The sequence below is a fragment of the Pedobacter nototheniae genome (assembly GCF_004335085.1).
GTDB classification, from domain to species: Bacteria; Bacteroidota; Bacteroidia; order Sphingobacteriales; family Sphingobacteriaceae; genus Pedobacter; species Pedobacter nototheniae.
The window spans coordinates 1-115,343 of sequence record NZ_RQRS01000005.1 but is presented as its reverse complement, the minus strand read 5'-3'; the positions used below and the strand labels follow the sequence as shown (position 1 = coordinate 115,343).

Sequence of the window (115,343 nt, the reverse complement as noted above, 5' to 3'; positions counted from 1 at the left end):
TGATCGGATTTGAAAATATTCAAAGCCAACAACCTTTAATTAAAGGCACTAATGATTGGACTAAATATACCTTGAACTTAACGGTTCCTAAAGAAACAAAAAAACTGCTATTTGGCGTTTATTTAGAGAAAAAAGGAACAGCTTGGTTAGATGATTTTAAACTAGAAGAAGTTACTCCTTCAACAGTTCAACCAAGCAAGGAGGTTGTAAAATATATTAGCGATTTTAGTAAAATCATTAAGCAGAATTCTATTTATAAGGATTCATTAAACTGGACTAAAATTGATGAAGATGTTAAAGAATTATCAATGGGGCTAAAAACCGTTGATGAAACGAAATCAGTTACCTCATATTTAATTGAAAAACTAAGAGGTGTTGGCGATAATCATTCCTTTTTTCAAACTAAAACAAATGCTCAAAAATACGCTAGTGGTAATACCAACCCTGATAAAGTGAAATCAAACTTGTTAAACGGCAATATCGGTTATATTTATGTACCCGGTTTTGGTTCGTTGGATAAGAAAACTATGGATGAATTTGCTAGTGACATTCAGCAGCAAATTAAAAAACTAGATGAGGAAAATACTTTACAAGGTTGGGTAGTGGATCTTAGAAGAAATACTGGTGGTAACATGTACCCTATGATTGCCGGGCTGGGCCCTTTAACTGGGGCAGGAGAATTAGGCTATTTTGTTTCTGTTAATGGCGAAAATAAAAAATTCAGTGCATGGTCTTATTCTGCAACAGAAAAAAATAATTCTACTATGGGTATTACTGTTGAACATCCTTACACCATTAAAAAAATCGATTCAAAAGTCGCCGTTTTGGTTGGCCCATGGACTGGTAGTAGCGGTGAAATGACCACCGTTTCTTTTATTGGTAAGCCTAACACGAAATTATTTGGTGAGCAAACGAGTGGTTATATCACTGCAAATAGAGGGTTTAAACTATCAGATGGATCCTATTTATACTTAGCTGTTAGTTACGTAGCCGATAGAAATAAAAAAGAATATCGTTCCAAAATAAATCCTGATGTGTTGGTTAAATCAACTCCAACCGATGATTTAACCTTAAAAGCTGCAAACGCCTGGATTTTAGAAAAATAATTCTGAATATTTATCTAATTTCTTTAGTTGTTTCAATCATCTAGATTGTATCCGAAATCTTTGGTGTTGATATTTGTCAAACAATGATGAGCATCACCAATCAAGTATTTTCTATTGCATATCTTTGAGCGTTTAATATCCCGATACATTTCATTTTGGTTCCCGTATTTATTATCCTTATTGGCGCAGTTTTTATTTTATCTGTAGTTTTTGTTAAGCTTTTTCTTTATGGACGAAAAAAGCCTTACATGAGCATTTTAATGGGGATATCAGTAACGGCTATAATATGGTATGTGCTCATTTACATTCTCACAGCATCTGGCAATATTCGGTATTATCCTGGCATTTATAATAAGGGGTTACCATTTTATTATCTTATAGCGCCATGCTTTTATCTTTTTATTAAAGGGGCATTGGATTCAAAGTTTTCTGTATTTAGAAAGATTGATTTACTTCATTTACTCATTGTAATTCCAGGTTGTTTATCAATTTTACCTTACAATTTTTTGAGTGCTGCAGAGCAACAGGAAGTTGTAAACCATTTAGTAGCAGATACAAATTTTGCCTTTACAGATACTAAATATATTGTTGGTACATGGCATTTATTTACCTTTCCAATAAGCGCTTTTATTTATACGTTTATACAATTTTTGTATGTACGTAAAAAACGTAAAGAATATGGAAATACGCCAACTATAAAATGGATTTATTTGTTTACAGCCATATGTGGCTTTGTTTTTCTTGCAACACTGGCAGTTAATTTTACAATCTTCCAAAATTTAGGCAAATCCTTAACGGTTATAAATTCTAATAAAACAATTTATATCAGTTGCTTCGGTTTGTTGGTGTTAAGTATGCTTTTCTTTACTAATCCTCAGCTTCTTTTTGATCTTATTCCGCAAAGCAAAATTGCAGAGCAGGGGGGAGGTGTAACGCTGCTTAAAAAAATGAAATCTCCACCTGAAGAGAGTAAGGCAAAGCCTGTTAATACCAATTTAGCGACACAGGTAGAAGCTTTTATAACAGAAACACAGATTTATAAAACAACAGGGCTAACCCTAAATGAATTTGCCTCTTTAGTTGAAATACCAACCTATAAACTGTCCGAACTTTTTAATAATTACTACAAGCTAAACTTTAATACATACATCAATAACTTGCGAGTAAACTACATTAAAAACAGGTTAGATAATGGCGATGGAAAACTATTTACACTAGAAGCAATAGCTAATGAAGCGGGTTTCTCATCACGAAATACTTTTTTTGTTGCCTTTAAAAAAGCAATGCATGTTACCCCATCTGCCTATATTTCTATGCTTAAGGATAAGTAGATATTGTTTAACCTAAACTTGTAACATTATCTACCATGTTACGCAACTACAATAAATTTAATCATTTAGCCCCTTGCCAATAAGAATTTGCGGAATGCATTTATCCACCCTTGATTCTCTGGTTTTAGATTGTTTTGGTGCAGAAAAATGTAGCATATAAGCCTTTTGCCTGCCAGGTGTTAAAGCCTCAAAAGCAATTTTTAACTGCGGCATTTCATCTAATTTATTTTGAAATTCTTTAGCTACTGTAAAATCAGAAGTCTTTTTAAACTCAAATTGTAAACCGGCTTTATCCACTTCAATAGCTTCATAAATACAGGCCTTAATCGCACTTTCTTGTTCAATTACCTGTTTAATATCGGTAAATCTAATTTGGCGTGCCGCCTGAACATTTTCAGTTTGCTGAATTAAAATTCCATCAGCATTGCTTAATAAAGCACCTTTAAAAAACAAAAGGGCACAATAATCTTTAAACACATGTATTAAAACAATGTTGCTTTTGTGAAACATATAGCAAGGGCAGCCCCATTTCAACTCCTCAATTAATCCACAATTAAGCACAATTGTTCTCAACCTTTTGATCTCTTGTTCCCACTTTTTTTCTTTAGTGAAATAAAAATCTACCTTAGCATTCATGATGTTATTCATTTTATGGATGGTCTAAAAATTTTGAAATCCCGCTTATTCTCCATACAAATATCTGTTCATTCAATAAGATTAGCAACATATAAATTAAGCGCCAAAAAAGGTAAGCTAACGACGTGTTTTTTTATCAATTTATACCGTTCTATTTCCTTAAAAAATTTAACATAAGGTTATTTAATGTATCCGGTTTTTCAAAAGGCACATAATGAGTAGCATCAGCAATAATCTGTATTTCTGAATTTTGAATTGAGTTATGGATTAATTGAGTATGCTCTTCCTTTATTACATCATTACTTCCAGCAATAATTAGCGTTGGATTTTTTATTTTACCAAGCTGTTCCACTGAAATGTCGGGATAATTTAACATCAAATTAATTAGTCTTTTATTCGTTCCGGCTTTATTTTCAGAAGCCTGTTGTTTAAAAGCATTTATTACATCTTCCTTTATACCTTGAGGATTTAAATTTGCGCCAATTATAATTAGTTTCTCCATCAACTCAGGGTGTTCGTAATTAAAAATTAAGCCAGTGTTACCGCCATCACTCCATCCCAAAATATTTATTTTATCAAGCTTTAAGGCTTGCGTTATTTTGAATAAATCATCAGCAAATCCTTTATAACTATACTCATTTTCAGTTAAATCTGTACTTCTGCCTTGCCCACGCGTATCTATTGCTATCACCCGATAATTTTTAGAGAAGAAAGAAATTTGTTTATAAAAATCAGAAATACTTCCATTATTACCATGCAGCAGCACTAAAGGCGCACCTTTTCCATATTCTTCGTAATATATTTTTGCATTACCTAAATCAATATATTTGCCATCTTTATGCTTACCATATCCGGTTTTTTGTGCTTCTACTTTGCTTTTATAAACTTCAGCAAGCATTTTGGTATTAAAATCTTCTTTTGGCTCCGCATCATCATCCTCTAAAACTTCTTTTTTGTTGCCATCGTTATCATAAGCAACACTTATATTCGAAATAAAACTACCCTCATTTGCCTCCCAGTTTCCCTGACTTTGATACCTAAACAGCAGGTTTTTGGAAAGAGATTTTTTTGCAGAAACTCCAAATACAAAATCCACTCCTGCAATTGGTTGATAATCGATAAGTTGTATTGTAATGGCAACTTTATCCAACCCATTAAAGCTTAAATTATTTTTAGATAAATCAATATTCTGCCAACCAGTAGTAGAAGTTTTGAAAATGATATTTTCTTGCATTAAAGATTGATTAGGAATACCATTTTTTACACTGTAAACATTCAGCTTTAGTGTGATATTAGCATATTTTGAGCTTGGAATAATATAGAAATTATAAGATTTTAATTTCGTTTTTTGATAAACAGAAAAAATATTTCCCTGTTCTATTGTGGGTACATTTTTATCAAACATTTTGGAAAAAGTTAAAAAGGGACGAGACTTTTGCCCTATAATTTTCTCCTTCAATTTTTTAGCACTAATTACAACATCTTCAAGCGGTACTTCCTGGTGCTCTAAAATAACTAAACTATTTTCTTGGAGTGCTTTTACCGAAATGGCTTTATTTGAATATCCAACAGAACTGAAAATAACTTCCTTATCCAATAAATGATTAGGAATTATCAATTTATAGGCGCCCTTATCATTCGTTATTGCACCAATATCTGTGCCCTTAATACCAATAGAACAATACGGAATAACCGTTGTTTCTTCGTTTTTTACAGTTCCTTCAATGGTTGTTTGTGCTTGTGCGCCTATTCCAATTAAAAACAAGAATACGTAAAAGAGATTATGCATTTTTTTAGATTTATTTTATGTTGAAGACGATTTGTTTCCACAACGGTTGCATAAGACTTAAAATTTAATATTCTAAAAAATTACTAGAAGTAGAGAAGAAGAGTTTGAAAGTGATTCAGTTTTTGATATGATGAAGAAAATTTAGAATGATTTTCATATTTCGAGCATCATTAAACCTGCTTTTTTTAAGCTTAAAAGCTATAATTATTATTTTTTGAATAAATTAAATGCAATATTGTTGCTTTTAAGAAATTAATTTTTACTTTTGAGCAGTTTAGGTTATAGTTAGTTGATTATGATGGAGGGGTTGTGGTTAGCCTCTCCATCTTTCCTTTTACTAGTTTGGCATTTACGTTATATTTTTTCGATAAGACTGATGTAAATACCATTAAAGCAATCATCCTGACAACCGTTTTCTACGTATCCACAAGATGAAATCATTCCATTGTTTTTTGCCTCAAAGGAAGTTTTAGCATCTTTTCTTTTTATTAGCCAATTGCTTTTTGCCTCATCATATATATCGTCTAATGTACGTGTTAAAGCACCATCCTGGTGGGTATTGAGACTTGTTTTATCTTCTATCCATTCTTTTACAACAACTATTGCATGGGTTTTAGGATCAATTGCTTTAGCAACATAAGCACGTTTAACAATTGCGCCATTTTGTACCGTAATTGTAGTTTCTGTGCTATAGCCAGTCCAAGAGTTTGTGTTAACCTGGTAGCGATAAGAATTGTTGCTTGCCACTTTGAAATTTAGCCAGGTTTTATAGCTTTTTTCGTAGTCGTTAGCAGAAACAATTTTGTCTTTTTTACATGCGCTAAAGAAAATTCCTACAAAAAGTAGGATTAAGAGGTTGTATCTTTTCATATCTGGTTTTTTCTTTTTAAACGGTTAAAAACAACGAAACGCTACATTTCTTAATCAACTATTTTAGGGATGAACGATAGCCCAGCCTTGTTGCTGCCTAATGATAATTTCTCCGTTTCCACTGGGTACATAACTTATAAAATCAAATAATTCTGATTTTTCTATTTTGCGCTCTCTTATGGTATTTTCGCATTGTGCAAGTACTACGCCACGATTACGAAGTTCTTCAAGTTGTTCCTTAAATTTTCCTGTTTTAAAATAAACAGCCACACCATCGCTAAAAGCAATAAGTTCTACTTCCAGTTTATCTTTTAATCTGGGATCGTTCATAGCATTTTTAATATTTCTGAGTGTACCAGCAATATGTTTTTCATCGCCACTATTAAGTACGTATAGTGCTTTATAGTGTTTTTGATAGGCTTGGGCGCCTCTAAAATTATTAGGATCGCTTTGCGCAAAAACAGAATTACTATTTAAAAGGATAAAGATTGAAAAGATTATAAGGGCTATGGCTTTTTTCATTTTTTGGTTAGTTATAAGTAAAATGTAAATGTCGTCAATTTATCTGCAGGCTCTAAAATTCATCACTATTATTTTACAGTTTTTATTGTTTTGATGAAGAATAAATGAAGATTTAAGTCGCTGAAATCCAGAGGTTATAGTGGGAGCGTATGTGTTTCATAAGATAATAATATTATGAAATTCGCATGGTTAATTTTACTGTGTTTATGCTCAGAAATCGTAAGCGCAAATGTGGGTTGTAGCGTGTATAGCGGTCTATATCCAAACAGTATGGGTACAAATAATATTGCCACAGGAAACGTACTTTACAAGAATACGGGCTACATCGCTTATAGATATTACGATCAGGATCCAAATTGTGGCATTAGAGATAATAAAATTACAAATTATAGCCCGTTTACTTATTGTGATGTAAGCGGCGTTCGTACTTATGGAATTTTGGTGGTTTATAATCCAGCAGATAATTCTTGCTTACCAATGCCAATTGATGATTTTGCGGCTCCATTTTTTGTATTTCTATCTTTGGCTGCCTTTGTGCATTTAAAATATAAAACAAATTACAAGTTATAAGGTTTTACATATAAGGTATTGATAGTCAGTATAATTTATATGTTTGTAATTATGGGAAAGCGAATTTGTATACTGGAAGATAATGACATGATTAGGGAAATCATTAGCTTTATTTTAGAAGAGGAACACTATGAGGTTTTAGCTTATGCAAGTGTTACAGAATTTTTAAATCGGAATAAAAAAATACAGCCAGATGTATTTTTGCTTGATGTGATGCTCCCTGATGGCAACGGTTTGGATGTTTGCAATGACTTAAAATCAGATAAGTTAACACATGATATTCCGGTGGTGATGATGAGCGCAAATTATAAGGCAAAGGAAATTGAATGCGCCTGTGATGCACAGGATTTTATTCCAAAACCGTTTGATGTGCAAGATTTTGTTGCACGTGTGGCCTATCAAGCCAGTGCTTAAAATTTTTATTTTGGTAAGTTAAAAGAAACATTTGTTCCTTTTCCTAAGGTAGAAGAGACATTTATTTCTCCTTTTAACTTTTTAATCAAACTAAAAACGGAGTCGAGGCCTAAGCCATTTCCGTTTTTATTAAAGCGATCTTTTTGAGAAGACACATAGCCAGGCTCAAAAATTTTGCTTAATTCTTCTTCGGCTATTCCTATTCCGTTATCAATAATACTAAAATTGTATTTAGTTAAATCTTCTGTAAAGTCGATTATAATTTCGGGCGCATTCTTATCATTATACCTTATTGAATTACTTAAAAGGTTAAGGAAAATTTGTTCTAATGCAATTCTGGAACCCTTAATTAGCGTGTTTTTTGGCTTTTTAATGCTATAAATTTTTGGCGCATTTAGCATCTGCATAACTTTATCTAAAAGTGCATTAAGCTCAAAAACATCTTGGTTTGCATTTAAGTTAGATGGTGCTTTAGAGTAGTTGAGCATATCATCTACGTAGGTAACTAAGTTTTTTGCCGATCTAATTGCAATGTTAATTAACCTTACAGAACGTTCATTGCCTTCAGCCTGCAACTTTTTTTGAAGAGATTCTGCTGAAATAATGATACTACTTAATGGATTTTTAATATCATGAGCCGCTCTACTTGCAAATTTCTCAATAAAACTGTTGGCTTCGCTAAGTGCGGCATTACTACTTTCTAACTGAATCATTTTTCTTCGAAGCTCCAGTTGATGGAGTGCCTGTTTACCTAAAATCCGTAAAGCATTTATTTGATTTTCGTTAAGTATTTTTTCTTCATGATCGATAACGCAGATGGTGCCAAGGGCAAAACCTTCGGGATTAACCAATGGAACGCCGGCATAAAAAATTACTTTTGTATCTCCACTTACTAATGGATTATCCGCAAAACGACTATCTTTTCTAGCGTCATTTACAACCATAATTCCACCATTTTCCAATATCGTATGCGAGCAAAATGAAAAATCCTTTGGAGTTTCAGTAATTTCTGTACCAAATCTAGATTTAAACCATTGTTTCTCTTCACCAAGAATGGTAACAAGTGCAACTGGTGTTTGGCAAATTTCGGCGGCAAGTGTAGTTAAGTCATCAAAATCCTTTTCGGGTTCGCTTCCCATAATGCCATAGGTTTCCAAAGCAGAAATCCTTTCTTTTTCATTAGAAGGGAGAGGAGCAAAAATCATGTGGGATGTTAATTTTAAATTATCTAAATATAACTAAAAATACTTTCACATTTAAAATTAGAGATTTTGAGAATGTTAATTAAAAATAATGGCATCAAAAGCAACAAAACCATCCATCCAGATGGCTTTGTTTACAACAAAACAAATATATGATAACCAAATTATCCTAAATTTGACGTCATGGGCGGACTCGAACCGCCGTAAAAGGTTTTGCAGACCTGTACCTAAACCACTCGGCCACATGACTATATCCTTAACTTTTACTCCGCATAAGTACTTTGTAATATTTAAGTAGGGCAAATATAAAAATATATTATATAAAATCTATAGATTTAGTAGTTTTTTTTATTTTGATTTGAATAATCTTGGTTCAGTTGGTGGTAGGCTATACTTCTGAAGCTTTTTTAGGGTTTAAACCCAGATATTTTTTTACAAATTTGTTAAAATGGCTCATATCGCTAAAGGCAAACTCTTCGCTAATGCTCTTAATGGATTGGTTACTATATTTAAGTTTGTTCTTAATTAGTTTTAAGCGGTATTCGTTAATGTAAGTTTTAATGGTTTGGCCCATTCCTTTTTTAAAGAATGTGTTTAAATAATTAGGAGAAAATTTAAACTGGCTAGCCAGTGCGCTAAGTTTTATCAACTGCGGATTTTTTATATTAATGTGAATATAATCAGCGATTGTGGTAAGTAAATCACTATTTGTTTGAGCATCCTGAATTTCAAAAGTGGCAGTATTCTTTCTAATCAAAGCAAAAACAGCCCTAATAAGGTAAAAAATAACTTGATTACCTGGATTAAGAGAAACTTTCCATTCCTCGGCAATTACATACATTAAACGGCTTATTTTTTCCAACTCCGTTTTATTTTTCAATAGGCTTTGATTATTAGCGGATGTTAGGGCAATTAAATGATCTATTAATTTATTCCAGTCATCCGTAACCTGAGAGACAGAATATCCATTTAAATACGTATTGGTAAATTTTAATACCGTAAACTCTGTTTGCTCTTCAATGTTAAAAATATGATAATCTGCCGGAGCTAATAAAAATAATTCTGGTCCCTGATAATTACACTCAACATCATTTAAAGTATGGGTACCTTTGCCTGAGTGTATAAAAACCAATTCGAAATGGTTATGATTATGAACCGGATAAGGCCATTGCATGGTGTTAAAATGGCGTATAAAAAGTGCATCGTGCTGGATAAATCGTTGCATCGTTATTTATTACAATTATATCGTTCAAAAATACAATTATTGCGATTTCGCTTAACCTAAGTTTGTGTCATATTTCATTAAATCATGCACAATCAAGAACAAAAACCAATAAATCCACTTGTTATCCCTTTAATGGCTGTTGCGGCAGGTGTTATTGTTGCCAATATATATTACAATCAACCAATTTTAAAGGAAATTGCCTTATCTGTTCATGCTACAGAAAGTGAAATCGGTCGAATCTCGATGCTTTCACAATTAGGCTATGGTTTGGGAATGTTTTTTTTACTTCCGCTAGGGGATAAGCTAAGACGGAAAAAATTAATTTTAGTTCTTTGCACACTTTTAACCATAAGTTTGGTGGTATTTTCTTTAACGTCATCATTCTTTTTATTATGTGTTTTAAGCTTTTTAGTAGGCTTATTTTCCGTGCCAGCTCAAATTATTTTACCCATGGCAGCCACAATTTCAAAAGCCGATAGAGGTAAAACAGTAGGAAAGGTTTTTAGCGGTATTTTGGTTGGTATTTTAGGTGCCAGAGTAATTAGTGGTGTAATTGCTGAGTGGCTGGGTTGGCGATATGTATACGGTATTTCGGCAATAATGGTTGCCATTATCATCCTGTTACTTAAACTTTATTTACCTGATATTGCCCCAAAATTTAAAGGCAATTATAGCAAACTATTAAAATCAACAATTTCTTTAATTAGCGAATACCGTGTATTAAGGCAGTCGGCTTTATTGGGTGCTTTTACTTTCGGCATTTTTTGCTCTTTCTGGACCACCTTAACGTTTCATTTAAGTGCTCCACCATTGGGATTTCATACTGCAAAAATCGGTCTTTTTGGGCTCATTGCAATAGGTGGAGCTTTAGTAGCGCCATATTTTGGTAAACTGGCAGATGGTGGAAATACTTATAAATCTTTATTGATTACCGTTTCAATGATTATTGCCAGTCTATTATTGATTAAAATCTTTCCATTTTCAATCCCAGCACTTATTGTTGCCATCTTTTTTCTTGATATAGGCGTGCAGGCAACTCAAATTACAAACTTTACAAAAATTTATAGTTTGGATGAGCATGCACATAGTAGGCTTAACACCATCTACATGACCACATATTTTATTGGTGCAGCGGTAGGGACATTTTTCGGGCTACTTTCTTGGAAATTAGGTAAATGGAGTTTGTCTACCACTCAAATGCTGGTTTGGGGTGGCTTTGCACTTTTGATTATTATTACTTCTGAGCGGATTAACAAGCGGGTAAAATCGGCAAAAATTGCTGATAATTAACAAAATTTATATCACCGTCTATGTTTTTTGGATTCCAATTCCATATCTTTAGTATTGCAAAAAGTGTAGTAACATGGCAGAAATTAAATTTGAAACTGGCAACGGCGAACCCGCTGCATTTAACCTGTACGATGAGGGAAAGAAAATTGGTGAAATGGTTGTTGAAATTAAAGGCACTAATTTAACTGTTTATCATACAGAAGTAGATGAAGATCAGGGTGGAAAAGGATATGCCGGGCAGTTATTGGCTGCTATGGTTAGCTATGTGAGAGCGCATAATTTAAAGGTTATAGCGCTTTGTCCGTATGTACATGCACAATTTAAACGCCATCCAGATTTGTATGGTGACATTTGGAACCGCGGCGAAGAATAATTTATTTTAATAAGCAATGCTTAGAGCTTTCTTTCTGATAGCTCTATTTTTTATTTTATAAATCCCTTAATCAACAAAACAATTCAGCTATTTATAGGTTATAATTTCTATTAATCCTGTAAGCATACATCCCTTAATAATCTATAATGAATAAAAAAATCTGTGTTTTAGAGGATAATGATGACATCCGCGAATTAATTGGATTCATTTTGGAAGAAGAAAAATTTGATGTGGTTTCCTTTTCTACGGTTAGCGAATTTAATTCTAAAGCCATTAATGTGGATGCAGATGTTTTTTTACTTGATGTGATGCTACCTGATGGAAATGGGTTAGAGGTTTGCCGCAATTTAAAATCGCAGGAAAAGACCAAAAACATTCCAGTATTAATTATGACAGCAAATTCCAAAATGGATGAAATGTCTAACCAATGTGAAGCGCAAGATTTTATCTCTAAGCCGTTTGATATCAATGATTTGGTTAAGCGTGTAAACCTGCAGGTTAATAAACAATAAATTCCTTTTATTTTACGAAGAATTAGTGAGCTGATGAGCACAGCGAAAAGGTTGAATAACGAACAAATTCTCTCTATCCTCTCAGGATATAAAAATGCAATAGCCATTTACACAGGCGATGATATAATAATAGAAAGCGCAAACGATGCCATGATTTCCTTTTGGGGAAAAGATAGAAGCGTGATTGGAAAATCATTAGGTGTAGCTTTGCCAGAAATTAAGAATCAACCGTTTATGGGCATGCTCCAAGCAGTTATGCGCACTGGTATTGATGATAAGGGGAAGGCGATTAAGGCAGATTTGGAAGTAAATGGCTTGCTACAAACTTTTTATTTTGATTATGAATACATAGCGATTAAAGATGAAACAGGCAAAACTTACGCAATTTTGCATACCGCAACTGATGTAACTGATGTAGTTTTAGGACAGGAAGCAATAAAAAAGGCCAAAGAGCAAACGCTGGCACTTGAACGCGAACAAAGCCTAAATGAAGAACTTGCAGCATCTTATGAGGAATTAGAAAAAGTAAAAGAACACCTAGATCTACTAAATATCGAACTGGAAAGAAGGGTTTTGGAAAGAACATTAGCCCTTTCTAAATCCGAAAGTCGATTACGCTACTTGCTTTCTGATGCGCCAATTGCTATTGCGGTTTTTCAAGGAAGAGAATTAATTATTGAATCTGCCAATAAAAAGGTGCTCGAAGCCTGGGGTAAATCTAGTGATATAATTGGAAAACCACTTCACGTGGCCTTACCTGAATTAATTGGACAAAGCTTTTTGCAAATCCTTGATGATGTTTACACAACAGGAATTCCATTTTATGGCAATGAGGTTAAAGCATTGCTAGAACAAAATGGAAAAATTGAAGAAGTATATTCTAATTTTGTTTATCAACCATTAAAGGATGAAGAGGGTGTAACCAGAAGTATAATGCTTACCGCCAATGTAATTACCGATCAGGTAGTTTCTAAGCAAAATATACAAGCTTTAAATGAAGAACTTACGGTTATTAACGAAGAGTTGAATGAATCGCAAGAACGTATTGAACATGTTAATGAAAGTTTAAAGTTAAGTGAAGCAAGGCTAGATCAAATTTTAAGCGAGCTACCAACACCAATTGTAGTATTACGTGGCCCCAAACAGGAAATTTCATTAACAAACACAGCAATTTTAAACTTTTGGAATAAAACTAGGGAGGAAGTTATTGGTAGGCCAATGCTTGAAGTATTTCCTGAATTAACAACCCAACCATTTCCTGGTTTATGGAAAAAGGTATTGGAAACCGGAGAACCGATCATAAATAGAGAAAGACCAGTTAGGTTTAAACGACCAGATGGAAGCGACAGATTGTTTTATGTTGATTATTATTATCAGGTACTTCTAGATAGTAACGGAAACCATACCAGTGTACTTGCAACCGTAATTGATGTAACGGATAAAGTGGTTTCGAGGCAGCAAGTAGAGCAGGCTGAAGCAAAATTGCGTTTGGCAATTGATTCATCTGAACTTGGTACGTGGCATGTAGATACAGTAACGAGAGAGTTTACCCCATCAAACAGGTTAAAAGAAATATTTGGGTACTATGAAAGTGACGAAATGCCTTACGAGGCCGTAACAGCCCAAATTACGGATGAATTTAGAGTTGCTGTAAATCGGGCAATTATGGACGCAATTGCAACTGGAGAAAGTTATGATATGGAATTTTCTATCACCGGCTTTCATGATAAACAATTGCGCTGGGTAAGGGCTACTGGTAAACTTTATGATTCGGGTACGTTAACGGATTCAAATTTTTCGGGCACTGTTCAGGATATTACGCAGCGTAAACTTGAAGATCAGCGAAAAGATGATTTCTTAAGCATTGCCAGTCATGAATTAAAAACTCCAATTACAACACTAAAAGGTTCTTTACAGCTATTAGATCGTTACAAGGAAAATCTGAACCATCCAGTAGTGCCGCGTCTCATTGAGCAATCAAACGGAAGTGTTGCTAAAATAACAGGTTTAATTGATGATTTACTTAATACAACCAGAACCAACGAAGGGCAATTACATTTAAATAAAACGCATTTTAATATCGCCGAAATGCTAAATTCATGTTGCAATCACATCAGAATAGGAGGAAAGCACGATCTTAATTTAATAGGAGGTGCAGGATTAACAATTTATGCTGATGAACAGAGAATAGATCAAGTTGTGGTTAATTTTGTAAATAATGCAGCAAAATATGCACCTTTCAGTCGTGATATTAATTTAATTATAGAAGAACTACCAGAAAAAATTAAAGTTTCTGTTCAGGATTTTGGCTCAGGAATTCCAAAGGAGAAAATCCCACATCTTTTTGATCGTTATTATCGGGCAGATTACGGTGGCACACAATATTCTGGCTTAGGTTTGGGTTTATATATTAGCGCAGAAATTATTAAACGTCACGGTGGAGAAATAGGTGTTAATACAGAGCTTAACGAGGGCAGTACTTTTTGGTTTACCTTGCCAAAGCTTTAAAATATATAATACAGCATATGTTCTAAATTCGAATAATTAAGATTTATTGGCGAATAAAAAATACAAATCAGCGAATAATAATCCGAGTGTCTATTTAAAAGAATGAAACGCCATATTTACATCATTATCTGAAATGATAACGGGCATAATTCAATCTTAAAACAGTTATCTCCTTAACAATCAAATCAAAATTGATGTTTAAAGGAATCAATTTATAGGCATTTTGTATTTATTAATCTCTCAAGCTAAAACCATATGTAAGTATGGTTTTTTGCATTTAACCATAGATTCAAATTTTATTTTTAGTGTAGCGTTTTCATCATGTCAACCGTTTTAGGTACGATATTAACCTTACCATGAGGTTATTGAAACAATTAACAAAACTTAAACACGGATAATATATAACTCAGCACGGCTTTTAGTGTATCTGTTATTTTTATTCGTTATGCTTTAAAGCTTTTTTTAACTTTGGAACAACTAACTAAACTCACATACTTAAATTTAATGAAGAAACGCTCCTCCCAACTATTGGCACTTGCCATAATGTCCTTTCTTTTTTCTTGCGAAAAAGATATCCGGCAAACAAAATGCTACCAAGTCAAGTACATATCAGATTATTGTACCGATCAAAGCTCAATTTTAGTAAATTTTACTTCTAAAAATACCGATGCAACTCCTATTAAAGATAATGATGGGAAAATTATTGAGTATAGAGCAGCTTTAATTAACGTTCCTGAAAGTTATCGTATTGCTGGTAAAATTTTTTACATCAGGTATCATTATAATTCTGATGATAACATCGATACAAAAAACTGCCCAAAAGGACCAGGCTCTGTTAAAGTTTTAGCTGTTGATGCAGTTTCAAATGATGATTGCAATGTAAATTAAGTTGCAGCTAAAACTAAAATTAAAGAATGAGTGATTTATTGGAATATCTAATTCAAAAATCACTCATTCAAGATTAATTTATACTCCTTTAAAAATTACTTAACATTTTCTTTGATAAAAACCTGAGGATTAAAGTACCTGTCGTTTAGTTGTATTTTATTCATGGTTAACCAACTTGCACAGCCGTAATCATCAAATTTTTTGCGTATTTCTAAATGTAGATGATGGTAATCACCACCATATTTCTTACTTTCTTCTGGTGTAAATAAACGGGCTAATTTAGTGTTTGGGGTTACCTGTTGACCATTAGTTACATAAACTTCCTTAAGGTGTTTGTACGTGGTAAACATAAATTTACCATCTTTTAATTTATGTTTTACAACCACCGTACGCTGATTTTCGCCAAGGTGGATAGAACAAACAACACCATTTGCCATAGGATATACTGCAACCAATTTTGCTTTCGGCTTTGCAGGATTAATATCAATTGCTGTATGAATGTGGCCTTTATAAAAGCTATCGCGATGATCGCCAAAAATGCTGATAATCTTGATATTCTTAACATCTTTTCGGTTATTTACATCAAATGGTAAAAACCAATTATCGGCAACTGCAGCAGGATTTGCATCGGTGTAGTAGGGCTTCCAACGATCCTTATCTTTCTCAATAGTTGGTGTTTCTGTAAATAAAAATGTAAATAGAATAATTAATACTGTTCTCATAAATTAATTGATTAGCGGAGAACAAGATACTAATTTTAAGCAACTATTTAATTAGTTGTTTTCCTTTTCAATTCTAAAACGGTAATTTCTGGCCAAATGCCAATACGCCCAGAAAAGCCCAGAAAACCGAAGCCACGATTGATGTTTAAATAACGATTGTTTTCTGATTTAATGCCTGCCCAGTGCTTGTATCTATATTTTACGGGGCTCCACTTAATTCCAAAAGCCTCAATGCCAAATTGCATGCCATGTGTGTGCCCAGCTAATGTAAGCTGAATTTTTGATGGAAATTGTTTTACCTGAACATCCCAATGAGAAGGATCATGAGAAAGCAAAACCTTAAAATCATTGGCATTAGTATTTTGTAACGCCATTTTTAAATCACCACGTTCGCCAAAACCAATACCCCAATTTTCTACCCCTGCTAAAATAATTTTCTCTCCGTTTTTAACAATTTCTACATGTTCATCAAGCAAAAGTTTAAAGCCTAAATCTTTATGGTAATTTTTTAACTGCTGTAAATTGTTGATTTTATCAGCTTCGGTTGGCCATTTAATATAATCACCATAATCATGATTGCCTAAAATAGAAAACTGCCCAAATGGAGCCTTAATTTGCGAAAAGTGTCCAATGTAAGGCTTAATTTCAGCCGCTGCATTATTAACTAAATCACCTGTAAAAACAAATAAATCGCTTTTTTGCGCATTAATCATATCAATTCCTTTTTGTACTGCCGTTGGGTTGGTAAAACTTCCTGCATGTACATCGGATATCTGCGTGATTGTAAATCCATCAAAACTTTCAGGCAAATCATCAAAATACAAAGTATGTTTAATTACGCGATAAGCATATTTACCCAAAGTAATGCCATAAGCAAATAACGCAATGGTAATAGCAAACATAAAGAGCGAAAAATCTGTCCAGTAAACATTTCTTTGAACCCAATGAAATCCTGAATCAGTAAAATTGGAATTTGCCGAAAGGATTAATCGATAAGCATCACCGATGATTAAAAATATGCTAAAAACAAGCTCTGAAGCTAGAAGGATTAAAAAAATATGGCTAACAATTAAAAAGAACTTGTTTACTCCAGCGCTTCTCATTTTTGTAATTGCAAAAAATAGAGATATGGATAAACCTATTATTGCAACCCAGAAAACTGGTGTTAACCAAGATGGATTAAATATAGTGTGCAGACCAGAAAGTACGTAGGCATTAATTAATAAGAAAGCTAAAGCAAACAGGATTACAGGTAAAAGGTTAAATCTTCTCTTCATTTGTAGAGTTACAAGTATTTTTGGTAAAAGTAGATTTTAAACGCAGATAATTAGCTGGAAGTTTTATCTGGTTGATTTTTTTACGATTGTTTGATTAAAGGACTAATATTCAGATAACCATTGTAAAAGATTTGTCTGTAAAGCGCTAAATTTGAAAAGCATGCCTTTTAAAGCCCAATTTATAAGCAAACAGGTTTTAAATTTTACATTCTTTTATTAGCTTTGTGCAAATATGCTATCCAAAAAAACAAAATATGCCATAAAGGCTTTAGTCGCTCTTGGCAAAAATGTAGAAAAACCGCCTATGCAAATTTCCAAAATTGCAGAGGAGGAGCATATTCCTAAAAAATTCCTGGAGCAAATTCTGCTCGATTTACGTAACGCAGGCTTTTTATACAGTAAAAAAGGTGCTGGAGGTGGTTATAGCTTAAACAAAAAACCAGAAGAAATTTTCTTGGTACACGTAATGCGCATCACCGATGGACCAATTGCTATGGTGCCCTGTGCAAGTTTAAACTTTTATCACAAGTGTGATGAATGTACGGATGAGGTAACCTGTGGAATTAGAAGCGCTTTTATTGATGTAAGAGATGCTACTTTAAAGGTTTTAGCCGAAACCAGCATTGCTGATGTAATTGCCCGCGAAGACAAGCTGAAAACGCTGATTTAAAATTTTTTACAATAAATTACTACTATTCCTATATACTTTATATATTTGGGGGATGAAATTTATAATAAATCGTAATTTTATGAATAACCAACTGATGTGTTGTTACTGTAAAGTAGCATAAGGGGCGATCTATAATTATAATTTATATAAAAATATTTGATGCTTCCTGGTAATAAGGAGGCATTTTTTGAATAAAAGCAAAACAACAAAACATGCAAAGTTTCAGAACAGAACTCGAAAACCCAGTTATTGAGCAGGATATTATCGATTTGGAGAAGAAGATTAGGGCTTTTCGAGACGGAACCATACACGATGAAAAATTTAGAAGCCTACGTTTAGCCCGCGGCGTTTATGGGCAACGCCAACCTGGTGTACAAATGGTGCGCATAAAATTACCCTTTGGTAAAATTACCTTTAAGCAGCTGTTGCGCATTGCAGATATTGCTGATGAATACGGAAGCGGTAATCTACATTTAACAACCCGTCAGGATATTCAAATTCATTATGTGAGCCTGGATAAAACACCAGAATTATGGGCAAAACTGGAGCAGGATGATATTACACTTCGCGAAGCATGCGGAAATACCGTACGTAATGTAACTTCATCACCAAATGCAGGCATCGATCCGGATGAACCTTTTGATGTTTCGCCGTATGCACAAGCCGTTTTTGCTTACTTTTTAAGAAATCCAATCTGCCAGGAAATGGGCAGAAAAATTAAAATTTCCTTTTCTTCAAGCGATAAAGATACTGCATATAGCTATATCCACGATTTAGGTTTTATTCCTAAAATAAATGAAAAAGGAGAGCGTGGCTTTAAGGTTTTATTTGCTGGTGGCTTAGGTGCTCAACCATTTTTAGCAAATGCAGTTCACGAATTTTTACCAGAAGATCAGCTAATTCCTTTTACTGAATCGGTTTTAAGGGTTTTTGACCGTTATGGAGAAAGAAGCAATCGCAATAAAGCACGTTTAAAATATTTAGTGCAGAAACTAGGCTTGGAGGAAGTTTTACGTTTGGTAGCCGAAGAGCGAATTGCCAATAAGGTAAAAACCTTTAAAATAGATTTAAATACCGTTCCTCAGCCGCCTTTGCCATTAGAGCAAAGTTTTAGCGAGGTAAAAATAGAAAATGAAAACCACTATAAGCACTGGCTCGCCACAAATGTAATTGAACAAAAGCAGAGCGGTTTTTATGGCGTTTACATTAAAGTGCAAGTTGGCGATATTAAAACGGATAAAGCTCGTGCTTTGGTTGCAGCGGTAAGACCATTTGTTGCAGACGAAATCAGAATTACCCAAAATCAGGGCTTACTTTTAAAGTTTGTTAGGGAAGAAGCCTTACCTTCATTATATGTATCACTAAACAAAATTGGCTATACAACAGCAGGCTTTGATAGCTTGGCTGATATTACAACTTGCCCAGGCACAGATACTTGTAATTTAGGTATATCAAATTCTATGACTTTAGCAGAGGTTTTGGAAGATGTGATTTATACCGATTTTCCAGAATTTATTTACGAAAAAAATATCAAAATTAAAATTAGTGGCTGTATGAATTCTTGCGGTCAGCATGGTTTAGCAGAAATTGGTTTTCATGGTAGCTCGGTAAAAGCCGAAGGTAAAGTTGTGCCTGCCGTACAGGTAATGCTTGGAGGCGGAACTGTTGGAAATGGCTTTGGAAGGGTAGCAGAAAGGGTAATTAAAGTGCCATCAAAAAGGGCAACGAGCGTATTACATTATATTTTGAATGATTTTAAGGCAAATAACCTGGACGACGAAAATTTCCATGGATATTACGATAGGAAAGGAAAAGATCATTTTTATCAGCTTTTAAAACCTTTGGCTGATTTAACCAATCTACAGAATGATGAATTTGTTGATTGGGGGCATGTAGAGCAATTTGAAACCGCAATTGGTGTTGGCGAATGTGCTGGAGTTGTAATTGATTTGGTTGCCACTTTATTACTTGAAGCCGATGAAAAATTTAGTTGGGCAAAGCAAAATTTGGATAAACATGCTTATGCAGATGCCATTTACCATACTTATAGCACATTTGTGAGTGCTGCAAAATCATTGCTTTTGGATAAGGGCGTAAATAGTAGCACACAAGTTGGCGTAATTAGAGAGTTTGATAATCATTATGTAGAAAACGGAGCATTTTCTTTAAAAAGTTCCTTTTCAGATTTGGTTTTACAGATTAATAAAAACGAACCATCGGCAGAATTTGCTCAACAATATTTTGAAGAAGCAAATCAATTTTTAAACCAAATTAAGGCTAAAAGAGCTGAAAGCAGCAAATTGATAGAATTATAAAGTGATAGAATGATAGATTGAATGATTGAATGATAGGATGATAGAATGATTGAATGGAAATGACACAAGTAAGCACTCACTCATTCAAAATTATATAATGGAAACGATGCAGGTAAACATTCACTCATTCAAAATTCACTCATTCAAAATTATATAATGGAAACGATGCAGGTAAACATTCATTCATTCAAAATTCACTCATTCAAAATTATATAATGGAAACGGTGCAGGTAAACATTCATTCATTCAAAATTATATAATGGAAATGATGCAGGTAAACATTCATTCATTCAAAATTCACTCATTCAAAATTATATAATGGAAACGATGCAGGTAAACATTCACTCATTCAAAATTCATTCATTCATTCAATCTATCATTCATTCAAATTTAAAAAGACATGAGCGATCAAAAAATATATAAAGAATCAAAAATAACACTTTTAGGGGCTGGTCCAGGTGATCCAGATTTATTAACTTTAAAAGGTGTTAAAGCTTTGCAAACAGCGGATGTAGTTTTGTATGATGCCCTAACTAATGAGGCTTTGTTAGAACATGCACCCGAAAGTGCGATAAAGGTTTATGTAGGTAAACGCTCCGGCGAACATTCTTATCCACAAGACACCATTAACAAACTTATGATTGATTATGCGCTTAACTACGGTCATGTGGTACGCTTAAAAGGGGGCGATCCATTTGTTTTTGGAAGGGGTTATGAAGAGCTTGATTATGCAGCTTCTTACAGCATTCCTGTTAGCGTTATTCCAGGTATTTCCAGCTCAATTGGAGTTCCTGGTTTGCAGCAAATTCCGGTAACACACCGCGGTTTGAGCGAAAGTTTTTGGGTAATTACAGGCACTACAACATCAGGAGACGTTTCTGCAGATATTTATCAGGCAGCACAATCTAATGCAACAGTAGTAGTTTTAATGGGCTTAAAAAAACTACCGCAAATTGTTGAGATTTTCAAAGCAGCTGGGAAAGAAAATTTACCAACAGCGGTTATTCAAAATGGATCAGCTGATGATGAAAAACTGGTTATTGGTAAAGTGGAAAATATTTTAGATAGAGTTAAAGAGCAGGGAATTAAAGCACCAGCCTTAATCATTTTTGGCGAAGTGGTTTCCTTACATCCTTCATTTAAAAAACTGGTAAAACAATATGCAACTATCGCCTAACCACCAAGATAATGAACATACTTTTTCTGAAGAAGAAAAAGGAAATCAGCTATTTCCGGTTTTTGTAAAACTGAATAAGCTGCATACATTATTAATTGGTGCAGGTAATATAGGGTTAGAAAAACTTCGGGCAATTGTAAACAACAGCAACCATGCAAAAATTACAATCGTTGCCGAGCTGGTATTACCCCAAGTTTATGAACTTATTAAAGATTATCCAGAAATTAAGATAAGGCAAAAAAGTTTTGATGTTAGCGATTTAGATAATATTGACATTGTTTTTGCAGCAACTAACAATCAAATTTTAAATGAAGAAATTAGAACAGTAACGCACGAAAAAGGCTTGCTGATTAATGTTGCTGATAAGCCTGATCTTTGTGATTTTTATTTGGGATCAATAGTGCAGAAGGGTGATTTAAAAATTGCCATTTCCACCAATGGTAAATCACCAACAATAGCAAAGCGACTTAAACAGATATTAAACGAAGGCTTGCCCGCAGAGTTGGATGCTACGCTGCAAAATATGAGCGCTTTACGAAATACACTTAATGGCGATTTTACTGCAAAGGTTAAAAAACTTAATAAGGTTACCGAGCGTTTGGTAAATCCAAAAAAGAACTTTTTTGAAGCCAATATTAAGTGGTTAATCTGGCTGGCAGCAATTTTATTAATAGCAACTGCAGGTGTTACCTTATGGAATACGGAGCCAGAGTTTCAAACATTTTTTATTAATATCGATCCATTATTTTATTGGTTTCTGGGTGCTGGTTTTGTATTTGCGCTCATTGATGGCGCAATAGGCATGTCATATGGCGTAACATCGGCTTCTTTCTCCTTGGCTATGGGTTTACCTCCCGCCTCAGCAAGTATGGCAATTCACATATCCGAAGTAATGAGCAATGGTATTGCCGGTTGGATGCATTATAAAATGGGCAACGTAAATTGGAAACTCTTTAAAATACTAATTATTCCTGCAATTATTGGCGCAGTTTTAGGAGCCTATATTTTATCATCGTTAGAACATTATAGCTCGTATGTAAAACCAATTGTTGCCGTTTACACCTTGTTTTTAGGCGGTGTAATTTTAATGAAAGCCTTCAATATTAAAAGGAAGAAAGCCGATCAAAAAATTAAAAAAATTGGTCTTTTGGGCTTTGTTGGAGGTTTTATTGATGCCGCTTTTGGTGGTGGCTGGGGATCAATTGTTTTATCAAGCTTAATTGCCGGTGGCAGGCACCCATTATTTTCTTTAGGAACAGTAAAAATTAGCCGCTTTTTTATTGCTACGCTAAGTTCGTTAACTTTTTTTACTATGCTTGGTGGCAAACACTGGGAGGCTGTGTTGGGTTTAATTATCGGCAGCGCCATTGCATCGCCAATTGCAGCAAGAGTTTCTAATAAAATCTCAGCAAAAACAATTATGGTTGCCGTAGGAATTATTGTAATGCTTGTGAGCTTACGAAGCGTAGTAATGTTTATTTTAAAATTATTTTAAGTGATGGAGATTTTAGAGGAGATAAAGGAAAAATTAAATGGTCTAAATATTATTGAAAAATTAAGTTTATTGGCAGATCAATATGCTGATAAAATTATCTTTTCAACAAGTTTTGGATGGGAAGATCAGGTAATTACACATTTAATTTTTGCTAATAACATTCCAATTAAAGTTTTTACTTTGGAAACCGGACGGCTTTTTCCTGAAACCTATTATGTTTGGAACCGTACGTTAGAAATTTATAATAAGCCAATTTATGCGTACTATCCTAAAAATGAATTGTTGCAGGATATGGTTAATACCAAAGGCCCTAATAGCTTTTATGAATCTGTAGAAAACAGAAAAGAATGCTGTTATATTCGTAAAATAGAACCATTAAAAAGGGCTTTAAAAGGAAATGAAATCTGGGTTACAGGAATAAGGGCAGATCAAAGTGCAAACCGAGAAGATATGCACGATTTAGAGTGGGATGAAGGCAACCAATTGATTAAATTCCATCCAATTTTTGATTGGACATTAGATGATGTAAAGCAATATATAAAAGCAAATAATATTGTTTATAACACACTGCACGATAAAGGTTTTCCGAGTATTGGTTGCGCCCCATGTACAAGAGCGGTACAGCCAGGTGAGGATTTTAGAGCTGGAAGATGGTGGTGGGAAGATCAATCGAAAAAGGAATGTGGCTTGCACGCTACCGAAGTAAATGTGGTTGAGAATACCAAATTGTAAAAAATAAAAAGGCAACAACAAATGATATAACAGATTGAAGAATGGAATGTGCATTTTTATGAGGCTAAAATTCACACATTCAAAAAAATCAATCATTCAAAAATTTATAAATGAGCACATATAATTTTGATTATTTAGATGAACTAGAGGCCGAGGCCATTCATATTTTACGTGAAGTGGCGGGGCAATTTGAAAAACCTGCCTTATTATTTTCTGGTGGTAAGGATTCTATCACCTTAGTGCGTTTGGCAGAAAAAGCTTTTCGCCCAGGTAAATTTCCCTTCCCATTGGTACATATAGATACTGGACATAATTTTGAGGAAACCATTACTTACCGCGATAAAATGATTGAGCGGATTGGCGAAAAACTAATTATTGGCTCTGTACAGGAATCGATAGATCAAGGTAAAGTTGTAGAGCAAAAGGGTAAAAATGCCAGTAGAAATGCCTTGCAAACCGTTACCCTTTTAGATACCATTGCAAAATATGAATTTGACGCCTGCATTGGTGGCGCCCGTAGAGATGAAGAAAAAGCCCGTGCAAAAGAACGTATCTTTTCTGTAAGAGATGAGTTTGGACAATGGGATCCCAAACGCCAGCGCCCAGAACTTTGGAATATTTACAACGGTAAAATCCATAAAGGAGAAAATGTTCGCGTTTTCCCAATTAGCAATTGGACAGAATTAGATGTATGGAATTATATCCGTAGAGAAAAGATCGATTTGCCAAGCATTTACTTTGCTCATAATCGCGATTGTATTACTAGAAATGGACAACTTATGGCTGCATCTCCATTTTTAAATATGGATAATGAAGATGTTGTAATCAATAAAACCGTTCGCTTCCGAACCGTTGGCGATATGTCTTGTACAGCTGCTGTTGAATCTGAAGCTACTTTAATCGATGATATTATTGAAGAAATAAGTGCTTCAAAAATTTCAGAAAGAGGTGCTCGTATGGACGATAAAGTGTCTGAAGCAGCTATGGAAGACAGAAAAAAAGGAGGATACTTTTAGTCTTGAACTCAGCATATTAATCTGATCTCATTTACTAATCTAATCTCTCATTCATTCAATTATTTTTAACATGAATATATTAAAATTTTTCACCGCTGGTAGTGTAGATGATGGTAAAAGTACCCTTATTGGCCGTTTATTATACGATACAGATTCCATTTTAGCAGATCAGTTAGAAGCCTTACAAAGCTCTAACCGTAAAAACGACGATGGTACAATAGATTTAGCCATTTTAACCGATGGTTTAAGAGCAGAGCGAGAGCAAGGCATAACCATTGATGTGGCTTATAAATATTTCCAAACGGATAAACGTAAATTCATCATTGCAGATACTCCTGGGCATATTCAGTACACCCGAAATATGGTTACTGGTGCTTCAACGGCAAATTTAGCAATCATATTAATTGATGCCCGCAATGGTGTGGTAGAGCAAACCATTCGCCATTCTTACCTGGTTTCCCTTTTAGGAATTAAGCACATTGTGGTTTGTATTAATAAAATGGATATGGTTAATTACAGCGAAACTGTTTTTAGCTCCATTACCGAGAAATACAAAATTTTAGCGCAACAACTTAATTTAAAAGATGTAACCTATATTCCCGTTAGCGCATTAAAGGGCGATAATATTGTGCAACCATCTGAAAATATGGATTGGTATGAAGGAGAAAGTTTATTACACTTTTTGGAAAAGGTAGATACGGATGCGCAAGATAAATCGCAATTTGCACGCATGCCTGTTCAATGGGTTATTCGCCCTCAAACAGAAGAATTGCACGATTATCGCGGTTATGCTGGTCGGGTTTTAAGCGGAACTTTTAAATTAAATGATAAAGTAACCGTTCTGCCTTCGGGGGCAAGTTCTACAATAGAAAAGATAGAGTTTTTTGATCAAAGCCCTTCTGAAGCTTTAGCAGGACAATCGGTAACGATTCATTTAAAAGATGATGTAGATATTAGCCGGGGCGATACCATTGTTAATGCTTCGGCGTTGCCCAACGAATCCAAACTTATTGAAGCTGATTTATGCTGGATGGATAGCCGGGCATTGGATACTAATTTAACTTATTTTATTCAGCACAATAGTAAAACAACGCGTTGTAAGGTAAACGAAATTCTGCATAAAGTTGATATCAATACTTTAGAAAAACATGCCGCAGATGAGTTTAAACTAAATGATATTGGACGTGTAACCATTAAAACAGCAGATGCATTAGCTTTTGATTTATATGATGAAAATCGGGCAAATGGTTCAGCTATTTTGGTTGATAGTCGTACAAATCTTACCGTTGGAGCTTTAATGTTTAGGGCTGCGGTAGATTAATAGTACATTTTTTTATAAATAGAAAAGTGGAACAATCAGAACGGTTGTTCCACTTTTTTGTATAGGCTTTATCCTTGTTTTTTTTAAATTGTTTTATTTAAGTATATTAGTTGTAATTGATAACCCACTTATTATAATCTCTCAATTATGAAAAAAACAGTTTTTTATCTTTCGTTTCTGGCTATGCCACTAGCTTTTAGTTGTAATCAAGCAGGCAAAAAAGCCAATACATCAGGAAATGCTTCTTCAAAAGATAGCGTTTCTAATGTGCAATGCTACAAAGCAGATTTTGAAAAAGATAGTGCCGATTTAAAAGTAGAAACCCTCAGTTCGGGAAAGATTAAAGGTAAACTTACTGTGAAATACGAGAAGAAACCAATGAATGATGGATTAATTGCAGGCGAATTTAAAGGAGATACTTTATTTGTAAACTATACTTTTAAAACCGGTAAAGACACGGTAAGTGTTTTCACTAATCCATTAGCATTTTTGAAAAAAGATGGCAAGTTAATTATGGGCGTGGGGCAAATTGAAACAACCTTAGGAAGATCATATTTTGTAAAGGGTAAACCTATTAATTTTGAAAGAGGTAAGTTTACTTTTGAACCAAAAGACTGTAAATGAATTATATAAAGTATGAATTTCAAGATTAACGCACTCATTATTACCTTAAGTTTTTTTCTTTATCCTTTTTTAACCCACAGTCAAAGGATTTGTTATTCGGATCAAAATGGACACCCAATAAGTGAGCAAGAATGCAAGGACCAAATAGTGAAAGAAAAATTAGGCTGGGGTTACGTTAAAACAGACACAGCAATTGTTTACCAGTTGTCGGCAACTACGAAACAAGGAAAACTACCTCTAGATTTTGTGAAAAAGATCCGATCCGCACTTGAAAAATATTCTTCAGGAAATATAGATTCAAATTCATTATTAGTCATAAAATACTACACAGGTATTGAGCATCTTCTACATCCAGCTTTTAAAACAATGAAAAAAGATGCTAACCATTCAATAACTTGGGCTAAATACTTGCAAGACCTGGGTAATTTAAAATGTTATTATATCTATAGTTCTGCCTTATCTTCAGATAATTCTTATAGGGGCTTATATAATAATTTTAGGGATGAGTTGAATATATTCGATCAGTTTTTTGCGTTACAATATCCCTCATTTAGCGATATCTTTATTCGGCCCGATGGGAGGTATTATATTTTTTATGGCGTAAGTGTTAATGAAGGAACATTTAATCGCAATACTGTGTTGAAAAAGATGTTGAATGTGGATTTCGATGAAGCTAAACTTTAATTCCCTCAAAGCCATTAAAACGCAGTAAATTCTTTTATACCATTGTTAAATTATAACGATGTAAATGATCAAATAATTTATTTTAAAATAAATTACTACAATTTCTATAGACTTTGTATATTTGTTTAATTAGTAAATGCAAACAAGCAAAATTTTCTGTTATGATTTTGAATAAAGTAGAGAAAGCGAACATTGAACCAAGAATTACATTAATAGGTGCAGGTCCTGGAGATCCGGATTTATTTAGTTTAAAAGGTGTAAAGGCATTAAAAACAGCGGATGTTGTTTTATATGATGCAAATGTAAACGAAGCTTTATTAAATCATGCACCAGAAGGGATTCCTAAAGTTTATGTAGGAAAGCGTACGGATGATGAATCTTTTTCTCAAGATTCTGTTAACAAGTTGATTGTAGATTATGCTTTAAACTACGGTCATGTTGTTCGGTTAAAAAGTGGCGATCCATTTTTCTTTGCTAAAGGATACGAAGAAATAGATGCTGCAGAGTCATACAGTATTCCTACAGAGATTATTCCAGGCATTTCTAGTGCAACTGGGGCACCAAGCTTACAGAAAATTCCAATGATTTATAAAGACTTGAGCGAAAGTTTTTGGGCGGTAACAGGTACAAATTCTAAGGGAGAAATATCTGAAGATTTGTACATCGCAGCAAAAACCAAAGCAACAATCGTTGTTTTAAATGGAATAGAAAAAGTAAAAGAAATTGCAGCAATTTTTCAAGCAGAAAATAAAAATTTACTTCCCGTTGCTGTAATTCAAAATGGATCATCACCTGATGAAAAAATCGCCATAGGTATTGTAGATACAATTGCTGAGATTGTAGAAGATAAAAAAATTAATGCACCAGCTTTATTGGTTTTTGGTGATGTAGTTTCACTCCATCCACAGTTTCAACCAATTCGTGATTTCTACGAAATTATTGCTGAGGAATATTAAGACATATTCAGCTTAAACCTAAATTATATTTGTTTTGTTTAAAGCCGCCGGTGCAAGCCAGGTGGCTTTTTTATTGAAATTTAAATAAATCTGCTTTGGCTAAAATATGCCTAAATAATACGTAAAGAATTAATTTACAGGCGCATTTGAAAAGCATTATTATTTAACCGAAAATAAATTTTGCATTATTTGCAAACAGCAAAACAATTAGTAACTTAACAGGGTTATCTACACCAAATATTTAATGGAAATAATACATATAAGCGCCGAATGTTACCCTGTTGCAAAAGTTGGTGGTTTAGCCGATGTAGTAGGGGCCTTACCGAAATATCAAAATAAACTTGGCCACATTGCTAAAGTGGTGGTACCTGCTTACGATACCAAATTTATCCGCGAAAACGATTTCGAGGTAACTTATGATGCATGGGGAAATTATGGTAACAATCATTTTCAATACCGGATACTTAAAGAAAAAACCAATAAACTAGGTTTTGATTTATACATTATACACATACAAGGATTAACAGATAGACCAAATGTTTATGGCTATTTTGATGATACGGAGCGTTTCATGGCTTTTCAAATTGCTACACTCGATTGGATTGTGCAATGGGAGCACCAGCCTGATGTAATTCATTGCCATGATCATCATACAGGACTAATACCTTTTATGGTTGGTAATTCTATAAAATATCAACCGATTAATTCTGTGCCTACAGTTTTAACTATTCACAATGCACAGTACCAAGGTCAGTTTGGCTGGGATAAACTATACTATATTCCAGGTTTCGATTTATGGAAATCGGGTTTGCTTGAATGGAATAAAGATATTAATCCTTTGGCTGCAGCAATTAAATGCGCATGGAGGGTAACTACAGTATCGCCAAGTTATTTGGATGAAATGAGTTATAATGCCCGTGGATTAGAAAGTTTATTGAGGCAGGAGCGCGGAAAATCTATCGGTATTTTAAATGGAATTGATAATGAAGTTTGGGATACGCAAACAGATCCTATGCTCGAAAAAAATTACACAATTAAAACAGTAGAAGCTGGTAAATTGGCAAACAAAACGGCGCTTTGCAATGTTTTTGAATTAGATCCTTCCAAACCCTTATTTACATTTATTGGTAGATTAGTTGATGAAAAAGGGGCAGATTTATTACCAGATATTTTTTATACTGCTTTACAGCAGCATGGTGATAGCATTAACGTTTTGGTGTTAGGCTCAGGAGATAGTTGGGTAGAGGGCAGATTAAACCAATTGAAAGAAATTTTCGGAGGAAGATATAATGCATATATCGGTTATAATGAGCAGTTATCGCACCAAATTTATGCTGGAGCAGATTTTCTTATTATGCCATCAAGAGTTGAACCTTGCGGTTTAAATCAACTTTATGCATTGCGATATGGAACAGTACCAATTGTAAGAAGGGTAGGTGGCCTAAAAGATACTGTAATTGATATTGGTGATGATGGTTTCGGCATTTGCCACGATCAAACCACCATAGGCGATGTAACCCATGCAATTACCAGGGCTGTTGAACTGTATAACGATAAAAAGAAATTTAAGGCTGTGCGCAAAACAATGATGCAAATAGATCATTCGTGGGATAATGCGGCACAACAATATATAGAATTGTACCAAATATTAAAATAAGCTTAAACATGACCGACAAAGTTTTAGGCGTTATCCTTGGTGGTGGCCAAGGATCTAGATTATCGCCATTAACACAAACACGATCCAAACCCGCTGTTCCTATTGCGGGGAAATATCGACTGGTAGACATCCCAATTTCTAATTGCCTAAATTCTGGCATACACCGCATGTTTGTGTTAACTCAGTTCAATTCAGCATCCCTAAACAAACACATTAAAAACACGTATCACTTTAGCCATTTTAGTACGGCCTTTGTTGATATTTTAGCGGCTGAACAAACTGTGCAAAACTCAGGTTGGTTTCAAGGTACAGCCGACGCCGTGAGACAATGTATGCATCACATTGTTTCCCATGAGTTTGATTACATTTTAATTTTATCTGGCGATCAACTATACCAGATGGATTTTAAAGATATGATTGAAAAACACATCGAAGCAAATGCTGAAATATCCATCGCAACTATTCCCGTTACAGCAAAAGATGCTACAGATTTTGGTATTCTGAAGGCAGATGATGAAAATATGATTACCTCTTTCATCGAGAAACCTAAAACAGGATTGGAAGATTGGGTTTCTGATACCGGTGAAGAAATGCAAAGTGAAGGAAGAAATTTCCTTGCCTCAATGGGTATTTACGTTTTTAATCGTGATTTCCTTATTAATATTTTAAATGAAAACGCAGATGAGAAGGATTTTGGTAAAGAAATTTTACCACGTGCCATTGTAGCAAATCGCGTTTTAAGCTATCAGTATGAAGGTTACTGGACGGATATTGGTAATATTTCTTCGTTTTTTGAAGCCAATTTGGGCTTAACAGATGAGCTGCCGAAGTTTAATATGTTTGATAGCAATCATACTATTTTTACCAGGGCAAGAATGCTCCCACCTTCAAAGATTTCGGGTACTACTTTAGAAAAAACCATTATTGCCGAAGGTTGTATTATTCAGGCTAGTAGGGTAGAACATGCCGTTTTGGGTATTCGTTCCCGAATTGGAAAACATACGGTGGTAACCAATTCTTACATCATGGGAAGCGATCGTTACCAAACGCTAGAAGAAATTCAGAATGAAACCAATTCAGGTAATGCACTTATTGGTATTGGCGATCGTTGCTACATTAATAATGCAATTATTGATAAAAATTGTAGAATTGGCAATGACGTTAAAATCAATGGCGGCGATCATTTAGAGGATGGAGATTATGAACTTTACGCCGTTAAAGATGGTATCGTGGTAATTAAAAAAGGTGCTGTTTTGCCAAGCGGAACAGTAATTTAAATCCATTAATTTATATAAAAGCCGGATCAGAATTATAATCTGTTCCGGCATTTTTTTTGGAATTACGTCTGGGTTATTTAGAGAAAGCGCAAACTCTTTATTATTAAAAAACACTTTCATAAAAGTGACCAAGGTTGCTTTCCAAAAAGCAAAAATTAACATTAGGAAATGATCGGATTTAAGCTCTTGGCATACAGCAGTCCCGCTCCCGTTTCTGTTCCGATAAAAAGATCGTAACATTTACTCAGATCGGGTTTATATACAACGCTTAGCTGTTCGAGATGTTCGGTAACGGCATCTCGAATTAACAATAAAAAGGGTTCTCTGAACCCGTAAATAGGTAAAAGCTATAAATGGCCTTCAGGATTTGAAAATCATGCTTTATCAATGGTACGAGATGCGCTGAAAAAGCTAACATCTCGAACAGCTTGCCTTCATGATTTGGAAATTATAGCTGTTCTAGATGTTCCGCAGGCATCTCGAATTAACAATAAAAAGGGTTCTCTGAACCCTTAAATAGATAAAGTTATAATTGGCCTTCATGATTTGAAAATCCTGCTTTATAAATATTACGAGATGCGCTGAAAAAGCTAACATCTCGAACAGCTTGCGGTGGCTTAAACCTGATTGAAGTGACATCCCGGCTTTTTCTGTCGGGATATAACGGAAAGCAGGGAGAAATTTTCATAATTGCTACAGGTTTTGCTTTCCAAAAACAAAAATAAATATTTGGAAATGAACGGATTTAAGCTCTTGGCATACAGTTAGTCCCGCTCCCGTTTCTGTCCCGATAAAAGATCGGAATATCCACTTTGATCGGGTTTATGTACAACGTTCAATGTTAAAATCAAGTCATTCTGTACAGTTTTATTCAACATTTATGGTATTAGCTTGTTAGTTATAAAAGATTAAATTGCTTATGACCGATAAACACCTGTATCAAACCGGAATAATAGGAAATTGTGCTTTCATTGCACATGTAAATAAAAACACAGATATATCATGGCTTTGCTGGCCTAGATTCGACAGTCCTTTCGTTCTTGGAAGCTTGTTAGATAAAAAGAAAGGAGGCGAATTTTCTATTCGTCCTGAAAAGGAATTTACCTCACATCAATATTATATAGAAAATACCAATGTTTTAAGAACTGAAATTACAGCAGAGGATGGAACATATAGAGTAACAGATTTTGCGCCAAGATTTCACCTGTACGAGCGTTATTTTAAACCTTTAATGTTGATTAGAAAGATTGAAGCTTTAGAAGGAAATCCGCGGATAACGATTAAATGTGATCCTGTTTGTGATTACGGAAAAGGTAAAATGAAGGTAAGTCAGGGGAGTAATCATATTGATTATATTGGTTGTGATGAAAATATTCGCCTGAGTACAAACGTATCTTTAAACTACATTTTGGATGAAAAGGCTTTTGTACTAAATGATACAAAGTATTTGATTTTAACTTATGGTTATAATCTGGAAGCACCAATTGTTAGTACAGCCGAGAATTTTTTAAGGGAAACTGTTGCTTATTGGCGTTTGTGGATAAAACATTCATCAATTGCGGGTTTTTATCAACCTTTTGTAATACGATCTGCACTTGTTTTAAAAATCCATCAGTATGAAGATACCGGGGCAATTATTGCAGCCAGTACAACCAGTTTGCCCGAATCACCGGGAAGCACCCGAAATTGGGATTATCGTTATTGCTGGTTAAGAGACTCTTTTTACGTTTTAACATCGTTAAATCACATTGGGCATTTCGAAGAGATGGAGAAATATTTCAATTACTTATCTGATATTTCTTTTGCTGAGGATGAGCGTTATCAGCCGCTATATGGAATAACTGGAGAGCGTAATATTGTAGAAACTACGTTAGATCATTTGGAAGGTTATGAAGGTGAAAAGCCAATCCGCATAGGAAACCAGGCTTACGAACATATACAAAACGATATTTATGGACAGGTTTTAATTTCTATGCTGCCTCTTTATACCGATCATCGTTTCGTTTTTTCTGAAAGAAGTGATTCTGTTAAATGGATTGAGGGTGTTTTATCGAAAATAGAAAGAACAATTGACGAGAAGGACGCAGGAATTTGGGAGTTCAGAAACATTGCCAATGTACATTGTTATAGCAACTTATTTCAATGGGCGGGAGCAAATGCAGCGCTTAAAATGGCCAAAACAATTGGTAATAAGGATTTTGAAAAACGTGCACAAGTGTTAATTGACAAAGCTGCCGCCCATATAGAAGCATGTTATGATCCTGTAAGAAAAGTGTATACAAATGCTGTTGGAAGCAACCACTTAGATGCAAGTACCTTGCAACTTATAATGATGGGTTATTTGGACCCAGCTTCTCAAAAAGCAAAAGATCATTTAATTGCGCTGGAGAAAGAGCTTAAAACCGAAGATGGGCTATTTTACCGTTATCTGCATGCTGATGATTTTGGGAAGCCAAAAACAACATTTTTAATCTGTGCGTTTTGGTATGTTGAAGCTTTGGCTTGTGTTGGCAGAACCGATGAGGCAATAAAAGAATTTGAAAACATTATTAAATATTGTAATCATCTTTTATTATTTAGCGAAGATGTGGATGCTAAAACGGGTAGTCAATGGGGCAATTTTCCGCAGGCCTATAGCCATGTGGGTTTAATGAATGCTGCTTATAGAATTGCTATTAAATTGGATAGACCGATATTTTTGTAGTTTTAAAATAAAGCGAATAAAAAATGCATCTTGTAAAAGATGCATTTTTTATTATTTCAGTTTAGCGGCTAATTACTATTGATTAATGCTTTTTTAGTGTTTATCAATGATCCGAGTAGTTTTCTTACTTCATTAAAATCATTCAAGTAATATTTTGCTTCTGATAAGTTATTACCTACTTTAATTGTAAAGGCACCATTTGGCAAAGCTTTAAAAATATCTTCATCGGTGTGGTCATCGCCAAGGGCAAGAATAAAATCTGGTGTTTTATCGTAAAGCCAGTTTAATGCGGCTTTACCTTTGTTAACTTCCATGTTTTTAAACTCAATTACTTTGTTGCCAGGCATTAATTGCAAACCTTTATCTGCAGCCAAAACACGCATGTGACTAACAATTTCATTGGCCCTTAATTCTCCCAAACCTTCTTCTGCTTTTCGGTAATGCCAAACTAGTGAATAACTTTTTTCCTCAATAAAAGAGCCGGGAGTACGATCCGTATAAGTTTCTAAAAGGGCCTTAATTTCCTGTTTCCATTGATCGGTTAGCAAGGGCAAAGAATTCCATTTATCATTATATGTTTTTTGCCATGCGCCATGCTCGGCAATTAAATCTACTTTAACATGCCCAAACCACTTTTCAAGAGTTTCATGTCGCCTGCCACTAATAATTACAATGTGGTTGGCATCATCAGCGGTTAATTTTTTCAATAAATCATAAAGCTCCTCATCTGGAGATGCGTCATCAATATTACCCGAAAAGCCCACCAAGGTACCATCGTAATCTAAAAATAAAACCCGGTTTTTGGTGGTATTATATTTTGCCGAAATTACTTCATTAACGGTATTTACAGCATGTTTTGTTATTAATGATTTTTGAGAATCTTTCACTTCGTTTAATCTTAAAATAAAATTATTAACCCAATGCTTAACATTGAATTTTTCTACAATATTTCGCATTAATTTCATACGTTGCTTTTGCTCATCCAAAGGCATTTTTAGTGCTGCAACAATAGCTTCCATAATATCACCAAGGTTGTTTGGATTAACAATTAGGGCATCGGTCAACTCTTTTGAGGCGCCTGCCATTTCGCTTAAAATTAATATGCCATCTTCATTGTTTCTGCTGGCCACATATTCCTTGCTCACCAAGTTCATTCCATCACGCATAGGCGTAACCAGGCAAATATCGGCGGCAGAATAAAATGCTGATAAAGTTTCAATAGGAAACGAGCGGTAGAAATAATTTACTGGAATCCAGTTTAAAGAGCGGTATCGAGCATTAAGATTTCCAACAAATTGATCTATTTGTTCTTTTAAATCCTTGTATTGTGGTACAGTATCTCTCGATGGTACAACAATCATGTTTAACTCTATTTTGCCAACATATTCTGGATGCATTTGCAATAGAATTTCAAGTGCTTTTAAACGTTCTAAAATTCCTTTACTATAATCCAGCCTATCAATCGATAAAATAATTTTGACATTTTCTTTGCCTTCTCTAAATGATTTCACTTTATCCTTTACGTCTTGTTGCGAGGCCAAAGAAGAAAATTTATTGAAATCAATTCCCATTGGAAATGCTTCTACTACAATTTGTCTTTCGTTGCTGTTTAAAACATTAGACGATGAGTTTACGGGCAATAGTCTGGTAGCTGTGCTTATAAAATGGCGAACATCATCATAAGTATGGAAACCAATTAAATCGGCTCCAATTAAGCCGTTTAAAAGCTCTTCTCGCCAAGGAATTAATCTGAAAATTTCATATGATGGAAATGGAATATGCTGAAAGAAACCGATGGTTGCTTCAGGCAGTTGATTTCTTAATATTCCTGGTAATAAGAGGAGTTGGTAATCTTGTATCCAAATTTTATCTTCTTGATCTAATACTTTTAAAGCGGCATTTGCAAATTTTTCATTTACAGATTTATAGCAATCCCAATAACTTTGCTCGTAATGGGCGTAGGTAACAAGGTAATGGAAAACTGGCCATAAAACCTCATTTGAAAAACCTTCGTAAAATAGGTTAATTTCTTCCTGAGTTAAAAATACAGGATAGAGGTTTAGTTTGGCTAACTTTTGTTTCACTTCTTCTTGCCGTTCTTCGGGAACATCGATTCCAGGCCAGCCAATCCAAATGGAATTGCCGGTTTTGTAAACGTCGCCGAGGCCAGTGGCTAATCCACCTTCACTTGGAATAAAAGTGTATTCGTCATTTTCTTCAATAATTTTAACGGGTAGTCTATTCGATATTATAACTGTTTTCATGCTAATTTGGGATGTATCTATTAAATAAAGCCCTTTAACATGTTTTTGTTTGAATTTTTGTGTTAAAAAACATTCAAATGATTAATCCATTAGCTGAGGATGACAGAAACAAATAGAGATTTATAAATCTGCCTTTGCTTTTTTTGCTATTCGGGATGTTAAGCATAGCGCATCCCGAATCTAAAATAAATAAGGATTTGCAATCCTTTAATTACAAATCAACCTTAAACATAATTAAATATCAAAGAAAAGGTAGTGCCTTCACCAGGCGTAGACGCCACTTCGATGCCTCCTTTATGCATTTTCATAATATTGCGACTAATGGTTAATCCAATTCCCGAACCAGTTTTACGAGTGGTATAAAACGGAACAAATATTTTTTCCAAATCATTGGCCTCAATACCTCTTCCATTATCAATTACTTCGATGTAAAGTTTATTACTTTCCAACCTGTAATTTACTTGGATATGTGGATTTTCCATTTCTTCAACAGCGTAAATACTATTGGTGATTAAATTAATAAGTACTTGCTCAACCAATTTTAAATCCAGTTGTACAGTAATTCTTGATGAAGTTTGCTCTACATCAAGAACCACATTACGCACTTTTGCAAATGGCTGCATTAATACTTTAATATGTTTCAATATTTCGCCAATGGTATGTGTTTCCAGGTTAGGGGTAGGTAACTCGGCGATTAAACGATAATCTTTAACAAAATCTAAAAGTCCTGAAGATCTTCTTTGAATGGTTTGTAAAGCAGTTTTTAAATCGTCCATCTCATCTTCCGTTAAATTTTCTTTATCGGTAACCATTCTATTAATTGTATCAGATAGAGAGCTGATTGGTGTGATGGAATTCAAAATTTCATGAGAAATAACCCCAATTAGTCGGTTCCAGGCTTCGGTTTCTTTTTGTTCTATTTCATCCTTAATATTTTGGAAACTAATAATGATATAATTGTTTCCATATAAATTTAGGGGAATTACTTCTGTTGATAGCTGGATGAATTTATCTTGAATTTTAAGTTCTAAAAAACGTTTTCCGCCAGTAATAATTTGATCTACTTCATTTGCGAAAGTTGGTAAGTGTTGCGATAAGCGATGCCAATATTTATACGCTGGTACGCCCAATAAGTTAGATGCTGCCTGATTGAAGAAAGCAATTTCCATGTTCTCATTCAATTGTTTCTCTGTGTTATTTACAACGATTACACCCACGGGAACCTGTTCCAAAATGGTTTTAATCAATTGAAACATGGCTTCTTGCTCTAGTCTGATTTGTTTGTGAACTAATAAAATATCACTGAAGGATTCGTATAACTCGGGAAAACTGCCTTTTGTTGTTTTATTTTTGAAATTTAAAGTATGATCTCTGGTTTTTACAGCGAGGATAAAGCGCTTTATATCTGCCCTGATTTCGTTAATATAAAGGTAAAGCGAAATAATGGTGCCTATAAAAACTAAACCCAAACCAATTATTGTAAACCAAAGTTGAGTATTTTTAATCAGGTAGAACAATAAATAGCCAAGTAGGTTAATGATAACCAGGCGAAATATTAAACGAAAGGTGAAGCGTTTATAAAACATTTTTTAAGGTTTAGGGTAGAGGGTTTAAAGGTAGAAGGTTTAAAGTTGGCGCAAAAGCGTTTTGATTTTCAACCTTCCTACCCTTATATTCCAAATTTCTCAATTCTACGGTATAAAGCAGCACGAGTTAAACCTAGTTCTGCAGCAGCTTTTGATATGTTTCCCTTATGTTTATCGATTGCTTTTTGCACCATCATTTTTTCCATATCTTCCAGTGCCATTTCATCAGGCATGGCATTATTATTAGCAAAACGCTGCGGACTTAGCTGTAAATCTTCTTCAGAAATGGTTGTTCCATCGCTCATAATTACGGCTCTTTCTAAAACATGCTGAAGCTCCCGAACGTTTCCTGGCCAGTTATAATTTAAAAGTGCCGCTTCTACCTTCGGACTTAAACTACGTGTTTCTTTATGATATTTTGAGCTGAAAACTTGCATAAAATGATTAGCAAGCAATAAAATATCTGTTCCACGTTTGCGCAAAGGTGGCAGTAAAAGCTCTACTGTATTTATTCTGAACAACAAATCCTGCCTAAAGGTATTTTTAGCAACCATCTCGTTTAAAGGCATGTTGGTAGCCGTAATTAAGCGCACATTTATTTTACGCTCTTTACTTTCGCCGAGGCGGGTAACCGTTCTATTTTGTAAAACGCTTAATAATTTTGCTTGTAAAGGAAGCGTTAAGTTTCCAATCTCGTCCAAAAATATTGTTCCACCATCTGCAAGTTCAAATCTTCCTGGTTTATCTTCTTTGGCATCGGTAAATGCACCTTTGGCATATCCAAAAAGTTCACTTTCAAATAGATTTTCATTTAAAGAACCTAAATCCACATGCATAAAAACTTGGTTTTTGCGCTGAGAGTATCTATGGATTTCGTAGGCAAATACTTGTTTACCTGTTCCGTTTTCGCCCAAAATAAGCATATTAGCATCAGTAGGAGCTACTTTTACCAAAGTGTTTTGTAATTGCTTAATTACTTCAGCTTCGCCAACAATGTTTTCGAAACCGCGGGTCATATCTTTTTGTAACGAAGAATGGATTTTTTCTAGTTTCTTTACTTTTCGGGTAGATTCTCGCAGTTTGGATGCAGCAGAAAGGGTGGCGAAAAGCTTTTCGTTTTCCCAAGGCTTAAGAATAAAATCTGTAGCACCTTTTTTAATCGCTTTTACGGCAAGCTCTACATTTCCAAAGGCAGTCATCAAAATCACAACATAATCCTTATCGATTGAAAGAATATGCTCTAACCAGTATAAACCTTCGCGGCCATCACTGGCTCCTTTCTGATAGTTCATATCCAGTAAAATGATATCTACCTCATTTTTACTTAATAAAATATTAATCTCCTTTGGCGATTTGCAAGTGATTACCTGTTTAACCTGCTGTTTAAGAAATAATCTCGCACTAAGCAGAATATCATCGTCATCATCAATAATTAATACAGTGGCATCTAGCATAAAATAGAAATTTGATTATACGAAATTAATAAAACTGTTCGATCTCGCACATAAACTGTCCGATAATGAACATTACAATGTTGATAAAAAATTTAAGTGTCTGTTTTATAGATAATTATTCAGGTATTTGCTTTTGGCACAAGCTTGGTTATTAAGCAACAAAACAGTACCAACAAACAATGGATAAGAAAATAGAAAAGAAAAGATTTAGCACTAAAACCTTATTAATATTAGGTGGGGCAGTTGCATTTGTTGCAGTTGTAATTTATGGCTATACCTTATCATTAAAAAAAGTATACAAGGCTGATGCGGATAAACTAACGATTAGCAAAGTACAGTATGGCGATTTTGAAGATGTAGTTTTATTAAATGCGAGTGTTGTGCCATTAACTTCAGTAATTGTAAGTTCATCTGAAGGTGGAACTGTTGCTGAAATTTTTACTGAAAATGGTTCATCCGTAGTAAAGGGAACACCGCTGTTGAGGATTTCAAATTCTAACGCTATGTTAAGCTACACATCAAGCCAAACGGCAGCTACTGAACAAATTAATCAATTGCGTAAATCGAGATTGGATTTGGAACAAAATCAAAGGGTTTTAAATCAGGATTTACTGGATGTTGAAAATAATCTACGTACTGCCGCCAGGCAATATCGCCTGGATAGCGCTTTATACTCGAAAAAAGTAATTACCACACAAGAATTTACAAAATCGAATCAAGATTATGAATATTATCAGGGTAAGCGCAAAATTGTAAGACAAGCTATTCAACAAGAAAACCAAAGTCGTAAAATGCAATTGGCTCAAATAGATCAAAGTATGGGGCAAATGAACGAGAGTTTGGAAATGATTCGTAAAAACATTGAAAACATGACGATTAAAGCGCCGGTATCTGGTAAGTTATCTTCTTACGATCCGGTGATTGGTAAATCGTATACCTCAAATGAAATGATTGGAAAGATTGATGTTTTGCAAGGTTATAAATTACAGGCTGGCGTTGATGAATATTATATAAACAGAGTTAAGGAGGGACAAACGGCTAGCTGTGAGTTTAATGGTAAAACCTATGATTTAACGGTAAGCAAGGTTATTCCAGAGGTTACCGCAGGACAGTTTCAGGTGGAAATGGTTTTCAAAAATGGCTCTCCTGATGGTTTACGTCGTGGTTTATCTTTACAAACAAAACTAACTTTATCTGATAATAGTAAATCATTGCTTTTAGCGCAAGGGCAGTTCTTCCAAAGTACTGGAGGTGCATGGGTATTTGTGGTAAGCAATGGAAAAGCAACGAAACGAAACGTTAAAATTGGCCGTAAAAACTACCTTTATTATGAAATATTGGATGGTTTACAGAAAAATGATGAGGTAATCACTTCTTCATACGATCAGTTTAACCAATACGATCAGGTAGAAATAAGTAAATAAATATATATAGGAATTGGGGTTAGGCCCGAAACATTTTAACTAAAACATTCAAACTTTACAACAATTAGGTTATGATTAAAATAGAAAATCTGGAAAAAGTTTACAAAACTGAAGAGGTAGAAACCACCGCATTAAATGGAATTAACCTTCATGTTGCTGCAGGAGAATTTGTATCAATTATGGGGCCATCAGGCTGCGGTAAATCTACATTGCTTAATGTAATGGGCTTATTGGATAAACCTGAAAGTGGAAGCTACAAATTTATAGATACTGAACTTTTAACCTTAAATGATAGGGAGCGTTCTAATTTCCGTAAGAGAAATATGGGGTTTGTGTTCCAAAATTTCAACCTGATTGATGAATTAACGGTTTTCGAAAACATTGAACTTCCTTTAATCTATAATAAAGTGCCTGCAACAGAGCGTAAAAAGTTGGTAAACGAAATTATTGAACGCATGAATATTGTAAATAGAAGCGGTCACTTTCCTCAGCAACTATCTGGTGGCCAGCAGCAGCGTGTTGCCGTTGCAAGAGCTTTAGTTACCAAACCGAAATTGGTTTTGGCTGATGAGCCAACGGGAAATTTGGATAGCTCGCATGGAAATGAAGTAATGGAATTGCTTTGCGAATTAAACGAAACCGGAACCACCATCGTAATGGTGACACACTCCAGCCACGATGCCAGTTTTTCTAACAGAATTATCAATTTAAAAGATGGACATGTGATTTCGGAAAAGGTAAATAAAAGTAGAAACGAAGAATTAATTTAAGGGCAAAGGCAGAAGGTTTAAAGATTGAAGGTTTAATTGTACAAGCTTTTGCCTTCTGTTTAGCGCCTTGAAATAAAGAATTTAGTTTTAGTTAATGATAGCCAGCCCAAAAGTCTTCCCGGATGGGAAGAGGGGGATTGGCACTTTAAAAGCTAAACCTTTAACAAAATATAAAAACCAGATAGCATTTTTAACAGTAAGCTTTCAAGCATAAAAAGCAGCTAAGGCAAACCCAGTAGAAGCTTTAAAATACAAATAACTCAGTTTACAATTAATCAGTCCAACAATTTTATAGTTAATCTAATATGTTCAAATTAAACTTAAAAATAGCCCTGCGAAACCTTTGGAAAAACAAGGGATTTTCTTTAATCAATATTGGTGGGTTGGCTATTGGCTTAGCAAGTTGTATGATTTTGTTGCTGTATATTGCGTACGAGTGGAGTTACGATAGGCAGTACACAAATGTTGATAAAACTTATGTAGTTTATCAGCATGCCCCTGCAAATGGTAAAACTTTTAGCTGGGCATGGACACCTAATGCTATGGCAGATGAAGTAAGAGAAAAAATCCCTGGTGTTAAAGACGCATCGCATTCAACCTATCCAAGCCCTAAGTTGATTACCGTGGGCGAGAATAAATTAACCAGCAGAGTGCTTTTTGCCGATCCTTCTTTTGTTAAAATATTAGATTATAAATTTATTAAGGGTAATCCAAATCAAGTATTAAAAGATGTTAACACCATTATTTTAACAAAAACCTTTGCTAAGAAATTATTTGGCAACGAAGATCCTATTAATAAAACGGTAAAGCTCGAAAATCAGGATGTGTTAAAGGTGGAAGCCATAATTGAAGATGTACCTGCCAATAATAGTATAACTTTTGAAGGTTTAATGCCCTGGGCATTATTTCAAAAAAGAGAATCGTGGGCACGGGATAAAAACTGGGGTAACAACATGTGTTTAACTATTGTTCAGTTACAAGATAATAAGTTTTTTACCGAAGCAAATGCAGCCATGAAGGGCATTTATAAACGCAATCAAAAAGACAATACAGCTGATGCTTCCTTGCATCCGCTAATCAAATGGCATTTGTATGATGAATTTGAAAATGGAAAATTAGTAGGCGGTAAAATAGATCAGCTGAAAATATTTATAATGCTTGCTTTTTGTATTTTACTAATTGCCTGTGTAAACTTTATGAATTTATCAACAGCCCGTTCTGAGCGCAGAGCAAAAGAAGTTGGTATTCGTAAGGCAATCGGTTCTACTCGTAAATCCTTAATAAGCCAGTTCTTGTTAGAATCGGTATTTATAACTTTTCTTGCAACAGTTTTGTCGTTCGTTCTGGTCGAAGTTAGCTTGTCGTATTTTAACAATTTATTAAACATAGAATTGAAAATAGATTACACTAACATCAAGTTTTGGATTGCACTTTTTGCTTTAATGGTTTTTACAGGACTTATTGCAGGGAGCTACCCGGCTTTATATTTATCTTCTTTTGAGCCAATTAAAGTATTAAAAGGTTTAAAAATTAAAACAGATTCATCCGTTTCGGTTAGAAAAGTGTTGGTTGTAGTGCAGTTTGTTTTTGCTGCGTGCCTTATTATTTGCACCTCAGTTATTTACCAGCAACTTAGGTATGTTAAAAACAAGCCTATTGGGTATGATAAAACTAATTTGATTCAAATTTCTGTAGAGGGGAAAATGCATGATAATGCTAAGCTTGAATTACTTAAAACTCAACTTATAAAATCGGGTGCAGCATCAAATGTTACCTTTTTTAGTAAAGATATTACCGAAAATGGAAATAATACCACGGGCATTTCGTGGGAAGGTAAAAATCCAAACGAATCAATTTTATTTAATAATAGGGGTATAGGTAATGATTTTGTAGAAACTATTGGTACAGAATTGATTAGTGGAAGGGAGTTTTCTGATAAATTTCCACACGATACAGCCAGCGTAATGCTAAACGAAGCTGCGGTTAAAATGATGAGGCTTAAAAACCCTATTGGAGCTGTAATTAATTGGGGCGGCGCAAGATTGACTAATGTTGGTGTAGTAAAGGATTTTGTGGTAGAAAGCGCTTATCAAAAAGTTGCACCAATGATATTTTATCCAAGTTACAGAGATGGGGCAGCAGTGGTTATAGTTCGTTTAAATCCCAATCAAAATATTAGTTCATCACTAGAAAAAATAGATGAATTAGTTAAACAAATGGAACCCAACTATCCCGTAGGCCGTAAATTTGTAGATGAATCTTTCGAAATAAAATTTCAAAACGAAAAGCTTTTAGGTACCCTTTCCAACTGGTTTGGAGGTTTCGCAATATTTATCTCCTGCCTGGGCTTGCTTGGTTTAGCATTGTTTATGGCCGAGCAGCGTAAAAAAGAGATCAGCATTCGTAAAGTGTTGGGTGCAAGTACAGGTAACATCTTAACCCTGCTAAACAAAGATTTTATAAAACTGGTTGCAATAGCAAATCTAATTGCTTTCCCGTTAGCCTACATCATTATTAACAAATGGCTTTCTGCTTTCGAATATCATGTTGCCATTTCGTTTTTACCTTTCCTGCTAGCAATTGTAATTTCCATTTTAATTGCAATTCTAACAGTAAGTATTCAATCCGTTAAGGTTGCTAAAGCAAACCCTATTGATGCCTTAAAATACGAATAATTCATTTTACAATTAAGCAGTTAACCAAATTACATAATTGACCTACTATGTTCAAGTTAAACTTAAAAATCGCTTTGCGAAATATTTGGAAGAACAAAACATCTTCCTTAATTAATGTTATTGGTTTGGCTATTGGTTTAGCTGCGTGTTTAACCTTGCTGATCTACGTTTCTTACGAATGGAATTTTGATAAGCAAGCAAAAAATGCCGAAAATGTTTTTACCACAATGACGAATATTCCAGGTGAGAAAGACGTAATTTCTGGCACTTTTGAAGGCTCTACCACTGCATTCGGACCCGCCATTAAACAGGATATTCCTGAAATTTTGTACACCGCAAGGATGGATTATGGTAACAAAGATTTGATTGCCAACGGTCAAAATTCGTATAAACGCTTGTCGAAATTTGCTGAGCCTAGTATTCTTAAAATGTACGATTACCAGTTTATTCAAGGGGATGCAAATACCGCCCTAAGTAATCCAAATTCAGTAATATTAACAGAATCTACCGCTAAAATATTATTTGGAACCACCGATGTACTAAATAAAGCAATTCGTTTTAAGGATCGTTTGGATTTAAACATTACAGGTGTAATTAAAGATCAGCCGGATAACAGCTCAAACAAATTCGATTATTTAATGCCTTGGTCTTTATTAGAAACTTTTGATAACAGTGCGAAAAATGCCAACTGGGAAAATTTTAGTTATATAACCTTAGCGCAATTAAGGGCTGGAGCAAACTTGGATGCTGTTAATCAAAAAATATTTAATGTTTTAAAAAGGAATACAAACGATGTTCATCAAGCACAATTTTTATTTCCTTTAAACAGAATTCATTTATATAGCAAGTTTGAAAATGGAAAAAGTGTTGGTGGTGCAATTGAGCAAATCTATCTGTTTATGGGGCTGGCATTGGGCATTCTGTTAATTGCCTGCATCAATTTTATGAATATGGCTACGGCTAAATCAGAGAAACGGGCAAAAGAAGTAGGCATTAAAAAAACAATCGGAGCAAATCGCATTTCGCTCATCATGCAGTTTTTAACAGAATCAATGGTATTAACCGTTATCTCATTAATTATAGCAATTGCTTTGCTAGAAGTTTTCTTACCCACATTTAACAATCTGCTAAACATTAAATTAGATATTTCTTACTTCAATAAATCAAGCTGGATTGGCATATTAGGAATTGTATTTGCTACCGGGCTTATTGCTGGTAGTTACCCTGCATTTTACCTTTCGGCCTTTAATCCAATTCAAACCTTAAAAAGGAAAATAAAAAGTAAAGCTTTCTATTCTGTTAGCTTAAGGCAAGTGCTGGTTGTAGGGCAGTTTTGCTTTGCCATTATATTGATTATTTCAACCTTGGTTATTTACAAACAAATACAATACATTAAAAATAAACCAGTAGGATTTGATGTAAACGCATTAGCCGAAATGCCACAAGATGGAGAATTAAAAACTAAATATGAGGTATTACGTACTCAACTATTAAACTCTGGAGCGGTAACTTCCATGTTCCAATCATCAGTTGGCTTATCACATCGTGGACAAAATTTTATGGATGTTAGATGGGAGGGAATGACGCAGCCCGATAATACCCAGTTGTTTAATCAGGTTGCTACCACTTATGATTTTATTAAAACAAATGGTATAAAATTAACCCAGGGAAGAGATTTTTCTAAAAACTTTGCCTCAGATTCTGTAGGGGTAATGGTAAGTGCTTCGGCAGTTAAAACCTTTGGCTATACAAATCCAATAGGAAAAACGGTAACTGCATTTGGCGATAAATATAATATTATAGGTGTTTTTGACGATTACGTTTGGGATTCTCCGTACAAATCAAACAATCCAATGATCGTTTTTTTTGATGCCAGACGTACTGGGAAAATCACAATGCGCTTAAATAATGAACATAGCTTGCAGCAAAATGTCGAAACTATAAGCAAAATAACTAAAGCCATTAATCCTGCATATCCAATAGAAGTTACCTTTCTTAACTCGCTTTATACTGAGAAATACAAAACAGAAAAAACGCTTGGCATCTTGTCAAATCTTTTTGGAGGCCTGGCAATTTTTGTTTCCTGCCTGGGTTTATTTGGCTTAGTTACTTACAGTGCAGAGCAACGCACAAAAGAATTTGGTGTACGCAAAGTTTTAGGTGCTTCCATATTTAATTTGATGCAGCTTTTGTCTTTATCTTTTATAAAAATGATTGCAGTTGCTATTGTTATCGCCGTGCCGCTTGCCTGGTATGCCATGAATACCTGGTTGCAAAAGTTTGAATTTCATACCAATATTTCACCTTGGGTAATTGTTGTAGCTGCGGCTGGTACAATAATTCTGGCAGTGATAACGCTAAGTTTTCAAGCTTATAAAACAGCAACAGCCAACCCTGTAAATGCCTTAAAATACGAATAATTCAGTTTGCCACTTAAAATTAATCAGTTGAACAATTTATTAAACTTGACCTTATGTTCAAATTAAACTTAAAAATAGCCCTTAGAAATCTTTGGAAAAACAAGGGTTTTACATTAATCAATGTAGGTGGTTTAGCCATTGGTATGGCTTGCTGTTTAATGTTGCTTTTGTATGTAAATTATGAGTTAAGCTACGATAGGCAGTTTGAAAATGCAGATAGGGTTTATATGGCTAAATTGAACCTAACATCTAATGGGAACATGTTTACAACCGAGTCTGTACCCAATAAACTTGCTGATGCACTAATGGAGGAACTTCCTGGTGTTGAAAGAGCTGCACGAATAAATATGTATAACAGTTTGAAATTGTTTAGTCACAATCAAAACAAATTTAAGCTCAAGTTAAATGAAGTAGACCCTGGTTTTTTAAAAATACTGAATTATAAGTTTATTTATGGAGACGCCACTACAGCTTTAAAAGATCCAAATAGTGCTTTAATCACCGCATCAACAGCCAAAAAATTGTTTGGAAATCAAAATCCAATCGGTCAGAGTATTAAATGGGATAATAAAAAGGATATTAAGGTTACGGCTGTAATTGAAGATTTACCAACAAACCAAAGTATCCAATTTGATATTTTACAACCATGGGCATTTTTTGAACAAGAAAACCCTCAATCTAAAGAGAATGGTTGGGGCGCAATAACCTGTGCTACCATTGTTCAATTAAAAGATAAAAGCCTTTTTGAAACAACGAATAATATTTTAAGCAATTTTATTGTTAATAAGGAGCCTGATTTAAAGGTAATGGCCTATCAACCTTTTCTTCTTCCTTTTACGCAGCTTCATTTATACAATGATTTTCAAAACGGTAAACCCGTTGGTGGAAGAATAGATCAGGTAAAGTTATTTGGTTTTTTGGCAATCTGCGTTTTAATTATTGCCTGTATAAATTATATGAACCTTTCAACCGCCAGATCAGAAAAACGAGCACGAGAGGTTGGTGTACGTAAAGCATTAGGCTCGACAAGAAATACCATAATGTCTCAATTTCTTATCGAATCGCTGTTAATTTCATTTTTGGCGATGTTTGTAGCCTTTGTATTATTAGAAAGCTTTTTGCCTTATTTTAATACCCTTTTGGATATTAGAATCCAAATCAAATACAGCTCTTATACTTTTTGGGGTACCTTAATTTCACTTGTTTTAATTACCGGTTTATTGGCCGGAAGTTATCCAGCATTTTATTTATCATCTTTTATCCCTGTAAAGGTTTTAAAAGGTTTTAAAGGGTCAACAGGCTCATTATCCATCCGCAAAATATTGGTTGTTGTTCAGTTTAGCTTGTCAATTTGCATGATTATTTCTGCAATTGTAGTGTACAATCAGATTCAATTTTTGAAGAATAAGCCCTTAGGTTTTGATCAAAATGCTTTAGCCCAAATACAATTAGAAGGCGAGCTACGCAAACCCGGTAAATTGGATATTTTAAAAAAAGAACTCAAAAATGCTGGTGCAATTGTTTCTGCTGTTGAGTATGCAAACCCCTTTACTCAAAGTGGTGGTTCCATTACCAGCGATTTCGTGTGGCCAGGAAAACCGAAAAATGATATGTCTATTGTTAGTTATAGAAGTATGGGCTACGATTTTTCTAATACCGTTGGTGTTAAAGTTTTAAAAGGTAGAGATTTTTCAGCATCATTTCCAGCCGATACCGCAACATCATTACTCTTAAATGAAGCGGCTGTTAAATTTATGAATTTAAAAAATCCGGTAGGAGCCATAATCCGTTGGGGTGATTCAAAGCCGCTTAAAGTGGTTGGTGTAATTCAGGATTATTCTAATGAATCACTTGGCGCAAAAGTACAACCAACAGTTTATTACTATAATGTGAAAAAAAGTGATGTTTTATTATTGAAGCTAAATTCTAAAGAATCACTAACATCATCAATCGAAACGATAAAATCCATTAGCCAAAAAATTAATCCCGCTTATCCAATAGAAGTGCAAATGATAAGCCAGGGCATGGCCGAAAAGATAAAAAATGAGCGCTTATTAAGTGTGCTATCTAACCTATTTGGTGGTTTTGCAATATTTATTTCTTGCTTGGGCTTACTTGGTTTGGCTTTATACATGGCAGAGCAACGCAGCAAGGAAATTAGTATCCGAAAAGTTTTGGGCGCTAACCTATCAGATATTTTGGTTTTACTAAATAAGGATTTTATGAAGCTTGTAATCATTTCGAACATCATTGCCATTCCGGTGGCTTATGTTATGGTTTCAAAATGGTTAGAAAAGTACGATTATAAACTATCCATTAGCCTTTGGCCGTTTGTAATGGCACTTTTAATTTCAGTTGTAATAGCCATATTAACAGTAAGCTTACAAACTTTTAAAGTTGCAAAAGCAAATGCCATCGATGCCTTGAAATATGAATAAATCTGTTTACAGTTAGCAATTAGGTAGTTAGCTAAATGAAATTAGCTGCCCATTATTCACACAGTTAACCTCACATCATGTTCAAACTTAACTTAAAAATCGCACTGCGTAACCTTTGGAAAAATAAAAGCATAACCTTAGTTAATATAGGCGGCTTGGCTATTGCAATTGCTGCTTTTATTTTGGTTATGATCTATTTTACCTACGAAACTGGTTTCGATAAGCAAAATCCGAATTACAATAACATTTACATTGTAGGGCGAGATTTACCTGGTTTGAAAACCAATTACACTCCACCACCGCTAGGAAGGGCAATTAAAGAAAAATTTCCTGAAGTGGTTTCCGTAGGAACGATGAAATACAGCTATTTTGAAATTCCTGTTAACAGTAGCAATGCGGTTGTTTTTTTGAAAAAATGCTTGTTTCTGGATACTGCAGCAGCAAAAATGTTTAATATTAAACCTGATAATGGAGTTGATAAACCTAGCGGACAAGGGAATTTATTCTATCTAAGTCGTGAAAATTTTAACACCCTTTTTCCAGATAAAAATGATAAAAAGCCTAAAATGGTTATTCTTGGAAGTAAATCTTCAGGTATGCCAGGCGAGCTTAAATCTGGTGTTTTTGCAGATCCACACTCAAATATTAGTTTCGATGCCATTTCTTTGGTCAATAAATTAGGAGGTGATGAAAATTATGGCTACAATAATTACAATACATATATTCAGGTTCGCCCAGGTACTGATATTGCTAATCTGGAACAAAAAATAATTAATTTATACAGAACCGAGTTATTAATTGGAGAAACTGATCCCGCAACAATCAATAAAATTAAACAAACAACAACCTTTCTTGATCCCTTAAAAAACCAGCATTTAAAACCAAAAGCTGGAAGTGACGCAAATTATAAGGTTTTAATCGCTTTATCTGTTCTCGGTATTCTTATTTTAGTTATTGCCTGCATTAATTTTACTAATTTAAGTATCGCACAAGCTACAAAAAGAGGAAAGGAAGTTGGAGTTAAAAAAGTATTGGGCGCCTATCGTTATCAACTTACCATTCAATTTTTAATAGAGATTTTTATACAATGCTTTTTCGCTACTATTTTAGGGCTAATTATAGCTGAGCTTATTTTGCCGCAGTTTAATAATCTCTTTTTAGTTAATTTATCAATTTGGACAGCAAATTCTTTAATATGGCAATTGCCGTTAATCTTACTTACTATTACTCTAATTGCAGGTATTTATCCAGCTTTGGTGCTTTCAGGCTTCAGACCAGCACTTGTACTCAAAGGTAATTATCAAACCAGTAAGCAAAGTTACTGGCTAAGAAATAGCTTGCTTGTTGTTCAGTTTAGCATTGCCGTAATTTTTATTATTGGACTATTTATCATCAATTCCCAATTAAAATACATGCGTAATCAGGATTTAGGTTTTAAAGCAGAGCAGGTAGTTTATATTAAAAACCTTGCTTATTTCTCTAAAACCAAAAATTTTGAGCCTTTACGTGATAAAATGATGAAAATTCCTGGTATTAAATCTGTCACTGTAGCTACCGAGATTCCTGATGGATCTGATGGAGGAACAACCAGTTATACCATTGATGGAAAACAAGAAAATTTAAGTTTTACAAGTGTAGATTTTGATTATTTTGAAACCCTTAATATTAAAATAAAAGAAGGAAGAACTTTCTCCAGGTCCTTTAAAACCGATACCACAAACTCTGCCATAATTAACGAGGCAGCAGTTGCAAAATATGGACTAATTAACCCTATCGGAAAAACAATTAAAGGTTGCGGAGGTGATTATACCATTGTGGGTGTAATTAAAGATTTTAAAACACTCGGATTCGAGAAGCCCGTAGATCCGGCTATTTACAGCATTAATGCGCCATGTTCAAATCCGAAGGATAAGATAATGATCAAAATAGATGAAGCGAAAATGGTGCAAGCATTGGCAACATTAAAAGCGCAATGGCCAGAAATTAATAAAAAAGATGGTGATAACTTTCGATACCAGTTTTTAGATGAATTATATGGTAAACTTTTTAAAAAACAAGAACAGCTGGAATCTATATTTTTCGCAGCAGCAGTTTTAACCATTTTTATAGCCGTATTAGGTTTGTTCGCTTTTGCTAAATACATTACCAACGGTAGAATTAAAGAAATAGCAGTACGCAAAATACTTGGAGCAAGTGATCTGCAAATCATGAAATTAATAAACACTTCATTCTTTTTAATGGTGATGCTGGCTAATTTTATTGCCTGGCCAATTGCTTATGTTTTAACCAAAAAGTGGTTAGATACATTCGCATATAGAGTAGAAATGCCAATTTTACCCTTCATAATAAGTGCGCTGGTTACAATTTTCTTAACGCTGATTACAGTTAGTTTGCAAGCTACAAAAGCCGTGAAATCGAAACCGGTTGATGCTTTAAAATATGAATAATTTAAGGTGAGATTATCCGTTCGGTAACGTACAATCAATGTTCGATAATGAACAGCTCTAAATTTTGAATTGAATTAATTGTCTGTTAATCAGCTTTTTGTTTTTATTGTTTTGATTGGTATAAAATTGGCATACTGATAATTGAAAAAAATGAATAGCCTTTAAATCATTTTAAATAACAACTATACAGTATATGTTTAAATTAAATCTAAAAATAGCCTGGAGAAACCTTTGGAAAAATAAAGGCTATACCTTAATTAATATCCTTGGTCTTTCTATCGGAATGGCCAGTTGTATTTTGATTTTCATTTTTACACGCTATCAGTTAAGCTATGATAAGGGGCATGCAAATGAAAATAGAATTTATAGGGTAGTATCGGGTTGGAAATATGGCGATGGGAATGAATCTTATTCGCAAGGTACGCCACGACCTTTGCCACCTGCAATGCGCAATGATTTTTCACAACTTGTTGATAAGGTTGCCGCCATTCAAAATAGTTCTGGCATTATTAAAGTAAATAGCGCCCCGGGGGTAGAAAAACTTAAAGTAGCTGAAGATGTGTTTTATGCAGAACCTGAATTTTTTGATATTTTCGATTTTAAATGGCTTTCTGGTAGTGCAAAACAAGCCTTATCTGCTCCAAATACAGTTGTGCTCTCAAAGGAAATGGCTACTAAATTTTTTGGTGACTGGAAAAAAGCAGTCGGAAAGGATATTAACTTCCAGAATACTGAAACTTTTAAGGTTACTGGTGTATTAGATGATATTCCAGAAAATAGCTCGTACCCTTTAAAGATCGTACTATCTTACAAAAGCTATAAAGACAGAAGTTTAACCCGTTGGGGCTCGTGTTCATCAGGTTCTGAATGCTATATTTTACTTAAAAAAGGGTTTGATGTAAGCAGTTTGGATGCCCCATTACAAAAATTTATTACCAAATATTATGTAGAAAAAGGTCCAGGTAAAGAAAGTCATGCTTTTCAGCCATTGGCAGATATTCATTACAATGAGCGTTATGGTAATTTTACCCACTCAACAATGCCTTTAAAACAACTTTATGGTTTGGGCATTATTGGTATATTTTTATTGTTAACGGCCTGTATCAATTTTATTAATCTTGCAACTGCACAAGCCGTTAGCAGAAGTAAGGAGGTTGGTGTTAGAAAGGTAATGGGCAGTGGCAGAAAACAACTTGTTGTTCAGTTTCTGACGGAAACACTAACCATATCTACAATGGCCTTACTTGTTGCCTGTGTGCTTACAGAGGCAGCTTTACCAGGTATGCAGAATCTTTTTAACCAGCAAATATCTTTCAGTATTTTTCAGCACCCAAGCATATTTGGCTTTATGCTGATTATGATTTTATTTGTTAGTTTCTTTGCAGGATTCTACCCCGCCATGATTATGTCTGGCTTTAGTCCGGCACTTGCCATAAAAAATAAAATCACCGCAAATACAGGAGGCTTAGGTTTAAGGAAAATTTTAGTTGTAGTACAATTTGCGATAACCATTATCCTCATCATCGGTACATTGATTGTGCTTAAACAAATGAAATACATTCGCGAAAAACCACTGGGTTTTGATAGTAGCGCAATTGCAATGGTTGATGTGCCTGCCGATAGTGTTGGTGGGCTTCGTTCTAATACTTTGAAAGAACGTATTTTGCAAATTCCAGGTGTAAAATCAGTTAGTTTTTGTGGAGCGGCACCTTCATCTTCAAATAATAACGAAACCAGCTTCCGATATAATAGTTCTAAAGACGCCGATTTTCAGGTAAATACCAAATATGCAGATGAAAACTACTTTCAAACTTTTGGTTTAAAATTTATAGCTGGAAAACCAATTTCGAAAAGCGATACCATTAAAGATTTTGTAGTTAACGAAACGCTTTTAAGAAAGTTGAATGTTATTAATCCTACTGATGCCATTGGGAAAATAATGAGCATGAATGGTGCTAGCGGGCCTATTGTTGGAGTGGTTAAAGATTTTAACAATGGCAGCTTACATGAAGAAATATCGCCAATTGTAATTTTTAGCAGGAAAAGAAATTTAACCCAAATGGCAGTGAAAATGGATAGTAAGATGATTATGCAAACCATGCCAGCCATTGAAAAAACATGGAATTCTGTATTACCCGAATATGTTTATGACTCTTCATTTTTTGATGAGCAAATTAGTAATTATTACCGCTCTGAAGTAATTATGGGTACCTTATTTAAGGTTTTTGCAGGCATAATTATGTTTATATCCTTTATCGGTTTGTTCGGATTAATCTCTTTTGTTGCCACACAAAGAACCCGAGAAGTAGCCATTAGAAAAGTTTTAGGCGCATCAACAGTAGAACTTGTAAAAATGCTTAACGGCTCATTCTTATTAATGGTTTTTCTGGCAAATGTTGTAGCCTGGCCATTAGCCTATCTGTTCGTTTCTAAATGGTTATCGGGCTTTACCTACCGCATTGAGCTTAGCATTTGGCCCTTCGCATTAGCCATGGTTATTTCTATGCTAATTACCTTAATTACCGTTAGCATAAGGTCTTACAAGGCGGCAACAGCAAATACAATAGATGCTTTAAAATATGAATAATTCAGTTTACAATTAACCAGTTTTCAGCTAACAATAAAGCAATTTAGCAATTAACCTCACATCATGTTCAAACTAAACTTAAAAATCGCCCTACGTAACTTATTTAAAAATAAAATTTATGCGGCAATTAATATTGGAGGACTTGCACTCGGTTTAACCGCCTTTGTTTTATTGCTTTTATACATCAATTATGAAGAAAGCTACGATAAATGGTCGCCAGATTTAGATCAGGTTTATCAAATAAGAGAAAGACATAGCTTTTTTACGCCTGATGCTAAAGAACATTTACAGGAAGCTAATGATAGTCGTGTAGCGACGCTAATTCGCGAAAAAGTTCCACAAGTTATTGCCGTAACCAAAGTAGATCAGGATTGGGATTTTAGTACAGGAAATTCCGTTAAAATTGGTCAGGCAGAACCTATTACGGTTAATGGAATGAAAGATGCTGATCGTAGTTTCTTTCATGTTTTTAGTTACAAATTTCTCCAGGGCGATCAAAGCGATGCTTTAAATGCGCCAAAATCTGTAGTGCTTAAACAAAGCCTTGCGCATAAACTTTTTGGTACTGAAAAGGCTTTAGGTAAAGTTATTAAGGTGGCAATGTGGCAAGGAGATCAAGGAACAGATTTAACAGTTACAGGAATAGTTGAAGATCCAAAAACACCAGAAACGGCTTCATTTAGTGCAATTATGCACACTGGTGATAAAGATAAAGACCCGGAAAATCCATCGAATAATAATTATTGCCAGGTTTACGCGAAAATAAATAAGGTAAGCAATGCAGAAATATTAAATCAAAATATTAAAAAAGCTTATCTCGAATTTAAAAAAGCCAGCGCAGTTTTAAACAACATAGATTACAAAAGTTTCTTTAATGAAGGTAATCACCTGGAAATAAAAGCAATTCCATTGGCAAAAGTACACGGTAATCCATCATTCCAATTAAGCTGGTTAGAAAAATTAAAACCCATTATAGGTATCTGTGCGTTTCTTTTGCTGGTATCAATCATCAACTTTATTAATCTTGCCACGGCACAATCTGTTCAAAGAGCTAAAGAAGTAGGTGTAAAAAAAGTACTCGGTTCTTATAGAAAACAATTAATTGGTCAGTTTTTGGTCGAATCAGCTTTGCAAAGTACTGTAGCACTCTTTTTATCCATCATATTAATTGAAGTGTTATTACCAACTTTTAACTCGCAATTTAGAGTAGAATTGAGCTTTTGGTATAGCCCTAATCTTTCAAATATAATTGCGCAATTACTTGGTCTTTTTGTTTTGGTAACTCTATTGGCAGGTTTTTATCCCGCATGGATATTATCCAACTATAATCCAGTTTCTATATTAAAAGGTAATTATGAAAACAGTTTAAAAGGAATCGCTTTACGCAATGCGCTTGTGGTTTTTCAGTTTATAATTTCGGTAACTTTTATTATCGCAATAGGCGTAATGCATCTGCAAACCCAATATGTTAGCAATAAAGATTTGGGTTTCGATCGCAGTAACCTCATCAATATCAAAGCTAATTATAATAAAGGCTTTGTAGAAAAGCTTAAAAAAATTCCTGGTGTAAAATACGTGGCTACAAGTACCCAAGTAATGGGGAATGTTTTTAATGTGCCTGTAGAAATTATTTACAACGGCAATAAAGTAAATCTTAATACGGTAACTGTAACCATGGATGCTTTGCCTGCACTGGGCGTTAAGGTTTTACAAGGACGAATATTTTCTAAAGAGTACAAACAAGATACTATAAATACTGTAGTTATTAATGAAACTGCAGCAAAGCTGATTGATGAAAATGCCGTAGGTAAAAACTATAAAATTAAGGATGGATCTACTTATCACAACTTTCAAATTGTTGGTGTAATTAAAGATTACCATAATGAAGGTTTCGATAAAGCTATTTTACCAACCGTTTATAAAGTTACACATCTGGCAGGAATGTCATCCACAAATAACCTGATAATCAGGTTTAATACCGAAAACACTTCAACCATTATTAAAAAGATAGAAACAGAGTGGAAAGCCATGTATCCAAATAATATAATGGAATACACCACTATTGATAACGCTTTTAACAAAGTTTTAGAAGATAATAACCGTTTTATGAATATGATTATTCTATTCAGCGTAGTATCCGTTTCATTATCTTTACTTGGTTTATTTGCCCTTTCTACTTTTGTAGCTAAACGGAAGACAAAAGAAATAGCCGTTAGAAAAGTTTTGGGTGCATCGAATATTCAAATTGTTAACCTTCTAAATAAATCGTTTCTTATTTTAGTTGTCGTAGCAAACCTAATTAGCTGGCCAATTGCCTATATTTTGGTAAATAAATGGCTGCAAGGGTTTGCCTACCGTATAAGTATGCCAGTTGTACCTTTTATACTAGCAACCGCAATTTCGGTAATTATAGCAGTGTTAACAGTTAGTATTCAAGCTAGAAAAGCCGCAATTGGTAACCCGGTAAAGGCCTTAAAATATGAATAAAGCCAATTTCAAATGTAAATGGCTCGTGATAAATAGAAATTATAACATATAAAATGATAGAACTTAAAAATATAGAGAAATATTATGCTACAAAAGGAATAAAACATTACGTTTTGCGCCATGTAACAACTACCATTAAACAAGGTGAATTTGTTTCCATCATGGGCCCCTCAGGTGCAGGAAAATCTACATTGCTCAATATTTTAGGCATGTTGGAAGAACCCACGTACGGGCAATATGAATTTATGGGCGAAGATGTAACCTCATTAAACGAACGCAAGCGCATTGAGCTTTACAGAAATCATATCGGCTTTGTTTTTCAAGCTTACCATTTGATTGATGAAATGACCGTTTATGAAAACATTGAAGCCCCTTTACTTTATAAAAAAATTGGCGGTTCAGAACGTAAAAGTCGTATAGCAGATTTGCTGGATCGTTTTAATATCGTAGCAAAAAAAGATTTATTCCCTAACCAACTTTCTGGCGGTCAGCAGCAATTAGTAGGTATAGCAAGAGCATTAGCTGCACAACCATCCGTTATTTTAGCTGATGAACCTACCGGAAATTTACAATCCATACAAGCCGAAGAAATTATGGCGCTCTTTCAAAAATTAAATAAAGAAGAGGGTATCACCATTATTCAAGTTACACATTCAGAAAAAAATGCTCAATACGGAAATCGAATTTTAACGATAGAAGATGGTGTAGTGAAACAAGATCTTGAGGTTAGCCAGCTTTCAGCCAATAGTTAGTAATTTTTAGTTCACAGTTAACCGATTTCTACAAGGGTGCAATCCAGATTGTTGCGTTTGATTTATAAATTTAAATTGCAATTATCTTTAAAAGCCTTACAAGTGAGTAGAGAAGAATACCTTTAGGTTACCGGCAAAGCTCTACGATCTGGAATGGCTTGGTAACGATCGCAATTGACTTGGTAACGATCGCAATTGACTTGGTAACGATCGCAATTGACTTGGTAACGGTCGGGATTGACTTGGTAACGGTCGGGATTGACTTGGTAACAGTCGGGAATGACTTGGTAACGGTCGGGATTGACTTGGTAACGGTCGCAATTGACTTGGTAACGGTCTGGATTGACTTGGTAACGGTCGCAATTGACTTGGTAACGGTCGGGAATGACTTGGTAACAGTCGGGAATGACTTGGTAACGGTCGGGATTGACTTGGTAAACTCATAACAAAAAGTGAATATGACAACAACTGGCAGCTGCTATCGAAACTGCAGCCTAGCGACAATTTGAATTGCACCCTTTGTACAATTAACCAAGCTAAATATTAACTTTGCTTTATGCAAAAGTCGTTTACCGATCAATTGGGGAATGAAATCACTATAAATTTTCCGCCTAAAAGAATAATTTCAGTTGTACCATCTCAAACCGAATTGTTATTTGATTTAGGTTTGGATCAGGAAGTTATAGGTTTAACAAAATTTTGTATTCACCCGATCGAAAAGTTTGCAGAACGCACAAAAGTTGGTGGAACCAAAAAACTTAATATCGATTTAATTAAAGATTTAAAGCCAGACTTAATTATCGGCAATAAAGAAGAAAATACACAAAGCGATATTGAAGAACTCGGCGCAAGCTTTCCAGTTTGGATGAGTGATATTTTCACACTTGATGATGCCATAAAAACCATTACTCAAATAGGAGAGTTGGTTGATCGTGTTCCCGAAGCATCATATTTAAACCACTTGATTAATGCAGGTTTTACCGATTTAAAAACGCTTGCCCTTCAAAATCATATAGATAAAAAAGTAGCCTACTTAATTTGGCGCAAACCGTACATGGCAGCCGGTAAAAACACCTTTATTGATGATGTACTTTTAACAAACGGTATGACAAATGTAATTAGCCAGCAACGTTATCCGCAATTGAATTTGGAGCAACTTAAAACTTTAAATCCCGAAATTGTTCTCTTATCATCAGAACCATATCCATTTGGAGAAAAACACATTCAAGAAATTCAAGCCGTTTTACCCAAAACTAAAATTAAACTCGTTGATGGCGAAATGTTTAGCTGGTACGGAAGCCGATTAGTTAAAGCCGTTCAATATTTTTTCGAGTTTCAAAAAGAACTCTACTAATATATTCAAAGTATTTTTTGCTAATTTGTAACATTAAATCTAATTATCTCGTTTCTATTATTATGAAAAAAATACTTGTATTATCCCTATTTGTTGCCGTGTTTTCTAGCTGTAGCTCTTTAAATAGCACAACCACAGGGCGTTCTATTACCCTAACCGGAAAAATAGAAAAGTTAGGTATGACAACTTTTCAGTATGGTACACACCTTTTAAAAACCGAAAACAAAACTTACGCATTAAAAAGTGATGCAATAAAACTGGATCAATACGTAGATAAATCGGTAACCATTAAAGGAAAAAAAGTGGCTGGTTATCCACTCGAAGGCGGTCCAGAGCTTATCGAAGTAACTCTTGTTAAGTTCTAAATAAAAAAGTTTTCTAATTACAAACCCTTCTTAAATTCAATTTTATAGAAAATTAAGAAGGGTTTTTTTATGCTTAATTAATCCATGAAAAGTAGGAAAGAGCTAATTCACAGCTAAGACTGTAATTCATCTTCAATTTTTTATAAAATCTTTCTCGTTAGTTCTGAGTTATTTAGCGTTTCTGATCAAAAAATATTTAACTTTTTTTACGTTTCCCTTTTGATAATTCAATCTAGTTTCTATCTTTGCAGTCCTTAATAAATCCTAACAGCGGAAGTGGCGTAATTGGTAGCCGCACCAGACTTAGGATCTGGCGCTTCACGGCGTGGGGGTTCGAGTCCCTTCTTCCGCACACTAAGGTAAAGGCCGTTCCGAGATAATCGGAACGGTTTTATTTTTTAATAACATTGATAAAGAAAAATTGAAAATCGATGTGGAGTTTTTTGAAATGAAATACGTTATTTGTCTCAAATCTCATATCTCAGTGTTCAAACCTTATCACATCTCAATACTCAAATCTAAAAAATGAATATCACACAGGAAAAAACAGGCAACTTAAATGCTGTTGTAAAAATCAAAATCGCACCTGCAGATTATACTGAAAAAGTAGATAAGGCCATTAAAGAACAAGCTAAAAAAGCACAATTACCTGGTTTCCGTAAAGGTATGGTGCCTGCAGCCCACATTAAAAGAATGTATGGTAAAAGTATTTTGGTTGAAGAAATTAACAACCTGTTAAATGATACTTTAACTAACTATATCGCTGAACAAAAATTAGAAGTTTTAGGTCAGCCATTACCAATGTTGGATAATGAAAAAGAATTTAAATGGGATAATACAGACGAGTTTGAATTTGATTACGAATTAGGTTTAGCTCCAGCTTTCGATGTAAATATCTCATCTAAAGATAAATTTACTGAATATGTAGTTAAAGCAGATAAAGAAACTTTAGAAAGCCGTATCAAAAATATCCGTCGTAGCTATGGTAAAATGACAAATCCAGAGGTTTCTGCCGATGGTGATGTTTTATACACAGATCTTGTTCAATTAGGCGAAGATGGTTCTGCTTTAGAAGGTGGTATTACCAGCACTGCAACTGTACGTTTAGATCAAATTAAAGATAAAAAAATCCTTAAATCATTAATTGGTTTAAAGAAAGATGATGTTGTAACGATCGATATTCAAAAAGCTTTTGAAGATGCCGCAGTAATTGCTAAAGCATTAAACATTGCTGAAGAAGCTGCTGCTGAATTAAAAGCTAACTTCCAGTTAACTGTTAAAAATGTTAACCGTTTAGAGGAATCAGACTTAAACCAAGAGTTTTTTGATAAATTATTTGGCGAAGGTACTGTAACTGATGAGGCTGGTTTCAGAACTAAAATTACTGAAGAAGTAGAAAGCATGTTTAAACAAGATGCAGATCGTCAATTATCAAACGATATCTACCTTCAATTAATTGAGAAACATAACTTTGAATTACCTGATGAATTTTTACGCCGTTGGTTAAAAGCAACAAACGAAAAATTAACAGATGAAGAATTGGCAGAAGGTTACGATGATTTCGCTAAAAACCTTAAATGGACTTTAATCGAAAACAAAATCATTAAAGATAACAGCATCGAAATTAAATATGAAGATGTTGTACAAGCAGCTAAAGCAAAATTAGATGCTCAATTCAGAATGTATAGCCCAAGCCCACTTCCAGAAGATCAATTAGCACAATATGCTGTTCAGTTCTTACAGGAAAAAGAAAATGCTAACCGTACTTTTGAAGAAGTAAAAGCTTTAAAAACTTTCGAATACATTAAATCTGTTGCAACATTAGAGCAAAAAGATATTGATTACGATAAGTTTGTAGCTTTAAACAAATAAGTAATTCGCATAGGGCATGGAGCAGAGCGCTTTTAACGCCTTAATGTAAATCAATTATAAATCTTATTTTAGCCTATGGCAAAATTTAGATTTCAAGACTTGCTAATTTGGCAGAGGGCTATAATTGTAGGTAATAAATTGATTGATATCTCTGAAAAATTAGAAGAAATAAAAAAGTTTAGATTCGCAGAGCAGCTTCGAGGAGCTGCTCTTAGCGTATCCAATAATATTGCAGAAGGTTCGGATTCTAATTCTACACCCGATTTTCGAAGGTTCTTAAATTTTGCGCACTGATCTGTTTTTGAGAATGCCAATATTCTTTTAGTATTAAATTTAAGATTGCTGGTTTCTGACAAGGATTTGGCAGATTTGTTAGAAGATTTGGATATTTTAGCAAGAATGATTTCAAGCTTTTCTAAAAGTTTGAAGTAGTTAATGTGCTATATTGTCATAGATTTCGATATGGTACACTCTTTGTCTAAACCAATAGATAATTAAAATATTATTTATATTTTGGTTTTTTTATTATTCAGGAAACTATGGGGAACAGGAACTAAAAGCTCTATGCCCTCTGCTAAAAACTCATATTATGAACATAGATTCACAAGAATTCAGAAAATTTGCCGTTAAACATCAGGGTATTGGCGGTTTACATGTAGATAAATTTATTGCGCAAGCAAACCTGTCACCGCAATCGATGACACCATATATTATTGAAGAACGCCAGTTGAACGTAGCTCAAATGGATGTTTTCTCAAGGTTGATGATGGATCGTATTATCTTTTTAGGTGATGCTATTTACGATCAGAATGCTAATATTATTCAGGCTCAATTGTTGTTTTTACAATCAACAGATGCAGATAGAGACATTCAGATTTACATCAACTCACCAGGTGGTTCGGTTTACGCAGGTTTAGGTATTTATGATACCATGCAATACATCCAGCCAGATGTTGCAACCATTTGTACAGGTATTGCAGCCTCAATGGGTGCAGTTTTACTGGTTGCTGGTGCTAAAGGCAAACGTGCCGCTTTACCTCACTCAAGAGTAATGATTCACCAACCATCAGGAGGTGCGCAAGGGGTAGCTTCAGATATGGAGATCAACTTGAGAGAGATGTTGAAATTGAAAAAAGAATTATATGATATTATTTCAGAGCACTCTGGTCAAACTTACGACTGGGTAGAGAAAGCTTCTGACCGTGATTACTGGATGACTGCTGAAGAAGCAAAAGGATTTGGTATGGTTGATGAAGTATTATCGAGAAACGCAAAAAAAGATGGCGAAACAAAATAAAGAATCCCGTTGCTCATTCTGCCATTCAGGCAAACATGAAACTTTGATGCTAATTGAAGGCATGGATGCATTTATCTGCGATAAATGTGTTACTCAAGCCAATCAATTGCTTGCGCAAGAATTGGGTACAAAAGGTTCTAAAAATATTCAAGAGGCTATTAACTTATTAAAGCCTCTTGAAATTAAAACCCACCTGGATCAGTACGTAATTGGCCAGGACGATGCAAAAAAGGTTTTATCGGTAGCGGTTTATAATCACTATAAACGTTTGAATCAAAAAGTTGATGCAGATGAAATAGAGATTGAAAAATCGAATATTATGCTTGTTGGTGAAACAGGAACAGGTAAAACCCTTTTAGCTAAAACCATTGCAAAAATTTTACACGTACCGTTCTGCATATGCGATGCAACTGTTTTAACTGAAGCCGGCTATGTAGGGGAGGATGTAGAAAGTATTTTAACCAGATTGTTGCAGGCAGCAGATTATGATGTTGCAGCAGCAGAACGTGGTATTGTATATATTGATGAAGTAGATAAAGTTGCCCGCAAAAGCGATAATCCATCCATTACCAGAGATGTATCAGGAGAAGGCGTGCAGCAGGCTTTATTAAAAATTTTAGAAGGCACGGTTGTTAATGTTCCACCGCAGGGCGGACGTAAGCATCCTGATCAGAAAATGATTCCAGTAAACACCAATAATATCTTATTTATTTGCGGAGGTGCCTTTGATGGAATCGAACGTAAAATTGCCAATCGTTTAAAAACTCAGGCAGTAGGGTATAAGGTAAAAAAGGATGAAACCGTTTTAGATCTTAAAAACCTTTATAAATACATTACCCCACAAGATCTTAAATCATTTGGTTTAATTCCTGAATTAATTGGTCGTATTCCAGTTCTTTCGCATTTAAATCCACTAGATAAAGAAACGCTTAGAAACATTTTAACAGCACCTAAAAACTCTCTAATTAAGCAGTACGTTAAGTTATTTGCTTATGAAGATGTGGAATTGATTTTTGATAACGACGTATTAGATTTTATTGTTGATAAAGCAATGGAATATAAGTTAGGCGCACGTGGATTAAGATCTATTTGTGAAGCCATTATGTTGGATGCCATGTTTGATACGCCTACGCAGAAGGATGTGAAGCAGCTACATATCAACCTCGATTACGCGATGGAGAAATTTGAAAAGGCCGACTTTAAAAAGTTGCAAGCCGCTTAAAAAATTAAATCCTCCCGCAAAACGGGAGGATTTTTTGTATAACCTAAAATGTAAGAGTTTAAACACAATAACTTGATTTACAGTATAAAATTAATGGTATTATAAAGTATTGTTTATGCAAACGTTAAATTAGATTTGTTATTTTGATAAAAATTTCTTATATTATTTGAAGAATAAAAATATATGAACGAAGAAAAAGACGTAAAAAAAGATGAAAAGATTGTAGAAAAATCTAAAAAAATTAAAGAAGTAGAGTCTCCTGTAAAAGCAGGATTGAAATCAAAAGAAGAAATTGTCAAAAATTGGTTGCCTCGTTATACGGGTAGAGCTTTAGATGAATTCGGTGATTACATCTTATTAACCAATTTCAGTAAATATGTAAGCATGTTTTCTGAGTGGAATGATAATGCTCCAATTATGGGCTTAGATAAGCCTATGCAGAGTGTAACGGCCAACGGTATTACTATTATCAACTTTGGTATGGGTAGCCCGCTTGCAGCAACGATGATGGATTTATTAACCGCTATTAAACCTAAGGCTGTATTGTTTTTGGGTAAATGTGGTGGCTTGAAAAAGAAAAATCAATTAGGTGATCTAATTCTGCCTATTGCAGCTATTAGAGGTGAAGGAACATCAAATGATTACCTCCCTGCAGAAGTACCTGCATTACCAGCCTTCGCATTGCAGAAAGCAATTTCTACAACCATCCGCGATCATGGTAGAGATTATTGGACAGGAACTTGTTATACCACCAACCGTAGGGTTTGGGAGCACGACAAAGAATTTAAAAAGTATTTAAAAACGCTTAGGGCAATGGCCGTTGATATGGAAACTGCAACGATTTTTACTACAGCTTTTGCAAATAAAATTCCAGCTGGTGCTTTACTTTTAGTTTCTGATCAGCCGATGATCCCTGAAGGTGTGAAAACTGCTGAAAGTGACAGCAATGTTACTGCTCAATTTGTAGAACAACACCTCAGAATTGGTATTGACTCGTTAAAACAATTAATTAATAACGGATTAACCGTTAAACATTTATTGTTCTAATTATAGCATTCAAATAAACCACAAGCCACTAAGATTACAATGCTTAAAAAAGCAAAATGTGTTCTTTGTGTCTTAGTGGTTAAGAATACCATTAAAAATTAATTGCATTAGGTAAATAGCCATGCAGAATTAAATCATCATCAGATTTGATATTATAATTGCAGCCGTTATGTAAAAGCACTACACGGTCTGCAATACTCAAAATTGATCGGTAATAATGATCAGTTACAATTACACCCTTCCTTTCCTTTGCTTTTAAAATATGCTTTTGAATTTCCTCCACAATTAAGGGAGATAATTGAGAAAAAGGTTCATCTAATAATATAAAATCAGCATCACTGTAAATAATTAGCAAACATTCCATTAACCTTCTTTGACCACCTGATAATTCATTGAATTTAAAGTCAATATTTTTTGAAACCAGACTAATATTTAGTAGTTCACTTTTATATAAATTGCAAAATAAATCAATTGCTTTTGAAACTTTTAAATGACCAGGAATAAAGTGATCTTGCGGTAAATAAGCAATTTTACCACTAGTGTAGCCTTGATCAATAATTTGATCGTTTAATTTCAAATGTTTAAAGTGAGGCTTAACCGTTCCAAAAATAACTTTCAATAAAGTGGATTTTCCTGATCCGTTTCTACCCAATAAACCTAATATTTCACCTGTTTTGCAATTTAGAAAAACGCCGTTTAATACTGTTTGTTTATTAAAGCTTTTGGTAACACTGTCAATAGAAAACTCCTGTTTAGCATGCATATCGTTATTATTAGAATGAAGAAAGCTATGTCATAAATAACAATGTTAATGTATATCCTGTAGGAAGCTATGTTTAGATTTTTGAAAAAATATGAATTCTTATTATAAAATAACTTTTCAAAACATACCGAGGATATCCAACCAAATGGTTTCATCAATATTGCCATAAAGTATCCTCCGGGTTTACCAAGGCCATCTATTATGAAGAAAATTCCAACTAGTAAACTTATAAATATATTCCAGGCTATAATTGGTTTATAAACTAAAAGTACAATCTTTCTGAGCCTGTTTGCCATGCTTGGTCTTATTTTCAGGTGGAATTTACTCTTTTTTATATAGTTTAAAAAGAAAAATGTCATACCTGAATTATAATATCCAGATATGACAAATCGCAATCTTAATAATAAGTTAATCTAACAACATCTCCCAGCTTTTTGGCTAATCTAATTACCTGTCTGGTATAGCCATACTCATTATCATACCAAGCATATAAAATAACAGATTTACCATCTTTAGAAATAATTGTTGCCGGGCCATCTATAATAGACGAATGACTATTGCCAATGAGATCGGTACTTACCAATTCATTAGAAATAGAAAATTCAATTTGTTCGGATAAATCGCCAAAGAGGGAAGCTTGTTTCAATAATTCATTTACCCCATCCTTATCGGTTTTCTTCGATAATGTTAAGTTTAAAATCGCCAAAGAAACGTTTGGAGTAGGTACACGAACCGCATTTCCTGTTAATTTTCCCGCCAGGTGAGGCAATACTTTTGCTACCGCTTTATCAGCACCAGTTTCTGTTATTACTAAGTTTAAAGCAGCAGAACGACCTCTACGGTATTTTTTATGATAATTATCCAACAAGTTCTGGTCGTTGGTATAGGAATGTATAGTTTCTATATGACCTTTTTCGATTCCAAAAGCATTATCTACAATTTTTAATACCGGAGTAATTGCATTTGTAGTACAGCTGGCGTTAGAGAAAATAGTCTCTTTCTTAAAATTAAATTCACCTTCATTAATTCCGGTCACAATATTTGGTACATCACCTTTTGCAGGTGCCGTTAATAATACCTGACTAATTCCTTTTGCTTTTAAATGGCGGCTCAATTCAACACGATCCCTAAAAACCCCTGTATTATCAATTAATAAGGCCGAGTTTATGCCATATTTGGTGTAATCAACATCTTCAGGGTTTTGCGCTGCAATCATGTAAATCATTTGTCCGTTAATAACCAAAGCCTTATTCTCATAATCTTCAGTTATGGTTCCAGGAAAAGTTCCATGTACAGAATCCGTTCTCAAAAGCTCAGCTCTTTTGCTCAGCTCTTCATTGCTGTAAGTTCTGGTTACAATAGCTCTTAAGCGTAACTGCTCGCCTTTACCTGCTTGTGTAACTAATTCTCTGGCCGCAATTCTGCCAATTCTGCCAAATCCAAAAAGTACAACATCCTTTGGAGTTAAATTCTTTTTATCCTTGCCAATGTACGCCGATAGTTTAGTGATAATAAAATCATTAATACTAGCGAATTTGTTGTGCTCATCAAGCCATTCAGCAGTTAATCTGCCTAAATCTATCCGAGAAGGAGCAAGGTTAGAATTTAGGATTGCTTTGGCCAGCTCAAGCGTTTCATAAATAGAAATGTCTTTGCCGCTAATGGATTTTGCATACTGATGATGCGCTAAAACCTGGCTTCCGCCAACATCGAATAAAGGTTTCCGAAATAGAAGTAATTCAATAGAACGATCGAACCAAAGTTTGCCTACTATATTGATAAGTTCAATAGCTTGCTTCTCTTTGTCAATCCAGCTCTGAAACTCAGTCTGGTATTTGTGTAACATGAAATGAATAATATGGTTAGAAATTGCCGCAAAAATAGAAAAAGATCGGCTGGTATGCCCGATCTTTTTCTATTTTATTTCTAAAATTATATTATTCTGATTATCCTAAGTATGATTTAAGGATTTTACTTCTTGATGTATGGCGTAAACGCTGTAGTGCTTTATCCTTAATTTGTCTAACACGCTCACGTGTAAGGTTAAATTTCTCGCCAATTTCTTCTAAAGATAAAGGATGATTTGACCCTAAACCGAAGAATAAAACGATAATTTCTCTTTCTCTTTCAGTTAATGTAGATAAAGAACGCTTAATTTCTTCTGATAAAGATTCGTTAATTAACGAGCTATCTGTATTTGGTTCATGGTTTTCTAATACATCTAATAATGTATTTTCTTCACCTTGAACAAAAGGAGCATCCATTGATACATGGCGACCAGAGTTACTTAAAGTATCAGAGATTTTATCCACAGTTGTTTCTAAAATGTCTGCTAATTCTTCTGGAGAAGGCTCACGTTCATATTCTTGCTCTAATTTAGAGAAAGCTTTGCTGATTTTGCTTAATGAACCTACCTGGTTTAAAGGTAAACGAACAATACGACTTTGTTCAGCAATTGCTTGCAAAATAGATTGACGAATCCACCAAACAGCATAAGAAATGAATTTAAAACCTTTAGTTTCATCAAAACGCTTTGCAGCTTTGATCAAACCTAAGTTTCCTTCATTAATCAAATCTCCTAGCGTTAAACCTTGATTTTGATATTGTTTTGCAACAGAAACCACGAAACGTAAGTTGGTTTTGGTAAGACGCTCTAATGCTGCCTGATCACCTTCACGAATCTTTCTTGCTAAAATTACTTCTTCTTCTGCTGTTATTAAATCTACCTTTCCAATCTCATGCAAATATTTGTCTAATGATTGACTTTCGCGATTGGTGATAGATTGCGTGATTTTGAGTTGTCTCATTTATGCTTTTTGTGTGCTCTTAAATTATTGAGTTTGCAAAGTTACGAAATGTATTAGCAATCCGAAAGGATAAAATGCTGAAAATGTTACCGTTTGCATACTTTTTTTACAGTTTTACTTACAACAAAAATCATTCCAAATAGTTTCGTGTCATATTTTATGTGATTGCTATCATATTAGTTGTTTATCATATATTATTTATTGTAAACCAATAAAAATAGTTTGATTTATAATAAATAATATTTTATGTTTGCGATATAATAATTAGAAAATTATGACTATTAATGAATTTCTAACCTGTAAATTAAAAAATACTAGTATAAATTATCAGGCAATATTTGTAGGCTGTATTTCTGTCATAAATTTGGATGTGAAATATGTCTAATTTTTTAGAATTAATGAGTCAATTACATTAATAAAAAATCATCTAACAATGAAAATTAAGAATCAAATTAAATTTATAAAAATTGCATACATCGCTATTATCATAATCATTGTTGCATTTGGTTTTTTTAATGGAGGTAAGCAAGGCTTTATGGATGGCTGGAACGATGCCGATCAATCTGGTTCCATTACCTATGCGAGTGATGTATTGCTTGAGCCAAAAGATGCTCTGAAAATTAATGCTATAAACACGAACACAGGCGATACGCTTATTTTTAAGCCCAAATATTTTGCAACTGTGACTGTGCATGCTAAAAAGGCTGGTGCAACAAATGGTTATCTTTCTTTTTTAAAAGGATGTTTAGTTCTTATGATAGCGTTTTTAGGTTTGCGAATTTTAGTCTTTTTGTATGTTTTTATAAGTTCCGTACAAGAAGGTAATGTTTTTAGTGAAGAAAATATTAAGCGATTATCTAAAATGGGTTGGTACGCCCTAATTCTTCCTGTTATAATTCTGGCTTATGATTTTGTAGGAATAAAGATTAGTGAAGCAATTTTTATAAATCAGCCATATCGTGTTGTTGCTGATCTTAATTTAGATACCTGGCCAATAATTTTAGGCATAACATTACTTACAATAGCATTTGTATTTAAAAAAGGATTGCAATTAAAACAAGAGAATGATTTAACGATATAATTGCTGAAGTTGGCTCCTAATGATAAACATTTATAACTTTACAACTCCATAATGCCAATAATTATAAATTTAGATGTGATGCTTGCACGTCGAAAAATGTCCCTTACAGAACTTAGTGAGCGGGTAGGGATTACGATGTCTAATTTATCTATTCTTAAAACTGGGAAGGCAAAAGCCATTCGTTTGGAAACACTTGAATCAATTTGTGCGGTTTTAGAATGTCAACCCGGTGATATACTAGAATTTCGGGTAGAAAAATAGACTATCAGAATTTTTAATTCTCATTATTGTCCGTAAATGATCTGATTATATTGGCGTTACCGAAGCTGCACAAGGGGCGGGCTTTTCAGGGCTGCACTTCGTTTCGGTACCAATGAAGGATTGGTACTGAACCCTTACAATCCCTAACGCAAACCTGCTGTGTATTATAAAAACCTTGCAGAATAGATTAAAGCCAAGAACCACAAACCCAAGGTAAATAAACCTGATAAAGAGAAAAGCCCGGAACGAGGTATGAGTGAGGACTTGAAACGATAGCAGGACTGCACTTGCTATTAAAACAGAACCGTCCATTTTCGAAAAAAAATATTGACCACCTAAGCAAACTTAGTGCACCTAAACCGAATATAAAAAAAACCTTTCAGTTTTCACTGAAAGGTTTTCAATATGATATATACTTTAAGCTTTAGTCTTTTTGCCTTAAGCTTCAGACTATGCTTGTTCTTCTAAAACTTTAGTTACTAAATCAGCTGCTTCTTTTAAAGCAATTGCTGAGTAAACTTTAAGTCCAGATTCATCAATTAGTTTTTTAGCTTCTTCGGCGTTTGTACCTTGTAAACGGCAAATAATTGGAACCGGAATGTTACCGATTTCTTTATAAGCATCAATTACACCTTGAGCAACACGATCACAACGAACAATACCACCAAAAATGTTAATTAAAATAGCTTTAACATTTGGATCTTTTAAGATAATGTTGAAAGCTGCTTTAACAGTTTGTGCATTTGCAGTTCCACCAACGTCAAGGAAGTTTGCAGGCTCACCACCGGCTAATTTAATAATATCCATAGTTGCCATTGCTAAACCAGCACCGTTAACCATACAACCTACGTTACCATCAAGGTTAACAAAGTTTAGGTTAGAAGCGCTTGCTTCAACTTCCATTGGATCTTCTTCAGTAACATCACGCATTGCTGCATAATCAGGATGGCGGAATAAACCGTTTTCGTCTAAATTAACTTTAGCATCAACAGCAATTACTTTATCATCAGATGTTTTTAATACAGGATTGATTTCAAACATGGAAGAATCGGTAGCTTCGTAAGCTTTATATAAAGCGGTTACAAATTTAACCATCTCTTTAAAAGCATTTCCACTTACACCTAAGTTAAAAGCAATTTTACGAGCTTGGAAACCTTGTAAACCAACTTTAGGATCAATTTCTTCTTTGAAAATTAAGTGTGGAGTATGTTCAGCAACTTCTTCGATATCCATACCACCTTCTGTACTGTACATAATAATGTTACGACCTTTAGCACGATCTAACAATACAGAGATATAGAATTCTTTAGTTTCTGAAGCACCTGGATAGTAAACATCCTGAGCCACCAAAACTTTGTTCACTAATTTACCTTCTGGTCCGGTTTGAGGAGTAACTAGCTGCATACCAATAATATCGGTTGCGCGTTGTTTAACTTCTTCAAGGTTTTTGGCTAATTTAACACCACCACCTTTACCGCGACCACCAGCGTGGATCTGCGCTTTAATTACAACCCAATCAGAATTGTAATCAATTTTCAATTGCTTTGCAGCCTCTACAGCTTGCTCTGGAGTGTCGGCAACAATTCCTTCTTGAACGTTAACACCGAAACTTTTTAATATTTGTTTACCCTGGTATTCGTGAATATTCATTTGCTACAAAATTTGCCCAAAGCTACAATTCTAAAGCCTTTAAACAAATAGCAAGCAGTCCTTTTTTTAAGAAAATGAATGTTTTGTGTTAATCTGGAATTTGGATACCACTTATGGTGTAAATCTTGCTCATAAATAAGGAAAATATGACTGACCGAAAGTTTAATTAACTTCCTGCGAATGGAGTTCCGAAGATACCAACGGCTAGCTCTGCCCAAACTAAAAATAGTGTTAATAAAATAATAACCAATAATATGGCTCTTAAAGTAGGTGTTTTAGCATATCTAATCGCTAATTCTATAGCTAAGCCTGCACTTAACAGTAATATACTTGCAGCTACAAAATCAGTTAAAGTCCAGTTTACTTCGCTGGTAAATAGCATTGCAACCATAGGAATGGTTAAAATTAATGCAATTATGATTGAAATGATGGTAATTCTTTGTTTAGAGTGACTTGTTGTTTTTTGATTTTCCATGATATTTAAATATTTTAAGTAATTAAATAGTGTAGCAAAAGCGAGAGGTTAATTAAAAATAAGCTGAATTAAATGGTTTGTGGAAGTTCATTTAATCTATTTTCGAGTTCATTTGATTTGTATAGAACTGATTTTCCTGCAACTTTTTTAAGTTTAAATATCATTTTATTTAAATATCGAAAGAAATTGAGTTTACCAGCTTTAAATAATTTTTTATGTCCGAACCATACTACAATACTCGTACAGATGTAAAAGAAAGAATAGGCATAGTAAGCAAGCCATTTGGAAAATGCAGTTTTATTATTGAAAATGATATATAACCGTTCTTTCTGAAAAGTAATATGGGCGGCTTCATCAATTAAAATGTCTGTGCAAATCTGTTTCAGTAAGGTACAGTTTGTAGCATCTTTAAGTGCCTGATAAAATATTTGTGCCGCACTTTCTACTGTAATTACTGCAATGGTCCATAACTCCATATTTGTATTATAATATCTAATTTTTCTGAAAAGTGTATCGCCCCAATCCTTTTTTATCCTGGGTTCTTTAATTAAATCAAGGTATTGCCCCAGGTTATTACCATGTTTTTGTTCTTCCTTAATAAAAAGCTTTACTGCATTTGGATATTCATTATCACCAATTGTAGCAGCATATTTTTTTGAGGCGTGCAACAGGTGCTCGCCTTCAGATGTTTCTCCGAGTTGCCAGGCCTGTAAAGATTTTAAAATGTTCTTTCTTTCAACATCTGTTAGGTTTGGATTTAATGACCAATCCACTCTTTTATTTTTAGAGTTGCTGGTGAAATAATTTTTCCAGTAAATTGAGCTATGTATTTTCATAACATCTTATTTTATGTGTGGCTCGTTTAGTGTAAGGTTGAAAATAGAATGTATTAATTGATTAAGCACAAACCATAGCAAGGCAAAAAGTGCCAATACCATAATTAATATTTTATGATACTTTTTCATTTAAGTTTATTCAAGCCAAAATATTCGGCTGTATTCCAATCCTGTAAATTCCATGATAACCAGGTTGTTTTTTGATAACGATCAGTGAAATAACCAATTTTGTTATCAAGGCGGGTTAAAATCTGATCGTCTGTTGAGCGTACAATTACTTCCCCTTTTGGGATGAAAGAAGGAAACACTATCAGTTTTTTCCGGTTTTGATCTAAAATTGGAAGCGTTTTTTCTGATAAAGAAAGCATATAGTCAGGATCAATAGCAATTTGATCTGCCTTCGAAAAATTGTATTTCACAATTAAAACATCCCAGTTTATGGTGCTGAAAGCCAATAATAATATAAACCAAATATTACCATTAACCTTAAATAGATAGAATAGCGTTCTTTGTTTTGCAACTTTTAAATAAACCGTAGTTAAGCCAATAATGCATAAGATAGCGAAAACTAAAACACCAATTCTTTTATGTGTTAAGCCATAAAATTCGATATAATAAGCATCGCGGATGAAAACCGAAATAATAAGAATCATGTTTTGAACCATCCACGTATAAGCCAGTAATTTTAGGGTTTTGCTTTTGCTATAAAAATTAAGATTAGCCCTGAAAAAGTATAGAATCACTGCCATTGCCATTACAATACTGAAAATTAAAGCGTTTGTGCCTTGATGTAAATCAGAAGAAAAATTGCCTGATGGTTTATAGCCAAACCAAAGTGTGGTAATATCAATTAAATTTAGACTTAGCAGAAGTAAATTAAGCCCTACAAAAGAAATAACACCAATAATATATTCTGTTTTTAACGCAGTTTTACGCGTAGTTATATTGCCGCTAAAGGTTTGAATTAATTCCATCCATACACTTGACTTTTTAAAGCGACTTCTAATTCTTAAAAGTTGCTCCTTGCATTTGCTTTCGGCATTTTCAAGTCTTTTGTTATAAAAAGTAATTAATAAACCACCGGTTAAAATAATCCCGAATACGGTGTGGAATAATCTCGGTAAGCTAATATCTTTAAAAATAAAGCTGAAAGTATTGTAAAGAAAGTTTGAAATGTGAGTTAAAAATAGTTCCAAATAATTTGCAAATACATCATTAGCAGCACTATATATGCCAGCAAAAATTGCAACAATAATTACAGGCAGGATAATGTATTTAATTGGTCTAAGGATGGGCATCAATTTAAATCTGCCAATTTGAACGAATGATAATTTGTTTAAAAAGCTAAATGGAACAGTTATAATTTGTATTAATGTGGCTAAAATACTTGTATAAACAGTTCTTATTTTTGGGTAATGACTAAACCCAACCAATAAAAGCATGCTAATGTAGTAGGTAACAATGGTTAAATCAGAATTGTTAATTACAACCAATATAGCTGCAATTAAGTGAGCTAAACCATAAATTTTATACTTGGTGCCATGATTTACCTCTTTATTAAAATAGGTGATGATTAAAATAAATACGCTGTAGATTAAAAGATTAAGCGCTAATCTTTGCGTCCAGAATAAAAGGTTGAATAAAACTCCGCCAAACAAAGCAGCAAGGAGGAGGTAGTTGGATTTAGTTTTCATTGTTATAGGTTATTGAAATTAGAGTTTATGGTAAGTGCTAAGAAGCAGTATAAAAGGCTTAAAGGAATGTTACAAAGCATGAAAAGCATGGTGGCAACAATTTTTCTCCAATATTCTTTGCTCCTGAAGCACTCGAAGAGAAGTATTAAAAAGAATACTGAATTAATAATTAAGGCGAAAAAAATGTACGTAAGTCCAAGAAACATTAAACCATCCGCTCGGCTAATTAGGAAGCAAAGAAGAATTAAAGTGCCAATTCCGGCAGAATAAATAGAAACCTGTTTGCTCATGTAAATAATTACGGGATCGTTGTTGTTTTTCATTTTTAAAAGTGCTTTGTTTTTCAAAGTGAATAATTAAAAAAAATAGACTATAATTTTTTTATCATTTTTTCAAGTGCATCCAAATGTGATTTAAAAGCCTGTTTACCCAATTCGGTAATAGAATAGGTAGTACTGGTTTTGCGCCCGATAAACCCCTTATGCACTTTAATAAACTCTGCTTGTTCCAAAGTATTGAGGTGCGAGGCCAGGTTTCCATCGGTTAATTCAAGCATTTGCTTTAAATCATTGAAAGAAATATCATTATTAACAATTAGCATAGACATTACACCCAGCCTTATTCTGCTGTCGAATATTTTATTTAGATCTGCTATTGGGTTCTTCATCTTAGTTACCTCTTTCGTATTTAAAATACATTAAAAGTCCGTAAATAATGTGCAGAACGCCGAAACCAATAGCCCAAAAAAATAGCCCGTAACCTACGTAAAACATGCATATTGTGCCTAAAATAACTTCGCATAAGCCTAAATATCGAATATCGCTGTAAGTATATTTGCTTGCATTAATTAAGGCTAAACCATAAAATATTAAACAAGATGGAGCAATAATACTATAAGTATTTGGGTGGTTAATGAGCAAAGCGATGATAAATAAGCCTCCTGCCACCAAAGGAATGGCTAAATTTGCTAGAAGAGCTTTAGAAGTTTTATCCCACATGGGTAAATTATTTCTTTGACTTTTTCTATAAGTAAACAAAATACCACCCGCCAATGCCACAATTAAAACAATTAAACCTAGTTTAACCAAATTAAATTCTAAATCTATTTCGCCAGTTACCCCGTAAGCATAGCCGCGTTTATTTATAAATTTATCAATTTCATCATTAGCAAAATAAGCTCCAATAAGTGCAATTGCACCTGCAAAAACGCCTGATAAACCACTTAAAGATATAAAACGAGAGGAGCGATCCATCATCTGTCTGATATCCTTTAACGCATTTAATTGTTCTTCTGTATTGCTCATTTTAAAAGTGCTTTGTTTTTCAAAGTTAAATAAGAAATTGAAAACTCCAAACTTTATTTTAACAAATATTTCAATTATGTTCTGAGCTTTCGTCTTTAAGCTTTTTTAGTAAATTTGAGCCATGCTAAAAGCCACAGGAATAAGAAAATCATATGGAGATTTATCCATTTTGAAGGGGGTAAATTTTGAAGTAGAAGAGGGGGAAATTGTGAGCATAATTGGGCCATCAGGTGCAGGTAAAAGTACATTACTACATATATTGGGCACTTTAGATAAGCCAGATAAAGGTGTAGTAGAGCTTAAAGGAACAACTATTAGTACCTTAAATGGTAATTCGCTTAGCAACTTTCGCAACCAAAATATAGGTTTTGTTTTTCAATTTCATCATTTATTGCCAGAGTTTAGTGCGGTGGAAAATATTTGTATTCCAGCGTTTATAGCTAAAACAAATAAGAAGCAGGCTGAGTTAAGGGCATTAGAGCTTTTAGATTTATTTGGCTTAAAAGATCGTGCAGATCACAAACCGAATCAACTTTCTGGTGGCGAGCAACAGCGTGTAGCCATTGCCAGAGCATTAATAAACAAACCTTCAATTGTTTTGGCAGATGAACCCTCGGGTAATTTAGATTCTGAAAATGCCGCTGCTCTACATCAGCTATTTGTAAGTTTAAGAGATAATTTTAAGCAAACTTTCGTTATTGTAACCCATAATGAACACTTGGCAAAAACAAGCGATCGTGTGGTGAGCATGAAAGATGGATTAATTGTTTAGTAAATTTAATAATTATAGAGTTAATGAATGAGCATCAAAACATTCACTCATTCAAAATTAAAAATAGATTCAAATACTTTGAAAATACTTATCACGGGCGGTAATAACGCTAAAACATTAAAACTATTAAAAGCTTTTCCTGGTCATTTTGTGCTACTTGCAGATTATGGAGATGTGCCAGGAATACTTACTGAAAACTATGGATTTGCATCATTGGGTGCGGTTAATAAAGATAGCATCGCACATATTTTATTAAATTTTTGCATCACTGAATCAATAGATTCTATTATTCCACTGCACGATTATGAAATTGAGCCATTGGCAAAATCGGCGGTTTTATTTAATGAATATGGTATTCAAGTACTGTTACCTTCTTTAGAAAAAGTTGGTGATTATATTAATACAGATGCTGTGAAATACAACGATTTCGCCGTTTTTATTCATGGAGAGTTAATTTTTACAACCAATAAGATAATGCCTGATAATATTGAGGTGGATTTGAACGGAATATTTGGTTTTAATGACGACACTACAAATTTTAAACTTTTTACAATATAGATATGGATGGATATCAATATGCTGAAGACAAGAAAATTGTAATATTTGAACTGGATGACGTACTTTTTCCAGCAAAAGATTATTTGCTTCAGGTTTATTATCTTTTTGCTCAATTTATAGAATATACCGAGCAGAAAAATGCGCAGGAAATTATTGAGTTTATGCGTTTAACTTATGAGAATGAAGGTGAGATTGGAATTTTTGAAAAGGCTGCTGTAAAATTCGATCTCGATAAAACCTACCGAAATAATTTTGATTTACTCCATCAAAATGCCAGATTACCATTAAAGCTACTTTTGTATAAAAATATGCTTGAGTTTTTGCAGGAACTTGTAATAGAAAGGAAGAAAATTTTTATCGTTACAAGCGGAAACCCTGAAGAGCAACTTAATAAAATTAAACAAACGGAATGGAATGGATTAGAGCAATATTTAACCGTTTTTTTCGCTGATGAACTAAATTTACCGAAATCTCAAATATTTGGAAGCATATTGGCTAGCAACAATTTAACCGAAAATGAAGTGTTAGTTGTTGGTACAAATAATTTGGATGCACAACAATCTAAATTAATTAATTTGCCGTATATTGTGTCACAAGAAATTTACAGGTAAATATGTTTAGAAAATCTATTGCACAAAGGATTTGTTTGTGCGCTTTAGTTGTCGTTCTGGGTTTTACTTCATCATGTAAGAAAAATAGTAGTCAGCCAGAAGAAAATACTCCGACAATTCCAGAAACCAATAATCTTCAAACGCCAACAAAGGATAGAAACCTTTTAACAAGAGATTCTATCTTTCTTTATGCTAAGCAAACTTATTTTTGGAATGTTGGGATGCCATCGTATGATGATTTTAACCCTCGCCAATATAGTTCTAATGAAAATGTTGTAGCTGCAATTCGTGCTTTAAAAAGTAATGGTAACAAGGATAAGTATTCATTTATTGATGATGGTACTATTGCAACACAATTGAGCGGTGTTAGTGGAGATTATGGCTTTTCTGCAAACTTTGATAATAATGATGTTTTAAGAATCAAGTATGTTTATCCAGGATCGCCGGCTGATAAGCAAAATGTAAAAAGAGGATATAGAATTTCAAAAGTGAATGGAAGTCCAAATGTTACAAGAGGCAAGGCTAATCTTGATTTTTTGAATGGTGCTATTTTTGGGTCAAATCCTACTGTTTCATTAACACTTGTACCCATGGATGGCAATGCATTTGATGTAACTATAACGCGTGAAAACTATGTTATTAATCCAGTATTGTTTACAAAAACATATACTGTAGGCTCGAAAAAGATAGGTTACATTGTTTTTAACAGTTTTACAACAAATGCACTACCTAAGCTTGATGCAGCTTTTAAAGCTTTTGCGGCAGATGGAATTACTGAATTAATTGTTGATTTACGTTATAATGGAGGAGGTTCTGTATCTACTGCGGATGCTTTTACCAATTTTATCGCTCCACCATCACAGAATGGAAAGGTAATGTATACCACGTATTTTAATCAAACCATGCAGGATGGGAAGGCTACCATTTTAGAAAACCAAAAATTCTATTATCAAGGTACACTGTATTCTATGTTTGATAATTCTTATAAACCAACTCAGGCAGCAGGAAATCAAGAGGTTTTTAAAAAGCGTGGAACTGTAAATAACTTGACAAGAGTTTATTTTCTGGTTACCAATAATACAGCCTCTGCAAGTGAATTGTTGATTAACAATTTAAAACCAGTAATGGATGTTAAACTAATTGGAAGTAACACGTACGGTAAGCCTGTAGGGTTTTTCTCTATCCGAATTAATAAAAGTGATTTATATATTCCACAGTTTCAAACCAAAAATTCCGTTAATTTCGGCGATTATTTTAATGGAATGGCTGTTGATAAAACCGTTACTGATGATATGGCTGCAGACTTTGGGGATACCAGCGAAAGTTTATTATCACAGGCACTTTATTACAGTAATTACGGTAATTTCTCACTTGCTCAAACTAATAAGTTAGGAAGCACTTCTGGGGTATCAGATACCCAAGTAAACCGTGTTGAGTTATCAGATCATGAATTTAAAGGAATGGTAGAAATGAGAACGCCTACTCTTAAAAAGTAAATTATTAATAACAGATAAATGCCCGGTTAAAACAAAAATCCGGGCATTTTTTGTTGTATAAATTTTACAATTTAAAACGTTTAAAAGTTGTATAACTTATTAAAATTTGATAAGCTTGTTTAACATTAATCGTTAAAGAGACACCATGCCAGTAGAATTAATAGAGAAAGAACACATCAGTTATTTAAACATTATAAGTGCTAAAGAAGATCATTCAGAAGAAATTAAAGAAAAATTAGCAACAGTAGAAAGATTAGGTAATGAGTTTAAAGGTAAAGCCGTTATAACCTTTAACACTACAATTGGTCCAAAACGCGTTGATACCACCGTTTGGGCAGTTTCAGAAAAATATATCCAATTAAAAAATAATATTCATATTCCGCTCAAAAGCTTAATAGATATCGATTTTTAAGTGGCCAGTAAGGCAATAAATCATCCCAAGCATTTATTTACCTTAACTTAAAAATTAATGAGTACGCTCCATAAAATTGCATTAACCTTTATTAAAGGCGTTGGGCAAGCTACGGCTAAAAACTTGCTGGCCTATTGTGGCAACGCCGAAAATGTATTTTCAGCAACTGAAAAACAGCTGTTGAAAATACCAGGAATAGGGGAAAAAACAGTTGAAGCAATTTTAGGAACAAATGCTTTAAAGAGGGCAGAAGAAGAACTCGACTTTGTTCAGAAACATGGGATCGAAGTTTTGTTCTTTTCTGATGAAAACTATCCCAAACGGCTTAAAAACTGTTTTGATTCGCCAATTCTTTTGTATTTTAAAGGAAATGCCAATTTAAATCAGCAACGGATAGTTAGTGTGGTAGGCACTAGGAATGCTACGCCTTATGGTAAAGCATTGTGCCAGCAACTAGTAGAAGTTTTAGAACCTTACAATGCATTGGTGGTTAGTGGCCTTGCTTATGGAATTGATATTGCAGTGCACAAGGAATGTATTAGCAATAATGTGCAAACTATTGGTGTTTTAGGTCATGGATTAGATCGCTTATATCCAAAATTGCATAAAAGTATTGCCCAAAATATGGTGCTAAATGGTGGTTTGCTTACAGAGTTTCCAATATTAACCAACCCTGACCGTCAAAATTTTCCACAAAGAAACCGCATCATTGCGGGCATATCTGATGTAACTGTTATTGTTGAAGCTTCAAAAAAAGGTGGAGCGCTCATTACCGCAGAAATCGCAAATTCTTATAATAGGGATGTTTATGCATTTCCTGGGCGTACAAATGATGCTTTTTCTGAAGGATGCAATTTTTTGATTAAGACTAATAGAGCAGGATTAATTAATAATGCCAAAGATTTAATTTATTATTTAGGTTGGGACGAGCAAGTAGTAACCAAAAAACCTCAAATATCCCTGCACTTGGATTTAACAGCCAATGAACAAAAAGTTGTTGATATTTTGTTGAAAGGACAGAAAGCGATAGATGAACTTGCAATTGAATTAAATATACAGCAAAGTAAGCTAGCAATTGTTGTACTAACTTTGGAGATGCAAGGTATAATCGTTTCATTACCAGGCAAAATTTACAAAATTGCGTAAATGTAATAATTGGATTTGCCCAATAATCAATCTATAATGCCTATCATAATAATAGATTAAAGAATTTAATTTTTATTAAATTAAAATTTCGAAATTATATTTTAATTATATATTAATTTATAAAATACTTAATGTCATTGCTTAATTTTGTGGCATGTGGTATAATAATATTTTAGAAACCATCGGCAATACGCCCCTGGTAAAATTAAATACAATAACGAAATCAACCCCTGCAACAATTTTAGCAAAAATTGAAACGACCAACCCAGGTAATTCAATTAAAGACCGTATGGCTGTTAAAATGATTGAAGATGCAGAAAAGAGCGGTAAGTTAAAACCAGGCGGTACTATTATTGAAGGAACATCTGGCAATACCGGCATGGGATTAGCAATGGCTGCTATTATCAAAGGTTACAAATGTATTTTTACTACAACAGATAAACAATCTAAAGAAAAAGTTGATGCTTTACGTGCTTTTGGTGCTGAGGTAATTGTTTGCCCAACCAATGTAGAACCAGAAGATCCACGGTCTTACTATTCAGTTTCTTCTCGTTTGGAGCGTGAAGTTCCAAATTCTTGGAAACCAAATCAATACGATAATTTGGCCAATTCACAAGCGCATTACGAGCAAACTGGTCCTGAAATTTGGAAGCAAACTGAAGGTAAAATTACCCATTTGGTAGTTGGTGTTGGTACTGGTGGAACTATTTCTGGAACAGGAAAATATCTAAAAGAACAAAATCCTAATATTAAAATTTGGGGAATTGATACTTACGGTTCAGTATTTAAAAAATATAAAGAAACAGGCATTTTTGATAAGGACGAAATTTATCCATACATCACTGAAGGTATAGGTGAAGACTTTTTACCTGCTAACGTTAATTTTGATGTGATTGATTTGTTCGAAAAAGTAACGGATAAAGATGCGGCCTTAATGACCAGAGATATTGCACGCAAAGAAGGCATATTTGTAGGAAATTCTGCAGGTGCTGCCATTGCCGGATTACTTCAGTTAAAGGATAAATTAAAACCTGAAGATGTAGTTGTTGTGATTTTCCACGATCATGGAAGCCGTTATATGGGGAAAATGTATAACGAGGATTGGTTGCGTGAAAGAGGATTTTTACAAGATGAAAAGCTTACAGCTAAATCTATCCTTGCTAAAAAAGATACTACCGAAATTGTAACGCTTGATGCTCAAAAGACTGTTTTAGAAGCAATCAATACTATTAAATCCATGAATATATCACAAATTCCAGTTACACAACAAGGTATGATTGTTGGTAAAATTGCTGAAAGTGATATTTTAACCGCTTTATTAGAAAATCCTGGATTAAAATCTGCACCAGTTGCCGAAATTATGACTGCTACATTTCCCTTTGTTGATTTAAATACTTCGATAGATAAAATTTCTTCGATGATTAATAAAGAAAATTCGGCTGTTTTAGTTGAAGATGAATCTGGTAAAATTGAAATTATTACTCAATACGATATTATTAATGCAATATCAGGTTAGTTAAATTCTAATACTGTCGTCCTTTGCGAGGCACGAAGCAATCTTACAACACTTGCCAGGAGGCTAAGCCAAAGCATTAAGATTGCTTCGTGCCTCGCAATGACGAAAAGCTATAAAAAATGCTCAAGTAAAGTTTTTACTTGAGCATTTTTTATAATCGATATTTTAGCGGTGGGTTTTACCTTAAACCTTCCGCCTTTAAATCCTCAACCTTACTAGTGACTTGGAGCATCAGCGTTTACACGCTTAATTTGAGCGCCTAATGCACGTAAACGAGTGTCGATATCCTGATAACCGCGTTCAATTTGTTCTATGTTATAAATAGTCGATTTACCTTCGGCAGATAAAGCAGCAATTAATAATGAAACTCCAGCTCTAATATCAGGAGAAGTCATGCTAATACCACGAAGTTTGTATTTTTTATCAATACCATTAACGGTTGCACGGTGTGGATCGCAAAGAATAATTTGGGCACCCATATCAATTAATTTGTCCACGAAGAATAAACGGCTTTCAAACATTTTCTGATGTATTAACACATTTCCTTTCGCTTGTGTAGCTACAACCAAAACAATGCTCAATAAATCAGGTGTAAAGCCTGGCCAAGGAGAATCTGCAATAGTTAAGATAGATCCATCAATAAAGGTATCAATCTCATAGTGTTTTTGCGAAGGAACATAAATGTCATCACCTCTGCGCTCTAGTTTGATACCTAGTTTTTTAAAAACTTCTGGAATAACGCCCAATTCATCATAACAAACATTTTTAATCGTAATTTCTGATTCAGTCATGGCTGCTAGACCAATAAAAGATCCAATTTCGATCATGTCAGGCAACATTCTATGTTCAGTACCACCTAAAACCTTAACACCTTCAATGGTTAATAAGTTAGAGCCAATACCAGAAATTTTTGCGCCCATGCGATTAAGCATTTTACAAAGTTGCTGTAAATAAGGCTCGCATGCTGCGTTGTAAATAGTGGTTGTACCTTTTGCTAAAACAGCAGCCATAACAATATTAGCCGTTCCCGTTACAGATGCTTCATCCAATAAAATGTAGGCACCCTGTAAATTGGTTGCATCAACGTTAAAAAATGCTTTTTTGCTATCGTAAACAAATTTAGCACCTAATTTTTCGAAACCAATAAAGTGAGTATCTAATCTTCTACGACCAATTTTATCACCACCTGGTTTAGGGATTGCTGCCTTACCAAAACGTGCCAATAAAGGGCCAACAATCATAATTGATCCACGCAAACCACCGCCTTTAGCTTTAAAAGTTTCTGATTCGAAAAAGTTTAAATCAATATTTTTGGCTTCAAAAGTGTAAGTATCTTTATTAATTCGCTCAACAATAACACCAAGATCGCCTAATAACTCAATCAACTTATTTACATCCTTAATATCGGGGATATTACTGATGGTTACTTTCTTTTCTGTTAACAATACAGCTGATAAAATCTGTAAAGCCTCGTTTTTGGCGCCTTGGGGAGTAATTTCGCCTTTTAATTTAATTCCGCCTGTTATTTCAAATGCGTTCATATATTTTTTAATTAATGCCGGTCTGTTTATTAAAGAAATTAAATTTCAATGGTTTAGTTTTACAGACATGATTAAAATTTCTTTTAATCAATTAATATTTAGGTTTATTGTTGTTGTTTGGTCTGCGGTTGTTGTTGTTATTATTCTGGCGATTTTTACCATTGTTATTATTGTTTCTTCCGCGGTTGTTGTTATTGTTCTGACGAGGATTTTGTTGTCTAAACTCAACCTTAGCTAAATTTACATTTTCTTCTAAGCGTAATAAACCACCAGATAAATCGTGCAAATCCTTTAAAATAGTTTCATCAGATACATTGTCTTTATTCCAGGTAACATAAGCCATTTTCATAAAATTGGCGATTCCCTGTACCATAGCTTTTTTCTGCTCAGGATTTTCTTCACGCATAGCTTTCTCAATCAGCGTTTCAACAGTTTTACCATAATGTTTATAGGTAATTCTTTGCTGCGGATAACCGATATGTGCTGGTTTTATGTAAGCATTTTCAATCAAAGGTTTTGGATAAGGGCTATCAACATCAATCTGATAGCCAGAAATAATGTGTAAATGATCCCAAAGTTTGTGCTTAAAATCTGCCACATCACGTAAATGCGGTTGTAAAAAGCCCATCAGGTCGATAACCGCCTGAGCATATTTATTACGTTCTTCAATGGTTGGTAATTCGCAAATATACTTCACCATGTTTTGTACGTTACGGCCATATTCCGATAAAATCAGATGACTGCGTGTAGTGTTATAATCAAAATTCATGTATGGATAAATTAATAGATAAAGAACCCGGCGATACGAATTATGAAATAACCAGAGGAGTTTAGGTTATGAATTCACCGAAATGTCTATTGCCAGATTTCGTTTTTATGTACTCAAAGATAAATAAATATTTGAATCTGCTATAATTTTAGTCGATTTGTTATAAAATAATCAGAAATAGTGCGCTTTTTATTTTGAAAATGATTGTTTTAGTGCGTTTTGGCCTTACCAGTCCCGCTTTTCCTCCTGCACGATGAAAAATCGGTGCATCCGTTCAATCGGGTTTAAGTAACGCGAAGCTTTAATATTTCAGATTCTCAATGAAGCAATCAGCTACATTTCATCACTATTTTTTGGGTAATCAAAGAAAACCATTTCTCCTGTACCACGACTAACCATTTTCCAGGATTCAAAAGGAAAGGTAATTAAAACCATGCCTGCAGTAGGGATATTGTAAATGTTTGCATCACACAATTCGTTAGCAAAATCAGTAAAACCAGGATTGTGACCAAACATAATTACAGTACTAGCATTATCGTTAAAAGCATTAACAACTTTAAGTAAAGTAGTTGTGTTGGCTTCATAAATGGCTTTTTCAAGCTGAATATCCTCTGTTTTGTAAGCTTCGGCAAAATATTTAGCTGTAGTAATGGCTCTGTTTGCAGGACTGCTTACCATCAAATCAAATTTGAAACCACGCTTTAAAAGCCGATCAGCCATTTCTGGTGCGTTTTCTTTCCCTCTTTTATTCAAAGGTCTTTCAAAATCTGTTTGTGCTGCCGTTCCCCAATCTGATTTTCCGTGCCTAACCAATAATAATTGTTTCATACGCTCTATTTATTAATAAAATCAACAACCATTTCATTCGGAATGTTTTTCATGCACTTAAAATGTGTTAATGGGCATTTTTCTAAACCAAATTTTGAGCATGGGCGACAGTCTAAATCTACTCCAGCAATTAAAGAATCGGTAATTTTATACGGTTGTACGCCCAACAAATCGGGTGTTGTACCGCCCCAAATAGAAGCAAGAGGCTTATTAAAAGCTTCAGAAATATGTGTTAATCCTGTATCAAAACCAATTACTTTATGCGCTTTAGAAACCAGAAAAACAGATTGATCGAGGTTGGTTATTCCGCAAGTGCTATAAACATTATTGCCAACAGCATTTTTAATAACTTCGGCGTTATCTTTAACATCCGGACCGCCCAACAGTACGATTGGAAGATTAAGCCCTTTACAAATTTCTATAATCTTATCATTTGGCAATCGCTTAGTAAAATGCGTTGCACCAATAATAAAAGTTACAAACTTTTGCTGGTGGCTTTCAGGTAAAAACTCACTTAAACTATATTCCTTGGAAATGTAATAATCAATAGGTTTATTGTCGTTTTTTACGCCTAAAGATTTTACTGTATCCAAGTATCTTTCTACCAAATGCCTTGGGTCTATAAAACTCGTCCATCTAAATTTTAAAACAAAGAGCTTGCTCAGTCTATCTTTTTTATAAGTTAGAGCAGGGATATTAGTAGATAACTTAATGATAGAAGTGCGTAAATTATTATGCAGATCAACAATTAAATCAAATTTCTCTTGTTTAATATCTGCAATTGTTTCCTTAAGCGTTGCTTTTAAGGTATGTAATTTAGTTAAATAAGGGTTGTTTTGATAAATGTATTGAAATTCCTTTTTGGTTAAAAAATGGATTTCAGCACCGGGTATTTGTTCTTTTAAGCAGCGTACAACGGGTGTAGTATAAATAATATCACCCATTGAGCTAAACCTTATGACTAAAATTTTTGTAGGTGTATTCAAATTAGCCCTCGTTTTTTATTTTTTCAATAATGGCAGTAGAGGAGTATCCTGGTAAAAAAGAAAGTACTTCTACTTTTCCGCCTTTTTTAAGCGTTTCTGTTGCACCAACAATGGTTTCAATTTTATAATCGCCACCTTTTACAAGTACATCAGGCTCAATTGTATTAATTAATTTAAGTGGTGTATCTTCATCAAAAAGAATAACTGCATCTACAAAAAACATGGCTGCGAGTAATTGTGCTCTGCTAAATTCATTGTTTACAGGTCTGGTTTCTCCCTTAATCTTCCTAACAGATGCGTCAGTATTTAAACCAATAATAAGTTTATCGCCCAAACTTGCCGCTTCATTTAAATATGCAACATGCCCAGGATGAAGCAAATCAAAACATCCGTTTGTAAAAACAATTTTTTGATTATTACTTTTCCAGCCGTCGATCTTTTCTTTTAGATTGTCTGGATTGAGTATTTTATCTTCAAGTACCTTTGTTGTATTTCTGGCCATGTTAAATTTTAATTACCAGCTAAAATTTAATTATTAGCAGGGGCAAATATAAGTATTAAGGTGCAATCCGAAGCTCATAAAAACCTCCGAATTGCAAAGTCACAAGATTAGAAGCGAATTATTTTTTGGAAATTATTGTCAGTAGCTTTTGGCTCATGCAGTCCCGCCCTTTGCTAAATCCCGATAGAAAAATCGGGATACCGCGGTCGGTCAGGTTTATTTAACAAGAGCATCAATAAGCGCACAAACTTTGTATCTAAACAGGATTGAAACGGCATCCCGATTTTTTCTATCGGGATACAGTGTAAAAGCCTGACTTCAATTGCCATGCACACCAAAGCGTTCATTTCCAAATTCTAATGCTTAGCAAGAATAACCAGCTACGTAATGAGAACAAACAAAACTTAGCGAAAATAAACAGCAGTCAGTTGTTAATTACGTTCCCCTACTTTTTCACTTGATGCCTTTTATCGTTTATTAGCGCTTCAATTTCTATTTAAATACGGCGAATTTTATTTAAGTAATCTTTTATTAAAATAATTAGAAATCTCATCAAGAGAAAATGCATTTAAGCACTTATCTGCGCTTAAGCCACCTTTACGCGCTACTAAAATACCATAATGCATATCATAAAACCCTTCAGTACGGTGTGCATCTGGATTAACAGAAAGTAAAACCCCTTTTTCTAATGCATATCGGTGCCAGCGCCAATCTAAATCTAAACGTAATGGATTGGCATTAATTTCTATAACTACATTGTTTGCAGCGCAGGCATCTATAATTTTTTTATAATCTATTGGATATCCGGCACGGCTTAATAATAATCTGCCAGTTGGGTGCCCCAAAATAGTTGTGTAAGGATTTTCAATCGCTTTTAATAAACGATTTGTAGCTTTTTCCTCATCCATCCTTAAGTTACTGTGAACGGAAGCCACAACAAAATCGAAAGTTTTTAAAATTTCATCAGAATAATCTAATGATCCATCGCTTAAAATATCACTCTCAATACCTTTAAAGATTTTAAAAGGAGCTAATTTTTTATTCAATTCATCAATTTCCTGGTGCTGCCCAAATACTCGTTGCTCATTTAAGCCTTTTGCATAAACAGCAGTTTTAGAGTGATCGCAAATACCAAGGTATTCCAATTTTAACTCATTTTTACAATAAAGCGCCATTTCTTCAAGTGTATGCACACCATCGCTCCAGGTAGAGTGATTGTGCAAACTCCCTTTTAAATCTGCATAAGTAATTAAAGTTGGCAATTTGTTTTCCTTTGCCAGTTCTATCTCGTCGAAATCTTCCCTTAGTTCAGGTTCAATAAAAGCTAATCCTGCTTTGTTATAAATATCTTTTTCATCTGTAAATGGACCTGAGCCAGCAAGTTTCAATACTTTTTCAACATGCTCATTGTTTCCAGTTTGCTTAAACCATTCTAGGTAAAATAATGGTTTTTCTACCAGCTGAAGTTTTATTCTTAATCCTGTTTCAGTTGTAGCTATAAATGAATTTTCAGTCTGAATAAAAGAAACGGGTTCAAAGGTATTTAAGGATTCGATTATATCAGATAGTTGTTCTCCACCGATTACAAATTCTAATTCATCGATAATTTCGCAACAGCGACGATATTGTCCGGCAAAGCCTAGTGATGCATTTAAATCTACTTTAATTAACCATTCTGATAACTGTGTAAAAAGTAAATTAGCGAAATTTTGTACCTGTGCATATAAAAATCTGCCATTAGCAGCAAGTTTAAATTCAATCGCTTTTTTAATTTCTTCCTGCGTTTTTAAGCCAAAGCCTTTGGCTTCAATCAATCGATTTTCATTACAGGCATAATAAAGCTCGCCAATACTTTCAATGCCGAGTGTACGCCAAATAATTAATATTTTTTTAGGTCCAATACCCTTTATCGCAAGCATTTCGACCACACCCACGGGTGTTTTTTCAACAATATCATTTAATTCTTGTAAAGTACCTGTTTGCAGCAGTTCAATAATTTTTGATGCCAAGCCTTTGCCAATTCCATCAATCTGATCAATTTCATTTAACGGTTTATCTTTTAAGGCGAACGGTAATTTATCAACCTTAAAATAAGCATTGGCAACCGATTTAATTTTAAAAGGATTTTCTTCATGCAATTCCATTAATTGCGATAAGAGACGAAGGGTGCGGGCGATGGTTTTATTCTCCATAAGTCTGTAAAATTAGAAAATAAAGACTGAAGTTTATTCGCTGTTATCAATTTCCAAACACAATTTGGATAATATATTGTTAAAATAATATTAGATAACAAAATAAAATTCTTGATGAGAACATTTAAAATCTTTGTTTTAGGGCTTACTGCGAGTTTAGCCGCATGCCAATCATCAACCAATTCTGGTCACAAAAGAGATTCTATTGCAAGTATCGAATCCGGTCCGGGTAAAATTGTTAATGAGCAATTTTTAATTGTTCCGGGCACTTCAGTTGGGCAAATATCCATTGGAGAGGATATGCAGCAAGTGTCAAAAAAAATGGGTAATGCCGATGGTGGCGATGCTGCAATGGGTAAAGCTTGGGGTATTTGGTATGGTAAGGCTTTAAAGGGTGATAAAAAAGATGAGTTTGCAATTTACTCTTCTTATCGCGATAGCAATATGGTGGTAAAGGATGTTAAACAAATTAGAGTTACCTCAGCCCTTTATAAAACACAGGATGGTTTTGGAACTGGAAGAACGCTTAATGACCTTGCATTAAAATTTCCGGCGATGGAGAAAGTGTCGACATATTTAGATCAAAATCAGGATACCATTTTTATTTATGATTCGAAGCCTGATGGAATTGGGTTTGAGATCGTAAATAAGAAGAGTGTTGCCTTAACGGTACATCCAAAACGTAAATCAGTGAATGAAACTTATTTAACCCTGCACCCTGAATGGAAATTGATTAAGTAGAAAAATAAAAAGGGCAATAGATATTTCTACTGCCCTTAAAAATGACTCTTTTTTTTATTACTTAATTACCGCTTCAAAAGGCATTCTCATTTGAATACCAGATCTGGTAACCACCTTTTTCATCTGTTGGTAAATAGGATAGTTGTCGCCAAGTTCTTGTTTAGTATAATAAGTTTTAATTTTATCTGTGCTTTCAGAAAGGAAAGATTTTAAAGGATCAATCACTTCTGGATATTCTACTATTTTATAATTTTTGATATTTGCTTTTTTGGCTGCGGAAGTAATTGCATCATTAAAACTTCCAATACGATCTGCTAAACCAATTTGAACAGCATCTGTTCCAATCCAAACGTGGCCACCGCCAATGCTATCAATATAAGTTTTGCTTTTCTTTCTACCATCTGCAACGCGACTAACAAAACCACTATAAATTCTGTTTAATTCATTTTGGATGATAAACCTTTCGCTACTCGTCATCGGGCGATTTGTGCTCATAATATCTGCAAACTCACCAGTTTTAACGCCATCAAAAGTGATTCCCAGTTTGTTTGTCATTAAGTTTTGAAAATTTGGAATAATACCAAATACACCAATTGAGCCTGTAATGGTATTAGGTTGCACAAAAATGCTATCGGCAGCACAACCAATATAATAACCACCAGAAGCGGCAACATCACCAAATGAAGCAATAACAGGTTTTATTTTTTTAGTTAAAATTACCTCTCTCCAAATTACATCAGATGCCAAGGCACTGCCACCCGGAGAATTAATCCTTAAAACTATTGCTTTAATATCATCATCTAAACGGGCTTTTCTAATTGCTCTTGAAATACGTTCGGAACCTATCTCATTATCAGAACCTTCACCGCCATTAATTTCGCCATTGGCATAAATTACCGCAACTTTATCTTTGTCAGTTCCTTCACTAGTTGGGTTATTAAGAGCATAATCGTTAATAGAAATCGATCTTATATTATCTTTTTTCGATCTGCCGGAAATAGATTTTAGTTCTTCTAAAATTTCGTCTTTATATTTTAAGCCATCAACCATTTTATAGTTAAGGGCATCTTTTGGTTGCTGAATTTTATATTTATCAGCAATAACATATAAACTGTCTTTTTGTATATCTCTGGTTTGGGCAATATCTGTTAAGAAAGTGTTGTACAAACCACCTACATAAGCGGTAACCTGCTTGCGGTTATAATCACTCATTTTATCTAAAATAAATGGCTCTACAGCACTTTTATAGTTACCTACACGAATTACCTGCGCTTCAATTCCTAATTTTTCCAAAGTTCCTTTAAAGAAAGTTAACTGAGAGCTGAAACCTTTAAACTCAAGTGCACCTTCTGGATTTAAATAAACTTTATCTGCAGCCGATGCCAAATAGTAAGCACCTTGCGTGTAAACTTCGCTGTAAGAAATTATTTTTTTATGAGATTTTTTAAAGTCTATTAATGCATTTCTAACTTCACGCATGGTGGCAAAACCTGCTTGTGGACTGCTAACATTTATGTAAATACATTTAATATTGTCGTCGTTTTTTGCTCTTTTAATTGATTTAAGAATGTCATTTAAACCAATTCCATCTTTACCTTCGTTTCCAACTATTGGTAAATTGCCAAAAGAATTTTTTGGAGTACGTTCAGTAATTGGTTGATCTAAGTTCAAAAATAGTACACTGTTTTCGCTCACAGTCACCGTTTTATCCGAATTTACAGATGCTATTAATCCTACAATTATAAAAAAGAAGACTACGCAGACAATGACAATAGAAAGGAAAAAACCTAACATTGAAGCAAATAGATATTTAAAAAAATCTCTCATTTAATGTTTTAATTTTGTTTTTGTAAAGATATAAAAATACACGACGCTTAATATGGCATTAGATAGCACAATTGCTTATTTGTTACTAGGGGGGAATTTAGGAAACCGGGAAGAAAATTTACAGAAAGCTATAGTACTTTTGAATGATGAAATTGGAGAAATTGTTTCTAAATCATCAATTTATGAAACCGCTGCATGGGGTAAAACAGATCAGCCAGCATTTTTGAATCAGGCTGTAAGCATAAAAACCAATTTATCGCCACTTGAGGTGTTAAATAAAGCCCTGGATATAGAAAAAAATCTAGGTCGTGTACGTAAAGAGAAATGGGGAGAACGCTTAATTGATATTGATTTGATTCTGTTTGGCAATGAAATTATAAATATTGAAAACAAATTGCATGTGCCTCATCCTCAAATGCAATACAGGAAATTTGTAATGGAACCTATGGCAGAAATAGGAGCAGAGGTTGTTCATCCTCTTTTAGGGAAGACTATTTTAGAGATTTCTGAAAATATTGTTGACGATTTGGACGTTAAGAAATTGTAATTAATTAGATTTGTAACATGCAGGATATAAAAGATAGTCAGCCCCTGGATTTATCTTACCTCATTAAAATGGTGGGTCATAACCCAACTTTTATGATTGAGGTTTTTGATACGTTTATTGATCAGACACCAGTTTATTTAACGGAGCTGGATAGTGCTTTGGCAAACGAAGATTGGGATATGGTTGCCAATAGTGTACATAAAATAAAGCCTACCTTTAGTTATATTGGAAGAGATGATATAAAAGATTTTGTTCAAGAAATTGAGCAAAATGCCCGTAATCAGGAGAATGTAGAGGTAATTCCTGCAAATATATCCCGACTTAAGGAATTGCTTGCCCATGTTTATACACAGCTGGAAGAAGCCAAAAAAGATATTCAGGCGAAGCTATAATTCCTGCAAATTAATATTTACTTAGATAAACTTTCTACATTTCTAAAGTGTAGAAAGGATAATCCTATATACAACACTAATACAAATGGTATTGCTGCAAATTTTAAGGCTGCAATAAGGAGCGCCGATAGCATAAGGAAAATAAATTTGACCTTATTAGCTTGCCAGCTTAAATTATTAAACTTTAAGGAGAATATTTTGATTTCGCTAATTAGCAAAAAGCTGGTTATAGCAATAACCCCAATTAGTAGCATTGTAGAGTTTATAATTGAAGGATAATCTACAGCTATAAAAGGTAAAGAACATATAAAAAGTGTGTTCATTGGCGTATTTAATCCGATAAAATCTTGTGTTTGTCTTTCATCATTGTTGAATTTTGCCAAACGCAGGGCGGAGAAAATGGTGATAAAAAAGGCTAGGTAAGGGAGAAATTCGGAGGTGTAATCACTGGATTTAAGAAGTTGAAACATCACCACTCCTGGTAAAAAGCCGAAGCTCACCATATCTGCCAAAGAATCCAAATCTTTGCCAATATTCGATTTTACATTAAGTGTGCGTGCAACCATTCCATCAAAAAAATCGAAAATCCCCGAAAGGATCACAAAATAAGCTGTTATCTGTAATTCGCCTTTAAATGCAAAAACGATACCGATGCACCCAGAAAATAAGTTGGCGCAGGTTATCGCATTCGGAATATGCCTTTTCATGGTTTAAGGTATGGGGTTTAAGGTGTAAGATTTAAGCATCCGAATAGGAAACCTTTAACCTTACACCTTTAAGCTTTATCTTAGCTGTTCATCGAAATTAAGAATTCTTCGTTGCTTTTTGTGCCTTTAATTTGAGCTTGTACAAACTCCATTGCTTCCTGGCTGTTCATATCTGCAAGGTGGTTGCGTAAAATCCAAACACGTTGTAAAATATCTCTATCCAATAACAAATCATCACGGCGTGTACTTGATGCTGTAATATCAATAGCAGGGAAAATACGTTTGTTCGATAATTTGCGGTCTAATTGCAACTCCATGTTACCTGTACCTTTAAATTCTTCGAAAATAACCTCATCCATTTTAGAACCTGTATCAGTTAACGCAGTAGCCAATATAGTTAATGAACCACCGTTTTCGATATTACGTGCCGCTCCAAAGAAACGTTTAGGCTTATGTAATGCATTGGCATCAACACCACCTGATAATATTTTACCAGATGCAGGAGCAGTTGTATTGTAAGCCCTTGCTAAACGGGTAATTGAATCTAAAAGGATAACCACATCATGACCACTTTCTACCAAACGCTTAGATTTCTCTAAAACGATGTTAGCAATTTTTACGTGGCGCTCAGCTGGCTCATCAAAAGTAGAAGCAATAACTTCTGCTCTTACACTACGGGCCATATCAGTTACCTCTTCTGGACGCTCATCAATTAAAAGGATAATTAAATAAACCTCAGGGTGATTTTTAGCAATTGCGTTGGCAACCTCTTTTAATAAATTAGTTTTACCAGTTTTTGGCTGAGCAACAATTAAACCACGTTGTCCTTTACCAATCGGGGTAAACAAATCCATAATACGGGTAGAGTAATTACTGTTATCCGTAAATAAATTTAATTTTTCAGTTGGAAAAAGCGGTGTTAAATAATCAAATGGAACACGATCACGAACTTCAGCAGGTATACGGCCATTAATAGTTTCAACACGTACCAAAGGGAAATATTTTTCACCTTCTTTTGGTGGGCGAATACTTCCTTTAACAGTATCGCCAGTTTTTAAACCAAAAAGTTTAATTTGTGATTGCGATACATAAATATCATCAGGAGAAGTTAAATAGTTGTAATCCGCAGATCTTAAGAAACCATAGCCATCAGGCATAATTTCCAATACACCCTCATTGGTGATTACATTATCAAAATCTAAATTAGAATAACTGTTTTCGTTTTTGTGGTGGTTGCCACCGCCAGGTTGTTTTTGGCGGTTATCATCGCGTTGTTGTTTTTCGCGTGGCTCTTGTTTTGCAGGCTTTACTGCTGGAGATTCATTATTTTCTTCAATCAGGGCAGATATTGGCTTTACACTTTCATCTGTTTCTATAACTCTATCAGGCTGTTTCTCTGGTTGAGCTTCCTTTTTCTGCTGATGATTAGGCTCATCAAAAAGTGTAATTGAATCTCTTTCTCTTGCAATTGGAGCAGCAGGTTCATCCTTACTTAAACGTGCTCTTTTTTTAACAGGCTTTTCAGCAACAACTTTCTGAACTTTATCTGCTTTTATGGCCTTCGTTTTAGGTGCAGCGACAGCTTCAACATCTGCTTGCGGTTCTGCTGCAGGTTCATCACCCTGTTTAGCTGCATCAATAATTACTTGCTGGTGTAAAAGTACTTCAACAAGATCTATTTTTCTTAATGTATCAGCACCTTCAATGCCATAGGTTTTTGCAAGTTCACGTAATTCTGATGTGAGCTTATCATTTAATTCTGTTTTACTAAACATTTGAAATATATATGTTTCAAGAAAATTTCATTAGGTATAATTCTTATCACAGGTTATTAAGCAATCATTAAGCAGCAATTCAATTTGTTATGAATGGCAACTTCATCATGTTTTCATTGTGTGTTTATTGGCTGAATAAAGCAAAAAATGCAGTTAAAAATTGATAATAAAAGACAAGTTTTGAAGATTTTTCTGTGATATTCAGATAAACGATTGAGAAATTATGCTGCAATTGTATGTATTTGAAACGTAATCTGCAAGAGAAAGTTTAAAATGTTTAAAAAAAAAATTAAATACCTGTAAATTAATAGAGACTAAAAATTTTAAAATCTTCATATTTGCAGCAAATAAGCCCAAAATTATGACTAAACAGCAACTTTTCGATCAGATACAAAAAAAACGTTCATTTTTATGTGTTGGCCTTGATTCTTCTTTAGATAAAATTCCTCAGCACCTTTTGAAATACGAAAATCCGATTTTAGAGTTTAATAAGCAGATTATTGATGCCACAAAAGATTTATGTGTAGCCTATAAACCTAATACTGCTTTTTATGAGTGCTATGGTGCAAAAGGATGGGCAACCTTAACCGAAACATGGAAGTACATTCCAAAAGATATTTTTACCATTGCTGATGCCAAACGTGGCGATATAGGAAATACATCTGCTATGTATGCAGAAACATTTTTTAATGAATCTTCTTCAGAAATGAGTTTCGATTCCGTTACCGTTGCACCATACATGGGAAGTGATTCCGTTACGCCTTTCTTAAACTTTAAGGATAAATGGGTAATTCTTTTGGCTTTAACCTCCAATTCTGGTCATGCTGATTTCCAATTACAGCAAATAGGAGATGAGCGTTTATTTGAAAAAGTAATAAAAACTTCATCCACCTGGGCAACTGATGAGCAAATTATGTATGTAGTGGGGGCAACTAGAGGCGCAGCTTTTGGCGATGTAAGAAAATTAATTCCAAATCATTTTTTACTGGTTCCTGGTGTAGGCGCACAGGGTGGCGATTTGCAGGAAGTTTGCAAATATGGTTTGAATAATGAATGCGGCTTATTGGTTAACTCTGCCAGAGGAATTATCTACGCAAGCAAAGGCGAAGATTTTGCTGAAAGAGCCAGAGAAGAAGCCTTAAAGCTACAGCAGGAAATGGAGCAAATACTAGTTGCCGCAAATTTGGTAGGTTAACTAAATCTTATTCTTATTAATTACTAAATTATAAATTTAGAAAAGACTCAGTTCTATGCGTTCAGGGTTTATCTGTCCTGATCTGTGGTAAAACAATGAAAGCAAAAATTGATGTAAAGCTTATTGTAGCATTAGCCGGTGTCGCATTAATTTGGGGTACTACTTATTTAGGTATTCGCGTTGCTGTAAAAAGCATCCCACCATGGTATGTAACTGCAATCCGTCAAACTATTGCTTCCATTATCATTCTATTTATTCTCATCAGGCAAAAGGAATTAAAGTGGATTGGCTGGCATAGTTTAAAACGCCAACTCATTTTATCCTTATTAATGGTGGTAATTGCCAACGGCATGACAACCGTTGCAGAAAAAACAATCCCGAGTGGTTTAACATCTTTAATTAATGCAACTTCTCCATTAGCAGTTTTCTTGGGTTGCGTAGCATTACGAATTCAAAAAGCTAGTTTAAAAGGATTTATAGGAGTATTTATTGGCTTTTTAGGAATCGTTTTTATTTTTAGAGATGGCATAAACGATCTTCTGGACCCTGGTTATAGAAATGGAATTTTATCATTAGTTGTAGCGGTTACCGGTTGGACTATTGGTACAATTTACAGTAAAAAGCATAGTGGTAAAGCCGAAAATATCTTTCTAAATCTTTTCTATCAGTTTGTGTTTTCTGCAATTGTGCAGCTCGGTTTGGCATTTATTTTTTCAGGCAAAGCCGATGTCGTCTCATGGAAAACCGAAAGTATTTTAGCAACAGTTTATTTAGCCGTTTTTGGCTCTGTATTAGCCTACTTTTGTTATCATTACGCTTTAAAGAAAGTATCTGCATCCGAAGTTTCCATCCTTACTTACTTTAATACAGTAATTGCCATATTTTTAGGTTGGCTAATTTTAAATGAAGATGTTAATTTTGATTTAATTATCGCCACAGCCTTAATTATTGCAGGCGTTTTTGTAACCAACTATAAAAAGAAAACTTTAACGTAGCATAAATATTGTAGATTATAATTAATATTACATCTTGTATTATTAATTAGCTGCTCTCTTTTATGCTGTTTCCAGAAGATTTTTTACACTACGTTTGGCAATTTAGGTCGTTTGATTTTAATGAATTACAAACAACGGCAGGAGAAGAACTCAAAATTATTAATCCTGGTTTATTAAATAAAAATTCTGGTCCTGATTTTAGTAATGCGAAGATTCAAATTGGCGAAACCCTTTGGGCAGGGAATGTAGAGATTCACCTAAAATCTTCTGATTGGTTAAAGCACAACCACCAAACTGATTTAAGTTACGAAAACGTAATTTTACATGTTGTATTTGAAAACGATGAGCCTGTAAAGAGGATAAATGGTACCGTTTTGCCAGTTTTGGAATTAAAAAATCGCATCCCCAAAGCATTACAAGAAAGATACGCTGATTTATTTTTGACGTTAACTGATTTTCCTTGCGCAGCACAAATTGGAAATGTAGATAAATTTATTGTTGATTCTTTTTTATCCAGAACCCTATTAGAGCGTTTTGAACTTAAAACAAAGGCCGTTTTAGAAACGATAAGTGAATTAAATGGAAATTGGGATGAAACTTTTTATCGTTTCACTGCACGCAACTTTGGTTTTAAAGTTAATGCATTGCCTTTTGAACTTTTTGCGAAAGCTATTCCTCAAAATATATACGCAAAACATAAAGATAATGCCTTTCAAATTGAAGCGTTGGTGTTTGGTACCGCTGGCTTTTTAAACGATCAGTTTAAAGAAGAATACCCTCTAAAACTTAAAGCAGAGTTTGAGTATTTGAAAAAGAAATATAAAATTAAACCTATTGAAGTTTCTATATGGAAGTTTATGCGCATGCGGCCACAAAATTTCCCAACCATAAGGCTTGCTCAGTTTGCAGCACTAATTGTTAAAGCTAATCATTTGTTTTCTAAGGTTATGACAATGGATGATATACTTTCTTTACGCAGTTTATTTGAAGATTTGCCCGTTAACGAATACTGGAAAACACATTATCACTTTAAAAAACCGTCAATATCTGTGGCTCTTCAAATTGGAAAAACTTCTATTGACAATATATTGCTAAATACTGTGGCTTTATTTTTGTTCGCATATGGAAAACAAACCGATACCCAATTTTACATGAACAGGGCAATTAAACTATTAGAAAGTTTACCAGCCGAAAAAAATGCGATTACAGATAAGTTTATGATGGCAGGTTTAAAGATAGATCATGCTTTTGCCTCGCAAGGAGTTTTACAGTTAAAAAAACAATATTGCGACCAAAAAAAATGCTTATCTTGTGGTATTGGAATTAAAATTTTAAAACAGGCTTAAAAATGTTTCAAAGAATTATAACTTATTTTGAACAGCAAAGTTTTGGAGTATCTACTTATTTAGCTAATAAATTGAATATGAGTACGGCCAAAGTTCGTTTGTTTTTTATCTATTCATCGTTTTTAGCCGTCGGTTTTCCAATTTTATTTTATTTTCTTGCTGCAATTGTGCTCGATATTAGAACATATATGAAAAAAATGAGGCTAAGGATTTGGGAATAATTCAGCTTCACTTTACAATTGAAAGCCAAGCTATAAAATGTAAACTCCAAAATGCTAACTAAAAACTGTTAACTGATTAATTAATCATCGTCTCTTAATATTTCTGCTATTTCATTAAAGCCCTTTTCGGCAGCTAAATCTGCGGGTAATTTTCCACCTTCCATGCGTAGGGTTACTTCAGCACCATGCTCTAACAAAAGAATAATTAATTCTATGTTTCCTAACTGAGCCGCAGTATGTAATGGAGCCAAGCCAGCTTTTTGACAAACATTTGGATATGCACCATTATCCAATAACATTTTTGTAATGTTAAAATTATTAGATGCCACTGCAGAATGAATCGGAAACACGTTAAAGCCATTTTTAGAAGCCAGGTTAACATCCGCACCTTTTAGTACCAGGTATTTGGCTAAATCTTCATGTCCAAAATAACAAGCCAAACCCAACGGGGTAAATCCATCGTCAGAATAATCGTTAATAGAATCTGGTTTTTGAAAAATTAATGAAGTTGCAACATCAAATTTGCCTACGGCACAAGCCTCAAATAGCGTTAAATCATCTGTAAATTCTGTTATTAAATTAGCTATATCCTGCTTTTTATAGTAGCAAGCTAATAATAAAGGCGAAATACGATGTGAAGTAAGTGTATTGGCTAAAGCAGGTTTGTTAATTAAAATATCTTTAACGGCCTGTAAATTACCAGCTTCAATCTGTTCTTCGAGCTGCGTTATATCCATGTTAAGCAATTTATTAGTTAACAAATAAAATGAAACCATTGTGATTTTCAAAATTATACGACGAAATAAAAAATCATCATCACTTTATTAACTCTAAGAAACAATAATATGCAAATGCAAAATAGGGGAGCATAAAAAATCCCGTTTCATCTCTCCAGATCAAACGGGATAAACCTAAAACAAAATCCGTCTCATTTGAATAAAACGTAACAACTATCATGTTGTATAATTAATAGACAAGCCTTGTTTACAATAGTTTAAATGAAATTTAAAATTATTTAAAGAAAAAGATCATCAACAGATACAACTATATATTTTATATTTGTTTTTTAATAAACATTAGGATAGAAAATGTCGGTAAGGGGTAACCAGTTTAAAACCAATACATTCAGGGATAAAAATGCTGAAAATGCATCTGGCAGAGCTACTTCAAGCCGCCAACCAAAAGAGAAAAGAGAGTATTTGCCAAATTTTGATCTGGCAGACGGTCGTGCAATCAAGATTATAGGATTATTTTTCGTTATACTTTCATTATACTTTTTAATTGCATTTACGTCGTATTTATTTACATGGCAAGATGACCAGAGTTATGTAATTGACGCTAATGGCGGATGGAAAAATCTATTTAAAACCGCCGATGAATTGAAAGATACGGGGGTAACTACGCCTGTTGTTCAAAACTGGCTTGGTAAATTTGGAGCATTACTTTCTCATCAATTTATTTATGAGTGGTTTGGTATTGCATCATTCTTATTTGTACTTGCCTTTTTTATTATTGGTTATAGATTGCTTTTTAAAGTTAAGATTCTATCCATCTCAAAAACTTTAGGTTACAGTTTTTTCTTTTTGCTTTTTTTATCTTTTACATTCGGTTTTGCACACAGTTTCTGGTCTGAATCTCCACACTATTTAGAAGGAGAATTTGGTTATTGGAGCAATAAATTACTAGCTGCACAAGTTGGCGCAGCTGGGGTAGCGGGCTTAATTGCTTTTGCAGGTTTAACCATTCTGATTGTTGCTTACAATATCGACTTTAAAATTCCGGAACGAAAAAAGCCTGAATTTGTAGAACCAGAAGTGCCTGATAATATTGAAATTGTTAGAGAAAAACCTTCAGAGCCTGTAGAGTTTTCTGTGCCTGGCAAACCTTCAGCTAATAATGAGCGTAAACCTCAAAATGTAGTTTTAAGGCCAAACCGTTACGAAGAACAAGAAAAAGAGGAAGAAGAAGATCTTATCCCTCCAGTGGTTTTATCACCATTATCTACAAATTTGCCCATTACTCCTGTGGCTACTGCTGCGGCAGCATCGTTGCCCTTAGATGTAGCACCTCCAATTGAAGAAGAAAAGGAAGAACCAACTTTTACCATAGAAAAAACTGAAGAAGAAATTAAATCTGATGATTTGGTGGAACAGTTTGGTAATTATGATGAAAAGTTAGATTTATCTGGTTATAAATATCCGCATATAGATTTACTTGAAAATTATGGTACCAACAAAATTTCAGTAAATGCAGAAGAACTGGAAGCCAACAAGAATAAGATTGTTGAAACCCTTAATCACTATAACATCGAAATTGATAAGATTAAGGCAACAATTGGCCCAACAGTAACGCTTTATGAAATTATTCCTGCACCAGGCGTAAGAATTTCTAAAATTAAAAACCTGGAAGATGATATTGCCCTTTCATTAGCTGCATTAGGGATTCGTATTATTGCACCAATGCCAGGAAAGGGTACAATTGGTATCGAGGTGCCAAATCAGCACCCAGAAATGGTAGCCATGAGAAGTATTTTAAATACCGATAAATGGGCCCAAAATACAATGGATTTGCCTATAGCTTTAGGAAAAACAATTAGCAATGAAGTTTATATAGCTGATTTAGCTAAAATGCCTCACTTATTAGTTGCCGGAGCAACAGGTCAAGGTAAATCAGTTGGTATTAATGCTATTTTAGTTTCCTTATTATTTAAAAAACACCCCGCACAGTTAAAATTTGTATTGGTGGATCCTAAAAAGGTAGAATTAACCTTATTTAATAGGATTGAGCGCCACTTTTTGGCAAAACTTCCTGGAGAAGCTGATGCAATTATTACAGATACCAAGAAAGTTGTAAACACCCTAAATTCACTTTGTATTGAAATGGATCAACGTTATGATTTGTTAAAAGATGCACAGGTAAGAAATTTAAAGGAGTATAACGATAAGTTTGTTAAACGTAAGCTTAACCCAAATAATGGTCACCGCTTTTTACCTTTCATTGTTTTAGTGGTTGATGAATTTGCAGATTTAATGATGACGGCCGGGAAAGAGGTTGAAGCGCCAATAGCCCGTTTAGCGCAGTTGGCACGTGCCATTGGTATTCACCTGGTTTTAGCTACGCAGCGCCCATCCGTTAATATTATTACAGGTACCATTAAAGCCAACTTCCCGGCGAGGTTAGCTTTTAGGGTTTTATCTAAAATAGATTCGCGTACCATTTTAGATAGTGGTGGTGCAGATCAGTTAATTGGTCGTGGAGATATGCTTTTATCTACAGGAAGCGACTTAATCAGGCTACAGTGTGCTTTTGTTGATACACCAGAGGTTGATCGTATTTCTGAATATATTGGTAACCAACGCGGTTATTCAGATGCCTATCAATTGCCAGAATATATTGATGAAAATGGCGAAGGAAATAAGGCCGACTTTGATCCTGATGAACGTGATAAATTATTTGAAGAGGCTGCAAGACTGATTGTTACACATCAGCAAGGTTCTACTTCCCTTATACAGCGTAAAATGAAATTAGGCTATAACAGGGCCGGAAGAATTATCGATCAATTGGAAGCTGCAGGTATTGTTGGTCCTTTTGAAGGTAGTAAAGCCCGTGAGGTTTTATACCCTGATGAATATTCTTTGGAACAGTTCTTGAATAGTTTAAACAACAAAGATTAATAGCCTATTAAACTAAAAGGCATTTATCGACTCTAAGTTTCAAAAAGAAAATTAAAAAAGAAAAGATGAAGAAATTAATTTCAGCATTAATGGTTGTAGTTGCTTTTACAACATCAACTTATGCTCAAACTGATGCAAAGGCTAAAGCTATTTTAGCTGAGGTAAGTAAAAAATATAAATCATACAATGTTGTTAAAACTGATTTTACCTTTACTTTAGATAATCCTAAAGCTAAAGTTAAAGAAACACAACAAGGTACTTTATATGTTAAAGCAAACTCTAATAAGTATAAAGTAGCCATGACAAACCAAGAGTTGTTTAGCGATGGTAAAAGCCAGTGGACATACTTAAAAAAGGATAAAGAAGTACAAGTAAGTAATGTGGATAATAGTGGCGATGCTATTAACCCTGCAAAAATATTTACTGTTTACGAAAAAGGCTTTAAATACCTTTACACAGGTGAAGAAAAAGTGGGTGGTAAAACTTATCAAATGATAGATTTATCGCCAATTGATGCTAAAAAGGCAATCTTTAAAATTCGTTTAAGTATTGATAAAACAGCTAAACAAATTGCTAATGTAGTTTTATTTGACAAAAACGGAAATAAATACACTTATAACGTAAAAACCTTTTCTCCTAACGTTAACGTGCCAGAAACTACTTTTGCCTTTGATGCAAAAAAATATCCTGGTGTGGAAGTTGTAGATTTAAGATAACGAAATCTGGAAACAGAATTAAAAAGGTTCGGCATTTGTCGAACCTTTTTTGTTTTATATCATTATTGCCATGGTAAATTTATTTAAAAAGCTTTGATATACCTAGTTACCAAGATATTAACGTTATAAAGTAAATAGATAATTTTTTCCTATTCTATTTATGAATGCTCCCTATATTTCTCTAAGTTTGTTTGATGACTTTGCCAATAACCAATCATACTTTAGAAAAGCTCGAACAGCTGTTGCTAGCTATGGGATATAAGGTTAGATATGAGAAGGGGAATTTTAAAACAGGCTCGTGCTTGTTAGAACACAATAAAGTTATTGTAGTTAATAAATTTTCCAACCTTGAAGGTAAGATAGCTGCTTTAATTGCACTGGTAAAACAAACCAATGCAGACGAGAATTTGTTTGATGATAAGCAAAAGCAATTTTATTTATCATTGCAGCAGATGGAGTTGTTTTAAATAAGCATCAAAGCAAACCACTAACAAAACATAATCAATAATAGAGCCTTGATGAAAGTTACTTTTTTAGGAACAGGCACTTCGCAGGGGGTACCCGTAATTACATGTAAGTGCGAAGTTTGCCAATCTACAGATAAGCGAGATAACCGTTTAAGAACTTCTGTTTTGGTAGAACTGGCAGATAAAACTATTGTAATTGATAGCGGCCCTGATTTTCGTTACCAGCTTTTGCGTGCAAAAGTACAAGACTTGGATGCGGTGCTTTTTACCCATGAACATAAAGATCATATTGCGGGATTAGATGATATTAGGCCTTTTAATTATTTACTGCATAAGGTTATTGATGTTTATGCAACAGAACGTGTTCAGGAAGCTTTAAAAAGAGAATTTCAATATATTTTTGCTGAAACTAAATACCACGGATTGCCACAAATTAATTTGCATAATGTTGTAAATGGAACGGATTTTAAAATTGGATCGCATCTTATTAAACCGTTTGAAGTACTGCATTACCGTTTACCTATTACTGGCTACAGAATTGGAGATTTTACTTACATAACAGATGCAAAAACACTTGCTGATGAATCGGTAGAAACCATAAAAGGAAGCAAAATTTTGGTCCTTAATGCTTTACAAAAAGAACCACATATTTCTCACTTTACTTTAGATGAAGCAATAGCTTTTGCAGAAAGGATTGGAGCAGAAAAAACTTACCTAACACATATTAGTCATAACCTAGGCTTACACGAAGAAGTAGAAAAGGATTTGCCGTCAAATATCCGCCTGGCTTATGATGGTTTAACCGTTGAAATATAATTGCAGATTTTTCAAAATCATCATTCTCAAATCCAAAATTAAATTATATTTGCAGCACTTACCCAGGTGGCGAAATTGGTAGACGCACCAGCTTGAGGGGCTGGCGCCTGTATGGGTGTGGGAGTTCGAATCTCCTCTTGGGTACCGGATGTTAAATTTATGGATGCAATTATCTGTTTATAAGATAATTGCATTCTTTTTTTTTATGAAATTCTATCTTTGAACACGATAATAGACTATTTTTAATTATCTGATAAGCAATGGTTTGTTTATTTTTTTTAGTATCCCTGATTGGTATCTGTAAATTATTGATATTAAGTGTTTTATGTGTAGCCATTTGATATTCAGTTGTTCAAACAGCATCTGCTTGTCCCTACTAAAACACATTTTTATTTCGACTTGCCGACGGACGATTTTTAGTCTTTATAATTTGATCTTCTTCGATATCAAGCACGTCTTTAAAGAAGACTTCCACGGCAAGTCGGGCGACCAAATTTAAGAAAGGCTTCTCGTCCTCATGAACAATCCTATCCTCATTGCCGGGATGGTTTGGGATTCGCTTAGCTAGTCTTTTAGGAGGATTCATTAATTGGTCTATTTTGAATGATAAATGAAGTTAGAATTACAGCATTAGTTGAATATTTAGTTCATGTTAATTATACTTTCTGTCAAACTGATTACAACTAATAATAGTGGAACACATCCATAATTTCAAATGCAGAACAAATCCATAAGGTATTTTTTAAGCAAATTGAATAGCTTCTGACGGAATAAAGTTAGTCCGTTGAGGTGTCAAAGTTGTTAATTTTGATCGGAAACGTATGCTCACTTTTAGAATAATCCCAATAAAAAGTTATAAACGTTAAAATTTAACAGATTTATGTTTTTTATGGGCGAATATTAGATGTTTTTCATTTTAGTATTGTATTTTTGTGTTAACAATTAACGGAATTATCATGTTGATAAGATTAGTGTTTAATAATTTTCTTTCTTTTAAAGAGGAAACAGAGTTCAATCTATTACCCAATAAATCCCAACGCCTACCTCATCATAAGCTTTCGCATAATGGAGTTGATTTTTTGAGGATGAGTGCCATCTACGGAGCTAATGGTTCGGGAAAATCGAACATGGTTAAAGCGGTCGCTAATTTAGAAAAGTACATCGCTGAAGGGAAAGTACCGGAAAATGTATCAGATAGTAAATTCAAATTGAGTCCATCTAATATTGATTTACCTATTTCAATTGGTGTAGAGTTTTTTGCAAAGGGTAAAATTTATTATTATGCAATAACATTCGATAATAACCTTGTGCTCGAAGAATCTTTATCTGAGAGTAAGAAGGATAGAGACGAGTTAATTTATCGAAGGAGTAATTTAGGAGAGAAACAAGAAGTGATTTTTTTTGAAGGTTATGCGTCTGATCCTAAAAATAATTTATTTACACAGGTGTTACAGGAAAAGTTGCTTGGAAAAAATGAATTGTTGTTAAGCTTCTTGAATGATAAGTATAAAGAGGACTTTGATGATGTAGCTGTTGTTTATGATTGGTTTGATAACACCTTGGTCATCGTTGGTGCCGATGCAATTGTCGAAGGAATACCGCATGTGTTGGATAAGTACGATGAGTTGATCAATTTTGCGAATGAACTTATTCCAACGTTAAGCATAGGTATTAAGAACATAAGTGTTAAGAAACAGCCTTTCGAGGATGTTATAGTGGAGAAGAAGTTAAAGAGTTTTACAAAGATTATTGAGGATTTAAAAAAGAATCCAAATTCAGTTTCTGTTTTATCCAATAGGTCCACGGGTGAGCAACTAGCGATTTCTTTGGAAAATGAAGAGCTAATAGCAAAAAGTGTGGTAGCTAAACACTTAAATGATTTAGGTGAATCCATTGAGTTTCCTATGATACTGGAATCTGATGGCACCAAAAGATTAATCGAATACATCCCCGCCTTGTTTGGTATTATTGAAGAAGAAAGAGTTTTTTTGATTGATGAAATTGAGCGAAGCATTCATCCAAAGACCATAAAGGAAATCATCACAAAAATTTCCCTTGATCTCAGAGTGAAGGGACAATTGATTTTTACTACTCATGAATCATGCCTTTTGGATCAAGATATCCTTCGAACCGATGAAATCTGGTTTGCACAAAAATCTATCGATGGGGCTTCAAGATTATATCCATTGAGTGATTTTAATGTTCACCATACCGCAAATATCGAAAATGGTTATCTTAACGGGAGGTTTGGAGGTATCCCATTTTTATCAAATCTACAAGACTTAAACTGGCACAAATATGCAATATCTGAGTAGAAAAAGAATTTATCAAAAACAAGATCCTGCAAAGGATGCGAAAAAGATTTATATATTTTGTGAGGGGGCTGTAAGAGAGGTTGCTTATTTGAAGTATTTTAAAGGTCTCTCAAGCAATATAGATATTGTTCCAATTCCGCCATTTGAAGATAAGTCAGATCCTGAAAAATTAAAGCAATATGCTTCATTGCTTTTCTTTGGTGATAATGAAAACGGTGTATTGCCCACTTATAAAATTAGTAAAGAATTCAAAGACGAGATTTGGTTTGTGATTGATACCGATCTATGGGAGGAACATGGGAAGATTGATATTTTAAGGGATTTTTGTTCGGTCCAGAATTCCAAGCATTATTGCTGGCAAGTTGCGCAAAGCAACCCTTGTTTCGAAATATGGTTATTGTATCATCTTCAAGCTGCAAAGCCTACTGAAGATCAAGTTAATAAAGCCTCTAGTTTTAAGGAGTATGTCGCATCATGCGTATCGGGGGGTGTCGATGTGAGGAAAATTCCAATTCATCTAGAGGCTGCCATTAAAAATTCCTTGACCAATTTTGATTTAGATAAAGAAAATAAGGTTGGTTTATTTTCAACTGAAATGCATAACCTTGGGGCGATAATACTTTCGTTCGTTGGGGAACAGTTGATCAAGGCAGAAAAAATGATGGTTGAGGCTCAACCAAAACAATAATTATTGGTTGCCTTTATATTCGACTCCCAGTTCAGAAAGGATGGTCTAGCCTATGCCAAGATTATCTGCTTTTTGAGTCATATCGATATCAAATGATGCTTTGGGTGGTGGATTGTATATTTTAGTAAATTATCCACTATATTTCGTTCCAAACTGTCCTACCAGATCATAGCGTTTTTCTTTTAAAAACAGTTTAATGAATATTAATTGGTTTGCCAACTTTTTTGTTCTAATATAATCTTCGCAACGTGTGCTTGATGAAAATTTGAAAATTTTTTATGAATCCTTTTCGTTCCAAATCCTCAATTATAGGCTCTATAAGCAATAAAAAATAGTTTAAATTCAAAAAGTATCCTACTAAACGGTACTACAGAAAATTTCCTTTTTAGGGAGTTTTCTATCCAATATATTTGATTTTTTATTAAATTGCGCTATGAATAAAAAGGGTTGTCTTCCTCCTCCTTAATATTAATAATAACCACCGTATAGTGATGCTTTTGCAGCTATACATTTAGTTTATTTATTAATATTTAATCCATGTTCTTTAAAGGACGTGCAGACAATTCATTTATGAAAAAATCATATTTGGTATTACATTTTGCTGTAATACTAGCTGGCTTTACTGGTATTTTCGGTAAGCTTATATCCCTAAATGAGGGACTTCTTGTTTGGTATCGTGTATTTTTCTCTTCAATTATACTGTTAATAGTTTTAAAGCTATTTAAGGTTAGAAATAACACAGGTTTAAAAGAAAGATTTGATATTGCAAAAATTGGACTTTTCCTCACCGTACACTGGCTGTTCTTTTACGCGAGTATTAAGTACTCAAATATTTCTATAGGTGTAGTGTGTTATTGCCTTACCAGTTTTTTTACTGCGGTTTTTGGTCCTGTAATTAACAGGCAGAAGTTCAATTTTACTGAGCTGTTATTGAGTTTACTTACCTTATTTGGCATTGCACTAATATTCCATTTCGATTCTTCCTATCAATTTGGAATAGTTCTTGGCGTAATATCTTCAGCTTTTGCGGCCTTATACACCGTTTATAATGAGCAGCTTGTTAGAAAATACGACAGCAGGATTATAAATTATTACCAGATGATTGGTGGCACTATTGGACTAGGCATTCTTCTTCCCGTCTACATTCATTTTTTCCCTGTATTATCTTTTATCCCTAGTTTTAAAGATACCGCATATCTTTTGCTACTGGCTTCTTTTTGTACCGTAGGACTGTACATATTATTTGCCGAATCTTTAAAGCGGATATCAGCATTTACAGTAAATTTAAGCTTTAATCTGGAGCCTGTATACGCTATTATACTTGCCTTTTTGTTTTTTAATGAGAGTAAGGAATTAAATATTTCCTTTTATATTGGTTTGTTGTTTGTAATCGCTTCGGTTGTGTTGCAAACCATTTTTTCGCTTAAGCATTCTCCCAAAGAAACTGAATCATTAACTTAAAAGGCATCATTAAACAGTCTTCTCAGGGTTATTAAATCCTGAGAAGACTATTGATAAAGATTTACATCATTATTGTAGCTGAAGATTACTACAACCAAGTTTCCTTTTGTTGAATTGATTCCGTTTAAATAGAATTTCTGGATAGGATTTCCTTTTTTACATCGTTGTAATTCTTCCACATTAAAAAAAATGTAAATAAGAAAAGCAACGGCATAAAAGAGAAAAAATTTATTCCTTTTTTTAAAGTGATAAATATTCCTGCTATAACCATTAAGCCGAAAATAACGCAATAGGAGTAAAATATGGTTTTGCGCTTTATTTTTTCTGCGTTAAGTTCTTCTAACGTATATTCTGTAAGTGTTTTAGCTTTTGACATGAGTTGCGTTTTTTTTTCAAAAATAGTAAACACGGGCAGACTTCAAAATAAAATGGCAAGAAAAAACAGGATACTAGCTTGATATTGGTGAATACTAAAGCTTTTTGCTTTTTGAAACATTTAGTATTGCCAATGTATTTGGCATTCGCCATTTAAGTTCTGCTATTACCGTTGCCATAAAAATTAAGCCGCCACCAACCAATAAACGAGCAGTTATTTCTTCACCTAAAATAAAATGCGCAGCTATAGCTCCAAAAACAGGTTCGAAAAGATATATAATTGATACCCTTTCTGCGCTGATGTACTTTTGCGAAATATTGGAAATGGTATACATATAAGCTGTCGAAAATAAAGCACAAAAGATAATGCCTATCCAAAAATTATCTTGCTGCGGTATCCAAGTGCTTTCACCTTGCATAAGCGTTATTATAAACGTTAAAGTAGCGCAGGTTGCAAACATGGGTACTATGGTAGGGATAATATCTCTTGTGGCCGATGTTTTCTCGATTTGAATTAAATATAAAGCAAAAGAAAAAGCCCCGGCAACAGTGTATAAATCGCCAATACCGATACTAAAGTTTTTATTAATAGATATTATAAACAAACCCGTTAGTGCTGTAAAGGCTGCTATCCATATTTTTAAGGCTGCAGATTTTCGGTACAAGGCCAGCTTAAGCACGGGGATAATTACAACGGTTATTCCTGCTACAAAAGAACATTGTGATGCAGAAGTATGTGTAAGGCCAAGTGTTTGTAAATAAATGCCAAGCAACAGGGGTAGGGCTAAACCTGCACCCGTTTTAATGGTGTTAAAGTTGAGGCTTTTTACATGTTTCCAAAAAATACCAGATAAAACCAAGGTAGCAAGTGTAAACCTATAGAATAAGAATAAAGCATATTGATTATCTCCAATGGCGAGTTTGGTTACCGAAAAGGAAATCCCCCAGAAAGCAGTACCCAATACTAAAAGGGCCATAAAAATATTCCTTTTTTCCATTAAGATGCTTTTAAATTATCAGCATTACTCAATACCTTTTTCATCATCAAATCTGTTTGTTCATCATCGCCCAACCAAAACGCATGCTTATCAAATGTGATAAAACCGTTTTTTTCATAAAACCTTTTTGCTCGATGGTTTTCTTCCCACACACCAAGCCATACATAAGATGCATTAATTGCATGGGCAAGTTCAATGGCTTTTTGGTAAAGCATTTGACCAACCTTTTTGCCATGAAATTCTTTTAAAACATAAATGCGCTCAATTTCAAAAGCACCGTCATTTAGGGTTTCAGTTTGTGCGTTACCAACGTTTATTTTTAAATATCCAATCACTTTTTCCCCATTCATAGCAAAATAAATTTCAGAATCTGGATTGCTAAGCTCTGCCGTTAACTTATCTATCGAAAAACTTTGTTCAAGATAATTGCGCATATTTTCCTCACTATTTTCATGCGCAAAAGTTTCACTAAATGTTGTTCTGCCTATTTCCTGGAGTTTGCTTATATCCTCAAGCATTGCTTGTACAATTGTGATGGTTTCCATGGCACGAATGTAACAAGACTACAAATGTTATAAAATGCTATTTTTTCATTTATTAATGCATAATTTGCATTAATGGATCTTCAACGAATCAAATATTTTTTAGCCCTTTCAAATCAGCTTCATTACTGGAAAACAGCAGAAAAGGTTAATATTACACAGTCTGCACTTACCCGACAAATTCAAGCTCTTGAAAATGAATTAGGATTGCAGCTTTTTGAGCGAAATAAAAGGAATGTAAAACTTACACCTGCGGGCAAATTTTTAAAAGAAAAGTGGGAGATAGAATTAAGTGAACTGGATTATATTCATCAGTTTGCTAAACAAATACATCTTGGCGAACGTGGAACAGTTACTATTGCACATCCTGATTCTATTTCTGCATCTATTATGCCAGATATTCTGGATAAGATTACTCAAGCTTTTCCTCAACTTCAAATTAAATTAGTACAGGTTTTGTATGAAAATCAGTTGGAATTTTTAAAGAATTATAAAATTGATTTAGCCATTACTAGAGATATTAATAGTGCGCCTGGTATAAAAGCCAGAAAACTATACGCCGATAATTTAGCCTTACTGGTTCCTGAAGAACATGCTTTTAAAGTTATTGCAGATTTATCTTCAGAAAAGCTTAAAAAAGAAAAATTTATTCTGCCAACAAAAGATGGTGGTAGCAGCTATAGCGATATTATACAGGCATTTTTTAAATCTTATGATTTTGTGCCAGATGTATTTCTCCATTCAGAATTTGGCTCTACAATTATTGCCCTGGTAAGAAAGGGCTTAGGCATAGCCATTTTGCCCGATTCTTATGTACACCATCAAAGCCCCGGGCTTCGGTTTATTCCATTGCCTTTTAAAACTGATCTTTTTATTAATTGGAGAGCCGACGATCATAATCCTGTGCTTTCTAATATTTTGGATTTAGTGCTGGAATATTAGAGAAAATATTATCTCCTTTAATAAAAAGGGAGCCTTGAATATTCAAAGCTCCCTTTTTATTAAAATTATATCGCAATGGTGGATAATATAATTCCTTATTTTTAAAAAGTAACAAATTTAACCCCAAGGCTATACCACCGGGAAGGAAGGGGGATAGTACCAATTTCAAAATATTGAGTATTAAAAATGTTTTGTGCATCAAGGTAAATTGTAAACCTGTTGATAGATTGGCTAATTCTGAAATCATTAATCCAATAGGATGGACCTGACATTCTTTGGTTGAAACGTGTAGCAAACAACACTGAAAAATTTGAATATTTAAAATCTACCGTATTAGTTACCTGATGTTTTAATGATGATAACTGATATTTTGAAGCAATGCTTTCATTCATGTTTTTAAACTTAGAGTTTAGGTAAGAATAAGCAAGGTTAATATTCAATTTAGCATTATCGTTAAGTTCAAAGTTATAGTTTGTTCTTAAATTAATGCCTTTGGTAATCATTGAGCCTACATTATTTGCTTGCCACGGGTCTGTAGCCACAACTCTTGTCCAATCAATAAACTTATCTATCTGCCTGTAAAAAGCACTCGCATTAAAGGTAAAATTCCTTTTTAAAGCCTTTAAGCCTAGTTCACTTTGAAATGCGTTTTCTGGTGCCACATCAGGGTTGCCAATATTACCAGGGCGTTGGCTTAAATAAAGATCCGTAAAAGAAGGAATCCGCTGACTAGTACCCACATTACCAACTATTTTAAAAGCATCGGTTACGGCATAACTTGCATCCAAACCAGGATATATTTGCCACTTGTAAGATGAGTTATAGTTAATGTATGTACCTGCATTAACGTTTAACTTCGGAAGCAAATTTGTTCGGTACTGGGCATAAATCCCCAGGTTTTCTCGTTGATGTTTACCAATATTTGATGAATTAATATCCTCGCTTCTAACTTCTGCACCCAAGCCCAATTCGCCCGTGTTATTTTTGTAAGTGCTGGTAACCTCGGCGGCAACAGAGTTTGTAGAGTGTTTACTAATACCCGCATTTGGGTTAACATTGCCATAATAACGATAATTATCAAAGCTATATCTATAGCTCAATCTTGGCATTAAAATCCATTTATCAGATAGTTTATGGGTAGATTGTAAAGCAGCAAGAGTTGTTTGAACGGTTTCCATAGAGTTTTTATCACTCGGTGCGGCATAAAAACCATTGGCACCAAATTCATTCTCGGTATAACCAAAAGATGCAGCTAACTCATTGGCATCATCAAACTGGAAATTTCCCTGATAAAAAACTTTTGTATTATCAAATTTGGTGTTATAACGGTATCCATTGCTTTTATCACGTGAGCCAAATAATGAATGCTGATGGTTTTTTTTGCTTAAAACCGCACCTAACTGTACACCAGCGCTGTAAAATGTTTTCCCTGTTCCTTCAATATCCTTTTCAAAGTTTGAGCCTGCATGCGTATCCACAAGCACACCAGATTTTACTGGCTTTTTAGTGATGATGTTAATGGCTCCAGTTAAACTATTTATACCATAAATTCTGGCTGCTGGCCCCCTAATAATTTCTATGCGCTCAATAGCCTCAACCGGAATAGGTAAATTAAGCATGTTATGCGCCGTTTGCGAATCAATTATTTTAGTGCCATTAAGCAATACAACAGTCTGTTCAAAACTACCACCATCTATACTAATATCTGCCTGACCACCAAACGGACCTCTTTGTCTTAAATCAACCCCGTTGGCATATTGTAGCAATTCCTGAATCGTTCTGCCAGGTAGTTTGGCAATTGTTGTCTTATCAATGATATAAACATTTCTGTTTTGCTTAGAAATTGGGGTACTAAACCCATTCTCATTAATTACTACATCTTTAATGGTAATAACGCTATCCTGCCTTTGCTGAGCATAAATGTTTACACTTAAAAGCAGTAATAATACAAAGTAAATTTTTTTCATTCTTTAAATTTTGCACAAAAGTATTACCTTGCCGTACCACTTAAGTATGCCAGTTTAAAGAAAATGGATAGTCCGGTTCAAATTCCTTTCCAAAGTTTCGTTCAGCTCAAGTCCGATGATTCTACAGCCATTTATTTACAAATTGTATTTGAGTTTATTAAAGCTATTCAATTAGGTCTGCTTCCTGAGGGTACTAAATTGCCAGGTACACGCATTTTGTGTAAAATATTATCAATAAATAGAAATACGCTTATTAAAGCTTTACAGGAGCTAGAATCACAAGGTTTTATAGAAATTTTACCCAGTAAGGGCACATTTATATTATCAGATCAAAAACATGATAACAGAACCAGAGCATTAGCCATTGCAACCAAAACACTGCCTGTTAATAGCAATGCGTTTGTTTTTAATCGCTCATCTCTACTCGAAAACCCCATTGAAATTAGTGAATTATCGTTGCAATTTAACGATGGCTTGCCAGATGCCAGGCTTATTCATACCGATGTATTAGCCAGGTTGTATGTTTCTAAACTTAAAGGACAAAAAAATAGAAAGTTTTGGGCAAAGGTTACTTTAGAAAGCCATTTAGATTTAAAAAAGCAGTTTTCTAATTTTTTGAACTTAACTAGAAGTCTCAGAATTTCAGAATTAAACCTGATGACAACGACCAACCATGAAATTAGTTTATACCTACTTTTTAAATTACTAATTAGCAATGGAGATAAAGTGGTGGTTGGTTCGCCTAGTTATTACTTATCTAACATGACTATTTTAGATAGCGGGGCAGAAATTATATCTGTTCCTGTTGATGAAGAGGGGATAGATACAGAATATTTACAGAGGATTTGTGAGCAACAGACCATCAGGATACTCTACCTAACCTCGGTTTATCATTATCCTAACACTGTTTTATTAAGTGCAAAAAGACGCATTCAAATCCTTGATTTAGCCCTTCAATATGGTTTTATTATTATAGAAGATGATTATGATTTTGATTGCCATTTCGATAATAATCCAATATTACCATTGGCTGCTATGGATACAAACGGTTGTGTGGTGTACGTTGGCTCTTTAGCCAGATCCCTGCCTGCAGGTTTTGGGTATGGTTTTGTTTCAGCACCTGCGCCCTTAATAATAGAGTTAGAAAAACATCAGAATATCCTCGAATCTGCTAAGGATGTAACAAAAGAGCAGGTTTTGGCAGATTGGATTAAGGAAGGAGAAATTCATCGTCTTTTAAAAAAGAATAAGAGAATTTATAAAGAACGGAGGGATTATTTTGCGCTTTTACTCGATGAAAAACTAAAAGGAAAAGTTAAATTTCGAATCCCTGCCCGTGGTTTGGCTTTGTGGGTAGAGTGGCTAGAGAAACCCAACTTAATTAAATTGCAAAAAAAGTGTGCCGAAAATGGATTATTCCTCCCCAAAACTATACTTTATCAAACTAAAAACATGACAGCCACACGGCTAGGCTTTGGTAGTTTTGATAAAGAAGAAATGGAAGAGGTTGTAAATATTTTAAGTAGTGCTATAAATAATTTAACCCATTAAATTACAATCTCCCTAAGTTTTGTTTTTATAAATCTCTACGCTTAATTTCTTTTTTCAGCTCTTTCCAGCTATTAATATTGATAATTAAAACCGGCAACAAAGCAATAGGAACTATGGTTACTGCACTGAAACCATTTTTTAGGCATGTAATAGTGTTTACTGTAAATAAAACTATTAAAACCCCAGTAAAAACCAAGGTAAGTCCTTTAGCCTTTTTTTCGTTTTTAATAAGCTCTTCATTGCTAATTCCAGCTAGTTTATTATCAGTCATTTTGTTTTAGGTGATTAGTTAATTTAGATTTACAAACCAGGAATATCTTTATTGCCAGTGGCAACGAAAATAGGAAGAACAATTTAAATAAATCTTAATTGTAGTTAGAAATTTTAGTGTGGAGATGTGCAGATAAGATCGAGAATAGATGTAGACTCTAAACAGGGTCTGTTCAATAAACTGTGTCATTGATTAAATCTGTCCTCAAAAAATATAGCAATTTGTGCTTGCATAATTTTCCATCCAGTCACAGGATTTATCCATCCATTTCTATGATTAATAAATACAAG

General features: G+C 34.1%; 101 protein-coding genes and 3 tRNA genes (1 of these 104 running past the window's edge). 66 read left to right on the top strand and 38 right to left on the bottom strand.

Going from position 1 to position 115,343, the window contains the following annotated elements:
- Together EHC72_RS06430 and EHC72_RS06425 are read left to right on the top strand one after the other, a co-directional pair.
- Positions 1 to 1,106, top strand: partial view of a S41 family peptidase gene (locus EHC72_RS06430; RefSeq protein WP_131536852.1) — the 3' portion only. It extends 364 nt beyond the left edge of the window; the window shows 1,106 of its 1,470 coding nt (coding positions 365–1,470); the start codon falls outside the window, past its left edge; the stop codon is at positions 1,104 to 1,106.
- Between the two features lie 248 nt (positions 1,107 to 1,354).
- Entirely contained in the window at positions 1,355 to 2,437 is a 1,083-nt protein-coding gene (locus tag EHC72_RS06425) for a helix-turn-helix domain-containing protein (RefSeq protein WP_131536851.1), read from the top strand.
- A 57-nt stretch (positions 2,438 to 2,494) separates the two neighbouring features.
- Here EHC72_RS06425 and EHC72_RS06420 read toward each other — a convergent pair whose 3' ends face one another.
- From EHC72_RS06420 to EHC72_RS06405, 4 genes are all read right to left on the bottom strand, one after another.
- The gene (locus tag EHC72_RS06420) at positions 2,495 to 3,073 is read right to left on the bottom strand and encodes a YdeI/OmpD-associated family protein (RefSeq protein ID WP_170311716.1); all 579 of its coding nucleotides are present in this window, start codon (positions 3,071 to 3,073) and stop codon (positions 2,495 to 2,497) included.
- 151 nt (positions 3,074 to 3,224) lie between these two features.
- Positions 3,225 to 4,862, bottom strand: a complete 1,638-nt coding sequence (locus EHC72_RS06415; protein ID WP_131536849.1) for an alpha/beta fold hydrolase — start codon at positions 4,860 to 4,862, stop codon at positions 3,225 to 3,227.
- A gap of 354 nt (positions 4,863 to 5,216) precedes the next feature.
- Entirely contained in the window at positions 5,217 to 5,732 is a 516-nt protein-coding gene (locus EHC72_RS06410) for a hypothetical protein (protein ID WP_199158518.1), read from the bottom strand.
- A gap of 63 nt (positions 5,733 to 5,795) precedes the next feature.
- Positions 5,796 to 6,254 (bottom strand): DsrE family protein, encoded by a 459-nt coding sequence (locus EHC72_RS06405; RefSeq protein WP_170311715.1) that lies wholly within the window; start codon positions 6,252 to 6,254, stop codon positions 5,796 to 5,798.
- Positions 6,255 to 6,428: 174 nt separating this feature from the next.
- Between EHC72_RS06405 and EHC72_RS06400 the strand changes: the two genes are divergently transcribed.
- Both EHC72_RS06400 and EHC72_RS06395 read left to right on the top strand, forming a co-directional pair.
- Complete coding sequence (locus EHC72_RS06400) at positions 6,429 to 6,824, top strand: hypothetical protein (RefSeq protein WP_131536847.1); 396 nt, start codon at positions 6,429 to 6,431, stop codon at positions 6,822 to 6,824.
- 51 nt (positions 6,825 to 6,875) lie between these two features.
- Complete coding sequence (locus EHC72_RS06395) at positions 6,876 to 7,238, top strand: response regulator transcription factor (protein WP_131536846.1); 363 nt, start codon at positions 6,876 to 6,878, stop codon at positions 7,236 to 7,238.
- A gap of 5 nt (positions 7,239 to 7,243) precedes the next feature.
- On the opposite strand, the gene EHC72_RS06390 is transcribed toward EHC72_RS06395, so the two are convergent.
- The 3 genes from EHC72_RS06390 to EHC72_RS06380 all read right to left on the bottom strand — a co-directional run bounded on the left by EHC72_RS06390 (position 7,244) and on the right by EHC72_RS06380 (position 9,665).
- A complete protein-coding gene (locus tag EHC72_RS06390; RefSeq protein ID WP_131536845.1) occupies positions 7,244 to 8,443 on the bottom strand; it encodes a sensor histidine kinase in 1,200 nt (399 codons plus the stop codon).
- A gap of 175 nt (positions 8,444 to 8,618) precedes the next feature.
- Positions 8,619 to 8,690, bottom strand: a tRNA-Cys gene (locus EHC72_RS06385).
- A gap of 138 nt (positions 8,691 to 8,828) precedes the next feature.
- The gene (locus EHC72_RS06380; protein WP_131536844.1) at positions 8,829 to 9,665 is read right to left on the bottom strand and encodes an AraC family transcriptional regulator; all 837 of its coding nucleotides are present in this window, start codon (positions 9,663 to 9,665) and stop codon (positions 8,829 to 8,831) included.
- Between the two features lie 84 nt (positions 9,666 to 9,749).
- On the opposite strand from EHC72_RS06380, the gene EHC72_RS06375 reads away from it, so the two are divergent.
- The 5 genes from EHC72_RS06375 (at position 9,750) to EHC72_RS06355 (ending at position 15,236) form a co-directional block, all read left to right on the top strand.
- Entirely contained in the window at positions 9,750 to 10,955 is a 1,206-nt protein-coding gene (locus tag EHC72_RS06375; protein ID WP_131536843.1) for an MFS transporter, read from the top strand.
- Positions 10,956 to 11,028: 73 nt separating this feature from the next.
- Positions 11,029 to 11,328 carry a GNAT family N-acetyltransferase gene (locus EHC72_RS06370; RefSeq protein WP_131536842.1) on the top strand — a complete coding sequence of 100 codons (300 nt, stop codon included), beginning with the start codon at positions 11,029 to 11,031 and terminating at the stop codon, positions 11,326 to 11,328.
- Positions 11,329 to 11,474: 146 nt separating this feature from the next.
- Entirely contained in the window at positions 11,475 to 11,840 is a 366-nt protein-coding gene (locus EHC72_RS06365) for a response regulator (protein WP_131536841.1), read from the top strand.
- Between the two features lie 33 nt (positions 11,841 to 11,873).
- Positions 11,874 to 14,348 carry a PAS domain-containing sensor histidine kinase gene (locus tag EHC72_RS06360; protein WP_131536840.1) on the top strand — a complete coding sequence of 825 codons (2,475 nt, stop codon included), beginning with the start codon at positions 11,874 to 11,876 and terminating at the stop codon, positions 14,346 to 14,348.
- A 504-nt stretch (positions 14,349 to 14,852) separates the two neighbouring features.
- Positions 14,853 to 15,236, top strand: coding sequence for a hypothetical protein (locus EHC72_RS06355; protein WP_131536839.1), 384 nt, complete (start codon positions 14,853 to 14,855; stop codon positions 15,234 to 15,236).
- Positions 15,237 to 15,331: 95 nt separating this feature from the next.
- Here the strand turns inward: EHC72_RS06355 and EHC72_RS06350 are convergent, their stop codons facing one another.
- Positions 15,332 to 15,958 carry a M23 family metallopeptidase gene (locus tag EHC72_RS06350; RefSeq protein WP_131536838.1) on the bottom strand — a complete coding sequence of 209 codons (627 nt, stop codon included), beginning with the start codon at positions 15,956 to 15,958 and terminating at the stop codon, positions 15,332 to 15,334.
- 47 nt (positions 15,959 to 16,005) lie between these two features.
- Positions 16,006 to 17,235 (bottom strand): metallophosphoesterase, encoded by a 1,230-nt coding sequence (locus EHC72_RS06345; protein WP_131536837.1) that lies wholly within the window; start codon positions 17,233 to 17,235, stop codon positions 16,006 to 16,008.
- Positions 17,236 to 17,467: 232 nt separating this feature from the next.
- Here EHC72_RS06345 and EHC72_RS06340 point away from each other — a divergent pair, with 232 nt between their 5' ends.
- The 13 genes from EHC72_RS06340 (at position 17,468) to EHC72_RS06280 (ending at position 33,863) form a co-directional block, all read left to right on the top strand.
- Positions 17,468 to 17,905 carry an RrF2 family transcriptional regulator gene (locus EHC72_RS06340; protein WP_131536836.1) on the top strand — a complete coding sequence of 146 codons (438 nt, stop codon included), beginning with the start codon at positions 17,468 to 17,470 and terminating at the stop codon, positions 17,903 to 17,905.
- Between the two features lie 212 nt (positions 17,906 to 18,117).
- Entirely contained in the window at positions 18,118 to 20,220 is a 2,103-nt protein-coding gene (locus EHC72_RS06335) for a HEPN domain-containing protein (protein ID WP_131536835.1), read from the top strand.
- A gap of 400 nt (positions 20,221 to 20,620) precedes the next feature.
- Complete coding sequence (cobA, locus tag EHC72_RS06330) at positions 20,621 to 21,397, top strand: uroporphyrinogen-III C-methyltransferase (protein WP_131536834.1); 777 nt, start codon at positions 20,621 to 20,623, stop codon at positions 21,395 to 21,397.
- The gene (locus tag EHC72_RS06325) at positions 21,381 to 22,892 is read left to right on the top strand and encodes a TSUP family transporter (protein WP_131536833.1); all 1,512 of its coding nucleotides are present in this window, start codon (positions 21,381 to 21,383) and stop codon (positions 22,890 to 22,892) included. The genes cobA (EHC72_RS06330) and EHC72_RS06325 overlap by 17 nt, the downstream gene beginning before the upstream one ends.
- 3 nt (positions 22,893 to 22,895) lie before the next feature.
- Positions 22,896 to 23,624 carry a phosphoadenylyl-sulfate reductase gene (locus EHC72_RS06320; protein ID WP_131536832.1) on the top strand — a complete coding sequence of 243 codons (729 nt, stop codon included), beginning with the start codon at positions 22,896 to 22,898 and terminating at the stop codon, positions 23,622 to 23,624.
- Between the two features lie 110 nt (positions 23,625 to 23,734).
- Entirely contained in the window at positions 23,735 to 24,640 is a 906-nt protein-coding gene (gene cysD / locus EHC72_RS06315; protein WP_131536831.1) for a sulfate adenylyltransferase subunit CysD, read from the top strand.
- Positions 24,641 to 24,710: 70 nt separating this feature from the next.
- Positions 24,711 to 25,961, top strand: a complete 1,251-nt coding sequence (locus tag EHC72_RS06310; RefSeq protein ID WP_131536830.1) for a sulfate adenylyltransferase subunit 1 — start codon at positions 24,711 to 24,713, stop codon at positions 25,959 to 25,961.
- A 147-nt stretch (positions 25,962 to 26,108) separates the two neighbouring features.
- Positions 26,109 to 26,585 carry a hypothetical protein gene (locus EHC72_RS06305; RefSeq protein WP_131536829.1) on the top strand — a complete coding sequence of 159 codons (477 nt, stop codon included), beginning with the start codon at positions 26,109 to 26,111 and terminating at the stop codon, positions 26,583 to 26,585.
- A 12-nt stretch (positions 26,586 to 26,597) separates the two neighbouring features.
- Positions 26,598 to 27,269 carry a hypothetical protein gene (locus tag EHC72_RS06300; protein WP_131536828.1) on the top strand — a complete coding sequence of 224 codons (672 nt, stop codon included), beginning with the start codon at positions 26,598 to 26,600 and terminating at the stop codon, positions 27,267 to 27,269.
- 161 nt (positions 27,270 to 27,430) lie between these two features.
- On the top strand, positions 27,431 to 28,225 hold the full coding sequence (gene cobA, locus EHC72_RS06295; protein ID WP_131536827.1) for a uroporphyrinogen-III C-methyltransferase: 795 nt from the start codon (positions 27,431 to 27,433) through the stop codon (positions 28,223 to 28,225).
- Between the two features lie 244 nt (positions 28,226 to 28,469).
- Positions 28,470 to 29,882, top strand: coding sequence for a glycogen synthase (locus EHC72_RS06290; RefSeq protein WP_131536826.1), 1,413 nt, complete (start codon positions 28,470 to 28,472; stop codon positions 29,880 to 29,882).
- An 8-nt stretch (positions 29,883 to 29,890) separates the two neighbouring features.
- On the top strand, positions 29,891 to 31,159 hold the full coding sequence (locus tag EHC72_RS06285) for a glucose-1-phosphate adenylyltransferase (protein ID WP_131536825.1): 1,269 nt from the start codon (positions 29,891 to 29,893) through the stop codon (positions 31,157 to 31,159).
- Positions 31,160 to 32,078: 919 nt separating this feature from the next.
- On the top strand, positions 32,079 to 33,863 hold the full coding sequence (locus tag EHC72_RS06280; protein WP_131536824.1) for a glycoside hydrolase family 15 protein: 1,785 nt from the start codon (positions 32,079 to 32,081) through the stop codon (positions 33,861 to 33,863).
- Positions 33,864 to 33,931: 68 nt separating this feature from the next.
- On the opposite strand, the gene EHC72_RS06275 is transcribed toward EHC72_RS06280, so the two are convergent.
- From EHC72_RS06275 to EHC72_RS06265, 3 genes are all read right to left on the bottom strand, one after another.
- Positions 33,932 to 36,127, bottom strand: a complete 2,196-nt coding sequence (locus EHC72_RS06275) for a bifunctional alpha,alpha-trehalose-phosphate synthase (UDP-forming)/trehalose-phosphatase (protein ID WP_165585772.1) — start codon at positions 36,125 to 36,127, stop codon at positions 33,932 to 33,934.
- Between the two features lie 224 nt (positions 36,128 to 36,351).
- Positions 36,352 to 37,713 (bottom strand): sensor histidine kinase, encoded by a 1,362-nt coding sequence (locus tag EHC72_RS06270; RefSeq protein WP_131536822.1) that lies wholly within the window; start codon positions 37,711 to 37,713, stop codon positions 36,352 to 36,354.
- 83 nt (positions 37,714 to 37,796) lie between these two features.
- Positions 37,797 to 39,167 (bottom strand): sigma-54-dependent transcriptional regulator, encoded by a 1,371-nt coding sequence (locus tag EHC72_RS06265; RefSeq protein ID WP_131536821.1) that lies wholly within the window; start codon positions 39,165 to 39,167, stop codon positions 37,797 to 37,799.
- Between the two features lie 179 nt (positions 39,168 to 39,346).
- On the opposite strand from EHC72_RS06265, the gene EHC72_RS06260 reads away from it, so the two are divergent.
- The 18 genes from EHC72_RS06260 to EHC72_RS06175 all read left to right on the top strand — a co-directional run bounded on the left by EHC72_RS06260 (position 39,347) and on the right by EHC72_RS06175 (position 64,324).
- The gene (locus EHC72_RS06260; RefSeq protein ID WP_131536820.1) at positions 39,347 to 40,591 is read left to right on the top strand and encodes an efflux RND transporter periplasmic adaptor subunit; all 1,245 of its coding nucleotides are present in this window, start codon (positions 39,347 to 39,349) and stop codon (positions 40,589 to 40,591) included.
- 71 nt (positions 40,592 to 40,662) lie between these two features.
- Positions 40,663 to 41,361 (top strand): ABC transporter ATP-binding protein, encoded by a 699-nt coding sequence (locus EHC72_RS06255; RefSeq protein WP_131536819.1) that lies wholly within the window; start codon positions 40,663 to 40,665, stop codon positions 41,359 to 41,361.
- A gap of 305 nt (positions 41,362 to 41,666) precedes the next feature.
- Positions 41,667 to 44,036 carry an ABC transporter permease gene (locus EHC72_RS06250; protein ID WP_131536818.1) on the top strand — a complete coding sequence of 790 codons (2,370 nt, stop codon included), beginning with the start codon at positions 41,667 to 41,669 and terminating at the stop codon, positions 44,034 to 44,036.
- Positions 44,037 to 44,083: 47 nt separating this feature from the next.
- On the top strand, positions 44,084 to 46,456 hold the full coding sequence (locus EHC72_RS06245; protein ID WP_131536817.1) for an ABC transporter permease: 2,373 nt from the start codon (positions 44,084 to 44,086) through the stop codon (positions 46,454 to 46,456).
- Between the two features lie 53 nt (positions 46,457 to 46,509).
- Positions 46,510 to 48,894, top strand: coding sequence for an ABC transporter permease (locus tag EHC72_RS06240; protein WP_131536816.1), 2,385 nt, complete (start codon positions 46,510 to 46,512; stop codon positions 48,892 to 48,894).
- 77 nt (positions 48,895 to 48,971) lie between these two features.
- Positions 48,972 to 51,341, top strand: a complete 2,370-nt coding sequence (locus tag EHC72_RS06235) for an ABC transporter permease (RefSeq protein WP_131536815.1) — start codon at positions 48,972 to 48,974, stop codon at positions 51,339 to 51,341.
- 193 nt (positions 51,342 to 51,534) lie between these two features.
- A complete protein-coding gene (locus EHC72_RS06230; protein WP_131536814.1) occupies positions 51,535 to 53,928 on the top strand; it encodes an ABC transporter permease in 2,394 nt (797 codons plus the stop codon).
- Between the two features lie 63 nt (positions 53,929 to 53,991).
- Positions 53,992 to 56,415: an ABC transporter permease gene (locus EHC72_RS06225; RefSeq protein ID WP_131536813.1), complete on the top strand. Its 2,424-nt coding sequence runs from the start codon at positions 53,992 to 53,994 to the stop codon at positions 56,413 to 56,415.
- Between the two features lie 53 nt (positions 56,416 to 56,468).
- A complete protein-coding gene (locus EHC72_RS06220) occupies positions 56,469 to 57,167 on the top strand; it encodes an ABC transporter ATP-binding protein (RefSeq protein WP_131536812.1) in 699 nt (232 codons plus the stop codon).
- Between the two features lie 158 nt (positions 57,168 to 57,325).
- Positions 57,326 to 57,613 carry a hypothetical protein gene (locus EHC72_RS06215; RefSeq protein ID WP_131536811.1) on the top strand — a complete coding sequence of 96 codons (288 nt, stop codon included), beginning with the start codon at positions 57,326 to 57,328 and terminating at the stop codon, positions 57,611 to 57,613.
- Positions 57,614 to 57,723: 110 nt separating this feature from the next.
- Entirely contained in the window at positions 57,724 to 58,521 is a 798-nt protein-coding gene (locus EHC72_RS06210; RefSeq protein WP_131536810.1) for a helical backbone metal receptor, read from the top strand.
- Positions 58,522 to 58,583: 62 nt separating this feature from the next.
- Entirely contained in the window at positions 58,584 to 58,886 is a 303-nt protein-coding gene (locus EHC72_RS06205; RefSeq protein ID WP_131536809.1) for a hypothetical protein, read from the top strand.
- A 270-nt stretch (positions 58,887 to 59,156) separates the two neighbouring features.
- A tRNA-Leu gene (locus EHC72_RS06200) sits at positions 59,157 to 59,238 on the top strand.
- Positions 59,239 to 59,411: 173 nt separating this feature from the next.
- A complete protein-coding gene (tig, locus tag EHC72_RS06195; protein ID WP_131536808.1) occupies positions 59,412 to 60,758 on the top strand; it encodes a trigger factor in 1,347 nt (448 codons plus the stop codon).
- A 75-nt stretch (positions 60,759 to 60,833) separates the two neighbouring features.
- A complete protein-coding gene (locus EHC72_RS23270; RefSeq protein ID WP_211660285.1) occupies positions 60,834 to 61,052 on the top strand; it encodes a four helix bundle protein in 219 nt (72 codons plus the stop codon).
- A 295-nt stretch (positions 61,053 to 61,347) separates the two neighbouring features.
- Entirely contained in the window at positions 61,348 to 62,055 is a 708-nt protein-coding gene (clpP, locus tag EHC72_RS06185) for an ATP-dependent Clp endopeptidase proteolytic subunit ClpP (protein WP_131536807.1), read from the top strand.
- Positions 62,039 to 63,277, top strand: coding sequence for an ATP-dependent Clp protease ATP-binding subunit ClpX (gene clpX / locus EHC72_RS06180; protein WP_131536806.1), 1,239 nt, complete (start codon positions 62,039 to 62,041; stop codon positions 63,275 to 63,277). Before clpP ends, clpX begins: the two co-directional genes overlap by 17 nt.
- 183 nt (positions 63,278 to 63,460) lie before the next feature.
- Positions 63,461 to 64,324, top strand: coding sequence for an AMP nucleosidase (locus EHC72_RS06175; RefSeq protein WP_170311714.1), 864 nt, complete (start codon positions 63,461 to 63,463; stop codon positions 64,322 to 64,324).
- Positions 64,325 to 64,415: 91 nt separating this feature from the next.
- On the opposite strand, the gene EHC72_RS06170 is transcribed toward EHC72_RS06175, so the two are convergent.
- The 3 genes from EHC72_RS06170 to EHC72_RS06160 form a co-directional block, all read right to left on the bottom strand.
- Entirely contained in the window at positions 64,416 to 65,087 is a 672-nt protein-coding gene (locus tag EHC72_RS06170; RefSeq protein WP_131536805.1) for an ATP-binding cassette domain-containing protein, read from the bottom strand.
- A gap of 397 nt (positions 65,088 to 65,484) precedes the next feature.
- Complete coding sequence (locus tag EHC72_RS06165; RefSeq protein ID WP_131536804.1) at positions 65,485 to 66,933, bottom strand: glyceraldehyde-3-phosphate dehydrogenase; 1,449 nt, start codon at positions 66,931 to 66,933, stop codon at positions 65,485 to 65,487.
- A gap of 100 nt (positions 66,934 to 67,033) precedes the next feature.
- Entirely contained in the window at positions 67,034 to 67,894 is an 861-nt protein-coding gene (locus EHC72_RS06160; RefSeq protein WP_010601359.1) for a sigma-70 family RNA polymerase sigma factor, read from the bottom strand.
- A gap of 433 nt (positions 67,895 to 68,327) precedes the next feature.
- Here EHC72_RS06160 and EHC72_RS06155 point away from each other — a divergent pair, with 433 nt between their 5' ends.
- Together EHC72_RS06155 and EHC72_RS06150 are read left to right on the top strand one after the other, a co-directional pair.
- Complete coding sequence (locus tag EHC72_RS06155; RefSeq protein WP_131536803.1) at positions 68,328 to 68,975, top strand: DUF2975 domain-containing protein; 648 nt, start codon at positions 68,328 to 68,330, stop codon at positions 68,973 to 68,975.
- 51 nt (positions 68,976 to 69,026) lie between these two features.
- Entirely contained in the window at positions 69,027 to 69,236 is a 210-nt protein-coding gene (locus EHC72_RS06150; protein ID WP_131536802.1) for a helix-turn-helix domain-containing protein, read from the top strand.
- A gap of 450 nt (positions 69,237 to 69,686) precedes the next feature.
- Here EHC72_RS06150 and sucC read toward each other — a convergent pair whose 3' ends face one another.
- From sucC to EHC72_RS06115, 7 genes are all read right to left on the bottom strand, one after another.
- Complete coding sequence (sucC, locus tag EHC72_RS06145) at positions 69,687 to 70,886, bottom strand: ADP-forming succinate--CoA ligase subunit beta (RefSeq protein ID WP_131536801.1); 1,200 nt, start codon at positions 70,884 to 70,886, stop codon at positions 69,687 to 69,689.
- A 166-nt stretch (positions 70,887 to 71,052) separates the two neighbouring features.
- Positions 71,053 to 71,361, bottom strand: coding sequence for a hypothetical protein (locus EHC72_RS06140; protein WP_131536800.1), 309 nt, complete (start codon positions 71,359 to 71,361; stop codon positions 71,053 to 71,055).
- Between the two features lie 68 nt (positions 71,362 to 71,429).
- A complete protein-coding gene (locus tag EHC72_RS06135) occupies positions 71,430 to 72,197 on the bottom strand; it encodes a ferritin-like domain-containing protein (protein ID WP_131536799.1) in 768 nt (255 codons plus the stop codon).
- 125 nt (positions 72,198 to 72,322) lie between these two features.
- Entirely contained in the window at positions 72,323 to 73,891 is a 1,569-nt protein-coding gene (locus EHC72_RS06130; protein WP_131536798.1) for a DUF4153 domain-containing protein, read from the bottom strand.
- Positions 73,892 to 73,893: 2 nt separating this feature from the next.
- Positions 73,894 to 74,214, bottom strand: a complete 321-nt coding sequence (locus tag EHC72_RS06125; protein ID WP_131536797.1) for a hypothetical protein — start codon at positions 74,212 to 74,214, stop codon at positions 73,894 to 73,896.
- Positions 74,215 to 74,261: 47 nt separating this feature from the next.
- Complete coding sequence (locus tag EHC72_RS06120) at positions 74,262 to 74,558, bottom strand: winged helix-turn-helix domain-containing protein (protein WP_131536796.1); 297 nt, start codon at positions 74,556 to 74,558, stop codon at positions 74,262 to 74,264.
- A 1-nt stretch (position 74,559) separates the two neighbouring features.
- On the bottom strand, positions 74,560 to 75,195 hold the full coding sequence (locus EHC72_RS06115) for a hypothetical protein (RefSeq protein ID WP_131536795.1): 636 nt from the start codon (positions 75,193 to 75,195) through the stop codon (positions 74,560 to 74,562).
- A gap of 121 nt (positions 75,196 to 75,316) precedes the next feature.
- Between EHC72_RS06115 and EHC72_RS06110 the strand changes: the two genes are divergently transcribed.
- The 7 genes from EHC72_RS06110 to EHC72_RS06080 all read left to right on the top strand — a co-directional run bounded on the left by EHC72_RS06110 (position 75,317) and on the right by EHC72_RS06080 (position 81,706).
- A complete protein-coding gene (locus EHC72_RS06110) occupies positions 75,317 to 75,967 on the top strand; it encodes an ABC transporter ATP-binding protein (RefSeq protein ID WP_131536794.1) in 651 nt (216 codons plus the stop codon).
- Positions 75,968 to 76,045: 78 nt separating this feature from the next.
- On the top strand, positions 76,046 to 76,525 hold the full coding sequence (locus EHC72_RS06105) for an ATP-grasp domain-containing protein (RefSeq protein WP_131536793.1): 480 nt from the start codon (positions 76,046 to 76,048) through the stop codon (positions 76,523 to 76,525).
- 2 nt (positions 76,526 to 76,527) lie between these two features.
- Entirely contained in the window at positions 76,528 to 77,136 is a 609-nt protein-coding gene (locus EHC72_RS06100) for an HAD family hydrolase (RefSeq protein WP_131536792.1), read from the top strand.
- A gap of 2 nt (positions 77,137 to 77,138) precedes the next feature.
- Positions 77,139 to 78,632, top strand: a complete 1,494-nt coding sequence (locus tag EHC72_RS06095; protein ID WP_131536791.1) for a S41 family peptidase — start codon at positions 77,139 to 77,141, stop codon at positions 78,630 to 78,632.
- 145 nt (positions 78,633 to 78,777) lie between these two features.
- On the top strand, positions 78,778 to 79,044 hold the full coding sequence (locus EHC72_RS06090) for a hypothetical protein (RefSeq protein WP_131536790.1): 267 nt from the start codon (positions 78,778 to 78,780) through the stop codon (positions 79,042 to 79,044).
- 57 nt (positions 79,045 to 79,101) lie between these two features.
- The gene (dprA, locus tag EHC72_RS06085; protein WP_131536789.1) at positions 79,102 to 80,190 is read left to right on the top strand and encodes a DNA-processing protein DprA; all 1,089 of its coding nucleotides are present in this window, start codon (positions 79,102 to 79,104) and stop codon (positions 80,188 to 80,190) included.
- A 154-nt stretch (positions 80,191 to 80,344) separates the two neighbouring features.
- Positions 80,345 to 81,706, top strand: coding sequence for a pyridoxal-phosphate dependent enzyme (locus EHC72_RS06080; RefSeq protein WP_131536788.1), 1,362 nt, complete (start codon positions 80,345 to 80,347; stop codon positions 81,704 to 81,706).
- A 215-nt stretch (positions 81,707 to 81,921) separates the two neighbouring features.
- Here the strand turns inward: EHC72_RS06080 and murA are convergent, their stop codons facing one another.
- The 6 genes from murA to EHC72_RS06050 form a co-directional block, all read right to left on the bottom strand.
- Positions 81,922 to 83,247, bottom strand: coding sequence for a UDP-N-acetylglucosamine 1-carboxyvinyltransferase (gene murA, locus EHC72_RS06075; protein ID WP_131536787.1), 1,326 nt, complete (start codon positions 83,245 to 83,247; stop codon positions 81,922 to 81,924).
- Positions 83,248 to 83,338: 91 nt separating this feature from the next.
- A complete protein-coding gene (locus EHC72_RS06070; RefSeq protein ID WP_131536786.1) occupies positions 83,339 to 84,016 on the bottom strand; it encodes a DUF4290 domain-containing protein in 678 nt (225 codons plus the stop codon).
- 333 nt (positions 84,017 to 84,349) lie between these two features.
- Entirely contained in the window at positions 84,350 to 84,844 is a 495-nt protein-coding gene (locus tag EHC72_RS06065) for a SixA phosphatase family protein (protein ID WP_131536785.1), read from the bottom strand.
- Positions 84,845 to 84,849: 5 nt separating this feature from the next.
- The gene (locus EHC72_RS06060) at positions 84,850 to 85,788 is read right to left on the bottom strand and encodes a glycosyltransferase family 9 protein (protein ID WP_246029385.1); all 939 of its coding nucleotides are present in this window, start codon (positions 85,786 to 85,788) and stop codon (positions 84,850 to 84,852) included.
- Positions 85,789 to 85,831: 43 nt separating this feature from the next.
- Positions 85,832 to 86,332 carry a D-glycero-beta-D-manno-heptose 1-phosphate adenylyltransferase gene (gene rfaE2, locus EHC72_RS06055; RefSeq protein ID WP_131536783.1) on the bottom strand — a complete coding sequence of 167 codons (501 nt, stop codon included), beginning with the start codon at positions 86,330 to 86,332 and terminating at the stop codon, positions 85,832 to 85,834.
- Between the two features lie 512 nt (positions 86,333 to 86,844).
- Complete coding sequence (locus tag EHC72_RS06050; RefSeq protein WP_131536782.1) at positions 86,845 to 88,524, bottom strand: DNA polymerase/3'-5' exonuclease PolX; 1,680 nt, start codon at positions 88,522 to 88,524, stop codon at positions 86,845 to 86,847.
- Between the two features lie 114 nt (positions 88,525 to 88,638).
- Here EHC72_RS06050 and EHC72_RS06045 point away from each other — a divergent pair, with 114 nt between their 5' ends.
- Positions 88,639 to 89,265, top strand: coding sequence for a hypothetical protein (locus EHC72_RS06045; protein ID WP_131536781.1), 627 nt, complete (start codon positions 88,639 to 88,641; stop codon positions 89,263 to 89,265).
- A gap of 57 nt (positions 89,266 to 89,322) precedes the next feature.
- Here EHC72_RS06045 and sppA read toward each other — a convergent pair whose 3' ends face one another.
- Positions 89,323 to 91,092 carry a signal peptide peptidase SppA gene (gene sppA / locus EHC72_RS06040; protein ID WP_131536780.1) on the bottom strand — a complete coding sequence of 590 codons (1,770 nt, stop codon included), beginning with the start codon at positions 91,090 to 91,092 and terminating at the stop codon, positions 89,323 to 89,325.
- Between the two features lie 52 nt (positions 91,093 to 91,144).
- Between sppA and folK the strand changes: the two genes are divergently transcribed.
- Both folK and EHC72_RS06030 read left to right on the top strand, forming a co-directional pair.
- Positions 91,145 to 91,639: a 2-amino-4-hydroxy-6-hydroxymethyldihydropteridine diphosphokinase gene (folK, locus tag EHC72_RS06035; protein ID WP_131536779.1), complete on the top strand. Its 495-nt coding sequence runs from the start codon at positions 91,145 to 91,147 to the stop codon at positions 91,637 to 91,639.
- A gap of 17 nt (positions 91,640 to 91,656) precedes the next feature.
- Entirely contained in the window at positions 91,657 to 92,031 is a 375-nt protein-coding gene (locus EHC72_RS06030) for an Hpt domain-containing protein (RefSeq protein ID WP_131536778.1), read from the top strand.
- Between the two features lie 17 nt (positions 92,032 to 92,048).
- On the opposite strand, the gene pssA is transcribed toward EHC72_RS06030, so the two are convergent.
- A complete protein-coding gene (gene pssA / locus EHC72_RS06025) occupies positions 92,049 to 92,738 on the bottom strand; it encodes a CDP-diacylglycerol--serine O-phosphatidyltransferase (RefSeq protein ID WP_131536777.1) in 690 nt (229 codons plus the stop codon).
- Positions 92,739 to 92,818: 80 nt separating this feature from the next.
- Complete coding sequence (gene rho / locus EHC72_RS06020; RefSeq protein ID WP_131536776.1) at positions 92,819 to 94,513, bottom strand: transcription termination factor Rho; 1,695 nt, start codon at positions 94,511 to 94,513, stop codon at positions 92,819 to 92,821.
- A gap of 361 nt (positions 94,514 to 94,874) precedes the next feature.
- On the opposite strand from rho, the gene pyrF reads away from it, so the two are divergent.
- The 4 genes from pyrF to EHC72_RS23030 all read left to right on the top strand — a co-directional run bounded on the left by pyrF (position 94,875) and on the right by EHC72_RS23030 (position 98,270).
- Positions 94,875 to 95,708 (top strand): orotidine-5'-phosphate decarboxylase, encoded by an 834-nt coding sequence (gene pyrF / locus EHC72_RS06015; protein WP_131536775.1) that lies wholly within the window; start codon positions 94,875 to 94,877, stop codon positions 95,706 to 95,708.
- Between the two features lie 95 nt (positions 95,709 to 95,803).
- On the top strand, positions 95,804 to 96,703 hold the full coding sequence (locus EHC72_RS06010) for a DMT family transporter (RefSeq protein ID WP_131536774.1): 900 nt from the start codon (positions 95,804 to 95,806) through the stop codon (positions 96,701 to 96,703).
- A gap of 62 nt (positions 96,704 to 96,765) precedes the next feature.
- Positions 96,766 to 98,049: a DUF2851 family protein gene (locus EHC72_RS06005; protein ID WP_131536773.1), complete on the top strand. Its 1,284-nt coding sequence runs from the start codon at positions 96,766 to 96,768 to the stop codon at positions 98,047 to 98,049.
- 2 nt (positions 98,050 to 98,051) lie between these two features.
- Positions 98,052 to 98,270, top strand: a complete 219-nt coding sequence (locus EHC72_RS23030; RefSeq protein ID WP_131536772.1) for a PspC domain-containing protein — start codon at positions 98,052 to 98,054, stop codon at positions 98,268 to 98,270.
- Between the two features lie 80 nt (positions 98,271 to 98,350).
- Here the strand turns inward: EHC72_RS23030 and EHC72_RS05995 are convergent, their stop codons facing one another.
- Positions 98,351 to 99,007 carry an ankyrin repeat domain-containing protein gene (locus tag EHC72_RS05995; protein WP_131536771.1) on the bottom strand — a complete coding sequence of 219 codons (657 nt, stop codon included), beginning with the start codon at positions 99,005 to 99,007 and terminating at the stop codon, positions 98,351 to 98,353.
- Positions 99,008 to 99,358: 351 nt separating this feature from the next.
- On the opposite strand from EHC72_RS05995, the gene EHC72_RS05990 reads away from it, so the two are divergent.
- The 5 genes from EHC72_RS05990 to EHC72_RS05970 all read left to right on the top strand — a co-directional run bounded on the left by EHC72_RS05990 (position 99,359) and on the right by EHC72_RS05970 (position 104,087).
- Positions 99,359 to 101,944: an FtsK/SpoIIIE family DNA translocase gene (locus EHC72_RS05990; RefSeq protein WP_131536770.1), complete on the top strand. Its 2,586-nt coding sequence runs from the start codon at positions 99,359 to 99,361 to the stop codon at positions 101,942 to 101,944.
- Positions 101,945 to 102,009: 65 nt separating this feature from the next.
- A complete protein-coding gene (locus tag EHC72_RS05985; protein ID WP_131536769.1) occupies positions 102,010 to 102,660 on the top strand; it encodes a LolA family protein in 651 nt (216 codons plus the stop codon).
- 194 nt (positions 102,661 to 102,854) lie between these two features.
- Complete coding sequence (locus EHC72_RS05980; RefSeq protein WP_131536768.1) at positions 102,855 to 103,127, top strand: hypothetical protein; 273 nt, start codon at positions 102,855 to 102,857, stop codon at positions 103,125 to 103,127.
- A gap of 51 nt (positions 103,128 to 103,178) precedes the next feature.
- Complete coding sequence (locus EHC72_RS05975) at positions 103,179 to 103,943, top strand: MBL fold metallo-hydrolase (protein ID WP_131536767.1); 765 nt, start codon at positions 103,179 to 103,181, stop codon at positions 103,941 to 103,943.
- A 60-nt stretch (positions 103,944 to 104,003) separates the two neighbouring features.
- Positions 104,004 to 104,087, top strand: a tRNA-Leu gene (locus tag EHC72_RS05970).
- Positions 104,088 to 104,319: 232 nt separating this feature from the next.
- Here EHC72_RS05970 and EHC72_RS05965 read toward each other — a convergent pair.
- Positions 104,320 to 104,529 (bottom strand): hypothetical protein, encoded by a 210-nt coding sequence (locus EHC72_RS05965; protein WP_131536766.1) that lies wholly within the window; start codon positions 104,527 to 104,529, stop codon positions 104,320 to 104,322.
- Between the two features lie 370 nt (positions 104,530 to 104,899).
- On the opposite strand from EHC72_RS05965, the gene EHC72_RS05960 reads away from it, so the two are divergent.
- The 3 genes from EHC72_RS05960 (at position 104,900) to EHC72_RS05950 (ending at position 108,407) form a co-directional block, all read left to right on the top strand.
- A complete protein-coding gene (locus tag EHC72_RS05960) occupies positions 104,900 to 106,258 on the top strand; it encodes an AAA family ATPase (RefSeq protein ID WP_131536765.1) in 1,359 nt (452 codons plus the stop codon).
- Complete coding sequence (locus EHC72_RS05955) at positions 106,242 to 106,946, top strand: RloB family protein (RefSeq protein WP_131536764.1); 705 nt, start codon at positions 106,242 to 106,244, stop codon at positions 106,944 to 106,946. The genes EHC72_RS05960 and EHC72_RS05955 overlap by 17 nt, the downstream gene beginning before the upstream one ends.
- Positions 106,947 to 107,516: 570 nt before the next feature.
- Positions 107,517 to 108,407: a DMT family transporter gene (locus EHC72_RS05950; RefSeq protein ID WP_131536763.1), complete on the top strand. Its 891-nt coding sequence runs from the start codon at positions 107,517 to 107,519 to the stop codon at positions 108,405 to 108,407.
- A 124-nt stretch (positions 108,408 to 108,531) separates the two neighbouring features.
- On the opposite strand, the gene EHC72_RS05945 is transcribed toward EHC72_RS05950, so the two are convergent.
- The 3 genes from EHC72_RS05945 to EHC72_RS05935 all read right to left on the bottom strand — a co-directional run bounded on the left by EHC72_RS05945 (position 108,532) and on the right by EHC72_RS05935 (position 110,325).
- Positions 108,532 to 108,783 carry a hypothetical protein gene (locus tag EHC72_RS05945; protein ID WP_131536762.1) on the bottom strand — a complete coding sequence of 84 codons (252 nt, stop codon included), beginning with the start codon at positions 108,781 to 108,783 and terminating at the stop codon, positions 108,532 to 108,534.
- Between the two features lie 94 nt (positions 108,784 to 108,877).
- Positions 108,878 to 109,780: a DMT family transporter gene (locus tag EHC72_RS05940; RefSeq protein WP_131536761.1), complete on the bottom strand. Its 903-nt coding sequence runs from the start codon at positions 109,778 to 109,780 to the stop codon at positions 108,878 to 108,880.
- Positions 109,780 to 110,325 carry a GNAT family N-acetyltransferase gene (locus EHC72_RS05935; RefSeq protein ID WP_131536760.1) on the bottom strand — a complete coding sequence of 182 codons (546 nt, stop codon included), beginning with the start codon at positions 110,323 to 110,325 and terminating at the stop codon, positions 109,780 to 109,782. The genes EHC72_RS05940 and EHC72_RS05935 overlap by 1 nt, the downstream gene beginning before the upstream one ends.
- A gap of 72 nt (positions 110,326 to 110,397) precedes the next feature.
- Here EHC72_RS05935 and EHC72_RS05930 point away from each other — a divergent pair, with 72 nt between their 5' ends.
- A complete protein-coding gene (locus tag EHC72_RS05930) occupies positions 110,398 to 111,264 on the top strand; it encodes a LysR family transcriptional regulator (protein WP_131536759.1) in 867 nt (288 codons plus the stop codon).
- Positions 111,265 to 111,365: 101 nt separating this feature from the next.
- Here EHC72_RS05930 and EHC72_RS05925 read toward each other — a convergent pair whose 3' ends face one another.
- A complete protein-coding gene (locus EHC72_RS05925; protein WP_131536758.1) occupies positions 111,366 to 113,231 on the bottom strand; it encodes a TonB-dependent receptor plug domain-containing protein in 1,866 nt (621 codons plus the stop codon).
- 63 nt (positions 113,232 to 113,294) lie between these two features.
- On the opposite strand from EHC72_RS05925, the gene EHC72_RS05920 reads away from it, so the two are divergent.
- The gene (locus EHC72_RS05920) at positions 113,295 to 114,782 is read left to right on the top strand and encodes an aminotransferase-like domain-containing protein (RefSeq protein ID WP_131536757.1); all 1,488 of its coding nucleotides are present in this window, start codon (positions 113,295 to 113,297) and stop codon (positions 114,780 to 114,782) included.
- Between the two features lie 25 nt (positions 114,783 to 114,807).
- Here the strand turns inward: EHC72_RS05920 and EHC72_RS05915 are convergent, their stop codons facing one another.
- Complete coding sequence (locus EHC72_RS05915) at positions 114,808 to 115,053, bottom strand: redox-active disulfide protein 2 (protein ID WP_131536756.1); 246 nt, start codon at positions 115,051 to 115,053, stop codon at positions 114,808 to 114,810.
- Positions 115,054 to 115,343 lie beyond the last annotated feature (290 nt).

Bases quoted from the DNA above. Each gene is read 5' to 3' on its own strand.
- EHC72_RS06265 (WP_131536821.1), bottom strand. From the start codon at position 39,167: ATGCTAGATGCCACTGTATTAATTATTGATGATGACGATGATATTCTG.
- EHC72_RS06230 (WP_131536814.1), top strand. From the start codon at position 51,535: ATGTTTAAATTAAATCTAAAAATAGCCTGGAGAAACCTTTGGAAAAAT.
- EHC72_RS06405 (WP_170311715.1), bottom strand. From the start codon at position 6,254: ATGAAAAAAGCCATAGCCCTTATAATCTTTTCAATCTTTATCCTTTTA.
- EHC72_RS06010 (WP_131536774.1), top strand. From the start codon at position 95,804: ATGAAAGCAAAAATTGATGTAAAGCTTATTGTAGCATTAGCCGGTGTC.
- EHC72_RS06240 (WP_131536816.1), top strand. From the start codon at position 46,510: ATGTTCAAATTAAACTTAAAAATAGCCCTTAGAAATCTTTGGAAAAAC.
- dprA (WP_131536789.1), top strand. From the start codon at position 79,102: ATGAGTACGCTCCATAAAATTGCATTAACCTTTATTAAAGGCGTTGGG.
- EHC72_RS06260 (WP_131536820.1), top strand. From the start codon at position 39,347: ATGGATAAGAAAATAGAAAAGAAAAGATTTAGCACTAAAACCTTATTA.
- EHC72_RS06065 (WP_131536785.1), bottom strand. From the start codon at position 84,844: ATGAAACAATTATTATTGGTTAGGCACGGAAAATCAGATTGGGGAACG.
- EHC72_RS06130 (WP_131536798.1), bottom strand. From the start codon at position 73,891: ATGAAAACTAAATCCAACTACCTCCTCCTTGCTGCTTTGTTTGGCGGA.
- EHC72_RS06275 (WP_165585772.1), bottom strand. From the start codon at position 36,127: ATGAAAACAGTTATAATATCGAATAGACTACCCGTTAAAATTATTGAA.
- EHC72_RS23030 (WP_131536772.1), top strand. From the start codon at position 98,052: ATGTTTCAAAGAATTATAACTTATTTTGAACAGCAAAGTTTTGGAGTA.
- EHC72_RS06365 (WP_131536841.1), top strand. From the start codon at position 11,475: ATGAATAAAAAAATCTGTGTTTTAGAGGATAATGATGACATCCGCGAA.
- clpP (WP_131536807.1), top strand. From the start codon at position 61,348: ATGAACATAGATTCACAAGAATTCAGAAAATTTGCCGTTAAACATCAG.
- EHC72_RS06345 (WP_131536837.1), bottom strand. From the start codon at position 17,235: ATGAAGAGAAGATTTAACCTTTTACCTGTAATCCTGTTTGCTTTAGCT.
- rfaE2 (WP_131536783.1), bottom strand. From the start codon at position 86,332: ATGGCCAGAAATACAACAAAGGTACTTGAAGATAAAATACTCAATCCA.
- EHC72_RS06310 (WP_131536830.1), top strand. From the start codon at position 24,711: ATGAATATATTAAAATTTTTCACCGCTGGTAGTGTAGATGATGGTAAA.
- EHC72_RS05990 (WP_131536770.1), top strand. From the start codon at position 99,359: ATGTCGGTAAGGGGTAACCAGTTTAAAACCAATACATTCAGGGATAAA.
- EHC72_RS06305 (WP_131536829.1), top strand. From the start codon at position 26,109: ATGAAAAAAACAGTTTTTTATCTTTCGTTTCTGGCTATGCCACTAGCT.
- EHC72_RS06420 (WP_170311716.1), bottom strand. From the start codon at position 3,073: ATGAATGCTAAGGTAGATTTTTATTTCACTAAAGAAAAAAAGTGGGAA.
- EHC72_RS05945 (WP_131536762.1), bottom strand. From the start codon at position 108,783: ATGTCAAAAGCTAAAACACTTACAGAATATACGTTAGAAGAACTTAAC.
- EHC72_RS05975 (WP_131536767.1), top strand. From the start codon at position 103,179: ATGAAAGTTACTTTTTTAGGAACAGGCACTTCGCAGGGGGTACCCGTA.
- EHC72_RS05995 (WP_131536771.1), bottom strand. From the start codon at position 99,007: ATGGATATAACGCAGCTCGAAGAACAGATTGAAGCTGGTAATTTACAG.
- sucC (WP_131536801.1), bottom strand. From the start codon at position 70,886: ATGAATATTCACGAATACCAGGGTAAACAAATATTAAAAAGTTTCGGT.
- EHC72_RS06350 (WP_131536838.1), bottom strand. From the start codon at position 15,958: ATGAGAACAGTATTAATTATTCTATTTACATTTTTATTTACAGAAACA.
- EHC72_RS06170 (WP_131536805.1), bottom strand. From the start codon at position 65,087: ATGCATGCTAAACAGGAGTTTTCTATTGACAGTGTTACCAAAAGCTTT.
- EHC72_RS06400 (WP_131536847.1), top strand. From the start codon at position 6,429: ATGAAATTCGCATGGTTAATTTTACTGTGTTTATGCTCAGAAATCGTA.
- EHC72_RS06320 (WP_131536832.1), top strand. From the start codon at position 22,896: ATGGAGATTTTAGAGGAGATAAAGGAAAAATTAAATGGTCTAAATATT.
- EHC72_RS06370 (WP_131536842.1), top strand. From the start codon at position 11,029: ATGGCAGAAATTAAATTTGAAACTGGCAACGGCGAACCCGCTGCATTT.
- EHC72_RS06325 (WP_131536833.1), top strand. From the start codon at position 21,381: ATGCAACTATCGCCTAACCACCAAGATAATGAACATACTTTTTCTGAA.
- EHC72_RS06135 (WP_131536799.1), bottom strand. From the start codon at position 72,197: ATGAAAATACATAGCTCAATTTACTGGAAAAATTATTTCACCAGCAAC.
- EHC72_RS06150 (WP_131536802.1), top strand. From the start codon at position 69,027: ATGCCAATAATTATAAATTTAGATGTGATGCTTGCACGTCGAAAAATG.
- cobA (WP_131536827.1), top strand. From the start codon at position 27,431: ATGATTTTGAATAAAGTAGAGAAAGCGAACATTGAACCAAGAATTACA.
- cysD (WP_131536831.1), top strand. From the start codon at position 23,735: ATGAGCACATATAATTTTGATTATTTAGATGAACTAGAGGCCGAGGCC.
- EHC72_RS06155 (WP_131536803.1), top strand. From the start codon at position 68,328: ATGAAAATTAAGAATCAAATTAAATTTATAAAAATTGCATACATCGCT.
- pssA (WP_131536777.1), bottom strand. From the start codon at position 92,738: ATGAAAAGGCATATTCCGAATGCGATAACCTGCGCCAACTTATTTTCT.
- EHC72_RS06140 (WP_131536800.1), bottom strand. From the start codon at position 71,361: ATGGAAAATCAAAAAACAACAAGTCACTCTAAACAAAGAATTACCATC.
- EHC72_RS06335 (WP_131536835.1), top strand. From the start codon at position 18,118: ATGCAAAGTTTCAGAACAGAACTCGAAAACCCAGTTATTGAGCAGGAT.
- EHC72_RS05930 (WP_131536759.1), top strand. From the start codon at position 110,398: ATGGATCTTCAACGAATCAAATATTTTTTAGCCCTTTCAAATCAGCTT.
- tig (WP_131536808.1), top strand. From the start codon at position 59,412: ATGAATATCACACAGGAAAAAACAGGCAACTTAAATGCTGTTGTAAAA.
- EHC72_RS06030 (WP_131536778.1), top strand. From the start codon at position 91,657: ATGCAGGATATAAAAGATAGTCAGCCCCTGGATTTATCTTACCTCATT.
- EHC72_RS06080 (WP_131536788.1), top strand. From the start codon at position 80,345: ATGTGGTATAATAATATTTTAGAAACCATCGGCAATACGCCCCTGGTA.
- EHC72_RS06050 (WP_131536782.1), bottom strand. From the start codon at position 88,524: ATGGAGAATAAAACCATCGCCCGCACCCTTCGTCTCTTATCGCAATTA.
- EHC72_RS05955 (WP_131536764.1), top strand. From the start codon at position 106,242: ATGCAATATCTGAGTAGAAAAAGAATTTATCAAAAACAAGATCCTGCA.
- EHC72_RS05965 (WP_131536766.1), bottom strand. From the start codon at position 104,529: ATGAATCCTCCTAAAAGACTAGCTAAGCGAATCCCAAACCATCCCGGC.
- EHC72_RS06100 (WP_131536792.1), top strand. From the start codon at position 76,528: ATGGATGGATATCAATATGCTGAAGACAAGAAAATTGTAATATTTGAA.
- EHC72_RS06060 (WP_246029385.1), bottom strand. From the start codon at position 85,788: ATGGGTGATATTATTTATACTACACCCGTTGTACGCTGCTTAAAAGAA.
- EHC72_RS06255 (WP_131536819.1), top strand. From the start codon at position 40,663: ATGATTAAAATAGAAAATCTGGAAAAAGTTTACAAAACTGAAGAGGTA.
- EHC72_RS06245 (WP_131536817.1), top strand. From the start codon at position 44,084: ATGTTCAAGTTAAACTTAAAAATCGCTTTGCGAAATATTTGGAAGAAC.
- EHC72_RS06160 (WP_010601359.1), bottom strand. From the start codon at position 67,894: ATGAGACAACTCAAAATCACGCAATCTATCACCAATCGCGAAAGTCAA.
- EHC72_RS06110 (WP_131536794.1), top strand. From the start codon at position 75,317: ATGCTAAAAGCCACAGGAATAAGAAAATCATATGGAGATTTATCCATT.
- EHC72_RS06425 (WP_131536851.1), top strand. From the start codon at position 1,355: ATGAGCATTTTAATGGGGATATCAGTAACGGCTATAATATGGTATGTG.
- EHC72_RS06290 (WP_131536826.1), top strand. From the start codon at position 28,470: ATGGAAATAATACATATAAGCGCCGAATGTTACCCTGTTGCAAAAGTT.
- EHC72_RS05950 (WP_131536763.1), top strand. From the start codon at position 107,517: ATGAAAAAATCATATTTGGTATTACATTTTGCTGTAATACTAGCTGGC.
- EHC72_RS06045 (WP_131536781.1), top strand. From the start codon at position 88,639: ATGAGAACATTTAAAATCTTTGTTTTAGGGCTTACTGCGAGTTTAGCC.
- EHC72_RS06360 (WP_131536840.1), top strand. From the start codon at position 11,874: ATGAGCACAGCGAAAAGGTTGAATAACGAACAAATTCTCTCTATCCTC.
- EHC72_RS06120 (WP_131536796.1), bottom strand. From the start codon at position 74,558: ATGAAGAACCCAATAGCAGATCTAAATAAAATATTCGACAGCAGAATA.
- cobA (WP_131536834.1), top strand. From the start codon at position 20,621: ATGAGCGATCAAAAAATATATAAAGAATCAAAAATAACACTTTTAGGG.
- EHC72_RS06395 (WP_131536846.1), top strand. From the start codon at position 6,876: ATGGGAAAGCGAATTTGTATACTGGAAGATAATGACATGATTAGGGAA.
- EHC72_RS06280 (WP_131536824.1), top strand. From the start codon at position 32,079: ATGACCGATAAACACCTGTATCAAACCGGAATAATAGGAAATTGTGCT.
- EHC72_RS06220 (WP_131536812.1), top strand. From the start codon at position 56,469: ATGATAGAACTTAAAAATATAGAGAAATATTATGCTACAAAAGGAATA.
- EHC72_RS06125 (WP_131536797.1), bottom strand. From the start codon at position 74,214: ATGAAAAACAACAACGATCCCGTAATTATTTACATGAGCAAACAGGTT.
- EHC72_RS06070 (WP_131536786.1), bottom strand. From the start codon at position 84,016: ATGAATTTTGATTATAACACTACACGCAGTCATCTGATTTTATCGGAA.
- EHC72_RS05940 (WP_131536761.1), bottom strand. From the start codon at position 109,780: ATGGAAAAAAGGAATATTTTTATGGCCCTTTTAGTATTGGGTACTGCT.
- EHC72_RS05960 (WP_131536765.1), top strand. From the start codon at position 104,900: ATGTTGATAAGATTAGTGTTTAATAATTTTCTTTCTTTTAAAGAGGAA.
- rho (WP_131536776.1), bottom strand. From the start codon at position 94,513: ATGTTTAGTAAAACAGAATTAAATGATAAGCTCACATCAGAATTACGT.
- EHC72_RS06355 (WP_131536839.1), top strand. From the start codon at position 14,853: ATGAAGAAACGCTCCTCCCAACTATTGGCACTTGCCATAATGTCCTTT.
- EHC72_RS05985 (WP_131536769.1), top strand. From the start codon at position 102,010: ATGAAGAAATTAATTTCAGCATTAATGGTTGTAGTTGCTTTTACAACA.
- EHC72_RS06270 (WP_131536822.1), bottom strand. From the start codon at position 37,713: ATGTTTTATAAACGCTTCACCTTTCGTTTAATATTTCGCCTGGTTATC.
- EHC72_RS06410 (WP_199158518.1), bottom strand. From the start codon at position 5,732: ATGAAAAGATACAACCTCTTAATCCTACTTTTTGTAGGAATTTTCTTT.
- EHC72_RS23270 (WP_211660285.1), top strand. From the start codon at position 60,834: ATGGCAAAATTTAGATTTCAAGACTTGCTAATTTGGCAGAGGGCTATA.
- EHC72_RS06415 (WP_131536849.1), bottom strand. From the start codon at position 4,862: ATGCATAATCTCTTTTACGTATTCTTGTTTTTAATTGGAATAGGCGCA.
- murA (WP_131536787.1), bottom strand. From the start codon at position 83,247: ATGAACGCATTTGAAATAACAGGCGGAATTAAATTAAAAGGCGAAATT.
- EHC72_RS06090 (WP_131536790.1), top strand. From the start codon at position 78,778: ATGCCAGTAGAATTAATAGAGAAAGAACACATCAGTTATTTAAACATT.
- EHC72_RS05915 (WP_131536756.1), bottom strand. From the start codon at position 115,053: ATGACTGATAATAAACTAGCTGGAATTAGCAATGAAGAGCTTATTAAA.
- EHC72_RS06375 (WP_131536843.1), top strand. From the start codon at position 9,750: ATGCACAATCAAGAACAAAAACCAATAAATCCACTTGTTATCCCTTTA.
- EHC72_RS06380 (WP_131536844.1), bottom strand. From the start codon at position 9,665: ATGCAACGATTTATCCAGCACGATGCACTTTTTATACGCCATTTTAAC.
- EHC72_RS06390 (WP_131536845.1), bottom strand. From the start codon at position 8,443: ATGATTTTTGCTCCTCTCCCTTCTAATGAAAAAGAAAGGATTTCTGCT.
- sppA (WP_131536780.1), bottom strand. From the start codon at position 91,092: ATGAGAGATTTTTTTAAATATCTATTTGCTTCAATGTTAGGTTTTTTC.
- pyrF (WP_131536775.1), top strand. From the start codon at position 94,875: ATGACTAAACAGCAACTTTTCGATCAGATACAAAAAAAACGTTCATTT.
- EHC72_RS06165 (WP_131536804.1), bottom strand. From the start codon at position 66,933: ATGTTACACAAATACCAGACTGAGTTTCAGAGCTGGATTGACAAAGAG.
- folK (WP_131536779.1), top strand. From the start codon at position 91,145: ATGGCATTAGATAGCACAATTGCTTATTTGTTACTAGGGGGGAATTTA.
- EHC72_RS06005 (WP_131536773.1), top strand. From the start codon at position 96,766: ATGCTGTTTCCAGAAGATTTTTTACACTACGTTTGGCAATTTAGGTCG.
- EHC72_RS06300 (WP_131536828.1), top strand. From the start codon at position 26,598: ATGAATTTCAAGATTAACGCACTCATTATTACCTTAAGTTTTTTTCTT.
- EHC72_RS06250 (WP_131536818.1), top strand. From the start codon at position 41,667: ATGTTCAAATTAAACTTAAAAATAGCCCTGCGAAACCTTTGGAAAAAC.
- EHC72_RS05980 (WP_131536768.1), top strand. From the start codon at position 102,855: ATGACTTTGCCAATAACCAATCATACTTTAGAAAAGCTCGAACAGCTG.
- EHC72_RS05935 (WP_131536760.1), bottom strand. From the start codon at position 110,325: ATGGAAACCATCACAATTGTACAAGCAATGCTTGAGGATATAAGCAAA.
- EHC72_RS05920 (WP_131536757.1), top strand. From the start codon at position 113,295: ATGGATAGTCCGGTTCAAATTCCTTTCCAAAGTTTCGTTCAGCTCAAG.
- EHC72_RS06115 (WP_131536795.1), bottom strand. From the start codon at position 75,195: ATGAGCAATACAGAAGAACAATTAAATGCGTTAAAGGATATCAGACAG.
- EHC72_RS06235 (WP_131536815.1), top strand. From the start codon at position 48,972: ATGTTCAAACTTAACTTAAAAATCGCACTGCGTAACCTTTGGAAAAAT.
- EHC72_RS06095 (WP_131536791.1), top strand. From the start codon at position 77,139: ATGTTTAGAAAATCTATTGCACAAAGGATTTGTTTGTGCGCTTTAGTT.
- EHC72_RS06285 (WP_131536825.1), top strand. From the start codon at position 29,891: ATGACCGACAAAGTTTTAGGCGTTATCCTTGGTGGTGGCCAAGGATCT.
- EHC72_RS06210 (WP_131536810.1), top strand. From the start codon at position 57,724: ATGCAAAAGTCGTTTACCGATCAATTGGGGAATGAAATCACTATAAAT.
- EHC72_RS05925 (WP_131536758.1), bottom strand. From the start codon at position 113,231: ATGAAAAAAATTTACTTTGTATTATTACTGCTTTTAAGTGTAAACATT.
- clpX (WP_131536806.1), top strand. From the start codon at position 62,039: ATGGCGAAACAAAATAAAGAATCCCGTTGCTCATTCTGCCATTCAGGC.
- EHC72_RS06175 (WP_170311714.1), top strand. From the start codon at position 63,461: ATGAACGAAGAAAAAGACGTAAAAAAAGATGAAAAGATTGTAGAAAAA.
- EHC72_RS06225 (WP_131536813.1), top strand. From the start codon at position 53,992: ATGTTCAAACTAAACTTAAAAATCGCCCTACGTAACTTATTTAAAAAT.
- EHC72_RS06205 (WP_131536809.1), top strand. From the start codon at position 58,584: ATGAAAAAAATACTTGTATTATCCCTATTTGTTGCCGTGTTTTCTAGC.
- EHC72_RS06340 (WP_131536836.1), top strand. From the start codon at position 17,468: ATGCTATCCAAAAAAACAAAATATGCCATAAAGGCTTTAGTCGCTCTT.